We start from the raw sequence: 111,383 nt of genomic DNA, 5'->3' as shown, positions 1-111,383 counted from the left end.
GGTCGGGATGCGGATGCCGCGGATCCGCAGCACCACGAGCAGGAAGGCGGCTGCGACCAGCGAGCGCGCCGAGATGAAGGTGATCGGCGGGATCGAACCGAGCCCGATCTTGGTCAGTGGATAGGTCGAGCTCCAGCAGCAGGCCAGCGCCAACAGCAGCGTATAGTCGCGCCAGCCGCGCGCACCCGGCGCGGTGGTCGAAGTGGGCGTGATCGCGGGAGCCGTCACGCCGCCCGTCTTAGCTCTTTGTTTGAGCATGATCTTTTCGGAAGACCGCTTCACACTTTTCCGGATCATGCTCTGGTTGTGCTCTTCGGCACCTTGATTGGCTCCCCGCGCATCAAAACTGATACTGCGGGAGCTTACCCGAGGCCAGAGCCAAGTTGTGCGGCGTTTCGCGTCGTTCAGTCACGCACCACGGTCTTCGAAACGGCCGGTTCGTTGCTAGCGACACCGGCATCCAACGCTGTTTCCCACCATTCACCCAGAGCGTCGATCAGCGGCACGAGCCGGTGGCCGGCCGGCGTGAGCTGGTATTCGACGCGCAGCGGATAGCCTTCGAATTCGGTGCGCTCGACGATGCCGGCGTCCTCCAGCTTGCGAAGCTCCAGGGTCAGCATCTTGTGCGAGATGGTCGGGTTGTCGCGACGCAGGTCGCTGAAGCGCTTGGTGCCCTGCTTCAGATAATAGATCAAGAGCGTCGGCCAGCGGCCGCTCAGGATCTGCATCACTTCCTCGATCGGGCAGCGGGAGACGAGAGATTTCATGGCGGCTCGTGGTTACAAAAAGGTGCGTAATTTACTTCACGGATGTGGCGAATAGGGTCCGGCTCCGCTGCGCAGCGTGATCGCCAGACATCACCGGAGACACATCATGGAACCTATCCTCATCTATGGCTTCCCGCTGGGAAGCTCCATGGGGCTCGTTGCAGCTCTCGAATGGCTACGCAAGCCCTATCGCCTTTGCCGCGTCGACATGCTCGGCGAAATGCGCGATCCCTCCTATGCGCGGATCAATCCGCGGCATGAGACGCCGGCCTTCGTCACAGACCAGGGCGGTGTGCTCACCGAGAACATGGCGATCGCAAGCTGGCTCGCGGCACGCGATACCGAGCGCCGCATCAGCTTCGACCCGTTGTCGCCGCAGGCCGACCGGATGCGTCAGCTGATGGCTTTCGTGAACACCGGCTTCACCGCGGCGTTCAGTCCGCTGTGGGCGGCGCTGGAGATGCAGACGCCGAATCCCGCGATGCAGTCTGCGCTGCGGCAGTGGGGGCAAGGCAATGTCGTGCAGCGGCACGACAGGCTCGAGGAGCTGATCGGCGATGCGCCGTTCCTGCTCGGTGACCACCCGACTTTGGCGGATGGGTTGCTGATCGGTGTCGCGCGCTGGCTCGATTTCCACGCCGTCGCCGGCCGCAATCGCTGGCCGAAACTGGCCGCACTCCGCGCACGGCTGGAGGCCGATCCGGCCGTGATCTACGCGACGGCGCTGGAGAAGGGCGAGAGCAGTCCGGGGTCAGGAGCCTGCGTCGGTCACATTCCGCTTGCCGAGGCGATCGTGCGTTTCGGCACGCCGCGCGCGTGATGATTCCGGGCCGCAAATCGGGGAGGCGGTGGACGCCGGCCGGCGTCCACCGCACTGAATTTGCCGAAGGATCCTAACGCAGGACCTCGCTCAGCACCTCGCCGTCGACCCGGTGCGGTGTGGTGCCGAGGAGCCGCATGATGGTCGGCGCCACGTCGATATTGCGCATGTGCCTGACCACGGTGTCCTTGCGGATCTGCGGCCCCGCGGCGATGAACGTCGCGCTCATCACGGGAAGCTCGGGGTCGTGACCGTGGGCGCCGTAGAAGTTCGGCATCGACAGCGCGGTGGTTGCCGAATTGAACGGCGCATCGCCCTGGCGCGCGACGCCGGGGTTCTGGATGCCGTCGAAATTGTAGCCGGGGGCCATCAGCGCGAACACGTCGCCATAGTCCTGGCCGACGGTCTTGCTGGTGCACTGTCCGGTACCGGCGTCGCATTGCAGCGGCCGGGTCTCGACGACGGTGAAGATGCGCTGATCCTTGAGCGAGTAGTTGAAGCGCGCATTGGGGTCAACCGCGTTCCGCACCGCGTCGGTGATCTGCGCGACCAGGGTACGATAGGTCGCCAGATCGACGGTGCCGCCGAGCTCGCGGTTCTGCAGATTGACGTAGATGTCGGCGGCCGGGCCGGAGGTGCGGATCCCGACCTTGCTGGTGTCGATACCCGCGCTGCGGAGGATGTTGGTGAGATTGACCGAGGTATGGAACGGCGCGAAGCCGTGGTCCGACACCACGATGACGTTGCTGTCGCGGCCCGCCGCGTCGGCAATCTGCTTCACTGCCTTATCCGCGGTCTGGTAGGCGAAGCGAATGTAGGATGCGTAGCGCTTGACCTTGGCAGGATCCTGGTTGGCGCCGATCGAATTCGGGTCGGTCGGGCTGGTGCCCTGGCGCGGATCGGTCAGCAGGAATTGGTGCTCGGAGCCGTCGGGCTGCTCGATATAGACCATGACGAGATCGGCGTCGGGATGGGTCTTGATCGCGCGCTCGCCGATATTGGCCTGGTAGCGCACGAAGGTCTTCACCATGTCCTCGAACATCGTCTCGATCTCGACGTCGGGGAAGTTGGTGAAGCCGGGGCTCAGCCGCTCCGGAATCCGGAAGTCGGCCTGTGGACGCCAGAACCCGATGTTGTTGTTGATGTCGTCGACGTCGGCCAGCACCGGCGTGTTGCGTGGGATGAAGTTGGCACTATAGCGGGCGAAGCGCACCACCGAGAGGTCCGGCGACAGCGCCGAGACGGAGTACGCGGCGCCGACCTTCGCCCCGCTGCCCTCGAAGAAGAACGGCGCGTTCTCGCCGCCGAACTTGACGTAGGCCGGGCCGGTCGACGGCGCGTGGAACGGTCCTGCGGTGATGCCACGGTTGGCATCGAAGAACACCAGCGTGTCGTAGTTCACCTTGCGGTCGTTGGTGGTGTCGATGGCGGCGACGCGGATCGAATATTTGACGTCGAGCGTCGAGGCGTTGGTGCAGGTCGCGGTCGCCGCCGCGGAACATGAGAACGTCTCGATCGGCGCCGAGGTCACCAGCACCGGGCTGAACGAGAAACGGCCGGCTGCCTGCAGCGCCGCGACGATGCCGGGATCGGTCGTGAAGTCGCCGCGCGACAGTGAGAAGCCCTGGGCCCCGATGCCGCCGAATGCGCCGAACGGCACCGTGAAGTCGGTCACGCGGGTCGGCTGGGCCGGCTGCACCACGGTCTTGTTGATCGAGATGTCGGCGCCGTCGCCGCCGGGCCACGTCGCGGTGATGACCTTCTTGCCCTGCTGGCGCAGCTGCACCCAGAGCGGCTGTGCCGTCGGGTGCGCGGACGGCCCGAGCGGGCTTTCGTTGTAGCCGCCGATCGGCGCCGCGAAGCCGCTGATGCTGCTGGAGATCGGGCCGACGATCGGCTCGAACGTGTTGGAAGGGATGTCGTTATGGACCGCCGTCGAACCGGTCGCGATCGCAATGTGCGAGACCGCGGTGAGCGACGGTGACGCCGTCACGTTCTGCAGTGCTACTGCGCCGCGCCGGCTGAGCCGGGCGAGGCCGCCGTCGCGCGGCAGCACGCCTTCCTCGATGAATTTCTGGATGAAATCGGGCTTGGCACCATCGAGCGAGATCATCACCACGCGCGGCTTGCGGCCATGATGCTCGCCGTCATGGTCCTGATCCTGATCGTGACCGCGGGACTCGCCGACACCGCGATCGCCATTGTCGCCGTCCTGGCCGGCACGCGCCGGAGTTGCAACGCACGCCAGCGATGCGACAAGCGACATCACCGACGTGACGGAAGCAAACGTCTTCAATTTCATGAGAATGCCCCAACCTCGCTGCGCGAATGCACAAACAGAAACCGTTCAGCAATCTTCGGGGGCTTGGCTGACGTGCATGTGACGCGCGCGCGACGACGCAACGACAGCATGTCGTCGCGTCACAGCCGGCGTGTGCATGGCTTCACGCGACAAACGCGCGTGAACACAACGCGCTAGCGCTGTGCTGTTGATTCAACCCGCGGCGATGTAACGGCTGGATGACGGTGTGTGTCCACAGACGCGAAGCGTTTTCGCTCGAAGGTAGCGGTTCACGTGAAGAAAACGCGTCGACGAAAAATCCGGAGCCCGTTCCGATTCAATCGGAGCGGCCTCCGGCGCGCTTTACGCTGTCGTCGCCGCCGGCGCCTTGCGCTTCGTCCGCTTGATGGTGCCGGAGAAGCTGAACAGCGGCCGCTCGGCCGATGTCAGCATGCCGCGCACGAAGATCAGCGATCCACCGGCGCGGGTGACCTCGCCGCTGCATTCGATCAAGGCACCCTCGCGGGCGGCGTCGAGGAATTCCGAAGCGAACGAGACCGTGACCCCGGGGCCCTGGAGCACCGGGGAGGCGAGCGCGAACAGGCAGTAATCCGCGAACGTCATGAGGCAGCCGCCATGAACGTTGCCGGAGCCGTTGAGGTGCTTCGGGCCGACCCGGAAGGCGCAAGCGATGCGGCCGTTCTCGTCCATGCGGTGGTAAAACGGGCCGGTATGGGTCTCGAAACTGTCCCGGGTCCAGGTTCGCCAGCCGGCGAATTCGCCTTCGGTCTCGACGTGCAGGTCGGGGCGGCGGTTGAATGCCGTAGTGAGTGCGGTCTTGGCGAGCTCGTTCACGAAATCTGGCCTTCAATTATCGGGTTCGGGACCTTAAATCCGATCCATCCCCATTGTGCAAATCCCAGGTGCAATTCCGGGCTGCAAATCCCGGGCCGCGCCAAACCGCCGCAAAGCTCTGGACAGGCCGGAAATGGGCCGTAAAAGGCCTTTTCGCCCCCGTTCGATCTACCTAATAAGGGTCCCATGACCGCGCCCAAGAACGAGCCCCAAATCACCCCCGAACTCGTCGCCGCCCACGGCCTTAAGCCGGACGAGTACGAGCGCATCCTGAAGCTGATCGGGCGGGTTCCGACCTTCACCGAGCTCGGCATCTTCTCGGCGATGTGGAACGAGCATTGCTCGTACAAGTCGTCGCGCATCCATCTGCGCGGGCTGCCGACCAAGGCGCCCTGGGTGATCCAGGGCCCCGGCGAGAATGCCGGCGTGATCGATATCGGCGACGGCCAGGCCGTGGTCTTCAAGATGGAGAGCCACAACCATCCGAGCTACATCGAGCCCTACCAGGGCGCGACCACCGGCGTCGGCGGCATCTTGCGCGACGTCTTCACCATGGGCGCCCGCCCGATCGCCTGCCTGAACGCCCTGAGCTTCGGCGCCCCCGAGCACCCCAAGACCCGGCATCTGGTGTCCGGCGTGGTCGCGGGCGTCGGCGGCTACGGCAATTCGTTCGGCGTGCCGACGGTCGGCGGCCAGGTGCGCTTCCACACCCGCTATGACGGCAACATCCTGGTCAACGCGATGGCGGTCGGCCTCGCCGACGCCGACAAGATCTTCTACGCGGCGGCCTCCGGCGTGAACATGCCGATCGTCTATCTCGGCTCCAAGACCGGCCGCGACGGCATCCACGGCGCCTCGATGGCGTCGGCCGAATTCGACGACGCCTCCGAGGAGAAGCGCCCGACCGTGCAGGTCGGCGATCCCTTCGCCGAGAAACTTTTGCTCGAAGCCTGCCTAGAGATCATGGCGGCCGATTGCGTGGTCGCGATCCAGGACATGGGCGCGGCCGGCCTGACCTGCTCGGCGGTCGAGATGGGCGCCAAGGGCGATCTCGGCGTCGATCTCGATCTCGACGCGGTGCCGACCCGCGAGACCGGCATGAGCGCCTACGAGATGATGCTCTCGGAGAGCCAGGAGCGCATGCTCATGGTGCTCAAGCCCGAGAAGGAGAAAGAGGCCGAAGCGATCTTCCGCAAATGGGGGCTCGATTTCGCCATCGTCGGCTACACCACGCCGAGCAAGCGCTTCGTCGTCAAGCATGGCGGCGACGTGATGGCCGATCTGCCGATCAAGGAGCTCGGCGACGAGGCGCCGGTCTATGACCGCCCGCACGTCGCATCGACTGCGCTGCCGGTGATCCGCGGGCAGGACGTCAAGCCGCCGCTCGGCATCGCAGAGGCGCTGACCAAGCTGATCGGCACGCCCGAACTGTGCTCGAAGCGCTGGGTCTGGGAGCAGTACGACCACGTCATCCTGGGCAATACCGTGCAGCGTCCCGGCGGCGACGCCGCGGTGGTCCGCGTCGAGGACGGGCCGAAGGGACTTGCGCTCACTGTCGACGTCACGCCGCGCTATTGCGAGGCCGATCCGTTCGAGGGCGGCAAGCAGGCGGTGGCCGAAGCCTGGCGCAACATCACCGCGGTCGGCGGCCGGCCGCTCGCGATCACCGACAATCTCAACTTCGGCAATCCGGAGCGGCCCGAGATCATGGGCCAGTTCGTCGGCTGCCTGAAGGGCATTTCGGAAGCCTGCCGCGCGCTGGACTTCCCGGTCGTGTCCGGCAACGTCTCGCTCTACAACGAGACCAACGGCCGCGGCATCCTGCCGACGCCCTCGATCGGCGGCGTCGGCCTGCTCGACGACTTCACGAAGTCGGCGACCCTGGCGTTCAAGGCGGCCGGCGAAGCGATACTGCTGGTCGGCGACACGCAAGGCTGGCTCGGCCAGTCGGTCTACCTGCGCGATGTCTGCGGCCGCGAGGAGGGCGCTCCGCCGCCGGTCGATCTCGCCACCGAGAAGCGCAACGGTGACGTGGTGCGCGGCATGATCCACGCCGGCACCGCGAGTGCGGCGCATGACGTCTCCGACGGCGGGCTCCTGATCGCGCTCGCCGAGATGGCGATCGCAAGCGGCATCGGCGCGCAGCTCTTGGCGGCGCCGTCCTCGATCGTGCCGCATGCCTATTGGTTCGGCGAGGATCAGGCGCGCTACATCGTCACCGTGCCTGCGGCCGACGCAGGCCTCGTGCTGGCCAAGATGAAGGGCGCCGGCGTGCCCTGTGCGCGCATCGGCACCACCGGCGGCGACGCGATTGCGGTCGCCGGCGAGCCGCCTGTGACGATCGAAAGCCTGTCCCGCGCCTTCGAGCACTGGCTGCCGAACTACATGCACGGCGCTGCCGCCTGATCCGGCAGGATTAGGCGCTGCGGCGCGAAGCAACTATTTCAATAGCGCGATGAACTCATCATCGCGCTATTATCTTCTGTTCGACCGCGGTCCCTGCGGATCAAGCCTACGTCGCGCCGCGGATCGCGCGCCACGCAAAGATGATGATGCAGGCGCCGATGAAGCCGGCGACGAGAAAGCCGATCCATCCGCCGCCGAGCGACACGCCGAGCAGACCCAACAGCCAGTTCGCCAGCGCGGCGCCGACGATGCCGAGGATGATATTCATGAAGATGCCGGTTCCGGTCTTCATGAACATCTCGGCGAGCCAGCCGGCCAATCCGCCGACGATGATTGCGGCGATCCATCCAACTTGAGGGTCGTTCATCTCAGGACTCCCTAGGGTCAGCAGTCCGGCCAGCATAACCGAGAATCACATGGCCACATGTGACCAATGGCAGGTTGTGCGCAACTTGTTGGCCGCAATCTTGCCGTCAGCGCTCCCCAAGTGGGATGCGCGGAGAGAGACTCCACCCGGCGCTGCCCCGCAAGCGGGAGAGGGAGCGCAGTCTCGACGTCGCGAATACTACGTCCGGCGTAGTTACAGCACGTATTTGGCGCCCGGCAGCTTGCGCAGCACGGCTGTGGCGGCCCAGCTCAGCGCCACGGTGGCGAAGAACGCGATCGCGGCCTTGGCGATCGCCGGCAATTCCATATCGAACTGCCAGTATTGCAGCCACAGCACGATCGGATAGTGCACCAGGAACATGCCGTAGGCGTCGCCCTGCATGCGGTCGAGCAGCGTCGGTCCCTGCGCCTTCGATTGCAGGAAGTAGGCCAGGATCGCGAACAGGATCGAGGCGCTGAACAGCACGTAGAAGGTGCCGTAGGACGCGAGATACCAGCCCGGCAGCGGATCGGGGTTACCGATGATCTCGCGCTTGATGTAGATCATCACCCACATCAAGCAGTAGGGGATCACCGTGATGCCGGTCCAGAACCAGCGCCGCTCGGTCAGCCGTCCGTGCGCGCTGAGCAGGCCGCCCTCGAGGTTTGCCGCTCCAACCCCTGCACCGATGAAGAAGTAGGACGCATACAGCAGCACCCGGCTCGCCTGCACCGAGAACGGTCCGAGCTCGAACCAGTAGTTCTGGCCGTAATGGACCAGCATCGGCAGGTAGGCTGCGGCACTGACGACGACGAGGAACAGCCAGAACTTCGAGGGACGTTCAAATCCCTTGATCGACAGACGGTTGATCGGCTCGAGCAGGCGCGATGACACCCGGTACAGCACGCTCGCCGTCACGTCGAAGGTCATCAAGACCCAGACGAACCAGACCGGGCCGCTCGGCCAAGGTCCGAAAATCATGGTCCTCCACCAGAATTCGGAGAAGGTCAGGTCCGGCGTCGCGCGCAGTGCGATCGCGTAATAGGCGATCGGAATCACGGTGAACGCGCAGACCACGAAGGGCAGGCCGAGCCGCAGCAGCCGGTCGCGCAGGAAGATCAGCCACGGCTTGTGGCCGAGCCCGGGCCAGACGAACAGCCCCGACAGGAAGAAGAACATCGCCATGAAGAAGCTGTCGGTGGCAAGCACCACGCCGTCGAAGCCGATCCAGGACGTCGGGTCGGTGTGGCCGAAATGGGTGTAGGGGATCACCGCGTGATGCAGCAGCACGACCAGCGTCAGGAAGGTGCGTGCACGGTCCAGGGCGACGTTGCGCTTGTGGAGCTTCGGTGCTGCCTGGACATCGACGGCGGGAGCCGCGTGAGCAATCGATTTCATGGTGCCCCCAGCCGGGTCTGCAGCCGAATGTTGCAATCGGGAACCCGATTCAGCAAGGCCCAATCGTCCCGATTCCGAGGTGTCGAGGTCGGTCATTTCAGTGATCTGTTTCGTTCTGGAACCGGGGTCGGTGGCGGGCGTTGTCGGGTGGACGCGCTGAGCGCACGCGGTTTTGTGGAGCAAGCAATGACACTGCTGAAATGGGCGTTGGTCTTCCTTGTCGTCTCGATCATCGCGGGCCTGCTCGGCTTCACCGGCATTTCCGCCGCCTCCGCCGACATCGCGCGCTTCCTGTTCTACGTGTTCGTCGTGATCTTCCTGGTGCTGCTGATCCTCGGGCTCACGATATTCAGGGTCTAGCGGCGATCCGGCCGAACACTCCCGTCGTCATGCCCGGGCCTCGCCCGGGCATTTCCGCTTTTTCAGGCACGCCGAACCGGCCGGGCGAGGCACGGCGCGTGCGGCAGGCGCGACGGTCTAGGCGACTTCCTCGATCTTCACCTTGTCCGGATAGAAGGCGAGGTGGCCGGCGATCTCGGTCATGGCCGGAAAGGGCGCCTCGTAGGTCCAGATCGCATTGTCCAGCGTCTTGCCGTTGGCCTTGATGCTGAAATAGCTCGCGTCCCCCTTGTAGGGGCAATGCGTGGTCCGCTCGGTGCGGGTCAACAGCTCCATGTTGGCGTCCTGCCGGGGGACGTATTGCACGGCCGGATAGCTCGCTTCCTTCAAGGTCAGCGCATGGGTGGTCTCGGCAATGACGACGCCGTCGGCGGTGACGCGGACACGTTTGGCATTGGGCGTGATCGTGATCGGATGGTCGGGGCCGGGGAGCTTCATGATTCTGCGCCTCTTCTGGTCATTTCGGCGTGATGGCTTGTGACCGATTGATGCAGGTTTAAATCGCTGGGAATGGGAATATAGTGTGCCCCAGGATGACCTAGAAGACCTCAAGCGCTAGGTTTTGTCTGAGGTTTTATCTTAGGTTTCGTCTTAGTTTTCCTGGCCGAATCGGCCCTGATTCGAATGACCTGACGGAGGTGGACTGGGATGCCGATGGACGCCCGTGATATCGAATCGATGATCAAGGCAGCGATCCCTGATGCCGAGGTGACGATCCGTGATCTGGCCGGCGACGGCGACCACTACGCGGCCACTGTCGTTTCCGAGTCATTCCGCGGCAAGTCCCGCGTTCAGCAGCATCAAATCGTCTACCAATCGCTGAAGGGTCAGATGGGCGGCGTGCTGCACGCGCTGGCCCTGCAGACCGGCGTGCCGGAAGGCTAGGGCTCCGGCCAGCGGGCGGGGGCCCCAAGCGATGGCAGACAATCCGCGCGGCGCGATGTTTCGCGTCATCGTGCCGAACCAGCACAGTCGCGTCACCAATGCCGAGCTGTTCTTCGACCTCGTCTTCGTCTTTGCCGTCACGCAGCTGTCGCACACGCTGCTGCACCAGTTCACCCCGCTCGGCGCGGTGCAGGTCACGGTGCTGTTCCTCGCGGTGTGGTGGGTGTGGGTCTACACTACCTGGGTCACCAACTGGCTCAATCCCGACCTGACGCCGGTCCGCCTGCTGCTGTTCGTGCTGATGCTGGGCGGGCTGTTGCTGTCGACCTCGATCCCGACCGCCTTCGAGGGCCGCGGGCTGTGGTTTGCCGGGACCTATGCGGCGATGCAGGTCGGCCGCACCGCGTTCTGGCTGCTGGCGACGCCGCGGCGCCGGACCGCGGTGCGCCACAACGCGATCCGCATCCTGACCTGGCTGTCCTGCTCGGCCGTGCTCTGGATCCTCGGCGGCTTCGCCGAGCACGAGACGCGGATGTGGCTGTGGATCGCTGCGCTGGCCATCGAATACGTCGCGCCGGCTCTGCGGTTCTGGACCCCTGGGCTCGGCTTCTCCTCGATGGAGGCCTGGTCGGTCGAGGGCGGCCACATGGCCGAGCGCTGCGCTGGCTTCATCATCATTGCGCTCGGCGAGGCCATCGTGGTCGACGGCGCGACCTTTGCCGATCTGACCTGGACGCTGGAGAATGTCGCCGCATTCATCTCGGCGCTGGTCGGCAGCATCGCGATGTGGTGGATCTATTTCCACAAGGGCGCCGAGGCCGGCGCGGACATGATCTCCAAGTCCGAGGAATCCGGCCGCGTGGCGCGGATCGCCTACACCTATCTGCATATGCCGATCGTCGGCGGCATCATCCTCACCGCAGTCGCCGACGAACTGGTGCTGAAGCACCCGTCCGGCCATTCCGACCTGAAGACCATCGTGAGCTCGGTCGGCGGCCCCGCGCTGTTCCTGGTCGGGACCATCCTGTTCAAATACGTGATCCGCAACTTCCTGCAGCTCTCGCACGGCATAGGCATCGTGGCATTTGCGATCACGGCCTATTTCGCCCGCGAGATGTCGCCGCTGGTGCTTTCGATCGTCACCACCGCGATCATGATCGTGGTCGCGGCGTGGGAATCGATCTCGCTGCGGTCGAGCGGGGAGGAAGAATAGCGCGGGTCGCTACCTGCGACCGGCGGTGGCCACGCGGTGCTGCCAATAGACGAACAGCGGGGCGCCGATCACCTCGAGCGCAGTGAAGCCCACGAAGGGCAGCGGCGGCAGGCCGACCATCGCCATCGACAGCAGCCTGCCGATGCCGCCGAGGAAGATGCCGCCCCAGACCACGCGGAACAGCACGCTCTCGGTTTCGATGCGCGGCACCAGCCAGAGCAGAGCAAGGCCGAGACCGAGCCAGACCCCGCCGAAGAAGCGCAGATTGCTGTCGAGCACCGGCAGCGCCGGAACGCCCGACGAGGCGTAGAGCGGATCGCTCACGCCGAGCATGGTGATGATGCCGGTCAGGATGGGGACGAGGGCGAGCAGGGCCGTCGCGATCTGCAGCGCACGCCGGCCCATGATTGTTGCCCCATCCCCCGGTTTTGGTTTTAGTCCGCGACCAACGCGTGCACCGAGAACATGGTGTTGGCGTCGGTCCAGCTGTCGCGCACCGTCCAGCCCGCGCTGCGGGCGAGCGCGGTGAATCGCTCGAGCGAGTATTTGTAGCTGTTTTCGGTGTGGATGCTCTCGCCCGGACGGAACGCAAAGGTGTTGCCGAGGATGCGCACGGTCTGCGCCTTGCGGCTGATCAGGTGCATCTCGATGCGGTGGCGGTCGCGGTTGTAGATCGAGCGGTGGGTGAAGCCCGACAGGTCGAAATTGCCGCCGAGCTCGCGGTTGATCCGAACCAGCACATTGAGGTTGAAGCGGGCGGTGACGCCGGCCGCGTCGTTATAGGCGTCGTACAGCACGCGCTCGTCCTTCTCGAGGTCGACGCCGATGATCATCTGCGCGCCGTGGCCGAGGATCTTGCGCGCGCTGCGCAGGAAGGCCAAGGCCTCGCTTGGCTCGAAATTGCCGAGCGTCGAGCCCGGGAAGAAGCCGACCTTCGGCATGGCGGCGACGGCTTCGGGCAGCGCGAACGGCGTGGTGAAATCGGCGGCGACCGGATAGATGCCGAGACCCGGGAAATCCCGGCGCAGGCCATCGGTCTGGGCCTTGAGGAAATCGCCGGAAATATCGACCGGCACATAGGCCGCGAATTCGCAGTGCTCGAGCAAGAGGCGCACCTTGGTGGTCGCGCCGGCGCCGAACTCGACCAGCGCTGCGCCGTCCGGAATGATCGCGGCGATCTCGTTGCCGCGGTCGCGCAGGATGCCGAGCTCGGTGCGCGTCGGATAATATTCCGGCAGCACCGTGATCTGCTCGAACAGCTCCGAGCCGGTGGCGTCGTAGAAATATTTCGGTGACAGCCGTTTCGGGTGACGGGCGAGATCGCCGATCACATCGCCGGCAAACGCCAAGGTCGCTTCGTCGAACGGATACGCTTTGGCCAAAGCGGCGGCATGCACATTCATGATACTCTCCCGAACGCGCTTACCGACGCGTTATCGATGTCGACAGGACTCAATCAGGCATAGTCGGCGAGGCGCAACCCCGTGAATTGCCAGCGATGGTGCGGATAGAAGAAGTTGCGGTAGGTGACACGGCTGTGACCGGCCGGCGTCGCCAGCGACGAGCCGCGCAGCACGAGCTGGTTGACCATGAACTTGCCGTTGTACTCGCCGAGCGCGCCTTCGATCGCGCGGTAGCCCGGGTAGGGCGAATAGGCGCTGCGGGTCCATTGCCAGACGATGCCGTGGGCGTCGTTGAGCAGGCCGGCGCGGGCCGCGACCTCCCATTCCATCTCGGTCGGCAGATGCTTGTCGGCCCAGCGGGCAAAAGCGTCGGCTTCGTAGTAGCTGACGTGGCAAACGGGAGCCTGCGGATCGAGCGGCTGCAAACCGCCGAGCGTCATGATCTTCCATTCGCCGTCGATCTCGCGCCAGTGGCCCGGCGCCTGCCAGCCCTCGTTGCTCACCGTGCCGAAGCCGTCCATCAGCCACAGCGTGGCGGTGGAGTAGCCGCCGTCCTTCATGAAGGCGAGCCAGTCGGCATTGGTGACGAGGTTCTTGGCGAGCTTGACCGGGCCGACCAGCGCGCGATGCGCGGGCTTCTCATTGTCGAAATGGAAGCTGTCGTCGGCGTGGCCGACGGTGTGGATGCCCTCGTTGAGCGTCACCCATTCCTCGGGCCCGCGCTGCGATGCCGGGAAGCGCCACGCCGGATCGTAGGCCGGCGGGATCGGGTTCTGTGCGAAGGCATGCAGGATGTCGGTGTACATCAGCTCCTGATGCTGCTGCTCGTGATTGAGCCCGACCTCGACCAGCGGCACCAGCGCCGCGAGCTTGTCCGTCGGGGCGGTCTGGAAGAATTTCACCACCTCGGCGTCGACATGGCGGCGGTAGGCGGTGACTTCGTCGGCGGTCGGACGGGTCAGATGGCCGCGCTGGTGGCGCGCATGGCGGGGGCCGGCGCTGACGTAATAGGAATTGAACAGATAGGCGTAGTCCGGGTGGAACGGCGTGTAGCCCTTGACGTGCTCGCCGAGCAGAAACTGCTCGAAGAACCAGGTCGTGTGGGCGCGGTGCCACTTGGCGGGGCTCGCATCCGGCATCGACTGGATCAGCTGGTCTTCCGCCGACAGCGGCGCGGTCCGGCGCTCGGTCTCCTCGCGGACCGCGCGATAGGCGTCCACCAGCCGCTGCGCGAGCGAACCGGATTCGGAGGACAATGACGGGGAGGTGCCGGGAATGGCGGCCGCGGCAGAGGCTGGTTTCGTCAACGATGGTCTCCGATTCAAGGGGAGAACGTTGCTTCGGTAAACTGGTTCCAGACGGACAGTTCGTCCTAGATAGGGGCTCCGTTACGGGAAAAAAGCCTCCCCCGTGATGATATTGGGGCCGTCAGATAATCCCGGCCCTTTTTGCGGTGCCGTCCGGCCCGCGCCGCATGCCAGATTTTCGCCATTTTGCTTTGGATGCACAATGGTTTGAGCTACATATATAGCCAGTCACGGGTTAGAAGGGTGGGCCAGCCCGCAAGGCTTGAGAGCGCCGCCCCCGAAGGAAGCGAAAATGAGCATCGAGCAATTCATCGACAACGAAGTGAAGTCGAACGACGTCGTGCTGTTCATGAAGGGCACGCCGCACTTCCCGCAGTGCGGGTTTTCCGGTCAGGTCGTGCAAATCCTCGACCACATCGGCGTCGGCTACAAGGGCCTCAACGTTCTGGAATCGGCCGAGCTGCGCGACGGCATCAAGGTCTATTCGAACTGGCCGACGATTCCGCAGCTCTATGTGAAGGGCGAGTTCGTCGGCGGTTGCGACATCATCCGCGAGATGTTCCAGGCCGGTGAATTGCAGCAGCTGTTTGCTGACAAGGGCATCCCGGTCGACGTGGCTGCCTGACCTTGACGGCGCGCCAGATCGGCAAGGCGCGGCTCGAAGTCATCGTTACCGACATCACGACCCTGCGCGTTGACGCCATCGTCAACGCGGCCAATTCGTCGCTGCTTGGCGGCGTCGACGGCGCGATTCACGACGCTGCCGGGCCGGATCTGGTCGCCGAATGCCGTATGCTTCACGGTTGCAAGACTGGCGAGGCCAAGATCACCAAAGGGTATCGGCTGCCTGCCAAGCACGTCATCCATGCGGTCGGTCCGGTGTGGAATGGCGGCAAGCTCGACGAGGACAGTCTGCTTGCATCCTGCTATCGCCGCTCGATGGAGCTCTGTGAAAAGCACGGGCTTCAGTCTGTCGCTTTCCCTGCGATCTCCACCGGCATCTACCGCTTCCCGGCTGATCGGGCCGCCAAAATCGCCGTCAAAGCTGTCGTCGATGCCCTGTCGTCAGCCCCAAGTGTCACGCAAGTGGTTTTCTGCTGCTTCTCGGTCCAGAGCGGTGAGCTTTATCAGGAGGTGCTGGACGCCTTCGGTAGCCCTTGTGCCTGATGATACCGCCGCTACACTTCCCCGTGATTTCCGGGGAGGGATCAATCAAATGCATTCACTTCGTTTGACGTGCGCCGCCGCAGCCGGCGCGGTGTTGCTGGCGGCATCGTTGGCGTACGCGCACACCGAGGGCACCTACGAGATTCCGGCGGGCGCGCATTTCAACCCCGACAAGCTCGCCAAGATCAGCGAGTTCTTCAAGAACGAGGTCGAGACCGGAAAGATTCCCGGCGCCATCGTCCTGATCCAGCAGCACGGCAAGCCGGTGTATCACGAGGCCTTCGGCGTGCAGGACGTGGTCAGCAAGGCGCCGATCACCGACAAGACCATCTTCCGGCTGGCTTCGATGTCCAAGTCGATCACCGCCGTGGTGTCGATGCAGCTGCTGGAGGAGGGAAAATACAAGCTCGATGATCCCGTCTCGAAATACATCCCGTCCTTTGCCAATGTGAAGGTCGGCGTCGAGAAGAAGGCCGAGGACGGCACCAAGACGCTCGAACTGGTGCCGCCGCAGCGCCCGATCACGATCCTCGATTTGATGACGCATACGTCGGGCATCACCTACGGCTTCTATGGCGACAGCCTGGTCCGCAAGGCCTACAAGGAAGCCAACATCTATGGCGGCGATTTCGACCTCGCCGAATTCGCCGAGCGGATCGCCAAGCTGCCGCTGCACAACCAGCCCGGCGAGCTTTGGCAATACGGCCATTCCACCGACATCCTGGCACGCGTGATGGAGGTGACCACCGGCGAGAAGCTCTCGACGATCGAGCGCGAAAGGCTGCTCGACCCGCTTGGGATGAAGGACACCGGCTTCTTCGTCACCGATCCCGAGAAGCAGAAGCTGATGGCGGAGCCGATGCCGAACGACAGCGACTTCCGGGTCGGCCGGGTCAACGATCCGACCAAGGTGAAGAAATGGGAATCTGCCAGCGGCGGCATGGTCTCGACCATGGCGGATTACGCGCGCTTCGCGCAAATGCTCCTCAACGGGGGCACCCTCGACGGCAAGACCATCATGAAGCCCGAGACATTCAAGGAACTGACGACCGACCGCGTCGGCCCGGGCTCCGGCGTCGCGCGCGACTTTTTCTACTTCCCCGGCGACGGCTTCGGTTTTGGGCTTGGCATCGCGGTGCGTACCGATCCGGGCACTGCGAAGCCGCCGCCGCCCGGCGATCTCGGTGAACTGAAGTGGGACGGAGCAAGCGGCTGCTATTACGTGATTGACCGCAAGCAGGACATGTTCTTCATCCTGCTGGAGCAAACACCGAGCCAGCGCCAGCCCATCCAGCGGATGCTGAAGCAACTCGTCTATGAAGCCATGGAAAACTGATATGCACGAGTGCCGCGCGTTCGTCGCGGCACTCGCGGTCGCTCTCGTCGCAACGGTTGCGCAGGCCGGCTCCGCGGGGCCGGCCGCGCATAGCTTCTCGGCGGAGGGCCTTGCCAAGGTCTCCGACTTTGTCAGGAACGAGGTCGCGGCCGGGAAGATCCCGGGCGCGATCCTGCTGCTGCAGCAGCACGGCAAGCCGGTCTATTACGAGAATTTCGGGGTTCGCGACGTCGCAACCGAACTCTCGATGAGCGCGGATACCATCTTCCGACTCTATTCGATGTCGAAGCCGATCACGTCAGTCATCGCCATGATGCTGGTGGAGGAGGGCAAGCTCGCGCTCACCGACCCGGTGTCGAAATACATCCCGGCCTTTGCCGACATGAAGGTCGGCGTCGAAAAGCGCGGTGATGAGGGCAAGGCGACGATGACGCTGGAGCCGCTCAAGCGTCAGGTGACGATCGAAGACCTGATGCGCCACACGGCAGGACTGCCCTACGGCTATTATGGCGGCGGTGTCGTGAACAAGACCTACGCCGATGCCGGCCTGTTCGACAACGATCCCGACAATGCCGAATTCACGGCGCGGCTCGCGGCGCTGCCGCTCGCCGAACAACCCGGCACGCAATGGGACTACGGCCATTCCACCGACGTGCTCGGCCGCGTCATCGAGGTAATCTCGGGGAAACCCCTGTTCCAGGTCGAGAAGGAGCGGCTGCTCGGCCCGCTCGGGATGAACGAGACCGCATTCTATGTTGCCGACCGGGCGAAATGGCCGCTGATCGCCGAGCCGATGCCGAAGGATCGCAGGATCAGCCCGGTGGCCGAGGTTCGCGACCCGCGCAAGCCGCTGCGCTGGGAGTCGGGCGGCGGCGGCATGGTCGGCACCGTCGGCGACTATGCACGCTTCTCGCAGATGCTGTTGAACGGCGGCAGCTATGGGGGGAAGCGCTATCTGAAACCGGAAACCATCGCGCTGATGGCTTCGGATCACAGCGGTCCCGAAACCGGTGTCGTGCGCGACAAGAACTATTATCCGGGCCCGAACTCCGGCTTCGGCCTCGGCTTCGCGGTCCGTATCTCGGTGCCGCCGAACACGGCCTGGCCGCTCGGCGAATATCGCTGGGACGGCGTCGGCGGCACGTTCTTCTTCATCGATCCTGCCGACGATCTGTTCGGGATCTTCATGGTGCAGACGCCGTCACAGCGCGGCCGGATCCAGCAGGAGCTGAAGACGCTGATCTATCAAGCGATGGGGCGGTAGACGCTCGGGCTACGTAGCTATGCCCCGCGCACGATGTCCCTGACGTGACCGACCGCTTCCTCGATCATCGCGGCCGTCACGTCGAGATGCGTGCAGGCCCTGATCCGGCCGTCCATCATTGCGAGCGTCACGCCGCGCTTGCGCAGCTCGCTGACCATCTTGTCGCCCGACACGCCGGCGCCGTCGGGCTTGAAAAAGACGAGGTTGGTCTCGGGCGCCTGCACGGCGATGCCGTTGATCTGCGATAGCCCGCGCGCCAGCGCCCGCGCATTGGCGTGGTCGTCGGCGAGGCGATCGACATGGTGATCGAGCGCGTAGATGCAGGCGGCGGCACAGACGCCGGACTGCCGCATCGAGCCGCCGAGCCGCTGCTTCCAGCGCCAGACGTCGTCGATGAAGGCGCGGGTGCCTGATATCACGCCGCCGATCGGCGCGCCGAGGCCCTTGGAGAAATCGATCCAGGCGGAATCCCAGCCCGCCGTCATGTCGTGCGGCGAGATGCCAGAGGCGACCGTCGCGTTCAGCAGCCGCGCCCCGTCCATGTGGGTCACAAGCCCATGGTCCTTGGCGATGCGCACGACCTCGTCGAGCGCGGTCTTCTTCCAGATCGTGCCGCCGCCGATATTGGCGGTCTGCTCGACGCTGACGAGCACCTGCGGCGGCTGGTAGCGGGTGCGCGGATGCAGCGCGGCGCGAAACGTCTCCGGCGTGAACTGGCCGTCATCGCCCGGCAGCTGCGTGATCTGGAAGCCGCCGAGCGCGGCATGTGCGCCGCCCTCGCGGGCGATGATATGCGCGGTCGCGTGCGCCAGGATCTCGTCGCCGGGGCGGCAATAGGCCAGCGTCGCCGCGACGTTGCACATCGTGCCCGACGGCATGAAGACGGCGGCTTCCTTGCCGAGCAGATCGGCGACGCGGGCGCAGAGCTCGTTGGTGGTCGGATCGTCACCGACCTGCTCGTCGCCGACCTCCGCCCTCGCCATCGCCTCCCGCATCGCCGGCGTCGGCTTGGTTTGGGTGTCCGACAACAGGTTGATGCGGACGGCGGGCGCCTTGGGATCGGGCCGGGCAGGGGTGTAGTGCATGATGTTTCTCTCGGTCGAGGTGCCGCGACTGTAGCCAAACAAAAAGGCCCCGGCAAAACCGGGGCCTTTCGGATCTCGCAATGCTGCTGTGATCAGCGCGAATAGAATTCGACGATCAGATGCGGCTCCATCTGCACCGGGAACGGTACGTCGCCGAGCGCCGGGATGCGGACGAACTTCGCGGTCATCTTGCCATGATCGACTTCGAGGAAGTCGGGCAGGTCGCGCTCGGGCAACTGGGCGGCTTCCAGCACCGGGGTGAGCTGCTTGGAGGATTCCTTGACCTCGATGGTGTCGCCGACCTTCAGCTTGTAGCTGCCGATGTTGACCTTGCGGCCGTTCACCTTGACATGGCCGTGGTTGATGAACTGGCGCGCGGCGAACATCGTGGCGACGAACTTGGCGCGATAGACCACGGTGTCGAGACGGCGCTCGAGCAGGCCGATCAGGTTCTCGCCGGTGTCGCCCTTCAGGCGGCTGGCCTCGACATAGATGCCGTGGAACTGGCGCTCGGAAATGTTGGCGTAGTAGCCCTTGAGCTTCTGCTTGGCGCGGAGCTGCACGCCGAAGTCGGAGAGCTTGCCCTTGCGGCGCTGGCCGTGCTGGCCGGGGCCGTATTCGCGGCGGTTCACGGGGCTCTTCGGGCGGCCCCAGATATTCTGGCCCATGCGGCGATCGATCTTGTACTTCGCCTCACTGCGCTTTGTCATCGCGTCCTCTTTGATAGCCGTCGCACGAAGCGCCCGGCGTTTTGTCAGTTTCAGGTTTGAGGAGACGCGCCCTCCTGTGTACCGGCCAAAAGGCCCGTACCGACAGGTTCGCCTCGAAAGCTCGGGGAGAACCACGGGTCGCGAAACGCATCGCGGGCCGAAACCGGCCCGCGAGCAAGGGTGGTCTTAAGGAGAAAGTCGGGCTCTGTCAAACAAAACGCGGGGCGATTGGGCCGAATCGGCGTCAAAATCGCCCCCTTTCGCCGCTCAAAGCCGGGTTCCGGCGGCTCGGACCGGCCGGGCGTCGGCTTGCGGCCGGATCGCGCCCAATTCGGCGGCGATTTCGCCGCCGAGCACCTGCTCGAGCCGGGTCAGGGTCTGCGCGATCAGGGCGGCGTCGCAGACCAGGTGGTCCCAGCGCAGCACCACATCGATGGTGTGGTCCGGCTTGATCACGCCATAGCTCAGCAGGAATGGTCCCGGGCTCAGCGCGTGCAACTCGCCCGGGCCATAGGCTGCAACCGAGGTGACGCCGAAGCTGCCGCAGAAATTGGCGCGCTGTCGGCCGAAATTCATCCCGATCGCCCATGCCAGGCGGCGCAGCGGAAACGGCAGGCGCGTCACACAGAGGGTTTTGCGGAATGAGGGGATCTCGTGCAGCGGCGCGGTCTTGGCGCGCCGGATCAGCGCGTCGACATCGCCGAGCGCCATCTCGTCGGCTGCGCAGACGCGCTCGAACAGCACGCAGTCCTCGCCCTTCTCAACGCGCGCAACGGCCACCATGCCGACGCTGCGCGGCAATTCGTAGAGGCAGGGCCACGGCCATTTGACGTGCAGCGTGCGCAGGGTCGGCTCGGTCTTGGCGACCAGCGCGAATGCCTTGACGAAGATCGAGGCCCAGCCCGGCGCCTGCGCCGCGCGTGCGCGGGCCTCGACCACCGCACGAACGTTCAGCGAGCGTGTCAGGGAGACGAACGGCACGCCGGCGGACGCGTACATCAGATCGGCGACGAGACGGCGCGGCAGTGAAATCCGATGAAATTTACCGCGCATCTGTTCGGTTCATATCTCTGCAATCAGGCAAAAAACAAAGGCCCGGCGAGCTCGAATGGTTGCTCGCCGCACCTGAAGCCAACATGAACCAACTGGTCGGAGGCCGACAGGTTCGGCTCACGGCGCCGGTTTGGCCAAGGGCTCGCCGGCCTTGACCACGTAGACCCCTAGCACCTTGAGCGGTTTGTCGCCGGAAGTTTTGGCGTCGTGCACCGCACCTTCCGGGATCCGGTAGGAACCGCCCGCCTTCAGCTTCAGCGGCGGCTTGCCGTCGATCACAAGTTCCAGCTCGCCTTCGAGCACATAGCCGGTTTCAGCGCCGGGATGGCTGTGACGACCCGACGCACCCCCCCCCCGCCGAAACCTCGGCAATCGCCGTAACCGTGTTGTAGCCCGCCGGGAAATCGACCTTCCGCAGCGGTGTCCGCTTGATGCCGCTCTGCTGCGCAAGGGCAGCGCCGGCACCGGCAAAGGCAACCACGGTGAGCAGCAATTTCCTGAACATGCATTTTCCTCGCAAGGCGCGAAAGTCTAGCAGTGCGGAATCGCGGCGGAAAGCAAGCGTTGTGTGATCTTTGGTTTCGACATTGGGATTAGTCCGTTCATCCAATAGCGCAGGCTGTCGTGGAATCTGTGCGGCCTTGCTTACGCGGGGCTTACAAGCTGTTTGGGCAATTGCCGTGCTCACCCACAGGCACGATGCTGAAGGCACGCCGCTGAGCGTCGCCGTGGCTCCTCGATGACGTGATTGGAACTCGCTCGTCGGCAGGTGAGCGCGCGAAGCGCGCTGTCAGCCACGCGTCACGCCTACCGCTTGATCCCGGCGACCGCGGCGGCGATGCCGCGCTGGAACAGCGACCAGTCGAACCCGAGCGCGAGCGCGAGGTAACCCCGCTCGATCATCGCATTGGCCTGCTCGGCGGTGCGCGCGACGCCGCCGATCGGCACGCCGCTCTTCATGATGCCTTCTTCGGCGCGCTGCATCAGCGCGACGACTTCGGGGTCGTCAGGCAGGCCGCGCTTGTTGATCGAGGTGGCGAGATCGCCGGGTCCGATCACCGCGAGGTCGATGCCGCGTGTCGCCATGATCTCGTCGATCCGGTTCACGGCATCGACATGCTCGATCGTGATCATGCAGATCATGTCGTCGTCGGCGGTCGCCATGTAGTCGTTCATCGAGACGCCCCAGCGGAACGGCGCATGGAACGGCCCCCAGAGCCGGTCGCCCTTCGGCGGATAGCGCACGCTGCGCGCGGCCTTCTCGGCGTCGCCGCGGTTGCAAATCATCGGAAAGTTGATGCCGAGCGCGCCGATGTCCATCGGCGCCTTGGCGAGGTGCGGCTCGTTGGCCGCGATCCGCACCATCGGCACGCACGGCGTCCCTGAGGTGGCCACGATCATCGCATGCGCGGTGCCGAGATCGATCGGGCCGTGTTCGAGATCGACGATGATCCAGTCCAGCGACTGCGCCATGATCTGCACGGTCTGGATGCTCGGAATGGTCGCGATCGCGCCGAAGGTCGGGCGCTTGTCGCGCCAAGCCTTGCGCAGGCGGTTGAGCGGCGTCAGCGGTGCTGAGGTCAATGCAGTGCTCCCTCGATGAGGCGAGGGGAAGCTAGCAGCACATGGTGACGGCGAAAAGGATCAGGCCGGAACGCGGCCGCCGAAGAACGGCGTCAGCGCCTCTGTCAGCGCATGCGGGCGCTTCGAGGTGAAGATCATCTCGGCGCCGGCCCCATCGCTCTCCATGCCGGCTGGACCGAGCAAATCGGCGACGCGGCGGGCGATCGCGGGCGCCGGATCGATCCAGTCGACCGGCCAGGGCGCGAGCCTGGTCAGGCGTTCCATCAGCAGCGGATAATGCGTGCAGGCGAGCACGACGGTATCGGTGCGGGCGGGGTCATTGGGGCCGTTGCCGACGAAGCAGGGTGCGAGCTCCGCCGCAATATCCTCGTCGCGCACGCTGTCGCCGCTGAGCGCGGCTTCCGCCAGCGAGGCGAGCTCGCCGGAACCGACCAGAGTCACCTCGCAGCCCTGCGCGAAATCCGAGATCAGCTTGCGGGTATATTCGCGCTTCACGGTGCCCCTGGTGCCGAGCACCGAGACGCGCCTGGTTTTCGACGAGGCGCAGGCCGGCTTGATCGCCGGCACCGTGCCGACGAAGGGCAGGCGGTAGGCGTCGCGCAAATGCGACATCACCAGGGTGGATGCCGTGTTGCAGGCGATCACGACGAGGTCGGGCGCATGGGCCTCGGTCAACTCGCCGACCAGCGGCACCACCCGCGCGATGATCTCGTCCTCGGTGTGGTGGCCATAGGGGAAGAAGGCGTCGTCGGCGACATAGACATAGTGCGCGTCGGGCCGGGCGCGGACGATCTCGCGCAGCACGGTGAGGCCGCCGAGGCCGGAATCGAAGACGAGGATGGTCGGGGGAGTGGACACGGTGACAAGTCTATCCGAGGCAGGGTTACCATTCAGTTGTTTTGGCTAGCCGGCCTCTGCGGCCGACAAAAGGCGGTGAAGCCGGGAATTTCATATGGCCTTGACCTATCCCTGCAAGGATCACGGCAAACTATTGCTGCGACGTGCGAAATCCAAACGGGGCAACTCGACCATGATCCGCAATACGACCGCGAGCTGGGGCTCGCTCGCCCGTGCGTTCCACTGGGTGCTGGGCATCACCATCATCGGCATGCTGGCCTATGGCTGGTGGATGAACCACTTCCCGGCGCGGGCGGACAAGTTCTTCTACCGGTCGATCCATGCCGATATCGGCTATCTGGTGCTGCTGCTGACCGTGCTGCGGCTGCTCTGGCGCGGCGTCAATCCGACGCCGGCGCTGCCGGCCGACATGCCCGCCTGGCAGCGGATCGCCGCCCGCGTCAACCATGGTGCGCTCTATGCCGTCACCATCCTGGTCGCGATGCTGGGCTGGGCGCATTCCGGATCCCGCGACCAGGACTATTCGAGCTTCTTCGGCCTGCTCCACGTTCCCCAGATCACCTCGCCCGACAAGGCGGCGGCGGATGCCTTTGAGCATCGCCACATCTTCTTCGCCTATGTGTTGCTCGGGCTGATCGTGCTGCACCTCGCCGCGGTCGCCTTCCATCATTTCGTCAAGCGCGGCCGCGTCGCCGCGCGGATGATGGGCGCCGGTGAGGTGGACGGTGCTCGTTAGGCTCACGCGCTCAGGACGAGCGGACGATCGCCAAGTCACGGCATCGCTGCCGGCGGCGGGCGGCATTCACTGCATGACGCAACAGCAGCCGCGCTCGTGAAAATGATGACGCCGGCGCGAATTGATCGCGACCGGCGTCATGTTCGTCAACGGCGCGTGGGCGGTGCTAACCCGCCGGCATCTGCTTCTCGACCAGCCGCACCCAGTAGGAGGCGCCGTGGCCGAGGATGTTGTCGTTGAACTTGTAGGCCGGGTGGTGGCACATCGGGCCGTCGCCCATGCCGAGGAAGACGAACGCGCCGGGACGCGCTTCGAGCATGAACGCAAAATCCTCGGCGCCCATCACCGGTACCAGATTGTCGTTGACGCGATCGGCGCCGACCACGTCACGGGCGACCTCGGCGGCGACGCCGGCCTCACGCGCGTGGTTCAGCGTCACCGGATACATCCGCCCATAGTCGGTCTCGGCCGATCCACCATAGGCTTTGGCAATGCTGGAGGCGACCTCGCCGATCCGGCGCTCGACCAGATCGCGCACGCCGGGATCGAGCGTGCGCACGGTGCCGCCCAGCGTGACGGTCTCCGGGATCACGTTGAACGCAGTACCGGCCTCGAACATGGTGATCGAGATGACCGCCGATTTGAGCGGATCGACATTGCGCGACACGATCGATTGCAGCGCATTGATGATCTGGGCGCCGATCAGGACGCTGTCGACCGCTTCGTGCGGGGCCGCGCCGGCGTGGCCGCCCTTGCCGCGGACGACGATCTTCAACGTGTCCGACGAGGCCAGCATCGGGCCGGGTGTCGTCGCGAAATAGCCCTCGGGCAGGCCGGGCATGTTGTGCAGGCCATAGACCTCCTGGATGCCCCAGCGGGTCATCAGCCCGTCGTCGACCATCGCCTTGCCGCCGGCGCCGCCTTCCTCGGCAGGTTGGAAGATCACGACCGCGGTGCCGTCGAAATTGCGGGTCTCGGTGAGATATTTTGCGGCGCCCAGCAGCATCGCGGTGTGGCCGTCATGGCCGCAGGCGTGCATCTTGCCGGGGATCTTCGAGGCGTAGGCGACGCCCGAGGCCTCGGCGATCGGCAGCGCGTCCATGTCGGCGCGCAGCCCGATGGTCTTGCCCGAATTGGACTTGCGGCCGCGGATCACGCCGACCACGCCGGTGCGTCCGATCCCCGTCACCACCTCGTCGCAGCCGAACTCGCGCAGCTTGTCGGCAACGATTCCGGCCGTGCGGTGGACCTCGTAGAGCAGTTCGGGGTTCTCGTGGAAGTCATGGCGCCAGGCGGCCATTTCATCCGAGAGGGCGGCAACGCGATTGACGATGGGCATAGGGAGCGTCCGTTTCTTGTGAGCTTTGTAAGGCGGGCAGCGTAGCCTAACCCGGCGACTTGTCACGCGAAAGCGACCGTCATTCCGGGTTCACGCGCGGTGCGCGTGCCCCGGAATGACAGAGAAACCCTCAGCTCTCCCCGAACACCCGCTTGAAGATCGTGTCGACATGCTTGAGGTGATAGCCGAGGTCGAATTTTTCCTCGATCTCGGCATCCGTCAGGTATTTCTTCACGTCCGCGTCCTGCTTCAGCAGCGTCTGGAAGTCGCCTTCGCCGCGCCAGACCGGCATCGCGTTGCGCTGCACGAATTTGTAGGCGTCCTCGCGGCTGGCGCCCTTTTGGGTCAGCGCGATCAGCACGCGCTGCGAATGCACCAGGCCGCCGAGCCGGTCGAGGTTCTTCTGCATGTTCTGCGGATAGATCAGGAGCTTCTCGATCAGGCCGGCGAGCCGGACCAGCGCGAAGTCGAGCGTGACGGTGGCGTCGGGGGCCATCATGCGCTCGGCCGAGGAGTGCGAGATGTCGCGCTCGTGCCACAGCACGACGTTTTCCAGCGCCGGCGTCACATAGGCGCGCACCATGCGCGACAGGCCGGAGAGGTTCTCCGACAGCACCGGGTTGCGCTTGTGCGGCATCGCCGACGAGCCCTTCTGGCCCTCGGAGAAGAACTCTTCCGCTTCCAGCACCTCGGTGCGCTGCAGATGGCGCACTTCCACGGCGAGCCGTTCGACCGAGGCGGCGATCACGCCGAGGGTGGCAAAATACATTGCGTGGCGGTCGCGCGGGATCACTTGCGTCGAGACCGGCTCCGGCCGCAGGCCCATCGCTTTCGCGACGTGCTCTTCGACCCACGGGTCAATCTGGGCAAAGGTGCCGACCGCGCCGGAGATCGCGCAGGTCGAGATTTCGTCGCGCGCCGCGACCAGGCGGGCGCGTGCGCGCGCGAACTCGGCATGGGCATAGGCGAGCTTGAGGCCGAAGGTGACCGGCTCGGCATGGATGCCGTGGGAGCGGCCGATGGTCGGCGTCATCTTGTGCTCGAAGGCGCGCGTCTTCAGCGCCGCCAGCACCCGGTCGAGATCGGCGATCAAGAGGTCGGCGGCGCGCTTGAGCTGGACGTTGAGGCAGGTGTCGAGCACGTCGGAAGAGGTCATGCCCTGGTGCACGAAGCGCGCCTCGGGGCCGACGATTTCTGCGAGATGGGTCAGGAAGGCGATGACGTCGTGCTTGGTCTCACGCTCGATCTCGTCGATCCGCGCGACGTCGAAGGTGGCGTCCTTGCCCTTGGCCCAGATCGTCTTGGCGGCTTCCCTGGGGATCACGCCGAGTTCGGCCAGCGCGTCGGCGGCATGCGCCTCGATCTCGAACCAGATCTTGAAACGCGTCTGCGGCTCCCAGATGGAAGCCATTTCCGGGCGGGAATAACGGGGAATCATTGCGCACTCCGAATCGAGCGGGGCGGGGCCACTAACAGGGAATATAGTGCGGAAAACCGGCCAAAATAGCCGGCGTGGTGGCCGTAGCCTGGATCAGCGCAGCGATATCCGAGGCCGCGCGGCCGATCCCGGGGGCGCTGCGCTCACCCGGGCTACAAGGCGGCTACAAATTCGCCAACCCGCATTCGACGGCCAGGCGGACCAGCTGGGCGTCGGTCCGCATGCCGGTCTTGGCCTTGATCAGATAGTGGTAGTTCTGCACGGTCTTGGTGCTGAGGTTGAGGTTTACAGCGATCTGTTCCTTGGTGCTGCCGGCCGCGAACTGCCGGAGAATCTCGATCTCCCGCTCGCCGAGCTGGTCGAGGGCCGATTTGGACGGCACCAGGCTCTCCAGCGCGAGCACCCGGGCGACGTCGTCACTCATCGCATGCTCGCCGCGCGCCACTGAGCGGATCGCCGCGATCAGCTCGGCCGGCTCGCTGCCCTTGGTGACGAAGCCGCTGGCGCCGGCGCCGAACGCCGCCTTCACCTGGGCGGCCTCGCTGTGCATGCTGAACACCAGGATGCGGGCGTCGGCATCGCGCGCGCGGATGTTGCGGATCGCTTCCAGTCCGCTCGCGCCGGGCATCGAGATGTCCATCACCACTACATCGGGCTGGTGCGACTTGAAGGCGCGGTAGGCATTGGCGGCGTTGTCGGCCTCGGCGACCACGCTGAAATCGTCCTGATGCTCGAGCACGCGCCGGTAGCCCTGGCGGACGACGGGATGATCGTCCACCAAGAGGATCGAGATGCCGCGACTCTTCACGTTCGTTGTCATTGCGGCCATCGTCATCTCAGGCGGCGAGCGGAATCGTGGCGGCGACGGAGAGGCCGCGGCTGGCGCGCGCGATCGACAGCGAACCGCCGAGGGCTGCGACGCGCTCGCTGACGCCGGTGAGGCCGAAGCCCGCCGACTGCGCCACCTTGGCGGCATCGCCGCCGCCGTCGTCCTCGACCCGCACCAAGAGCGCGTTCTCGGTTCCGGTGCGCCGCTCGATCCGCAGCACGATCTCGCGCGCGGCGCTGTGGCGCAGCGCATTGGTCAGGCACTCCTGCGCGATGCGATAGGCAGTCGCGGCGACCGTGCCGCTGATGTCGGCAAGATCGCCCTGCAAATCGAGCTGGATCATCGGCTGCGTCGTGCGCGATCGCCAGCTGTCGACCAGATCGACCAGGCTTGCCTCGAGCCCGAGCTCCTCGGCCGGCGGATGGCGCAGGCGGTTCAACGTATCGCGCAGGCAGGCGATGATGCGGCGCGTGGCCTGCGAGATCATCCGTGCATCCTGCGCAATTTCGGTGCCGGCGGCGTATTTGTCGCCGGCGCTTGCCTCGATCGTGGTGGCGAAGGCGAGGATCGCGGTGAGGTTTTGGCCGAACTCGTCGTGCAGCTCGCGGGCCAGCGCGCGGCGTTCGTCGTTGCGGATTTCGAGCAGCCGCCGCGTCAGCATCGTGCGCTCCTCCTCGGCCTGCGCGAGGCGGTCGCCGAGATCGCCGACGGCGCGTCCGATCATCGCGAGATCCATCGAGCGGACGCGCGGCAGCGGCGTGCGGTACTCGCCCTCGGCCATGCGCCGCAGCGCCGACACGATCGAGTGGGCGGGCGCCAGCGTATGCGCGATCGCGAGCGAGGCGAGCAGCGCGATGGCGAGCGCCATCAGGAGCGCGACATGGATGTTGTCCAGGATGTGCTGCCAGGCGAGCGCGATCGCGGCGTCCGGATCGGAGATGGCGCGGACGGTTCCGGCGGTGGCGGTGCGGGCGCTGATCGGCCGCTCGACGGTGGCGTGATCGCCGAGCACCGTCTGCACGGTTGCCGCGAACCAGCGCGGCGGGGACTTGCCGATCCCCTTGCTCTGGCCGCAGAGCGGCTTCTCGAAGGCGCTGGCCGGTTCGAACTGCACGCAGATCCCCGGCGCGATCAGTCCCATGGTTTCGATGGTGCGCCAGTCCGGCGCCGGTAGCAGTTGCTCGCGCATCCGGTTGCTGCGCAGCAGCAATTCGCGCCAGTACAATGCTTCAAGCGCCTGCGAGACCCGCTCGGCGGACGCCGACGTGGCGCGATCGACGCTGCGATAGGCATCGATCGTGGCCCAGACGGTAGCCGCGCCGAGGCACAGCGCGACGATGACGAGCAGGCGGGCAACCAGTTGAAGCACGAGGCGCATGCGATCACTCCACGGCCGGAGCATGATGCAGAAAGAGGGGGAAGCGTAACAGCAACCCCGTTCCCGGCAAGTGCAAGCATGCGCAGCGATGCAGGTCGGGAAATTTGCCCGACGAAACTTGGGCAGATGTCTTTGGACGGCGCCCGCAGGCTCTGCTCTAACGGGAGGCGAGGCCACCGCGGAGCCTCATGGAACAATCGTCACAGGGAGATCACGCAGCATGAATGCCAAGGTCGGCGCCGCCGCATCGGCCGGCACGGATGCGGCGGAGCGTAGCGTCCTGCTGCTCTGGATGATCTTTACCGGCCTTTCGGTGTTCGCCGCCTTCCTGCTGTGGCGTTACGGGCTGATCCGCCTCATGGTCAGTTCCGATCGCACCTACATTTCCAGCGTCATCGCCGCGCTCTACATCGTCACCTGCGTCCATTGCTTCTGGCGGACGCGGGCGATTGCGCGGGAAGGCGAGGTCGCGCGCGGCTGCCGCGCCATCCTCGCCACGCCCGACGGTGCCAAGCTGCTTGTATCAGAGGCGCTTGCATCGGATGCGCGCGGCCTGCCCCGTGGCCTCGTCACCGATCACATCAAGAGCCTGGTGCAGAAAGCTGACGCGCAAGCCAAAGGCCGCATCGACCAGACCCTGCTGCTGCGGACGCTGGCCGATCGCCTGCGCGGCTCGAACGGGTTTGGCGCCTTCGTCTCCGACACGCTGATGAAGCTCGGCCTGCTCGGCACCATCATCGGCTTCATTATCATGCTGGCGCCGATCGCCTCCCTCGATGCCGCCGACAAGGTCGCGATGAAATCGTCGATGGGCCTGATGAGCGACGGCATGGCGGTCGCGATGTACACGACGCTGGCCGGGCTGATCGGATCGATCCTGGTCCGGATCCAGTACTACATGCTGGATTCCGCGACCCAGCGGGTGTTCTCCGATGCGGTCGTGCTGACCGAGACGCACGTCACCCCGGCGTTGGAGCGTCGGCTTGGTACGCCCCTTGGAACGCCGCCATGATGGACGAGTTCGGGCTCTATCCGCGCGAGGAAGCATTCGATCCCCTCGGTGTCATGCTGTTCAAGGCGCTGCAGGTCGTCGCCTTCCTGTTCTTCCTCGCGCTGCTCGCGGTGTCGCCGGATTCCAAGGAAGGCAAGATCGACTCCAAGGCGGAGTTCATCATCACGTTGGACTGGCCGGACAACCATCCTGACGATCTCGACCTGTTCGTGCAGGACCCGGCCGGCAACATCGCCTGGTACCGGCATCGCGAGGCCGGCTTCCTGACGCTCGATCGCGACGATCGCGGCGGCGCCAACGACTTCATCGTGGTCAACGGCAAGAAGATCGCGTCGCCGATCCGCGAGGAGATCGTCACCTTGCGCGGCATCGTCGCCGGCGAATACACCGTCAACGTCTCGCATTTCCAGGCGACGACCGGCGAGCCGGTGCAGGCCAATGTGAAGGTGCAGAAGCTCAATCCGACGGCGCAGGTCATCTTCGACGACAAGCTGACCGTCACTCACACCGGCGACGAGAAGACCGCGGTCAGGTTTCGCATCGACGCCGAGGGCAAGGTGATCAACGTGGACCAGCGGCCGAAATCGCTGTTGGAGACGTTTCGTAACGTCCACGCCAACGGCGCCGATCTCGACCCGAAGACCGGGGTGAGGATGCGCCGTGATTAGTCTGCAGTCGGTGATTCTCACGCTTGCGGTCGCCTACGCGGCGGTCGGCGCGCTGCTGCTGATCGTGCTGGTCTATGCGCGGTTGCACTGGTCGCTGAAGGCGATCGTGATCGTCGTGACCAGCGCGTTCTATTTCGTCAGCTTCGGCGGCATGCGCGGCCTGCTCGGCTGGGCCTCCGCGGAAAAGCTGCCGGCGAATTTCAAGCTGCTGTCGACGCGGATCGTGGAGCCGCATTCGTTGGAGGGCGATCCGGGCTCGATCTATCTCTGGGTTGAGGAGCTTGATGAAGACAACCGGCCGAGCGCGGTGCCGCGCGCCTTCCGGATTCCCTATAGCGACGCGTTGGCCGAGCAGACCCACACCGCCGACAACGAGATCAAGGCCGGGCATCCGCAGGGCGGACGGGCAGCCGATTTCGGCGGCGGCGACGGGACCATCATGGATTTCGTCAGGGAGTACATCACGCCGAAGACGCTTCTGGAGACCACCGGCGGCGACTCCACCACCGGGACCTTCGTGCCGCCGCCGGCCGGCGCGCAAGGATCGGTCTTCACGCCGCTGCCACCGCCCCGGATGCCGCCCAAGGACGAGCAACAATAGCTGGATGCAACCAACACGAGGATGGCATAAAAATAGGGATCGCCAATAATCGGTCAGCCGGGTGGACAGTAGTCATCCGGAATTCCTCAATTCCGTGAACCGTGTAGTCTTGGGGCTAACCGGGGCTAGATTTCATCCCCAAGCCATTTTCCCGGCAAAGGGGCCGCTGCGTGAAGCGGCCCCTTTCGATTCCGGAGCCCGGTTCCAGTGCCTCAGAGCACTGTCAGGAATGCGATCGCGAGAACCATCAGCCACCCGACGATAACGAGCGAGACCACCGCGCCCGCGGTGATCTTGGCGATCTCCTTGAAGGTCATCGGCCGGTCCATGCAAACCTCTCCCGGGTAGCCCTGAGGGGTACATAGGCACGGACTGGCTGTCGCCCCGGCCGCTCACGGAACGGTGTAGTGCGCCGCACGGCCGGGCCGCAGGGGGCCCGTCGGGATCGCATAGCTGTCATCTCGCAAAGTTTGTCTGACAGATATTGAAATCTGTCAGCGGGATGGTCTATATACTCACGAGCCCAAGGGAGGAGGGCGCCCAGTGGCTGTTCCGGTATTTGGCCGGGGAGCCGTACTTAATTTGACTACCTCGAAGGACTACCTCCATGACGATAGAAATCTTTCAATTGACCGCCCAGATTCAACAGTGGCTCAATCTTCGCGTCGCCCGCCATCTGGCAGCCCAGGCTGCCAAGTTCAGCCGCGGGCAGGACAGCGCTAACCAGACGGTAAACGCATGAACGAGGCGGTGGTATTGACACCCGAGCGGATCCTCGAAGCAACCGAGGATGTTTTGAGGCGCTTCGGGCTCGCCAAGGCCACCGTTGTCGACGTTGCCCGTGCGCTGGATGTCAGCCACGGCAGCGTGTACCGCCATTTTCCCAGCAAAGCCTCGCTCCGCGATGCGGTCGCCAAACGCTGGCTCGACCGCGCCAACGAGCCGCTGTGCAAGCTCGCGGCAAGCGATGGCCCTGCGCCGGAACGGCTGGAGAAATGGCTGCGCACCGCCTTCACGATCAAGCAGAAGAAGGTCTGCGACGATCCCGAGATGTTCGCGACCTACCTCGCACTCGCGCAGGACGCGCGCGAAGTGGTGGAAGCCTACAAGGACAAGCAGGTCGATCTGATCGCGAAAATCCTGACCGACGGTGTCGCGCAGGGCGTGTTCGAGGTCGATAATGTGAAGGCGACCGCGCGGGCCGTGTTCGACGCCACCGTCCGCTACCACCACCCGGCGCATGCCGAGGAATGGGCCAAGCCCGAATGCCCGTCGCGGATCGACGCCCTCATCGCCCTGCTGCTGCGGGGCGTGCGGGTGTGCAAGCACTAACCGACCGTTCTTCCGACATACCCTGATCATCTGATGCCTTTGGCCCGATTGCGAGCCCGGGGCCGCGTGTGCTTGATATTGGGCAGGGATCAACGGCGCGGACCTCGATGCGGCTTGCACTCTTTGCCGATATTCATGCCAACCGGCAGGCCTTCGCGGCCTGCCTGGATGCCGCGCGTGCGCGCGGCGCCGAGCGGCTGATCTGCCTCGGCGATATCGTCGGCTATGGCGCCGATCCCGAATGGGCCGTCGATACTGTGAAGGACCTCGTCGCCAAGGGCGCGATCGCGGTGCGCGGCAATCATGACAATGCGATCGGCGTGCCGAGCGACAGCATGAATGCCGATGCACAGGCCGCCATCTACTGGACCCGCGGCCGGCTCAGCGCCGGGCAGAAGGAGTTCCTCGCCGAGCTTCCGATGTCGCGGGAAGAGGACAACCGGCTCTACGTGCATTCCGAGGCGTCAGACCCCGCGAAGTGGCGCTACGTCCGTGACACCTCCGACGCCGCGCGCAGCATGATGGCAACCGAATTGCAGATCACCTTCTGCGGCCACATCCATCGTCCGGGCCTCTACTCGATGTCCTCGACCGCGAAGATGACCAGCTTCGTTCCGACCGCGGGCGTCGCGGTGCAATTGTTGACGGGGCGGCGCTGGCTCGCCGTGCTCGGCTCGGTCGGCCAGCCGCGCGACGGCGATCCGGCGGCTTCGTTTGCGATGTTCGACACCATCAGCCGCGAGATCACCTATCACCGCGTGCCCTATGACGTCGCGACTGCCGCGGCGCGGATCAAGGCCAGCGGCCTGCCGCTCTGGCTCGCCGACCGCCTGCCGATCGGCAGGTAATGCAGATGGCGGCGCTGACGATGCAGGCGGGCGCCGAGATCGATGGCTTCACCATCGGCGAGCGGGTGCACCGCGGCGGCATGGCGACGCTGTGGAGCGTCACCCATCCGGGCATCAATGTGCCGCTTTTGATGAAGGTGCCGCTCACCTCGGAGGGCGAGGATCCGGCCGCGATCGTCAGCTTCGAGATGGAGCAGATGATCCTGCCGCGGCTGTCGGGTCCGCACGTGCCGGCCTGTTTCGGCACCGGCGACTTCGAGCGTCAGGCCTACGTGGTGATGGAGCGCATCCCGGGCCAGACGCTCTACAAGCGGCTCGACGCGCTGCCGTTGCCGTATGAGGAAGTGAGGGTGATCGGCGGCAAGGTCGCGACCGCGCTCGCCAGCCTGCACCGGCAGAACGTCATCCATCACGACATCAAGCCGAGCAGCATCATGTTCCGCGAGCGCGGCGAGGCGGTGCTGATCGATTTCGGTCTCTCGCATCACCAGCATCTGCCCGACCTGTTGCAGGAGGAGTTTCGGCTGCCTTACGGCACCGCGCCCTACATGGCGCCGGAGCGCCTGCTCGGGGTGCGCGACGATCCGCGCAGCGACCTGTTTTCGCTCGGCGTGCTGCTCTATTTCTTCACCACCGGCGTTCGCCCGTTCGGCGAGACCGAGACCCTGCGCGGCATGCGCCGCCGGCTGTGGCGCGACCCGTATCCGCCGCGCAAGCTGAAGCCCGACTATCCGCCATGGTTGCAGGAGATCGTGCTGCGCTGTCTGGAGATCGACCCGGCGGCGCGCTATCCGACCGCGGCGCAGCTTGCCTTCGATCTCGGTCATCCCGAACAGGTGAAGCTGACGGCGCGGGCGCGGCGGCTCGATCGCGATCCGCTCGGCACGGTGTGGCGCCGCCGCTTCAATCTCGGCGCGGCCCCGCCGCAGCCGAAGTCCGATGTCGCGGCGCAACTCACCTCGAGCCCGATTGTCGCCGTCGCGCTCGATCTCGGCGAGGGGACCGAGGCGCTGAACGAGACCATCCGCGTCACCGCCGAGCAGGTGCTGTCGACGTCGCCGTCGGCGCGGCTCGCCTGCGTCAACGTGCTGAAGCTCAATCGCCTGGCGATCGACCGCACCCATGACGAGCAGGGCCAGAACAAGCATGTCGACCGCCTGGTGGCGCTCCAGCATTGGGCGCGGCCGTTCAGGCTCGAGGAGGGGCGGCTGACCGTGCATGTGCTGGAGGCGATCGATCCCGCCGCCGCCATCCTGGAATTCGCCGCGGTCAATCTGGTCGACCACATCATCATCGGCGCGCGGCAGAACTCGATGCGGCGCGCGCTGCTCGGCAGCGTCTCCGCCAAGGTCGCCGGCGAAGCGCCGTGCACGGTGACCGTGGTGCGGCCGTCGCGGCTGACGCCGGCGACGGAGGCCGAAGACGGCGACGGCGCGGCGGACCCTGCGGCCAGCGCCGCGGTCACGCCGCCCGCATTATTCTAGAACTTCGGTTCTGATCGGATCAGAACCGAAGTTCTGGATTCTTGTTTGGACGCGTTTTCTTCACGCGAACCGGTACCCACTTCGCTCGAAAACGCTCTGTCAGATCGCTTCGCCGCGCGCCTCGGCGGCCGCATGGCGGATCGCAGCGATGTTGGTCTTGTAGGCCTCGACGGTGCCACCCTTGAAGACAGCGGAGCCCGCGACAAAGGCGTTGGCGCCGGCGGCGGCGAGCTGGCCCGCGACATCGGGCGCGACGCCGCCATCGACCTCGATGTCGATCGGGCGCCCCGCGACCATCGCCCTGACGTCAGAGATCTTGCCGATCGCCGAGCGGATGAAGGCCTGGCCGCCGAAGCCGGGATTGACCGACATCACCAGCACGAGGTCGATCAGGTCGAGCACATATTCGATCGCGCTTGCCGGCGTTGCCGGATTGAGCGAGACGCCGGCCTTCTTGCCGAGCGCGCGGATCGCCTGCAGCGAGCGATGCAAATGCGGACCGGCCTCGGCATGCACCGTGATGTGGTTGCAGCCCGCCTTGGCGAAGGCCTCGAGATAGGGGTCGCAGGGCGAGATCATCAGATGGGCGTCGAAGATCTTTTTGGTGTGCGGCCGCATCGCCTTGATGACATCGGGGCCATACGAGATGTTTGGAACAAAGTGTCCGTCCATCACGTCGAGATGGATCCAATCGGCGCCGGCCTGGTCGACGGCGCGGACCTCCTCGCCGAGCTTTGAGAAATCCGACGCCAGGATCGACGGAGCGATGACGAGGGGACGCGGGGTGAATGACTGAGTCATAACGCAGTTCCGAAAGGCTTCAGGGGGCGACGGGTGAACCCGCCTAACACGCGGACGCGTGGCGGGCAATGCGAGCGGACGGCACCTTGGAGCCGGAAAATTCTGCCGCCGGCGGCAGCTCTTGCCGGGTGCGCGGAACTCGCATCGATGCGCCAAGGCCTGGTTTTATTGAGTTTTTGCCATGGCACGCCCCTTGCTGCGCTTTTGGCAAGCGTTTGAGCCGCCAGGCGCGGCCTTGTTGGAGTATTGCCATGTTATTTGCCATTGGCGCTGCGTCATCCGCCATTGATCTTTTGAGCTCGCTGATGTCGTCGAAGTCGACGACACAGACCGGCAGCTCCACGCAGGGAAATCAGTCGACCGGCCTGTTCTCGGCCTCGACCAGTACCTCGATGTCGACCAGCAGCAGCACGGCTACCGGCTCGGGCAGCAGTAGCTCCACGCAGATTTCGCCGCTGACCATGAGCGCGCTGCTCGACGCGCAGAGCCAGTCGCAGACCACGGCCTCGACGAGCGCGACCCCGACCAGCCGGTCGGATGCGCTGAAGGATCTGTTCTCGCAGATCGACGCCGACGGCAACGGCCAGATCACCAAGACCGAATTCGAGAATGCGCTCGGCGCCGGCGGCACCAACATCGCGCAGGCCGACGACGTGTTCTCCAAGCTCGATGCCAATGGCGACGGCAGCGTCAGCCTCGACGAGATGTCGCAGGCGTTGCAGGGCCACAAGGGCGGCGGCCATCACCATCACCACGCGGCCGGCGGCGCGACCGATGGATCTGGCGCCAGCAGTGGTTCGGGTGGATCGAGCTCCGATCCGCTGATGCAGGCGCTGAACGGCGCCACCTCGACCTCGGTGACCAACAGCGACGGCTCGACCACCACGACGACGACCTATGCCGACGGCTCCAAGGTGTCGATGACGTCGGCGGCCGCCGCTTCCACTACCAGCAGCACGACCTCGTCTTCCGCGGGCAGCAACGCGACCTCGTCCTACAATTTCATCGAGCAGCTGATCCAGCGCCAGTCGCAGGCGATCTCCGCCCAGGCCTCGTCGTCGCTGTCGGTCAGCGCCTAGGGCGAGACACTTCGCATTAAATAGAGCAGGCAGTCTCGCCTCGCCCCGCGTGCGGCTATCGCATTCACACATCTGGGTTGCGATTAGCGGTAAAGCGGGATTCTCTATCGGTAGGCAAGCCGGTGGAGGTTTTGATGGCCGGGGTGGCATATGGACTGGGACGATTTGGCGATCGTCGCCTGGAAAAAGGGGGCGCGGCTGCATGCGGCGCTGGTGGCCCGGCCTGGCTCGTGCATCCGCCGCCTCGGTGAGGACCGTGCGGGCGAGATGCAGTTTCGCCGGCTTCTTCACAATCCGTCGGTGACGGCCGCAGAGATGTCACGGCATGCCGGAGACCTCACCGGGCAGCGAGCGGCTGGTCGGCATGTTGTTGTCGCACAGGACACGTCGGAATTGATCTTGGGCGGCCGGCGGTCGCGACAATGCTACGGACCGGTCGCCAAAGGCAATGCCGCGGGTTTGTTGCTGCATGTGGCACTGGCGGTAGAGGCCGAGACGCAAGGGTTGCTCGGTCTGGTCTCGATGCAGGTCTGGAACCGTAACCGAGAGGAGTTGGCACCACGGCGCAAGCGGGCGACGGCGGCTAAGGAATCGCAACGATGGATCGAGAGCAGCGAACGGGCGGGTGAGGTACTGGCTGCGGCGGCCAGCGTCACGATGGTATCGGACCGCGAAAGCGACTTTTACGAACTGTTCGTGAAGCGTCCGCAAAACGTCGAATTGGTTGTGAGGGCCTGCCAGAATCGGCGGATCGAGGGGTCCGAAGAAGACCCGGATTTGCTGTTCACCTTCATCGACGCCCAGGCCGAACAAGGGCGCGTTGCCATGACGGTCCCCGCCGCACCAGGACGGCGCGCGCGCGATACCGAGTTCGCAGTGCGCTTCGCGCCGGTGGCCGTATGCCGGCCGCTCCATGGAGCCGATCCGACGTTGCCCGAGACGGTTCACCTGACGCTGGTCGATGTCCGCGAGGTATCGGAGCCGAAAGACGGTAGCGCACCTGTGCATTGGCGGCTTTTGACTACCCACGCTGTCGCTACATTGAACGACGCGCGTCAAGTGGTCGGCTTCTACCGGACGCGTTGGGTGATCGAGGAGTTCTTCCGTACGCTCAAGACGGCAGGCTTCGATATAGAGGAAGCCGATATCGGCGACCCGCAGGCCATGATCAACTTCGTCGCTGCTGCAGCCGTTGCGGCCATCACCATCAAGCAACTCGTCCAGGCCCGCGACGGCAACACGGATCAGCTCCTGAGCGATGCCTTCGAGCCGGACGACCAACCCATCCTCGAAGCCGTCTCCGCCCGGCTCGAAGGCAAGACCGAGCGGCAACGCAATCCGCACCCGAAGGGATCCCTGGCCTTTGTCGCTTGGGTCATCGCACGCCTCGGCGGCTGGACCGGCTACTACGGCAAGCCGGGTCCCAAAGTCATCCGCATCGGCCTTGCCAAGTTCCACGCCATCAAATACGGCGCCAATCTAAGGCTTCAGAATGTGTGAATCTGATAGCCGCGTGCGGGGAGAGGCCGGAACGCATCGTAAGATGCGTTCCGGGTGAGGGGGAGTCTCCGCGAGTCAGTCTATCACCGTCGACGCGGTGAAAGCCCCTCACCCCAACCCTCTCCCCGTAAGAACGGGGCGAGGGAGCGCACTGCCTTCGCGGCCCTAACCGAATCTGTCCCGCCAGCTCGGCAGCGCGCCGGGGAAGGGCAGGGCGGTGGCTGAATGGACGCCACGCGCGATGGCGCGCGCCACCGTGTTGGCGGCGATCGCGCCGAGCTTGGTCAGCCCGAACAGCGGATCGACCGGCTTGGCGCCCGTGGCCGCGGCAAACACCACGTCGCCATCGAGCGGGGCGTGCACGGGATAGATCGCGCGCGCCATGCCGGTCTGCGCGATCATCGCAAGGCGCTTCGCCTGCGGCTTGGTCAGCTGCGCATCGGTCACGACAACGACGAGCGTGGTGTTCTCGGCGGCGGTAGCGTCCGCGCCGCCCTTCAGCCGCAGCTTCAGCATGTCCGGCGTGAACGCGGGCGGCAGGCCGCGACCGCCGAACTCGCTATCGACCTCGAACGGCGCCGCCCAGAACCACGGGCCGCTGCCGACCGTGACGCTGCCGACCGCGTTGACCACCGCGAGCGCTGCGACCTTGACGCCGTCGTCGGTGACGGCCGATGCCGAGCCGAGGCCGCCCTTCAAATTGGCGGTGGTGGCGCCCATGCCCGCGCCGACGCTGCCGAGCTCGAAATTATCGGAGGCGGTATTCGCCGCCGCGTAGCCGAGATCGCGATAGGGCGGAAAGCGTCCCCACGCCTTGTTGCCGCCGTTGAGCAGATCAAAGCAGATCGCACCCGGCACGATCGGGATCACCGCATCGCGGATGCGAAAGCCGCGGCCGCGCTCGGCGAGCCAGGCCTGCACGCCGCCGGCCGCGTCAAGCCCGAGCGCGGAGCCGCCGGACAGCGTGATGCCGTCGATCGCCTCGACGACGTTATGCGGGGACAGCAGCGCGTCCTCGCGGGTGCCCGGACCGCCGCCGCGGACATCGATCGAGGCGACCGCCGGCCGCTCGAACAGGATCGCGGTGACGCCCGAGGCGATCACGGCGTCGTCGGCGTGGCCGACGCTGACGCCGGCAATATCGGTGAGAAGGTTTTTCACGATTGAGTCCGTCCGCCTGCTGTCCGATCGACCCGGTATAGCAGCCGCGGCGAATGCAGCAACCTTTGACCGCGCGTGAGCAGGGACCTGCCAGGACGTTGGCAAGACTTGCGGGTATCCGGTCAAAAAAACGCCCCGGCTGACCGGGGCGTTTCGTCTCCCTGATGGGATCAAGACGCGAGAGGCTCAGGAGCCCTTCGGATTGATCTCGGTGTAGTTGCCCTTGGCGTCCCACTTGTAGACGACGTAGTCGATCGCCTTGATGTCGCCCTTGGCGTCGAAGCCCATCTTGCCGAGCACGGTGTCCCAGTCGCCGGCCTTGATGGTGTCCATCACCTTCTTGGCGTCGGTGGTGCCGGCCTTGGCGACGGCCTGCGTCCACACCTGCATCGCGGCGTAAGTGTAGAGCGTGTAGCCTTCGGGATCGATGTTCTTGGCCTTGAACTTCTCGACGATCGCCTTCGCGGTCGGCTTGTTGCGCGGATCGGGGCCGAAGGTGAACAGCGTGCCTTCGGCGGCGGGGCCGGTAATCGAGGCGAACTCCTTGTCGTTCATGGCGTCGCCCGCCATCAACACGGTCTGCAGGCCCTGGTCGCGCATCTGGCGCAGGATCAGGCCGGCTTCCTGATGATAGCCGCCGACATAGACCAGATCGATGTTGTCGCGCTTCAGGCGCGAGACGATCGAGTTGAAGTCCTTGTCGCCCTTGTTGTAGGACTCGAACATCTTCTCCTGGAAGCCGGCCTTGTTCAGCGCCTTCTTGGTCTCGTCGGCGAGGCCTTTGCCGTAGGTGGTCTTGTCGTTCAGGATGGCGACGTTCTTGCCCTTGAAGTTCTTCATGATGTAGTCGGCGGCGACCAGGCCCTGCTGGTCGTCACGGCCGCAGACGCGCGCCACGTTCCACAGCTTGCGCTCGGTGAACAGCGGGTTGGTCGAGGCCGGGGTGATCTGCAGCACGTTGGCGTCGGCATAGGCCTCGGAGGCCGGGATCGAGGACGACGAGCAGAAATGGCCGGCCACGAACGGGATCTTCGCGGAGCCGATCTTTTCCGCGATCGAGCGCGCCTGCTTCGGATCGCAGGCATCGTCGTCGGCTTCCAGCGCGATCTTCTTGCCGAGCACGCCGCCGGCGGCGTTGATGTCGGCGACTGCCTGCTCGGCGCCGTTCTTCATCTGCCGGCCAAAAGCGGATTCGGAGCCCGTCATCGGGCCCGCGACTGCGATGGTGATGTCTTGCGCGAACGCGCTCGCCGATAATGCGAACGAAGCGCCCAGTGCCAGGCCGATCAGCTTCAGTGATTTCATGAGACGTCCCTCGTGGTCGTTGCCTCTTGCGGAAGGGCCCGGCACGCCGGGCCCCAAAACCGCGGGCATTCTCGGCTGATTTCGCAGCGAAGTCACCGGCAATTTTCAGGCAAATCGACGCTGCATCAGCCGCATCCCGCTGCAAGGGGCGGCGCTCAGGGGTGAGCTAGCCGCGGCGGCCGCCTTCCAGATAGGCGGCGCGGATTTCCGGGCGCTGCAGCAATTCGGCGCCGGTTCCGGCCAGCGTGATCAGGCCGTTGACCATGACGTAGCCGCGATGGGCGAGCTTCAGCGCATGGTTGGCGTTCTGCTCGACGATCAGCACGGTGAGGCCGTCCTGCCGGTTCAGCGTGCGGATGGCATCGAAGATCTGGCGCGCGATCAGCGGCGCGAGGCCGAGCGAAGGCTCGTCCAGCATCAACAGGCGCGGCCGGCTCATCAGGGCGCGGCCGATCGCGAGCATCTGCTGCTCGCCGCCCGAGAGCGTGCCGCCGCGTTGTGCGACGCGCTCCTTCAGCCGCGGAAACAGCGCGAACACGCGCTCCAGCCCGGCTTCGCGCTCGGCCTCGCTGCATTCGGTGGCATCGGCGCCCATCTGCAGGTTTTCCGCGACGCTCATGCGCGGAAAGATCCGCCGGCCCTCGGGCGATTGCGCGATGCGCAGCCGCGCGATCTCGTGGGTCGGCACGCCAGTGATGTCATGGCCGTCGAATTCGATGCGGCCGGCGCGGGCGCGCGGCCGGCCGAAGATCGTCATCATCAGCGTCGACTTGCCGGCGCCATTGGCGCCGATCAGCGCGACGATCTCGCCTCGATTGATCTCGATGTCGACGCCCTTCAGCGCCTCGATCTTGCCATACGCCGCACGCACGCCGCGCACCGCGAGCAGGGGTGTGGTTGCCGCTGCCGAGCTCACGTGCCGCTCTCCATCACGGCGATCGCCTCTTCCTCGTCGGCGCCGAGATAGGCGGCGATCACCTTGGGGTCGTCGCGCACCGCTTGCGGCGTGCCTTCGGCGATCTTGACGCCGTAGTCCATGACCACGATGTGATCGGAGATCTCCATCACGACCGACATGTCGTGCTCGATCAGCAGGATCGAGGTGCCCTGTTCGTTGCGGATCGACAGCAGCAGTTCGTTGAGGCCGCCGCTCTCGCGCGCATTCAGTCCGGCCGCGGGCTCGTCGAGGCAGAGCAGCGCAGGTTCAGTACACATCGCGCGCGCGATCTCGAGCCTGCGCTGGTCGCCATAGGGCAAATTGCCCGCCGCGTCGTCGGCGCGGTCGAGCAGGCCGACGCGATTGAGCCAGGTCCGCGCCAGCTCGATGGCGCGCGCTTCGGCCTCGCGCCAGGACGGCAGGCCGAGCAGGCCGAGCAGGGTCAGGCCCGAGGCGCGCATCAGCGCGTTGTGCTGGGCGACCATCAGGTTTTCCAGCGCGGTCATGCCGGGAAACAGCCGGATGTTCTGGAAGGTGCGCGCCACCTTGGCCTGCTTGGAGATGCGGAAATCGTTCAGCCGCTCGAGCTGGATGGTGCGGCCGTCATCATGGGCGAGGCGGATCGCGCCGCCGCTCGGCCGGTAGAAGCCGGTGATGCAGTTGAAGACGGTGGTCTTGCCGGCGCCGTTCGGCCCGATCAGCGCGGTGATCTTGCGTCGCTCGGCCGCAAAGGAGAGCTCGTTGACCGCGACGATGCCGCCGAAGCGCATCATCAGGCGGTCGACGGTGAGGATGTGGTCGCCGCTCATCCGTGGCCCTCCTTGACGAGGTCGGAGGAGATCGCCTGGTTGCGCTCCAGGAACACGGTGGGCGCGCGATGGCCGATCAGCCCGCGCGGCCGCCAGATCATCAACAGCACCATCGCGATGCCGAACACCAGCATGCGGTATTGATCGAGGCCGCGGAACAATTCGAAGCCGCCGATCATGGCGAGCGCGGCAAGCGCGACGCCGAGCTGCGAGCCCATGCCGCCGAGCACGACGATCGCCAGCACCAGCGCCGATTCCTGGAAGGTGAAGGATTCCGGGCTGATGAAGCCCTGCCGCGTGGCGAAGAACGCGCCGGCGAGGCCGCCGAACATCGCGCCGGTCGCGAATGCCGTCAGCTTGGTGGTCGTGGTGTTGATGCCGAGCGCGCGGCAGGCGACCTCGTCCTCGCGCAGCGCCTCCCAGGCGCGGCCGATCGGCAGCCGCCGCAGCCGGATGGTCACCCAGTTGGTGAGCAGCGCCATCGCCAGGATCAGATAGAACAGGAAGACGAGGCGGTGGGTCGGCGAGAACTCGATGCCGAGCTTGGCGGCGAGCCCGTCATCGCCCGGCGTCAGCGGAATGCCGAACATGGTCGGGCGGGGAATCCCCGATACGCCGTTGGGGCCGCCGGTCAGGCTCTGCCAGTTGATGATGACGAGGCGGATGATCTCGCCGAAAGCGAGCGTCACGATCGCCAGATAATCGCCGCGCAGCCGCAGCACCGGGAAGCCGAGCAGCACGCCCCAGAACGCCGCGAGGATGCCGGCGAGCGGCAGGCAGACCCAGAACGACAATCCGAAATTGGTCGCAAGCAGCGCGTAGGAATAGGCGCCGACCGCATAGAAGGCGACATAGCCGAGGTCGAGCAGGCCGGCGAGGCCGACCACGACGTTCAATCCCCATCCCAGCATCACATAGGTCAGGACCAGGATCGACAGGTCGAGAATGTAGCGCTGGTCGTAGAAGATGACGGGTACGAGGAAGGTGAACACCAGGAGCGCGGGCGCCAGCCAGCGGCCGGCGAACGAGATCGCCGATTGCACCGGCTTCGGCACAATGCTGTCCTTGTCGACCGGCCCCCACCATTGCCGCAGCAACTCGACGACGATGCTGCCGCCGAACACGGTGGCGACCATCGCGGCGAGGTCGCCGAACCGCGTCCAGTAGATCAGGCCGCCTTGCGGTCCGGCCTCGGTGCGCACGCCGATCATCAGCGAGAACAGCACCAGCGCGACCAATGCGCTGATCAGGGCTTTCTTGAGAATGAAGGCGCCGCCCGAGGGCTGCGCGGCGTGCGAGGGGCGGGCTGAGGTCGCGCTCACGAAGTGCCTGTCAGACTTTTTCGACTTCGGGACGGCCAAGCAGGCCGGTCGGCATGAAGATCAGCACCACGATCAGGATCGAGAACGCGGCGACGTCCTTGTATTCCACCGAGAAATAGGCCGACCAGAACGTCTCGATCAGACCGATCGCAAGCCCGCCGAGCATCGCGCCCGGCAGCGAGCCGATGCCGCCGAGCACGGCGGCGGTGAACGCCTTGATGCCGGCGACGAAGCCCATGAAGAAATCGACCAGGCCATAATACAGCAGGTACATCATGCCGGCGACGGCGGCGAGCGCGGCACCGATCACGAAGGTCATCGAGATAGTGCGGTCGACGTCGACGCCGAGCAGTGCGGCCATGGTCTGGTCCTGCTCGCAGGCGCGCATGTCGCGCCCGAGCCGGGTGCGCGACACCAGCCAGGTGAACAGCGCCAGCACCACGATGGTGGCGAGCACGACCATGATCTGGACGTTGGAGAGCTGCACGGCGAAGCCTTGCGCGCCCTCATGCAGCGTGTAGCCGCCGGTGATGATCGGCGGCACCGGCTTGACGCGCGCACCCTGTGACACCTGCGAGAAGTTGGTCAGCACGAACGACATGCCGATCGCCGACAGCATCGGCGCCAGGCGGAACGAATGCCGCAAGGGCCGGTAGGCGATGCGCTCGATGGTCCAGCCATAGAGCGCGGTGATCGCCATCGAGACCAGCAGCACGATCAGAAGGATCAGGGGGATCGCGGTGAGGCCGAGCGACACCAGCACCAGGAACGAAATCAGCGCGATGAAGCCGCCGATCATGAAGATGTCGCCATGGGCGAAGTTGATCATGCCGACGATGCCGTAGACCATCGTGTAGCCGATGGCGATCAGGCCGTAGATCGAACCGAGCACGAGGCCGTTGATCAGTTGCTGGGCGAAATAATCCATGCGCTGCCGTAACTCGAGGGGTGACGCGCCGAGGGCCCCCGGCAGCCTGATCCGTCGCGTCGTGGTATTTTCTAACAGTGGAACCCCGGCGGCGGCAACAGCGTGGCAGCAGCAGACGAGGGCTTGTACATAACTACTTCGGCGGGTGCGGTTCCGATGTCACAGGGTCGACACCTCGTTGCCTTGCAATGATCGCGCCGGAACCCGTGTTCCCCGAGCAACCGCGGTCCTGACGGTGCGTTGTCCCGAGCTTGATGAAAGCAAAGGGAGTTAAGCGAATGAGCAATCAGAACCAGAACCCCGGCCAGCAGAACCAGAACCCGAGTCAGAAGCCCGGTCAGCAGCAGGGCGGCGGCCAGAAGCCCGGCCAGCAGCAGCAGGATCCCGGCCGGCAGGGCCAGAAGCCCAATCCGGAGCGCTAGTTCGGCGCAAGAGCAGATGCAACACAAGGGCCTCGCCGAACGGCGAGGCCTTTTTGTTCGGGATTTCTATTTCGTTGGGTCTTCCGCTTCTGCCTGTGTTGCTCAGGCCAGCTGATCGGCGAAGCGGCCGCGGAAGGCATATGAACCGAAATGCGTAAGCTCGCTTCGAAGGTCCAGCCAGATTTCGCCGCCGAGGTCGAGCCAGCGCCGGCAGAAGGCGTAATCTTCGGACAAATACTCGCCGGTCGTCTTGTCGATCATGCATTCGAACAGCGAGACACGGCCGAGGTCGGCGCGAACCAAGTCGCCGGTGTTCAAGTCGTTGCTCTTGTGGTTCGCCCGATATTTGAGCTCGGGATGGGCGTCGCACAGCCTGACGAGGGCGGATCGCTTCATCATCAGGAAGCCGGTTCCGGCATATCGGACCTTGGCGAAGCCATCGCCGCGAGCCGTGATCTGGTCGCCTTCCCATGTGACGACATAGTCCAGCGAGGATGACGAGAGGTTCTTGCGCTTGGCGTCCGCAGCCCGCTGCACCTTTTCCCAATCGATGTGCTTGAGCGGGTAGGCTGCGGCCGAAACATCGGCGCCGCAATCCAGCAGCCGGAACACGGCCTCGGGTTCGAACCCGATATCGGCATCGATGAACAGCAGATGGCTGGCGCCGGATACAAGGAACTGGTGGGCCAGTTCGTTCCGGGCGCACACGATCAGCGATTCGTTTCCTATCAGGTGGAACTGGATGTCGATGCCCCGGGCAGTGGCCACGGCCTGAAGCTTCAGGGCAGACAGCACATAGGCCATCTTAAGGTCGCCGCCGAAGCAGGGCGTCGCGACGAAAATGCGGGTTCTTTCGCTCATTTTACCCCCTTTATCCCGGCCGGCGCAGGTGCTGGGCAGATCCTGGCCTGGCCCGATCGCATCGATCCGGAACCATCGCACCGCGCTTAACCTTAACAAAGGGTTTAAATTGCTGCCGGCAATCGATCGGCGTTACCTCGCAGGCTGAACCGTCGCCGATCCAAAGGCGCCGGAGAGAAGCGGGAAGCGGCAATGTCGAGCAACTGGCGGATCAGCTCCTTCAACGGCGCTCTGCTTGCGGCCTATTTCATTCCGGTCTGGACCATCATCGCGTTCAGCATCATGGTGTCGCCGATCCACGGCCTCTATGAGCGGCCGAGCGTGTCGATCGCGCTGTATGCGAGCGACTATCTGCACCTCGGCAAGATGGCGACGGTGCGGCTCGCATGGCTGTTGGCGCTTGCGCGGATCACGGTGGTGGCGTTCTTCGCGGTGTTCCTCGCGATGGCAGCGTTCTCGCCGCTGCGCAGAAACAGCAGTGGCGCCGACGAGGCGCTTGCGGTGGCGCTCTGCCTCGGCAGCGTGCTGAGCTTCGCCAGCATGATGATGGCCTCCAAGGTCGGCGAGATCGAAGCGATGCGGATGCATGCATCCGAGCTTCTGATGCTGCTCGGCACCGCGATCGTGATGCTGTTCGAGACCTCGCCGAAGCGAGCTGCCGTCACTCCTGCCGTCGAGGCGGGGGCGCCGGCGAGCGGGCTATCCCTTCAGCAGCCCTAGCTCGGCAATGATCGCGCCGGCTTCCTTGACGGCGTGATTAGCCGCGGGCACGCCGCAATAGATCGCCTGCTGCAGCAGGATCTCCTTGATGTCCTCGGGCGTGAAGCCGCCTTCGCTGAGTGCGGCGCGCACATGCAGGCGGAATTCGTCCCACTGGCCGAGCGCGACCATGGTGCCGATCACGAGCACGCGGCGGGTGCGGTGATCGAAATGCGGCCGGGTCCAGATGTCACCCCAGGCGTAGCGTGTGATCAGGTCCTGAAAGTCGGTGTTGAACGCATTGCGGTTCTTGATCGACTTGTCGACCCATTCATTGCCCAGCACCTTGCGGCGCTGCGTCATGCCGTCGTCGCGGCGCTGATTATCGTCCATCGAAGTTCCTCCTCGTCATTGCGAGCGAAGCAATCCATTTCACCGCTGGCGGAGACGTGGATTGCTTCGTCGCTTCGCTCCTCGCAATGACGCTCTTTGCTGTTACCGTTGCGTCAGGAAGCCGACTACGGCTTCGGTGAAGGCGTGCGACTGCTCGACATTGGAGATGTGCGCGGCGTCCAGCAGTGTCATGCTGGCGCCGGGAATGCCGCTGCGGATCATCTCACCCGCCGACACCGGCGTCGCCATGTCCTGCTTGCCTGCGATCACCAGCGTCGGGCTCTTGATCCCAGGCAGCAGCGCACGTTGGTCGAGCGTCGAGAGCGCCTCGCAGCAGGCGAGATAGCCCTCGACGGGAGAGGCGAGCAGCATCGCCTTCATGCGCGCCGTGGTTTCTGGTTCGCGCTCGCGGAAGTCGGCAGTCAGCCAGCCCGCGATCACGGTGTCGGCGACCGCGGCGATGCCGCCTTCCTTCACCGCCTTGATGCGGTTCAGCCAGTTGGTCGGATCGGGATAATAGCAGGCGGTGTTGGCGAGGATGATCTTGCCGAATCTTTCAGGAGCGTTGGCGCCGAGCCATTGCCCGACCATGCCGCCCATCGACAGGCCGCACCAATGCACCTTCTCGATGTTGAGGTCGTCGAGGATCGCCAGCACGTCGCGGCCGAACCGCTCCATCGAGTAGGGACCGGCCGGCACGCCGGACTTGCCGTGGCCGCGGCGGTCGTAGCGGATGACGCGGAACATCTGCGTCAGCGCCTTCATCTGCGGCTCCCACATCTGCAAGGTGCAGCCGAGCGAGTTCGACAGCATCACGGTCGGTCCGCCGTCGCGGCCATCCACCTGGACGTTGAGCAGGCATCCGTCGGCGTTGATCATCGGCATATGTTATCCCCTCGTCATGTGCGGCGAAGCGCGTCGTTGCTTCACGCCGTCGCTATCTGTCGTCCAGTGAAGCCAGCAGCCGGTCGATCAGCGCCTGCGAGGCGCCCTGATAGGCCATCGGCTCGAACAGCTCTGCGATACGCTTGTCGTCGAGATGCGCGGAGATCTTGGCATCCGCCGACAGCACGTCGCGCAGATGCTTCTTCTCCGCGACCGCTTTCTTGCTGGCGGCCTCGATCAGATGATGGGCGTCGCTCTTGCCGATCTTGTCGGCGAGGGCAAAGGTGACGGCTTCCGCCATGATCAGCCCATGCGTCGCATCGAGGTTGACGCGCATCCGCGCCGCATCGACCTCGAGCCCTTCGGCGAGATCGACTGTCGCGGCGAGTGCGCCTGAGGTCACCAGCATCAGGCCCGGCAAGGTCGGCCATTCCGCATGCCACGGGCCTGCGCTGCGCTCATGGTCCTGGACCTGCGCGGCGAAGATCGTGGCAGCGAGGTTCGGCGCCATGGTCGCGGCGCCCAGCGCGCTTGCGGCCGCCACCGGATTGCGCTTGTGCGGCATGGTGGAGGAGCCGCCGCGGCCGGCGCCGGCCGGCTCGAAGGCCTCGCCGACATCGGTCTGCATCATCAGCGAAATGTCGCGCGCGATCTTGCCGCAGCTGCCGGCGAGGATCGCGAACACCGACGCCGCCTCCGCGATGCGGTCGCGGTGGGTGTGCCAGGGCGCATCGGGCAGAGGCAGGTCGATCTCTTTCGCGAGGGTTGCCGCGACCGCGAGGCCCTTGTCGCCGAGCGCGGCGAGCGTCCCCGCGGCGCCGCCGAATTGCAGTGCCAGGGTTTCGCGGCGCAGGCGCAGCAAGCGCTTGCGCGAGCGATGCAGCGCCGCGGCATATTCGGCGAGCTTGAGGCCGAACGGCATCGGCAGCGCGTGCTGCAGCCAGGTCCGCGCCACCATTGCGGTGTCGCGGTGGGCGTGTGCGAGCCCGGCAAAGCCCGCAACGGCGCGGTCGAGGTCCGCGAGCAGCGCATCGATGCCGGCGCGCAAGGTCAGCATGGTCGCCGTATCGATGACGTCCTGGCTGGTCGCGCCCCAATGCACGTAACGCGCCGCCTCGGCATCGGCCTTGGCGACGTCAGCGGTCAGGGCCTTGACCAGCGGGATCGCCAGATTGCCAGATCGCGTCGCGGCATCGGCCAGCGCGGCGAGGTCGAATGATTCGGCCTTGCAGGCCGCGGCAATCGGTCCCGCGCTGGCTGCGGGAATCACGCCGCAGGCCACCTCGGCGCGGGCCAGCGCCGCCTCGAAATCCAGCATGTTCTGCAGGGTGGCGGAGTCGTCGCACACCGCGCGCATCGCGGCGCTCGACAGCATCGGCGCAAGCAGGGGGGAGAGGGCTGTGCTCATGGCGCGCGACCTAACCACTCCTGCGCGTCGCTGCCAATGCCCCTGCGCTGCCGTCATATTCGGCAAGCGGACCGCGCGATTTCGTGAACGATGCGCTTGGCTTGCTGCGGTTGCGAATATGCATCGCTCATCCTCCCAAGGTGGCCTTTCCTTTGCGCCCGGGCTGCTTTACTTGGGGGAAAAGGTTTCTTGCGATCAAGGAGGTCCCCCATGGCCATGACGATGACCGGCGAAGTCCAGCTTGCAGCGCCGCGCCAGGCTGTGTGGGACAAGCTCAACGATCCCGAAGTGTTGAAGGCCTGCATTCCCGGCTGCGAAGAGCTGGAGAAGACCGACGAGGGCGGCTTCCGCGCCACCGCGAAAATGAAGGTCGGCCCGGTGTCGGCCCGCTTCAAGGGCAAGGTCACCTTGAGCGATCTCGATCCGCCGAACGGCTACAAGATCTCGGGTGAAGGCGAGGGCGGGGTCGCCGGCTTCGCCAAGGGCGGCGCCACAGTCGGCCTCGCCGACAAGGATGGCGGCACGCTTCTGAGCTACAACGTGGAGGCGCAGATTGGCGGCAAGCTCGCCCAGCTCGGCCAGCGCCTGATCAACGGCGCCGCCAAGAAGCTGGCCGATGAATTCTTTGCAAATTTTGCAAAGGCGGTGCAGGGTTAGGCCTGCTTTCCGGTTGGACTATCTGGGTCCGGCCAAGGCTTCCCGTTATGTCCTGGATGGGTGGCTCCAAAGGTTGCCCATCGCGGGGCGCGCCCATATTATGCCGTCTGGAATGATTTTAAACCGCCTGCTTCGCCGATATGCGGTGGCGCAGATAAGAGAGTGCTGATGGCCAAGATTTCAATGATCGTGAACGGCAACCCCGTGAACGCCAATGTCGACCCCCGTACCCTTCTGGTTCAGTTTCTGCGCGAAAACCTGCGCCTGACGGGCACCCATGTCGGCTGCGACACCTCGCAGTGCGGCGCCTGCGTCGTGCACCTGGACGGCAAGGCGGTGAAGTCCTGCACGACGCTCGCGGTGATGGCCGACGGTCATGAGGTCAAGACCATCGAGGGCTTGGCGGCCGACGGCGCACCGCTGCATCCGATGCAGGAAGCCTTCCGCGAGCATCACGGCTTGCAGTGCGGCTTCTGCACGCCGGGCATGATCATGACCGCGGTCGACCTGGTCCATCGCAAGGGCCACGACCTCAGCGATGAAGTGATCCGCGAGGAGCTGGAAGGCAACCTGTGCCGCTGCACCGGCTACCAGAACATCGTGGCCTCGATTGCCGCCGGCGCGAAGGCGATGGCCAAGTCGGACCTCGCCTAACAAGTCGACCACGGCTAGTCAGCAATTCATCGCGATCGCGATCAGGACATTCCAATGTACGAATTCAAATATCACCGTCCCGGCACCGTACGGCAGGCCGCCAACCTCCTGGTGAAGAACGAGGACGCCAAGCTGATCGCCGGCGGTCACACGCTGGTGCCGGTCATGAAGCAGCGGCTCGCGAGCCCGCCGCATCTGGTCGATCTCTCCCATATCGAAGGTCTCGACACGATCGAGATGAAGGGCCGCTCGCTGGTGATCGGCGCCACCGCCAAGCACGCCGAGGTCGCGAACTCCGCGATCGTGGGCGAGGCGATCCCGGCGCTGGCCGAACTTGCCGGTATGATCGGCGATCCAGCCGTGCGCCATCGCGGCACCATCGGCGGCTCGCTCGCCAACAACGACCCGACCGCCGACTACCCGGCCGCGGTGCTGGCGCTGGGCGCCACCATCGTCACCAACAAGCGCCGTCTGAAGGCTGAGGAATACTTCCAGGGTCTGTTCTCGACTGCGCTGGAGGCCGACGAGATCATCACCAAGGTGATGTTCCCGCTGCCGAAGAAGGCGGCCTATGTCAAGTTCCGCAACCAGGCCTCGCGTTATGCGTTGGTCGGTGTGTTCGTGGCCAAGCGTCCGTCCGACGTGCGTGTCGCGGTCACCGGCGCGGGCTCCGACGGCGTGTTCCGCGTTGCCGCGTTCGAGGAGGCCCTGAAGAAGCGCTTCTCGCACAAGGTGCTCGACGGCATCGCGGTTCCGGCCGACGGGCTGAACAGCGACCTGCACGGCAGTGCGGAATACCGGGCGCATCTGATCGGCGTTCTGACGCGCAGGGCGGTGGAAGCCGCCAACGCCAAGGATTAGATCCAAGGGACCGAAAAGGCACTAGATCCCAAGATCTAGATCGCAAGGTCTAGATCCAAGAACCAAATCCACAGCGTGATTTCGCTAACCCCTGTTCGAAGACTGGCTGTTCCATGAGTGCACCGGCGTTACCCACTTCCGTCGATGCGCTCGAGGAGCTGCTGACATCGCGCGGTTATCTCGCCGAACGGTCGCTGGCGACCGTGACCTATCTCGCGCTGCGCATGGGGCGGCCGCTGTTTCTGGAAGGCGAGGCCGGTGTCGGCAAGACCGAAATCGCAAAGGTTTTGTCGGCGGCGCTCGGGCGCAAGCTGATTCGCCTGCAATGCTATGAAGGCCTCGATGTCGCCTCCGCCGTCTATGAGTGGAGCAGCGCGGCGCAGATGATCGCGATCCGGCTCGCGGAGGCCTCGGGCGATACCGATCGCGACCAGCTTGCGAGCGACATCTTCGCCGAGCGCTTCCTGATCAAGCGACCGTTGTTGCAGGCGCTTGAGCCCGACGTCGCTGGCCCCCCGGTGCTGCTGATCGACGAACTCGATCGTGCCGACGAGGCGTTCGAGGCGTATCTGCTCGAAATCCTCAGCGACTTCCAGGTCACGATCCCCGAGCTCGGCACCGTGAAGGCGCCGGCGCCGCCGATCGTGATCATTACCTCGAACCGCACCCGCGAGATCCACGACGCGCTGAAGCGCCGCTGCCTCTATCACTGGGTGGATTATCCTACAGCGGAGCGCGAGCTCGCGATCGTCAAGTCGCGGGTGCCGAACATTTCCGCGAAGCTGTCGCAGCAGGTGGTCCGCTTCGTGCAGGCGCTGCGCAACCAGGATTTCTACAAGTCGCCGGGCGTCGCCGAGACCATCGATTGGGCCACCGCGCTGTCCGAACTCGACGCCCGCTCGCTGACGCCGCAGGTGGTCGGCGACACGCTGGGCGCACTCCTGAAGTACCAGGACGACATCGCGCGCATGCAGGGCGATGCGTTGCAGAAGACATTGAAGGAAGCGACGAGCGAGACGTAAGTCACGCGCCGCAACAACGTCCGTCATTCCGGGGCGATGCGTCAGCATCGAAGCCGGAATCTCGATGTTCCGGGTTCACGCTGCGCGTGCCCCGGAATGACAGGGTATAAGCGATGCCGATCAACCACCTCGCGCCTCCGACCGGCCACATGGCCGACAACGTGATCGGCTTTGCCCGCGCGCTGCGGGCGGCCGGGCTCCCGGTCGGGCCGGGCTCGGTGATCGATGCGCTCGATGCGCTGCAGCTGATCGAGGTCGGACATCGCTCCGACTTCTACGCCACGCTGGAAGCGATCTTCGTCAAGCGCCATGAGCATGCGCTGATCTTCCGCCAGGCCTTCGAGCTGTTCTTCCGCGCCGCCGAGGAGTGGAAGAGCATGCTGGATTCCGTCCCGCTGCCCGACCACGCCAGGAAGAAGCCGCCGCCGGCCTCGCGCCGCGTCCAGGAGGCGATGGCGCAGCCGGCGAAGAGCGAGGAGCGGCCGCAGGCCCAGGAGCAGGAGCTGAAGCTCTCGGTCTCCGACAAGGAGGTGCTGCAGAAGAAGGATTTTGCGCAGATGACCGCGGCGGAGATCGCCGAGGTGACGCGCGAGATCGCCAGGATGCGGCTGCCGCAGGCCGAGCTCGTGACCCGCCGCTATCAGCCGGACGCGCGCGGCTTGCGGCTCGACATGCGCCGCACCGTGCGCAACTCGCTGCGCACCGGCGGCGAGATCATCGATATCAGGAAGCTCGGCCGGATCGAGAAGCCGGCGCCGATCGTGGCGCTGCTCGATATTTCCGGTTCGATGAGCGAATACACCCGCCTGTTCCTGCACTTCCTGCATGCCATCACCGACTACCGCAAGCGGGTCTCGGTGTTCCTGTTCGGCACCCGCCTGACCAATGTGACGCGCGCGTTGCGGGCGCGCGACCCCGACGAGGCGCTGGCGAGCTGCACGTCCTCGGTGGAAGACTGGGCCGGCGGGACGCGGATCGCGACCTCGCTGCACACCTTCAACCAGCTCTGGGCCCGCCGGGTGCTCGGGCAGGGCGCCATCGTCCTCCTTATATCCGATGGACTAGAACGCGAGGCCGATGCCAAACTGGCCTTCGAGATGGACCGATTGCACCGCTCCTGCCGCCGCCTGATCTGGCTCAACCCGCTGCTGCGCTATTCCGGCTTCGAGGCCAAGGCCCAGGGCATCAAAATGATGCTGCCCCACGTTGACGAATTTCGCCCGGTGCATAACTTGACGTCCATCAAGGGCTTGATCGGGGCGCTGTCATCCCCGCCGCCGGCGCACCACCGCAGCCTGATCCGTTCTGTAGCCTGAGAAGCCTGACCCGATAGCAGGAGGCCACCATGCTGAACCGCGACGAAGACATCCTGCAGGCCGCCGAGACCTGGCAGAAGCAGGGCCATGGCGTGGCGCTCGCCACCGTGGTCGAGACCTGGGGCTCGGCGCCGCGCCCGGCCGGCTCGAGCCTCGTCATCAATGACGACGGCACGTTCTTGGGCAGCGTTTCCGGCGGCTGCGTCGAGGGCGCGGTGGTGACGGAAGCGCTCGACGTGATCGCGAGCGGCCAGCCAAAAATGCTCGAATTCGGCGTCGCGGACGAGACGGCCTGGAATGTCGGCCTGTCCTGCGGCGGCACCATCCGCGTGTTCGTCGAGAAGGTCGGTTAGCCGTGAAGCTCGAGATCCTGAAAGAGCTCAACGCCGAGCGCGCCGCGCGCCGCCCGGTCATCATCGTCACCGACACCGCCAATGGCGAGCAGCGCTTGGTGAAGGCTGCGGACATCGCCGCCGATCCGCTGCGCGTCGAGCTTGCCAAGCAGCTGCGGATGGGCAAGAGCGGCAATGTCGAGGCCGGCGGAAAAAAGCTGTTCCTCAACGTCTACGCGCCGACCGCAAAGCTCGTGATCATCGGCGCGGTCCATATCAGCCAGGCCCTGGCGCCGCTGGCGCGCTCGCTCGACTATGACGTCACGGTGGTCGATCCGCGCACGGCGTTTGCAAGCCCGGAGCGTTTCCCCGACGTGCCGCTGGTCGCCGAATGGCCCGACGTCGCGCTGCCGCCGCTCAATGTCGATCACTACACGGCGTTCGTCGCGGTGACGCATGATCCCAAGATCGACGACCCGGCGCTGCTGCACGCCTTCGACCGCGACTGCTTCTACATCGGCGCTCTCGGCTCGCGGAAGACCCACGCCAAGCGCGCCGAGCGGCTGCGCGCGCTAGGCGCGCGGGACAGCGACATCGCGCGCATCCACGCGCCGATCGGGCTCGACATCGGCGCGGTGTCGCCGTCGGAGATCGCGGTCGCGATCATGGCCGAGATCACCGCGCAGCTGCGTTTGCCTCCCAAAGAAAAAGAAGAAGCGGCATGAAGTTCGGTCCCGCCAGTCCGGCCGACGCGATTGGCGGCGTCACCGTGCACACGCTCCGCCAGGGCACGCTGGTGCTCAAGAAAGGCACCACGATCGGCCCGGATGAGGTCGCGGCGCTGACCAGGGCCGGCGTCAAGGACGTCGTCGTGGTGCGGCTCGAGGAGGGCGATGTCTCCGAAGACGTCGCGGCCGCCAGCATCGCGCAGGCGGTGGCGGGCGAGGGCGTCAATGTCGAGCGCGCCTTCACCGGCCGCGCCAATCTGTTTGCGGCGCGCCCGGGCGTGCTGGTGGTCGACCGCGCCGCGGTCGATCGCATCAACGGCGTCGACGAGGCAATCACCTTTGCAACGCTCTCAGCGTTCAAGCCGGTGGTCGAAGGCGAGATGATCGCGACCGTCAAGCTGATCCCGTTCGGCGTCGAGGACCGGCTGCGCGATGCGGCCGTCGCCGTCGCCGGCAAGGGCACGCTGCGGATCGCGCCTTACGTGATCCGGAAGGTCGGCGTGGTCTCGACCTTGCTGCCGGGCCTCGCGCCGAAAGTGATCGACAAGACGCTGCGGGTCACCGCCGAGCGTCTGGCGCCGGCCGGCGCCACCATCATCGCCGAGCGCCGGGTGCCGCATGACGAGACCGTGCTCGCGGCCTCGATCAAGGAATTGCTCGGTCTGGGGGCCGAACTCGTCATCGTGTTCGGGGCGTCCGCGATCGCCGACCGCCGCGACGTGATCCCGGCCGCAATCACCGAGATCGGCGGCGCCATCGAGCATTTCGGCATGCCGGTCGATCCCGGTAATCTGCTCCTGATCGGCAGCGCCGGCGGCGTGCCGGTGCTGGGCGCGCCGGGTTGCGCGCGCTCGCCGGTCGAGAACGGTTTTGACTGGGTGCTGATGCGGCTGCTCGCCGGCATCAAGGTGACGCGGTCGGATCTCACCGGCATGGGCGTCGGCGGTCTTCTCATGGAGATCGTGACGCGGCCGCAGCCGCGCACCGTCCCCGATACCGAAGGCAACCGCAACGTCGCGGCGATCGTGCTCGCGGCGGGACGCTCGACCCGGATGGGCGGCCCGAACAAGCTGCTCGCCGAACTCGACGGCAAGAAGCTCGCGCGCATCGTCGCCGAGCAGGCGCTGGCCTCGAAGGCCTCGGAGGTGATTGTCGTCACCGGGCACCAGGCCGACCTGGTCGAGCAGGCGCTTGATGGACTCAAGGTCAAGTTCGTCCGCAACCCGGATTTCGCCGGCGGACTCGCCAGCTCGGTGAAGGCCGGCATCTCGGCGGTCTCCGACAGCGCCGATGGCGCGGTCGTCTGCCTCGGCGACATGCCGCTGATCGATGCGAAGCTGATCGATCTTTTGATCGAGACCTTCGAGCCCGATCGCGGCCACCTGATCGCAGTGCCCGTCAGCGAGGGCCGCCGCGGCAATCCGGTGCTCTGGTCGCGGCGTTTCTTCAAGGAATTGATGACGCTCGATGGCGACATCGGCGCGCGTCATCTGATCGCCAAGCATTCCGAGGTGGTCGCCGAGGTCCCGGTCGAAGGCAACAGCGCCTTCCTCGACATCGACACGCCCCAGGCGCTGGAAGCAGCAAGGCGCAGCTAGCTCCATCCACCGTCGTCCCGGCCTAGTGCGCAATTGCGCACGGGGGCCGGGACGACGCGTGGTTGGAATTGCGCCCTTCAACCCGTCATTCACCATCTGGAAACGACCCCTTTGTAGAGTCCGCGCCGGGCTTTGGGGGATTTCCGCTTGATCATTTCGACCGCCGCCGCGCAGCGCCGCGCGCTGACGATTCTCGTCCTGACATTGCTGGTTGGCGCCACGCGTTTCTCCGTGGAAACCTTCATCCCCAAGGCGCACGCGGCCGGTGCATTCGCGGTCGGCAAATGCGGGGCCTATGGCCAGGCCTTCGACTATCCGGCGGAGGGCGCGGCGCGCGCGGCGGCGCTGAAGCAGTGCAAGGGCGATTGCACCACCGTCACCATGAAGCGCGCCTGTGCCGCGCTCGCGATCGACATGAAGAATCCTTGCGGCGCGCATGGCTATGCGGTGGCGCCCAGGATCTCGAGCTCGCTCAATGCCGCGACCAAGAAGTGCTACGACTACGGCGGCAAGGAATGCGTGATCCGCGCCTGGGCCTGCGACGCCAAGGGGTAGGCGGCACGGCATACTGCCGCTAAGCTCCCGCCATGCAGTTCGACACCAAGATCGCGGTCGTGATCCGCACCGACCTGGAAGTCTGGCAGAAGCTCAACGTGGCGTCGTTTCTGGCCGGTGGCATCGCAGCTTCCTTTCCAGAATGTATCGGCGAGAATTACGAGGACGGCTCGAGGACGAAGTATCTGTCCCTGATCGGTCAGCCGATCCTGATCTACGGCGCCGACCGTGCGCAGTTGTCGCGCGCGCTGGATCGCGCGCTGGCGCGCGACGTGCGGCCGGCGCTCTACACCGAGGACATGTTCAGGACCACGCATGACGCCGCCAATCGCGAGGTGGTGAGGGCAGTGGCACGTAGCGATCTCAACCTGGTCGGCCTCGCCATCCGCGCCGAGCGGAAGGTGGTCGACAAGATCCTCGATGGGCTGAAGTTTCACACGTAGTCGGGCGTAGGGTGGATAGAGCGAAGCGAAACCCATCATCTCCCCACGCGGTTGCAGCCTGACTGGTTTCGCTGCGCTCCAGCCATCCTGCGAGCCGCAAATCTTTAGTCTAGATCATTCGGCGCTGCAGAATTTGACTTGGCGCGCCCTTTGACGGCGGGCAGATCCCACGAAATGCCAGGCGACTTTTGATCCCGCTCAAGCCGGCAGGCAGGAGTGTTTCGTATCGAACCAAGTACCCCTCGATCTGCCTTGACAATGACTGACCAGTCAGTCATAATTTAACTATGACAAAGCGCACCAAAACATCGACCCGTACCCAGCCGGCCAAGCGCCGGACCACGATCCGGACGGCCGCGGCGAAGATCCCGAAGGTGGCCTCGGCAACACTGCCTGAGGCGAAGCCGGCTGCGAGCCGCGCCGGGAAATCCGCGGAGCGGCGCGCGGCGATCATCGAGGCGGCGATGGACGAGTTCATCGCGCGCGGCTTTGCCGCGACGCGGCTCGACGAGGTCGCCAAGCGGGCAGGCGTCGCCAAGGGCACGCTCTATCTCTACTTCAAGGACAAGGAGACGATGTTCGAGGAGCTGATCCGCACCGCGCTGGTGCCGCTGATCGGCCGCTTGACCGCGCTGCCCACCATCACCGGTCCTGTGCGCGACGCGGTGGAGGGATTTGCCGAGACCTTCATGCGCGAGGTCGTGGCGACCCGGCGCGGCGACATCATCCGCCTGATCGTCGCCGAAGGGCCGCGCTTCCCGGCGATTGCCGACTTCTACTTCCGCGAGGTGGTGTCGAAGGGCCTGACCGGCATGAGGGCACTGGTGCAGCTCGCGATCACGCGCGGCGAGATCAAGCACCGCGAGCTCGGGGATTTCCCGCAGCTGGTCGTCGCACCCGCGATCGTCGCGGTGATCTGGCAGAGCCTGTTTGCCCGGCACGCGCCGCTCGACGGGCTCGCGATGTTCAAGGTGCATCTCGATCTGATCTTCGGCGAACGGAGCAAGACATGACCGCTTCGCGCATGATGAAGCTGATCACGATCGTCGCGGTGGCGGCGGCGCTCGCCGGATGCAAGGAGAAGCGCGACCCCGGCTTCCAGGGCTGGGTCGAGGCCGACATGATTTTCGTCAGCCCGGATGAATCCGGCCGCGTCATCAAGCTCAACGTGCGCGAGGGCGACGAGGTCAAGCCCGGCGATCTCCTCTACTCGGTCGACGACGATCTGCAGCGCGCCGATCTCAACCAGAACAACGCGACCCTGGCCAACGCCCGGCAGAGCTATGACCGCGCGGCCTCGCTGCGCGGCACCGGCGCCGGCACCCAGGCCAACCTGGATTCCGCCGTCTCGGCGCTGCGCGTCGCGGAAGCGCGCGTCGTCACCTCGCAGACGCGGCTTGATCGCCGCAAGGGCTTTGCGCCGATCGCGGGCTCGATCCAGCAGATCTATTTCCGCGAGGGCGAGATGGTGCAGGCGCAGCGGCCGGTGCTGTCGATCATGCCGCCCGGCAACATGAAGCTGCGCTTCTTCGTGCCGGAAACCGAGCTGCCGAAGCTCGCGCTCGGCGACGAGGTGAGGGTCACCTGCGACAATTGCGCCGCCGACCTCACCGCCAAGATCTATTTCATTGCGACCACGGCGGAGTATACGCCGCCCGTCATCTACAGCCTCGATGAGCGCAACAAGCTGGTCTATCTGATCCAGGCGCGGCCGAGCCGGCCCGATGTCCTGCGGGTCGGCCAGCCGATCAGCATCTACCTCAATCCCAAGACTAACTCGAAGACGCCAATGGCGGCACGCAGATGAACGGCGGTCCGACCAACGCCCGCTCCAACGCATCGTCCATCGCGATCGATGTGAAGGGCCTGACCAAATCGTTCAATGGGCGCGAGGTGGTCCATGACCTGTCGATGCAGGTCAAGCGCGGCTCGATCTATGGCTTCCTCGGCCCCAACGGCAGCGGCAAGACCACGACCATCCGCATCCTGTGCGGCCTGTTGACGCCCGACAGCGGCGAGGGCACCTGCCTCGGCTACGACATCCGGCGCGATGCCGACAAGATCAAGCGCAAGGTCGGCTACATGACGCAGCGCTTCAGCCTCTACCAGGATCTGTCGGTGCGCGAGAATCTGGAGTTCGTGGCGCGGCTCTATGGCATGGCGGACGCGCGCGGCGCCGCGCGCGACATGATCGCGCGCATCGGCCTCAAGGGGCGCGAGGAGCAGCTCGCCGGCGAACTGTCGGGCGGCTGGAAGCAGCGACTGGCGCTCGGCGCCTGCACGCTGCCCAATCCGCAATTGCTGCTGCTCGACGAACCCACCGCCGGCGTCGATCCCAAGGCGCGGCGCGATTTCTGGAACGAGATCCACGCGCTCGCGGCCGAAGGCCTCACCGTGCTGGTCTCGACCCACTACATGGACGAGGCCGAGCGCTGTCATGAGATCGCCTACATCGCCTACGGTCATCTCCTGGCGCACGGCACGGTGGACGAGGTGATCGCGAAGTCCGAGCTGTCGACCTACACGGTCACTGGCAAGGATTTCAACGGACTGATGGCCGAGCTCAGCGGCAAGCCGGGTGTCGATATGGCGGCGCCGTTCGGCACCAGCCTGCACGTCTCCGGCCGCGACAAGGCGGCGCTCGAGGCTGCCATCGCGCCGCATCGCGGTAATGCGAAGTGGCATTGGCAGGCGAGCGAGCCATCGCTCGAAGACGTCTTCATCGATCTGATGGGGCGCTCCAAAGACAACTTCCAGGGATGACTTCCGATGAGCGCGACGGATACGATCCAGAAGGATGAGGCGAGGGAGCCGGCATTCGGCTTCTGGCGGCGCAGCTACGCGATGCTGGTCAAGGAATTCATCCAGCTTCGCCGCGACCGCGTGTCGTTCGCCATGATTATCATCATCCCGGTGATGCAGTTGCTGTTGTTCGGTTTCGCGATCAACACCACGCCGCGTCATCTGCCGACCGCCGTGCTGCTACAGGAGGATTCCGATCTCGGACGCTCGATCCTGAAGGCGATGGAGAATACCGCCTATTTCCATTTCACGCGCGAGGTGCATACCGTCGAGCAGCTCGATGAGCTGCTGCAATCCGGCAAGGTGCTGTTCGGCGTCGAGATCCCGCGCGGCTTCGAGCGCGCGGTGCGACGCGGCGACAAACCGGCGCTGCTGGTCGCGGCCGACGCCACCGACCCGGTCGCTGCAGGCTCGGCGCTCGGCGCGCTCGGGCCGCTGGTGCAGTCGGCGCTGGCGCACGACCTGCATATCGGCGATCCGCCCGAAATGCCGTTCGAGATCCGCGCCCATGCCCGCTACAACCCGGCGGCGGAATCCCGCCTGAACATCGTGCCGGGCCTGGTCGGGACCATTCTCACCATGACCATGCTGATCTTCACCGCGCTGTCGGTGACGCGCGAGATCGAGCGCGGCACGATGGAAAGCCTGCTGTCGATGCCGATCAAGCCGGTCGAGGTGATGTTCGGCAAGATCATCCCGTATGTGATGGTGGGCTTCATCCAGGCCGGGCTGATCATCGGCATCGGCGTGTTGCTGTTCGGCGTCCCGGTGCTCGGCAGCCTTGCATTGCTGGGGCTGCTGACCACGCTGTTCATCACCACCAATCTGTCGATCGGCTATACCTTCTCGACCATCGTGCAGAATCAGCTGCAGGCCATGCAGCTCTCGATGATGTTCTTCCTGCCGAGCATCCTGCTGTCTGGCTTCATGTTTCCGTTCGCGGGCATGCCGGTCTGGGCGCAATATATCGGCGAGGTCCTGCCGCTGACCCATTTTATCCGCATCGTCCGCGCCATCATGCTGAAGGGCGCGGCGATGCCGAATCTGCAATACGACACCATCGCACTGGCCGCTCTGATGCTGTTCGCCATGACCGTCGCCGTGACGCGCTTCCGCCGCACGCTCGATTGAGGCTAGGATGGATGCCGTCAATGATCGTCACTCCGGGGCGGCGCGCAGCACCGAACGCGGAATGACGAGATTCCGGGCTCGCTTCGCGCCCCGGAACGACGGGAGCAGGGGAATGGCCGGATTCCGGGACGAAGAGAAGACGGGACAGGACACCACCGTATCCGCGGACTTCCATCACGCCCTGATGCAGGAGGTGATGACCACCGAGCTGCTGCGCATCAAGGTGCTGATCGGCATCGCCGTGGTATTCTCGGTGATCAGTTCGGTGATCTACTTCACGGCTCCCGATGCGCTGGTGCGGGTGTGGCATGGCAATTTCAAGCCGTCCTATCTCTACTCCGTCATTGTGCCGTTCATCCTGTTCGAATTGTGGGTGCATAGCGCGATCATCAGGCACCAAAAGCAGCGGCGCGACCTGCCGATTATCAGGCGCTATATCGGCGCCCTGATCGAAACGTCGATGCCGACGGTTGCGCTCGGCCTGCATATCGACAGCATGGGCCCGGTCGCCGCGCTCGGCTGGGTCGCACCGCTGGTCTATTTCATCTTCATCATCGCCTCGACCTTGCGGCTGGATTTCTGGCTATCGACCTTCACCGGCTTTGTCGCGGCCTCCGAGCTGTTCTGGATAGCGATGTATTATCGTCCCGACGGGACGCTCGATCCCGCGCCGGATTTCTTCTATCACTGCGCGCGCAGTGTGGTGGTCCTGGTGTCGGGCGTGCTCGCGGGCACCGTCGGCATGCAGCTGCGGCGGCAGTTCGGCGCCAGCATCATGGCTGCCACCGCGCGCGATCGCATCACCAACCTGTTCGGCCAGCACGTCTCGCCGCAGGTGGTCGAACGTCTGATGGCGGAGGGGGCCTCTACCGCGAGCGACATCCGCCGTGTCGCCGTGATGTTCGTCGATTTCCGCAGCTTCACCGCGGGCGCGCGCTCACGCTCGCCGCAGGAGGTGGTCGATCGGCTCGACGGCGCGTTCGCAGTGCTGGTCGATATCCTCGATCGCCATGGCGGCATCGTGAACAAGTTTCTCGGCGACGGCTTTCTCGCGCTGTTCGGGGCGCCGTTCGAGGCCGGCGACGCCGCGCATCAGGCGGTCGCCGCCGCGCGTGAGATGCTCGCGGCCAATGATCGGTTCAACGCCGGGTCGAACTGGCCGCTGCGCATCGGCATCGGCATCCATATCGGCGAGGTCGTCGCCGGCAACATCGGCTCGCCGCGGCGCAAGGAATACACCGTGATCGGCGACACCGTGAATTTTGCCGCGCGGCTCGAGGCGCTCAACAAGGAGCTCGGCTCGCAATTTCTGATCTCCTCTGCCGTGCGCGAGGCGCTCGGCGACGCGTGCCCGGACGCCGTCTCGCGCGGCGAGATCCCGGTGCGGGGTTACGAGCACCCGGTGCCCGTCTGGCAATTGGGGTAGGCCGCAGCATTCAGGCTTGAGGTAATAAGGTAGCGATTGACGTGGCATCATCTACTCATATAGATGACTATATGAATTCAACTCTCGACGACCGCCTGCCGCGCTACCAGCGTCTCCGCGACGACCTCGCGGTGCGCATCAATCGCAATGAATGGCGTCCCGGAGACCTGATTCCCTCCGAGGCCGAGCTCGGCGCGCATTACGGCGTCGCGATCGGCACCGTGCGCAAGGCGATCGACCAACTCGTCAGCGACGGCGTGCTGGAGCGCCAGCAGGGCCGCGGCACCTTCGTGCGCCGCGCGCGGTTCAATTCCTCGCTGTTCCGCTTCTTCCGCTTCCAGTCGGAGAGCGGCGAGCGCCGCGTGCCGCAAAGCCGTATCTTGCGGCGCAAGGCGATGCCGGCGACCTCGGCTGTCGCCTCGGCGCTGCGCATCGGCGTCGGCGAGCCCGTCATCAGCCTGTCGCGCCTGCGGCTGATCGACGACGTGCCGCTGCTCGCCGAGGAGATCTGGCTCGAGAGGTCGCGCTTCGAGGCGCTGCTCGCTCTCGCGACCTCCGAGTTCGGCGACTTGCTGTATCCGCTCTATGAGGACCGCTGCGGCCAGGTCGTGGTCTCGGCCGACGAAATCCTCACCGTCGAGATCGCGACTGAGATGCAATCGCGTCTGCTGCGGCTCGAGGCCAACGCGCCGCTGATCGTGATCGAGCGCCTGGCCTTCGATCTGGAGCGGCGGCCGATCGAATGGCGCCGCTCGCGCGGGCCGGCGGATCGCTTCCGCTACCATGCCGAGATCAGATAGCGCGGCAACCAAACACAACAACATAAGAATTCACAGGGAGAAGAAATGGCAAACTGGTACAGCGAATGCTCGCCGCTCGAGCGGCGCACCTTCTGGGCAAGCTTCGGCGGCTGGGGGTTAGATGCGCTCGACGTCCAGATGTTCAGCCTCGCCATTCCGGCGCTGATTACAGCCTTCGGGATCAGCAAGGCCGACGCAGGGTTGCTCGGCTCGGTCACGCTGTTCTTCGGCGCGTTCGGCGGCTGGCTCGGCGGCGCGCTCGGCGACCGTTTCGGTCGGGTGCAGGCGTTGCAGATCACGGTGGCGACCTTTGCGCTCGCGACCTTCGCCTCGGCCTTCGCCATGAACTACACCCAGCTCGTGATCCTGAAGGCGATCCAGGGTATCGGCTTCGGCGCCGAATGGGCCTGCGGCGCGGTGCTGATGGCCGAGATCATTCGCGCCGAGCATCGCGGCAAGGCGCTCGGCGCCGTGCAGAGCGCATGGGCGGTCGGCTGGGGCGCTGCCGTGCTGCTCTCGGCCCTGGTGTTCACCTATGCGCCCGCCGATATCGCCTGGCGCATCCTGTTCGCCGTCGGCCTGATCCCGGCGCTGCTGATCCTGTATATCCGCCGCGGGCTGAAGGAGCCGCCGCGCGCCGCAGCGCGCGCGGCCGAGCCGCCGTTCTTCGCGACGCTTGCCGGAATCTTTCACCGCGACGTGCTGCGCTCGACCTTGATCGGCGGCCTGTTCGGCATCGGCGCCCATGGTGGCTATGCGGCGTTGACGACATTCCTGCCGACGTTCCTGCGCGAGGTGCGGCATCTCTCGGTGCTCGGCTCCAGCGCCTATCTCGCCGTGATCATCGTCGCCTTCTTCTGCGGCTGCGTGGTGTCGGGGATCATCAGCGACCGGATCGGGCGGCGCGCCAACGTGACGCTGTTCGCAGCCGCCTGCGTCGTGACGGTGCTGGTCTACATCTTCGCGCCGCTCTCCAATTCGCAGATGCTGGTGCTCGGCTTCCCGCTGGGATTCTTCTCGGCGGGCATTCCCGCCAGCATGGCGGCGTTGTTCAGCGAACTCTATCCGGCTGGCGTGCGCGGGACTGGCGTGGGCTTTTGCTACAATTTCGGCCGCATCGTCTCCGCGGCGTTTCCCTTCCTGGTCGGCTATCTCAGCGATCACATCGGCCTCGGTGCTGCGATCGGGATCGACGCGGCGTTCGCCTATTCGCTGGTGCTGGTCGCGGTGCTGATGCTGCCGGAAACCCGCGGCAAGGTTTTCGAGCAGGCCGCCGCCACGCGCGCGTGATGATGAGGAATGATGATGACATCGTACCAACATGGGTTGACGCGGCGCCGGTTTGCCGCGGGAGTGGTTGCCGTGCTGTCGGCAGGCGGATTGGCGAGCAAAGTGAGGGCTGAGGTGCCGAAACTCGCGATCGATACCCACGCCCACGTCTTTCATCGCGAGCTGAAGCTCGCGCCGGGCCGGCGCTACGCGCCCGACTACGACGCGCCGCTCGCGCTCTATCTGCAGCAGCTCGACCAGAACGGCATCACCAATGGCGTGTTGGTGCAGCCGAGCTTTCTCGGCACCGACAATTCCTATCTGGTCGAATGCCTGAAGGCGACCAATGGCCGCCTGCGCGGCATCGCCGTGGTCGACGTTGCCGTTGCCGCCGAGGAGCTTCGCACGCTCGATCGCGCCGGCGTGGCGGGCATCCGTCTCAATCTGGTCGGCCAGAAGCTGCCCGATCTGACGTCGCCGGACTGGACGGCGCTGCTGGCACAGATCAGGACGCTCGACTGGCAGGTCGAGATCCAGCGCAACGCCGGCGATCTCGCGACGCTCGCGCCACAGCTGCTCGACCAGGGCGTGAAAGTCGTGCTCGATCATTTCGCCTTGCCCGATCCAAAGCTCGGCATCGACGATCCCGGATTCCAGTCGGTCCTCAAGCTTGGCGCGACGCGAAATGTCTGGGTCAAGATCTCGGCACCCTATCGCAATGGCGGGGCCGGCGAGGCATTCGCGAAGCAGGCCTATCCGCTGCTGCGCAATGCCTACGGGGTCGACCGGCTGCTGTGGGGCAGCGACTGGCCGCACACGCAATTCGAGGCGACGCAGAGCTACGCGAAGAACCGCAAATTTCTTGACGAGCTTATCGTCGACGCTGATGAGCGCGCCCGCGTGCTCGCATCGCCGCGCGAGCTGTTTCGCTTCTAAAGCATGATCCGGAAAAGTGCGAAGCGGTTTTCCGAGGAGATCATGCTCAAACAAGGAGCGCGATTGTACCGAGTGCTCTGAAGGGCGTCGTTGCTGCTGTGTTACGATGACGCCATCGGAACGACCGGCACAAGGACACGCAAGATGCAGCGCCGCTATATCACCGTCGACGTTTTCACTGATCGCGCCTTCGGCGGCAACCCGCTCGCCGTGGTGCTCGACGCCCAGGGGCTGTCGACCGCGCAAATGCAGGCGATCGCGACCGAGTTCAACTATTCCGAGACGACCTTCGTGCTGCCGCCGCAGGACAAGGCCAACGACGCCCAGGTTCGCATCTTCACGCCGGTGAGAGAACTGCCGTTTGCCGGGCATCCCAATGTCGGCACCGCCTTCGTGCTGGCACAGCTTGCGAAGGAGCCGAAGCCACGCCTGATCTTCGAGGAGAAGGCGGGGTTGGTCCCGGTCGATATCGCGCGACAGGGCGGCAGGGTCGTTGCCACTGAGCTGACCGCCCCGCAGCCGCTGTTGCGTCTGTCGCAGTTCTCCGCCGGTGAGGTCGCGAGCCTGATCTCGCTCACGGCAGACGATGTCAGGACGGATCGCCAGGCACCGCAGGTGGTCGGGGTGGGAACGCCGTTCCTGGTCTTTGAGGTCGCATCGCGCGATGCGGTCCGGCGGGCCAAGCCGGATGCCGCGGCGTTCGCGCGCTTCTTCCCGCGTGACGGAGCATTCTCCGCGTACTTCTACACGCGCGACGTCCCCGTCGCGGAGGCGCCTTGCGATCTACAGGCGCGGATGTTCTTTCCGGGATCAAGCGGCCTGATCGAGGACCCGGCCACCGGCAGCGCCACGGTCGCCGCGGCCGCGCTGCTTGCCGCGCTCGATCCGTTGCGCGACGGCACCCTGAAGCTGACGGTCGGCCAGGGTGTCGACATGGGCCGGCCGAGCTTGCTGCTGACCCGCGTGCGCAAGCAGGATGGCGCAATCACATCCGCGCATGTCGGCGGGGCCTGTGTGCAGATGATGGAGGGGACGTTGCGCCTGGAGGGGAAAGGCTAAACTTGCGGCGCGGCGAGGTTCTCGATCTTGACGCCGTCGCGCTCCTCGATGATCTCGGCGATCCAGCGGCGGTGACAATGTTCGTGGTCGCGCTCGTAGCAGAGGATGCAGACCGGGCCGGACTTCTTCACCAGCGCCGACAGCTCGTCGAGCTCCTCCCTGGCCTGCGCCGTCTTGAGGTGCGCCGAGTAGATCTTGTGCAGCAGCGCATATTGCCCGCTGCGCGCCGCCTCCCGTCCGCTCTTCGGCGTGCCGAGGCCGCGCAGGTGGACGTAGCCGATGCCGCGCTCGTCGAGGCCCGCGGCGAGCTGGCTCTTGGAGAAGCCGGGGCGGCGCGAGGAGGCGACCGCGCGGACGTCGACCAGCAGCTTGACGCCGGCGTGCTCGAGTTCGTCGAGCACGGCCTTGGACGGCGTCTGCTCGTAGCCGATGGTGAACAGCTTTTTCGCCTTCGCCATCGGTTCTCCCTCACTTCACCCGTTCGATCAATTCCATCGCGCCCGCCGGCGCGCGGATCTTGCCCTCATGGATCACGTAGGCGAACACGTCGCGTGGCGTCTTCTTCGGCGCTGATTTGTCGACCCGCGGCAGGTCGTCCGGCTCGCCGCCGCCGGCCCAGTCCTGAAACCGCTTGGCCCAGGCGTCGAGCTGCTTCGGCGGATAGCAGGTCTTCAATTCGTCATTGCCCTTCTGCAGCCGCGCATACACGAAGTCGCTGGCGATATCGGCGATCGCCGGATATTTGCCGTGCTCGGCGAACACCACAGGCACCTCGAACTGCCGCAGCAGCGCGATGAATTCGGGGACGCAAAAGCTGTCGTGGCGCACTTCGACGACATGGCGCAGCGCGCGGCCGTCGAGCTTGCGCGGCAACAGTTCGAGGAACTTGCCGAAATCGGCGCCGTCGAATTTCTTGGTCGGCGCAAACTGCCAGAGCACCGGGCCGAGCCGGTCCTTCAGCTCCAGCACGCCCGAATCATAGAACCGCTTCACCGAATCGCCGGCCTCGGCGAGCACGCGGCGATTGGTGGCGAAGCGCGGCCCCTTCAGCGAGAAGATGAAGCCGTCGGGCACCTCGCTGGCCCATTTGCGAAAGCTCTCCGGCTTCTGCGAGCCATAATAGGTGCCGTTGATCTCGATCGAGGTCAGCTTGGAGGCGGCGTAGGACAGCTCCTTCGCCTGCGTGAGCTTCTCGGGATAGAACACCCCGCGCCACGGCTCGAAGGTCCAGCCGCCGATGCCGATATAGATGTTGCCTGCGTCTGTCTTGGTCTCTGTCTTGGTCGCCTTGGTGGGAGCTTTGGCCACGACTGCACTCATCGCGAGGAGGGGAACAGGGATCGAGAGTAGTCAAAATAATCGTGATTGGCCAGTTTGCCAGATTGGCGCGGCGGTGCTTATCGTGGTTGTCGCTCTTCGCTACGATGCGCCAAAATGGAGAACAACACATGCGCATGCTGGTTGCGGCCGCCCTCTTGATCACGTCCTCCGCTGCCATATCCCCCGCTGCGATGGCCGATGAGGTCGACGATGCGCACAGGCTCGCGATCACCGGCCGCGACGCCTACTGGAATTGTCTCGCCCGCGAATATCCCCGCGACAGCAACAAGGCGATGTCCGACCAGGAGTTCACCTCGCTGATCGCCAATGTCTGTCCATCGGAGCGGCAGAACTTCCGGGTGTCGCTGATCGACTTCCTGTCGCTGCAGTTTCCGAAGCAGGATGCCGACGCCAATCTGACGACGGCCAACCGCGCGATCGAGCTGGCGCAGAAGGACATCGTGACCGCCTTCACCCGGCGCAGAGCCGCGGCGAAATAGGTTCCCGAATCCTGTTGCGGCCGGCCGATTTTTGATATCAATCCGCGCAGGCAAGGGGATGATCGGCATGAGATCACAATCGACGGCAGGCTTCTTGGGCGCAGTGGTCGCAGCCGTCGCGCTCGCGGCGGCGTTCATCTACGGGCCGTCGCCGAGCCAGCTGCGTAACCCGACCCAGCCCGCAGCCGTGCAGGCGGCTCCCGCCACCGAAGCCGCGCCGGCGGCCCCGGTGCCACGCGGCCCGGTGATCCGGGAAGTCCCCAACAACTAGCGCCACCGCCCCTTGCGGACCGCCTGGGGCCTTCCCATCTAGCCTCCAACGGCGACGTTGCAGCTTAGGGGCTCCGGCGCTGGGACGACCACGACATTGTTTGGCTGCGCCGGATGTACGCGCGCCCCTTGTTCGTGGTCGTTGGCATTTTCAGGGGTGTTTTGCCCCGTTTTCCCGTTTTCGGAGACAGCGTTTGGGCCGGCCCGCCTTGGCAGCGGGGGAGGCTGCGGCTATACGCTGGCGCTCATGAATGACGCCATCAAGCTAGGCCCCGAAACCTCCTCGCAGGCAGCAAGTTTGCCGCAGCTTTCGGTGGTCGTCCCGACCTTCAACGAACGCGACAATGTCACGGTGCTGTACCGCCGACTCGACGCGACCCTGAAGGACGTGTCCTGGGAGGTCATCTTCGTCGATGACAATTCGCCCGACGGTACCTGGGACGTGGTGCGCGCCCTGGCGCGGAAGGATTCCCGCGTGCGCTGCATCCGCCGAATCGGCCGGCGCGGCCTGTCCGGCGCCTGCATCGAGGGCATCCTGGCGTCGAGCGCGCCCTATGCCGCGGTCATGGATGCCGACCTCCAGCATGACGAGACCCAGCTCCCGAAGATGGTCGCGCTGCTGCAGAGCGGCGAGGCCGAGCTCGTGGTCGGCAGCCGCTATATCGAGGGCTACAAGACCGAAGGCTTCAACAAGCAGCGCGCCGGCGCCAGCGCCTTTGCCACCGAGATCGCGCGCCGCTCGTTGAAGGTCGAGATCGCCGATCCCATGAGCGGCTTCTTCATGATCCGCCGCGACCGTTTCGAGCAGCTTGCGCCGCAGCTCTCGACCCAGGGCTTCAAGATCCTGCTCGATGTCGTGGCGACGGCGGAAGGCAAGCTGCGCGCGGTCGAGATTCCCTACACATTCGGTGCCCGCCAGCATGGCGAGAGCAAGCTTGACTCGATGGTCGCGCTCGACTTCCTTGGTCTGGTGCTGGCGAAGCTGACCAACGACGTGATCTCGCTGCGCTTCATTCTGTTCGCAGCGGTCGGCGGGCTCGGCCTGCTGGTGCATCTCAGCGTGCTGTTCATCGCGCTGGAGCTGTTCAAGGCGCCATTCCCGGAGGCCCAGGCCACCGGCGCGATCGTCGCCATGACCAGCAACTTCATCCTCAACAATTTCCTCACCTATCGCGACCAGCGGCTGAAGGGCTTCGGCATTCTGCGCGGCCTGCTGCTGTTCTATCTGGTCTGCAGCGTCGGCCTGCTTGCCAATGTCGGCGTCGCGTTCTCGGTCTACGACCAGGAGCCGATCTGGTGGCTTGCGGGCGCGGCCGGCGCGCTGATGGGCGTGGTGTGGAACTACGCGATGTCCGGGCTGTTCGTCTGGCGCAAGCGATGACGGTGGCATGAACGCGAACGAGGCGCGGCTGGCCCGGAACACCGCTCTTGCGGTGTGCGCGCTGGTCGTATTGCGGCTGGCCGCCGCCGCATGGACGCCGCTGACCTTCGACGAAGCCTATTACTGGATGTGGTCGAAGGCGCTCGCCGGCGGCTATTACGACCATCCGCCGATGGTGGCGGTCGTGATCCGGCTCGGCACCATGATCGCGGGCGACACGGCGTTCGGCGTGCGGCTGGCGTCGATCCTGCTCGCGTTGCCGATGAGCTGGGCGATCTATCGGGCGACCGAGATCCTGTTCGGCGGCCAGCGCATCGCCGCCAGCGCAACGATCCTGCTCAATGTCACGCTGATGGCCGCCGTCGGCACGCTGATCGTGACGCCGGATGCGCCGCTGCTGGTTGCCGCGAGCTTCCTGCTGTATTCGCTCGCAAAGGTGCTGGAGAGCGGCCGCGGCGCCTGGTGGCTTGCGGTCGGCGTCAGCGCAGGCCTGGCGTTGCTGTCGAAATACACGGCGCTGTTCTTTGGACCCGCGATCCTGATCTGGCTTGCGATGGTGCCGAAGCTGCGGCGCTGGTATCTCTCGCTTTGGCTCTATCTCGGCGGCCTGGTTGCGGCCGGCCTGTTTGCGCCGGTCATCCTCTGGAATGCCGATCACCACTGGGTGTCGTTCATCAAGCAGATGGGCCGCGCTCGGATCGAGGACTTCCGCCCGAATTACATCGCCGAGCTGATCCCGACGCAGTTTGCGTTCGCGACGCCATTGGTCTTCATCCTCGGTGTGATGGGCCTCTACGCGCTCTCCCGGCGGCGCGCCGGCGCGATGCCCGCGCGCGTGCTGGTCAATACGATGTTCTGGACCATCGTGGTCTACTTCACCTGGCACGCGCTGCATGCGCGGGTCGAAGCCAACTGGTTCGCGCCGGTCTATCCGGCCTTTGCGGTGGCGGCCGCGGTCGCGGCGATCCAGGTGCAGTGGGCGCCGCGCGAGCAGCCCACGATCGATTTCTGCCGCCGCTGGGCCGCGCCCACAGGCGTCGTGCTGTTCGCGCTGCTGATCGTGCAGGCCAACACCGGTTTGCTCTCGGGCTACCGCCGCGACGCCACCGTGCGCAGCGTCGGTGTCGGCTGGCAGGAGCTGGCCACTGAGATCGAGGCGGTGCGCGCGCGCTCCGGTGCGAGCTGCGTGCTGTCGCCGGACTACGGCACCACCGGCTGGCTTGCCTTCTATCTGCCCAAGGGCACCTGCGTCGCGCAACAAGGCCAGCGCATTCGCTGGGTCAATATGCCTGAGCCCAGCCCGGCGCAGCTGACCGGCAAGCTGCTGTATGTGCATGAGGTCGAGCAGGCGATGCCGGCCTCGGTGCGCGACAATTTCGCCCGTGTCGAGACGGTGGCCGAGGTCAAACGCATGCGCGGGCCGCTGGTGATCGAGACTTACGCGCTCGATCTGCTGGACGGTGCGAAAGGTGAGGTCTTCGACCGTTCGCCGCCGCCGGAACTGCAATAAAACTGTCACTAGCGCATGTCGGATCGTCCGGGTCCGGCCCGTCTTCCAGAGAGCCCGTCAACCCCGCGAGGTTCCAACCATGACCAGTTCCGCCCTCAAGCCCGCAGCTGAACTTGCCAACACCAACGCCAGGCGCTTTCCCAATGAGAGCGCCGAATATCGTCGGGCACGCCAGGCGCTGCTCGTCGAGGAGATCGAACTGCGCCGGCACATCGCGCGCGTCGCCGAGCTGCGCCGCGCCTTGCCGCCGGGCGGCGAGGTGACCAGGGCCTATGAGTTCACGGGCGAGTCCGGCGCAGCATCGCTCGCCGATCTGTTCGGCAGCAAGCAGACGCTCATCATCTACAGCTACATGTTCGGCCCGCAGCGCGAGAAGCCGTGCCCGATGTGCACATCGTTCATGGGCACATGGGAGGAGAAGCTGCCCGATATCGAGCAGCGCGTGTCGTTCGTGTTCGCGGCGCGCTCGCCGATCGCGCGGCTGATCGAGGCGAAGAAGGCGCGCGGCTGGACGCGTCACAAGGTCTATTCGGATGCGTCGGGCGATTACACGCGCGACTATGTCAGCGAGGATGACAGCGACGTGCCCGGCTACAATGTCTTCACGCGCCAGAGCGGCGTGATCCGACATTTCTGGGCCGGCGAGATGGGAGCCGGCACGGTCGACCCCGGCCAGGACCCGCGCGGCGCGCCGGACATGGACCCGCTCTGGACCCTGCTCGACACCACGCGCGAGGGGCGCGGCGCAGGCTGGTATCCGAAGCTCAGCTATTGAGAGATGGATTTTGCTCGATCCCCGCGCGATTACGGGGCCATCGGCAAGGAAATTCTCCCTAGGATTTATCTCGGCATGCGGCGGCGGGGCCGTGTGCCGGAATGTCCCATCATGGGACAAAAAAGCCGTTTTGGCGGTCCAATGTCATCTTAAAAAAGCCCTACGCCACAGGCACTTCCCGCGCCGCAGGGGATTGCAACCGGTTAAGTCGCATTTAACTAAAAGTCGCCTTAATGGCCGTCTGTGCCCCCGCGCGACGTTGAGCCGAACATCGTTCGACGATGCGTCGGGTGAGGGACAAAGGTGGACCTGTTTTGAGCGCCGGGCGTATGGGTACGAGTGCGAGTGCGTATGTTCTTGGGGCGCCAAGCCGCAAGAAAACCTCCCGAAAAATCCTCCCACAGCATTTCCTCGGCAGCGCCGCGGTGGCGGGGCTGGTGCTTGGCTGCGCCTGGACCGTCTACGCCAACATCTTTGCGGCGAGCGTCTATCCGTCAGTCGGCAATGCGTCGTTTGAAGCGCCGGTCGTGAAGCGGCCCGTCGCGGTCGCCGCGCGGCCCGCACCCGCGTTCAACGAGGTGTTCGCGTCCTTGACGCCCGCGCCGGCGGCGCCCGCAAAGACCGAGGTCGCGAAGTCGGAAGCGCCGACACCGTCACTTATGTTTAACGATCGGTTTGCGGCCGCCGCGCCCGACGGCGTCGCGTCCAGCGTCGTGGCTGACGCCGCACCGCAGATCGACCCGATCAAGCAGGCCGCTGAACCCAAGGTCGCCGTAGCGGCGAGGGCGGTGGCGACGGCAGAACTCGCCGAGGCATCGAAGCCTTTGCCGGCGCCGAAATCGGTCGAGACCGCCAAGAAGCAAGCCGCCGCCAATCTGAAGGTGGCACTCAACGATCCCGCTGCGACGGTTGAACCCAAAGGAACTGAGAAGGCGGCCGAGAAGGCGGCCGAGAAGGCGCCCGAGGCGAAGCAGGCGACCAAATCCGGTGGCGTCCGTGACATGGCCGCGCGCGCTAAGGCCGCAGTGCTGTCGATCGCATCGAGCGAGCGGCAGACCATGGTCGAGAAGCTGTGGGGCAAGCGCGAGTCGAGCGGCGGGCTGCTCTCCTTCGCTTCCGCCGATGCCAATGTCACCGGCAGCATCCCCTCGACGCTGGACCAGAGCCCGATGCTCGGCGGCTCGCCGCCCTATGACCGCCAGACCGCGGTCTACGACATCTCGGCCAAGACCGTGTATTTGCCGGACGGCACGCGGCTCGAGGCGCATTCCGGCCTCGGCTCCCGGCTCGACGATCCCAGGTCCTCGCATATGAAGATGGTCGGCGTGACGCCGCCGCACATCTACGAGCTCAAGCCGCGCGAGGCGCTGTTCCACGGCGTGCCGGCGCTGCGGCTCAATCCGATCGGCGGCGAAGGCAAGATCTTCAACCGCGACGGCCTGCTCGCGCACACCTTCATGCTCGGCCCGAACGGCGACTCCAACGGTTGCGTCTCGTTCAAGGACTATTACGCGTTCCTCGATGCCTATCGTAACAAGGGCATCCGCCGCCTCGCGGTTTTGGCGAGGATTCAGTAAGCGCCGTCGTCCTTGGGGGCGCGGCCCCCACGGCGTGAACGACGCGATGCAGCCCCCGTACCTGTCCGAAGGTCGCAGTCCCATCCCTTGAAAGGCCGCTGGGGGCGCTATATCCTACGAAATACAAGGATGCCAGGGCCAACAGCGCCGCGCTTGCGAGGGTCACAGAACCCGCGGAGCAGGGGAGGGAAGCATGAGCCGGTCGCCAGGCGTCATGCACACGGACAAGGTTCTCGACGTGCTGGCCGGAGGCGGGGCGCCATCCGACCTGTCGGCGTCGTGGCGTCGTTCCGGCCATCTGCATGCGCTCGATCCGGCGAGCCGCCTGCCGTCGCATCGTCTCGGCCAGGCTGAGATCGCCGCCGCGCAGCAGCGGCTCGGCGAATTCCTGAAGGTCGCCCAGCGAACGCTCGACCGGCTGTTCCTTGCCGTGGGCGGGGTCGGCTGCTCGGTGCTGCTGGCGGACCGCGACGGCGTCGTCGTCGACCGGCGCGGCGCGGGCGCCGATGATGCGACGTTCGACGCCTGGGGGCTCTGGACCGGTGCGGTCTGGAGCGAGAAGTACGAGGGGACCAACGGCATCGGCACCTGCATCGTCGAGAAGCGCCCGCTGTCGATCGACCGCGGGCAGCACTTCTTCACGCGCAATTCCGCCCTGTTCTGCACCACCGCGCCGATCTTCGACGAGCATGGCGAGCTTGCCGCGGCGCTCGATGTGTCGTCCTGCCGGGCGGACCTGACGGACGGATTTTCCCGGCTGATTGCGACCACGGTGACGGACGCCGCGCGCGCGATCGAAGCCGAGAACTTTCGCCGGGCGTTTCCCGATGCACGAATTCTGCTGACACCGCGAAGCGAGCGCGCCGTCAACTCGCTGCTCGCGGTCGATCGCGACGATCTCGTGATCGGTGCAACGCGCGCCGCGCGCCGCGCGCTTGGCCTCAACGCGGCGTCGCTGGCGCGGCCATTGCCGGCGGCCGATCTGATCGGCGAGACGCGCGACGATGGCGGCCTGGCCGCCGCGGAACGTGCAGCGTTGCAGCGTGCGCTGGCGCGCGCCGGCGGCAACGTGTCGAAAGCCGCCAAGGATCTCGACATGTCCCGCGCCACGTTGCACCGCAAGCTCAAGCAGCTCGGCTTGCATCGCTAAGGCGCGACGAGTTTTGGTTGAATCGGCTTGGCGCGGTCTCACCTCTCCCCGTTGGGGAGAGGTCGGATTGCTCTCGGCGATGCGAAGCATCGTCCGGTGCAATCCGGGTGAGGGCTCTTGCTCTCTCGATAGACCGTAACCCCTCACCCGATTTGCTGCGCAAATCGACCTCTCCCAAGGGAGAGGTGAACTTTCGACGCCGTTCCAGCTCAACCTAATCATCATGCTCTAGGACATTTCCGCAAGCTCATTACCGGCGTCCGGAGCGCTGACGCATCTGTGCCAGTTTGCGGCGCACTCTGTCTCAGATTTGCGACAGTTCCCCCGCGGCCCTTGGGGCAGGCCCCTGTTCTGCCAGCCTGATTTGACCGAGCGTCCCGGCCAACGCCGTGTGCATCGGCGTGCCAACGGAGGAACACATGAACAAGGTTGACATGCAGTCCGTGCTCAAGGCGCCGTTCGCCAAGCGCTACGGCAATTTCATCGGCGGCGAATGGCGCGAGCCCCGCTCCGGAAAGTATTTTGAGAACATCTCGCCGGTGACCGGCCTTCCGGTCTGCGAGATCCCGCGCTCCGACGCGTCGGATATCGAGGCGGCGCTCGATGCCGCGCATGCAGCCAAGGACGCCTGGGGCAAGACCAGCGTCGCCGAGCGCTCGCTGATCCTCAACAGGATCGCCGACCGGATGGAGGCCAATCTCGAAAAGCTCGCCACCGCCGAGACCTGGGACAACGGCAAGCCGATCCGCGAGACGATGGCCGCCGACATGCCGCTGGCGATCGATCACTTCCGTTACTTCGCCAGCGCGATCCGCGGACAGGAAGGCTCGATCTCGGAGATCGACCACGACACGATCGCCTATCACTTCCACGAGCCGCTCGGCGTGGTCGGCCAGATCATTCCCTGGAACTTCCCGATCCTGATGGCGACCTGGAAGCTTGCGCCCGCGCTCGCCGCCGGCAACTGCGTGGTCATCAAGCCGGCCGAACAGACGCCGGCCTCGATCCTGGTCTGGCTCGAGCTGATCGGCGATCTCCTGCCCAAGGGCGTGGTGAACGTCGTCAACGGCTTTGGCCTCGAGGCCGGCAAGCCCTTGGCCTCGTCGAACCGGATCGCCAAGATCGCCTTCACCGGCGAGACCACGACGGGCCGGCTGATCATGCAATATGCCTCGCAGAACCTGATCCCGGTGACGCTCGAACTCGGCGGCAAATCGCCCAACATCTTCTTCAAGGATGTCTGCGCCGAGGACGACGATTTCTTCGACAAAGCGATCGAAGGCTTCGTGATGTTCGCGCTCAATCAGGGCGAGGTCTGCACCTGCCCGAGCCGGGCGCTGATCCACGAATCGATCTATGACCGCTTCATGGAGCGCGCGCTGAAGCGCGTCGAAGCGATCACCCAGGGCAGTCCGCTCGACCCGACCACCATGATCGGCGCGCAGGCGTCCTCCGAGCAGCTCGAGAAGATCCTCTCCTACATCGACATCGGCAAGAAGGAAGGCGCCGAGGTGCTCGCCGGCGGCGAGCGCAACAATCTCGGCGGCGGGCTCTCGGGCGGCTACTATGTCAAGCCGACGGTGTTCAAGGGCCACAACAAGATGCGCATCTTCCAGGAGGAGATCTTCGGGCCCGTGGTGTCTGTGACCACCTTCAAGAACGACGAGGACGCGCTCTCGATCGCCAACGACACGCTCTACGGCCTCGGTGCCGGCATCTGGAGTCGCGACGTCAATCGCTGCTACCGATTCGGCCGGGCCATCCAGGCCGGCCGGGTCTGGACCAACTGCTACCACGCCTATCCAGCGCATGCGGCGTTCGGCGGCTACAAGCAGTCCGGCGTCGGCCGCGAGAACCACAAGATGATGCTCGACCATTACCAGCAGACCAAGAACATGCTGGTGAGCTACAGCCCGAAGAAGCTCGGCTTCTTCTGATAACCCGGCTGCCCCGCGTTCAGGGGACGAAGACGACAGGCTTCGGCGGGGCGTCCCGCCGGAGCCTCCATCACGGAGGCCGAGATGGCTGACAAGGTGACCGCGACGCCGGCTGCGCTGGCGCTGATTGCCGAGATCGTCGCCGATCATGGGCCGGTGCTGTTTCACCAGTCCGGCGGCTGCTGCGACGGTTCGTCGCCGATGTGCTATCCGCAAGGTGACTTCCTGATCGGCGATCATGACGTCAAGCTCGGCGAAATCGGCGGGGCGCCGTTCTACATCAGCGGCGCGCAATACGACGTCTGGAAGCACACCGATCTGATCATCGACGTCGTTCCCGGCCGCGGCGGCATGTTCTCGCTCGACAACGGGCGCGAACGCCGGTTCCTGACCCGGTCCGAGATCTGCGCGCTGCCGCCGCGCGAGCCGGAATAGAGCATGATCCGGAAAAGTGCGAAGCGGGTTTCCGAAAAGATCATGCTAAAACAAAATTCTAAAGCGCGATGACGATTCAGCCTGATTTCATCGCGCTTTAGAACGGCCTGGCGCGACCGGCGCCGATCTGGAACTGGAGGCCATTGTCGTTATACTGCGCTGATCCAGGGCGAGTCCCAACTCGGCAACGGATCGGGTGCAAAGCGAACATGTCTCCCACGCCTCCCATCGAAACTCCGCCGCCGATCACGACCGAAGCGTTCGTCGATGCGAGCGCCGCCGTTGCCCGTCTCGAAGAGATCTACGAGCGTAACACCGGATTCCTGCGCAGTCGCTTCGAGGCCTATGTCAACGGGGTGCCGTGCACGACGCGGGTGCGGGCACACTACCCGTTCGTGCGCATCACGACCTCGTCGCATGCCCGGCTCGATTCCCGTCTCGCCTACGGTTTTGTCGCGGGACCCGGTGTCCACGAGACCAGCATCACGCGGCCGGACATTTTCCGGACCTATCTCACCGAGCAGATCGGGCTCCTGATCAAGAACCATGGCGTGGCGGTCGAGATCGGCGAGTCGAACGAGCCGATTCCGATCCATTTCGCCTATCGGCGCGACATCAATATCGAGGCAGCGCTGACCATCGCCGACAGCTCGGCGTTCACACGATCGCTGCGCGACGTGTTCGATACGCCAGACCTTGCGGCGATGGACGATGCGATCGCCGACGGCACGTTTGAACTGACGCCGGGGACGCCCGAGCCGCTGGCCTTGTTCCGTGCCGCGCGCGTCGATTACTCCTTGCGCCGGCTCTATCACTACACCGGCACCGATCCCGAGCATTTCCAGAATTTCGTGATCTTCACCAACTACCAGTTTTATGTCGACGCCTTCGCGCAATCGAGCCTGCAGCGTCTCGCGTCGGGTGAGGAAGACCTCGAGGCGTTCGTCGCGCCCGGCAATGTGATCACGCGCAACGCGCTGGCAGGCGGCGGCGTGAGCGGGACGGCCTCGGATCGCGTCCCGCAGATGCCGGCGTTTCATCTCGTCGAGCCCGGCTATCGCGGCATCACCCTGATCAATATCGGGATCGGTCCATCGAACGCGCGCAACATCACCGATCACGTCGCGGTGCTGCGGCCGCATGCCTGGCTGATGATCGGGCATTGCGCCGGCTTGCGCAACACGCAGCGGCTCGGCGACTATGTGCTGGCCCATGGCTATGTCCGTGAGGATCATGTGCTCGATCACGAGCTGCCGCTCTGGGTGCCGATCCCCGCGCTTGCGGAGATGCAGGTCGCGCTCGAGGAGGCGGTCGGCGAGGTGACCGGGCTCACTGGCTTCGAGCTCAAGCGGTTGATGCGCACCGGCACAGTCGCGAGCGTCGACAATCGCAATTGGGAAATCAGCGGGCCGCAGGTGATCCGGCGGATGTCGCAATCGCGCTCCATCGCGCTCGACATGGAATCGGCGACGATCGCCGCCAACGGCTATCGCTTCCGCGTGCCCTACGGCACGCTGCTGTGCGTCTCCGACAAGCCGCTGCATGGCGAGATCAAGCTGGCGGGCATGGCGAGCGAATTCTATCGCCAGCGCGTCGGCCAGCACCTTCAGATCGGGCTGAAGGCGCTGGAGCGGCTCAAGCAGCAGGAATCCGAGCGCCTGCATTCGCGCAAGCTGCGCAGCTTCGCCGAGGTCGCGTTTCAGTAGCCGATCACGGTCGATGCGCTCGTAAGCCCTCGCTGGAGAGGGAGCGCCCGCCGGCGATCACGCCGCCATCTTCTTCCACAGCTGCGTCTCGATGCCGACGGCGGCCTTCACGTGCGGGCGCGCGTGCATTCGCGCAAGATAGTCGACGAGTTCGGGCCACTGCGCGATATCGACGCCGGCAGAGCGAAGCAGCATCAAGGCCCAGGCGAGATGCGCGTCGGCGACCGTGAAGCGGTCGCCGACGAGATAGTCGCGACCATTGAGGCGCGCGGCGGCGACCGACACGGTTTGCCCGATCCGTTCGCGCGCGCTGGCCTTCGATGCATCGTCCTTGTACCAGAAGGTCGGAAACAGGAAGCCTTTGTGGATCTCGGTGCCGATGAAGCTCAGCCATTCCTGCAGGCGGTAGCGGTCCAGGTCGCCCGGCGGCGGCGCGAGACCGAGCTCGGGCTTCCGATCGGCGATATACTGCAGCACGGCCGCGCTTTCGGTCAGCCGCTCGCCGTTCTCAAGAACCAGTACCGGCACCGCACCCTTCTGTGACACCACGCGAAAATCGCTGTCGTCGTCCAGCACCTTCTTGGTCCAGATATGGGCCAGGTGGTAACGCGCCTCGATGCCGGCTTCCATCAACGCGATGCGGCTGGCGAGCGAGCAGGCCATGGGAAAGAAATAGAGCTGGAGCATATTGCATCCTCAGGCGAGGGCGTTGTCGCGCGCGATGATCGCGAAGCGGTCGGACAGTTCGGCGAGGGCGACGTCGTGAATGAGCTTGGCGGCGATCGTGCCGCCTGTGCCGTCGGGCAGGTCGCGGGTGGCGCAGCCGTCGGCATCGATCGTGGTGCGGAAGCCGAGATCAAGCGCGGCGCGGGCGGTCGAGCTGATGCACATATGCGTCATGAAGCCGGCGAGCACGAGCTCCTTGCGGCCGGTCGCGGCAAGCTGCGCGTTCAGTTCGGTGCCGGCGAATGCGTTCGGCAATTGCTTCTCGATCACGCTCTCGCCCGGCAGTGGCTTAAGCGGCGCGACGATCGCGCCACGCTCGGCGCTGCGATCGAACAGGCTTCCCGGCGCTCCCTTGTGCGCGATGTGGATGATCGCAGCGCCGCTTTCCCGCGCGCGGGAGAGCAATGCAGCTGCGCGCGCAATCGCGGGTTTGGCGTCGGGCAAGGCGAGGGGACCGGCGAGATATTCGTTCTGGATATCGATCAGCACCAGGCAGCTGTCGCCGAGGCGGGGCGGGGTGAGGTCGATACCGGCAAGCTGCATCAGCGTTTTGGCTGCGGTCATGGTCCTGAGAACTCCAGAGGATGCGTCTTGCGAAAATATAGCCGCGGACCGGCCTGCTGTTATGCAGGGATATTGCAGCCGGTGGCTGCGTTATTGCAGGTGGGCCGGACACGATGTAGCCTGAGGCCATGAACTGGGACGACCTTCGCATCATCGCGGCCGTCAGGGATGAGGGCACCTATGCCGGCGCCAGCGCGCGGCTGCGCATCGACGAGACCACGGTCGGCCGCAGGCTGGCGCGGATCGAGCGCGCGCTCGGGCTACGTTTGTTCGAGGCCGCCGACGGCGTCCGCAAGCCGACCCGGCAGTGCGACGTGGTGCTCGCGCACATCCAGGCGATGGCCGCGCATGCCGAGGAGATCGGCCGGATCGGCGAAAGCCTGCCCGGCCCGGTCGGCCGGCTGCGCATCGCCTCCACCAATGCGATGGCCGAGGAGGTGCTGGCGCCGCGCACCAGCGAATTGCTGCGCGCCCATCCGGGTCTGACGTTGCAGTTTCTGACGTCGAGCGAGAATGTCAAATTCTCGCGCTGGGAAGCCGATCTCGCGATTCGCCTGCGCAAGCCGGACAAGGGCGACTTCGCAATCTCGAAGCTCGCCGAGGTCAGGCTGTATTTCTTCGAGCCGGCCGCGACGACAGCGGGCGAAGCAGTGACGTGCGCCTATCCCGATGAGCTCGGAGGGATTCCGGAAATGCAGTTTTTGCGCGCAAGGCGGCTTCGTGCGCGCTGCGTCACCGACAATGTCCGCATCATCCACAAGCTGGTCCAGTCGCATCAAGCAGTCGGTGTGCTGCCGGAGCATAGTTGCGTGGACCTGCTGACCGATCGCCGTCTGCGCGCCACGCTGCTGCCGAAGCGGCGTGACGTCTGGCTTCTGGTGCAAAGCCATCTCAAGCGCGATGCGGCAACGCGCGTCACCATCGACTGGCTGCGCGCCTGCTTTCAGGACGTCGCGCGCAGCTGACGAGGTGGGGACAGGGAGACGGACTTACCCTCCGTCATTCCCCGGTGCGCAAATTGCGCACCTGAGGGCGGCGCGCAGCGCCGAGCCGGAATCCATTTTTCAGCAAAGCTTGCGGCTCGATGGATTCCGGGTTCGTGCTTCGCACGCCCCGGAATGACGAGGTGAGCGGGCGCCACAACGCGTCTCGTCATGAAAAAATCACGCGCAGCCCTCTTGCAACCCGGACGTGCTTCGTTTATTAGCCCGCTCCTTCGCTTCGGCCACGGGCTCGGGCTCGTTGAGATCCCGACTGGCGCGAGCCGCTCTGCGGTGTCGTGTTCCGCCGAAATGAAGATCGCGAGATGTAGCTCATGGAGAGCATCGGGGATGAAACCCCGAAGGTATCGGTTCGATTCCGGTCTCTCAATCAAAGGATAGCTCAGTTAGGTAGAGCAGGTGACTCAGAATCATCGTGTCGCGGGTTCAACTCCCGCTCCAAGCGCTCCGTTCAGCCTGAACAGCTGATACCTCTGAAGGGGACCGGACGCGCGCTTCAGTCGCAGTCCGGCCGTCCTGCCGCAAGGCTCTTCGTCCGAACATCGACACTGTGAGACCGGCTTTGCGCCGCGGTGGATACCGCTTGCGCTGATGCCGGGTAGCTCCGCTCGGCCGCGCGACATTTGTCGCGCGAACGCGCGCGTGCGCCCGTCATCGCGCAGGCTCAAGCCACGGCCCGCTTGGCTGACAGGAAGCCGCGTTCGCGTCCTCACGTCCTTTGCAAATTGAAACCCGCTCTCCGGCCCACGGGCCGGATGGCAATAATGGAGGCTGCCATGACCTGGCATTTCTTGACGACCACGTTGACGGTGAAGGATGGCGAGCGCGCGTTGCTGACGCGCGACGGCCGGCTCGAGCAGGTGCTCGCGCCTGGACGTCACCGCCTGTTCGATCCCCTGCATCAGCTCAAGGCCGAGCTGTTCAGCGTCGTGCGGACGGAATTCCCTGCGGATCGTTACGCGGTGATCAAGGCTGCGCGGCCTGATCTCGCCGACGAGCTGTTCGAGGCGGTCGAGACCCGCGCGAACGCGATCGCGATCGTCAGCCTCGACGGCCGTCCCGTGCAACTGATGACGCCCTGGCAGACGCGCGTCTACTGGAAGGTCGCGACGTCGGTCGACGTCGAGCGCATCGACGTGACCAGCGATCCCCGCGTGACCGCACGCCACCTCGCGATGATCCAGCCCAACCGGGCCGGCGTCATCACCGAGGCCGTGGTTGAGAACCACGAGGCCGGTCTGCTCACGGTCGAGGGCAAGCTGGTCGAGCGGCTCGCACCCGGCCGGCACGCGTTCTGGATTGCGGGCCGCAAGATCGAGGTCAAGCGCCTCGACCTGCGTCCTCAGGCGATCGAGATCACGGCGCAGGAGATGCTGACCAAGGATCGCATCGCGCTGCGCGTGACGCTGACCGCGTTCCGCCGGATCGTCGATCCCGAGCGGGTCGTGGCAACGGTGCCCGACGTGGATGCGTGGCTGTACCGCCTGGTGCAGTTCGCGATCCGCGAGGCGGTGGCCGGCCGCACGCTGGACGAGGTGCTGTCTGCGAAGACGGCGCTCGACGAGGAGCTTCGCGACTATGTCCGCGCCCGTGTCGCGGATTCCGGCGTCGAAGTCACCGAGCTCGGCGTCAAGGACGTGATCCTGCCCGGCGAGATCCGCGAGCTGGTCAACAAGGTGGTGGAGGCGGAGCGGGTGGCGAAGGCCAACTTGATCCGCCGGCAGGAGGAGACAGCGGCGACGCGTTCGCTCCTGAACACCGCCAAGCTGATGGAGGAGAACCCTCTGCTGCTGCGGCTCAAGGAGCTGGAGTCGCTCGAGCGTCTGGTCGAGAAGGTCGGCCGCATCGACCTGCATGCGGGCGACGGTCAGGGTCTCGATGCGCTCCTGACCAAGCTGGTCCGCCTCAAGGCGCCCGAGAGCGCGTAAGACAGGAAGGGCCGCCCACGGGCGGCCCTTCGCTTTTCCAGGAGTGATCGCGACAGCGATAGCGCGCGATCAGATCGCGGCCTTCAGATTGGCGAAGGCGTCCTGGACGTATTTGGTGAGCTGGCGCTTGCCGCCTTGCTCGAGCCAGGCGTCGACCGCGATGCGCAGTGCGCCGCTCGCGGCCATCGCGACAAGACGGAGGCGGTCGCGGCGGTCCCTGCCCGGCCATAATTCGCACAGCGTCGCGTAGACGACCTGCTCCCGGTGCAGATCGTTGCGGTGCTTGCGGGAGCTCAGCACTTCGCTCTCGCGGATCAGGCGCGAAATCGCAACCGTTCGCGACGTCTGGAAGCGGGCGGACATTTCCAGCAGAGCCTCGCGGACGACGTCGATCGGCTCGCCGGCGGAGGTGTGGTCCCGGATCGATGCCCTGAGCGCATCGTCGTAGCCGGCGATATGGGCGAGCAGGATGTCGTCCTTGCTCCTGAAATAGTAGAAAAAGGTTCGGCGCGAGATGCCGGCCGCCGCCGCGATCTCATCCAGCGTCGTCGCATCAAAGCCGTTGGCCAGAAACAGCTCCATGCCGACATCGGCGATGCGTTGCAGCGTCGCGCGGCGATTTCGCTCGCGCAGGCCTTCTGTTTTTGCAGGCTTCCGGGTTTTCCTCAGTGTCTCGGGCATCGGCCGCTTTCTCATGAACAGGCAATCAGGGCAAAGCACTCCTGGCCTCGGGTTCGCGCGGCCGTCGGCGTCAACGCGCGGTGCGGCGCGGTTCGACATGCGTCTTCCGGTCGCAGCCGGCGGCCGCGGTCATAAAACCGCCCAACACGATAATTACACCAAGTGTAATAATTACACCAAGTGTAAGTCAGTGGGGCTCCAATGACAACCTGCTCGCGCGTAGGCCGGATCAAACCGATTCCGGAGGCAAATGGATTCGCGAACGGGCGGGGGGCGCAACTGCGGGGCCGGGCGGCGGCGACGTTGCTCGGTCTGCTGGTCTCGGGCTGCGCGACCGCGACGCTAGATCAGGCCGGTTCACTCCGCTCCTACGACAATATGGAGCAATCGGACGGGATGCTGACTCGTTCGAAGCTGCGGGTGAGCAAGGAAGAGGTGCTGGCAGCGAAGACAATCAGGATCGTGCCCACCGTGTTCTCGGACGGAACGGCAGTGCCCTTCACGGCTGCGCAGCGCAGGCTCGTCACCAACGCCGCCGACCGCGCATTGTGTGCTGGCCTGAGCGAACGCTTCTACGTGGTTGCGTCAGAGCCCGCCGACCTGACCGTTCACGCCGTCATCACGCATGTGGTGCCGACCGATCCGACGGCAGTCGGCGTCTCCAAAGGTGTGTCGGTGGCGAAGACGATTCTGTTGCCCGGCGTGCCGGTGCCCGTTCCGCGCATTCCAGTGGGGCTCGGCAGCCTGTCGCTTGAAGCCGAGGCGCGTGATCCGGCCGGACAGCAGAAGGCGGCGATGGTCTGGGGCCGCGCGGCCAATGCCTTCGACAGCGGCCGAATGTCGGAGGAGGGCGATGCGTACGGCCTTGCGGCATCGTTCGGCGGCGATTTCAGCCAGATGCTGGTCACCGGCGTGACGCCGTTCGGCGGCGTGCCATCGATGCCCTCGATGCAGCGGCTGGGCTTCCTGCTCGGCGGCGCGCCGAAATATCCGGCCTGCGAAGCGTTCGGACGCGCGCCGGGTCTCGTCGGCATGGTCGGCGACAGCGCCGGCGTGCCGCCGGATTGGACCGACAAGGGACCGGTTGCGGCGAAGGTGGAGTGAGGCGGCCGGCACGCTTACGAATGTTCGCGTGCACACGGCTGTAACGGGGCACCGCCAAGGCACAATTCGCATATCCTGCTCCGGGCGGACGACCGCAAAACAGAGTGCCACCCCGGACAGATTGCGGTAACGTCGGTCTACCGTGGTCCGGAATTCGGCCAGCCGTCAGCCCGTCGGTGGTGCCAATGCAACAGATTGCGGAATGGCTTGAGAAGCTGGGGCTTGGGCAATACGCGCTGCGTTTTGCCGAGAACGGGATCGACCTTGGCGTTCTTCCCGAATTGACGGATGAAGACTTCGACAGGCTCGGGGTCCTGCTCGGCCACCGCCGCAAGATGCTGCGTGCGATCGCCGATTTCAATCAAGCCGAACTGATCGCCGCGCCGGTTTCACCGCACGATGCCGAGCGCCGCCACCTCACTGTGATGTTCTGCGACCTGGTCGGCTCGACGGCATTGTCGGCGCGTCTCGATCCCGAGGACATGTGGGAGGTGATCCGCGCCTATCGCGCAGCCTGTGCACGGGTGATCACGACATACGACGGCGTCGTTGCCAGATTTATCGGCGATGGGATCCTCGCTTATTTCGGCTATCCCCGTGCCCACGAGGATGACGCGGAGCGCGCGGTGCGCGCCGGCCTCGATGTCATCGCCGCAATCGGCAAGCTCGAGACCCGCGCGGAAGGGGGAGTTGCGGTACGGATCGCGATCGCAAGCGGGCTTGTCGTGGTCGGCGACCTCGTCTCCGGCGGCGCATCGGAGGAGCAGGCGCTGGTCGGCGATGCGCCGAACATCGCGGCGCGGCTGCAGAGCCTGGCGGAGCCGGGCGTGGTCGTCGTGGCCTCCACGACACGCCGGCTGCTCGGCAATCTGTTCACGCTTCGCAACCTCGGTCGCCGCGAGGTCAAGGGTATCTCCGAGCCGATCGCGGTGTGGGCCGTCGAAGGCGAGCCGGCATCGGAAAGCCGTTTCGAGGCGGTGCGGACCGCGCGCTCGATCGGCTTTGTCGGCCGCAAGGCGGAGATCGAATTTGCATTGTCGCGCCAGCAACTGGCGTGGCAGGGCCAAGGCCAGGCAGTGCTGATATCGGGCGAAGCGGGTATCGGTAAATCGCGCATCGTGGCGATGCTGTCCGACAGCCTCGCGCCCGGGACACACCGCCGTGTGCGGTATCAATGCTCGCCCTATCACACCAACAGCGCGCTGCACCCTTTTGTCGCCCAGCTCGAGCGTGCCGCCGGCATCAGGTCGGAAGATGTTTCGGACCAGAAGCTGGACAAGCTCGAAGCCATGCTGGCGCTCGGTACCCAGCACGTGCCCACCGTGACACCGCTGATCGCGGCGCTGCTGTCGATCCCGACCGGTGACCGCTATCCGCCGCTCGGCCTGAGCCCGGCGCAGCAGCGGCGGCAGACATTCGCCGCGCTGCTCGACCAGCTCGAGGGCCTCGCCCGGCAGCAGCCGGTGCTTGTCGTCTGCGAAGACATGCATTGGGCCGACGCCACGTCGCTCGAACTGCTTGATCTCGCGGTCGACCGTATCAGGGGATTGCCAATCCTCATGCTGATGACGTTCAGGCCGGAGTTCGAGCCGCCATGGGCAGGGCTTGCCAATGTCAGCCTGTTGCGGCTCGATCGGCTCGACCGGCAGGATACGCGCGCGCTGATCGAGCAGGTGACCGTCGGTCGGTTGCTGCCCGGCGAAATGATGACGCAGATCATCGAGCGGACGGATGGTGTCCCGCTGTTCGTCGAGGAGCTGACCAAGATGGTCATGGAGTCGGGGCTGCTCGTCGAGAATGCCGGACGCTACCGCCTCGACAATCCGCTGCCGCCGCTGGCGATCCCCGCGACGCTGCAGGACTCGTTGATGGCCCGGCTCGACCGCCTGGCGCCGGTCAAGGAGGTGGCGCAGATCGGCGCAGCGATCGGCCGTGAGTTCTCATACGCGTTGCTGCGCAGCGTGGCCGGTCGCGATGATCTGACGCTTGCCGCGGCGCTCGCCCAGCTCGAGGAGGCGGAGTTGCTGTTGCGCCGGGGCACGCCGCCGGATGCAAGCTACAGTTTCAGGCACGCATTGGTCCAGGAAGCGGCTTACGAGAGCTTGCTCAAGAGCCGTCGGCAATTGCTCCACAAGCAGATCGGCGATGTGCTGCGCGCCAAGTTTGCCGAGATCGCCGAGATCGAGCCCGAAGTCGTTGCGTATCATTTCACCGAGGCGGGGCTCGGCCGGACTGCGCTGGCGTGGTGGCGCAAAGCCGGTCAGCAGGCGCTGAAGCGCTCGGCCTATTGCGAGGCGATCGCACATCTCGGCAAGGCGGTCGCCATCGCCGATGAACTGCCCGACGAGCGGGGTCGGATGATCGGCCGGCTCCATCTGCAAATCGCCTACGGCCGCGCGCTGCGGGGCAGTCTTGGGCACAGCGCCCCCGAGACGGTGGCCGCCTGGACGCGAGCCCGGCGGTTCGCCTCTGACATTGACGATCCAATCGAACTGGCGCCGATCCAGTCGGGCCTCTTCAACGCCTGCTTGACCCACGGTGAGCTCGCGCCGATGCGGGAGTTGGCGGAGGCGATCATGGGCGCGGCGGAACGGCATCCGGAATCGCCGGTGGCGACGATCGTCGCGGGCTGGACCAGCGGAGTGACCTGCTGGTTTGCAGGCGACTATCTGAGCGCGGCCATCCATCTCGAGAAGGCGTTCGCTGCCTATGCGACCGAGCCGGATCCGGCAACGTTCAAGGCGTCGACGCTCGATCTGCCGTTCGTCATCATGAGATTTCTGGCGCTCGTGCTCTGGCCGCGTGGCGAGATCGATCGAGCCCGGCAGCTCGCGGGCGCAGCGGTGAGCGTCTCCGGAGAACAGCGCGCGCTCGCGCGTGCCAATGCGCTGGTTCACAAGGCCGTTTTCGACGGGCTGTGCGGCAGCCGGTTGCGGCAGACCGAGACGATCCTTGCCCTCGGACTGGCGCAGGATCACACGATGCCTCTGTATGTCGCCGCCGGCACCTATCTCAATGGTTTGGCGAAGTGGCGTGCCGGCGACCTAGTGGCAGGTCTCGCGGAGATGCAGCGCGGCTGGACATTGCTTCACGAGAACGACTGCTACCTCTGTGATCCCTTCTGGGGATTGCATATCGCGGTGGCGAACGCGGAGGCAGGGCATGTCGAGGCGGGGCTCGACATCATCAACGAGCTGATCGACGCGACGGAGCAGTCCGGGCAGCACTGGCTGGATGCCGAGCTGTACCGTGTATTGGGCGAGCTGCGGTCGCGTCGCGACACCCCCGACATTTCCGGCGCCGAGGATGCCTTCCACCGTGCCCTTGAGATTGCGCGAAGGCAACAGACCAGGACGTTCGAGCTGCGCGGCGCGCTGGGACTTGCACGTCTTTACAGCCGCAGCGGCCGGGCAGAGGAGATATCTCAATTGTTGGCGCCGTTGCTCGCCGGCTTCGATGCGGCGCTCGATCTTGCCGAAATCAAGGACGCGCAGGAACTGCTCATGCGAGCGTGGCCGGATCGCCACTCGCGCGCGTCCTGACGGGTGCCGCAGTGGAGCAGTCACATCACGTCCGCCCATCTTCCTGAGCCCGCGCAAGTGGTGAAAGAGCAGGTTCGGATGTCGCGCGCGGCGCTTGCGGTGCGAAACTGGAACTCTTGGGCTCGGCGAAGTTCTTGGGTTCCCGAAGTTCTACGGTGCGACGATGCGCATTTTGCTATTGCGTCCGACGGCGCATTTGCATCTAACTTTAAGGACGCTGCCGCGGAGAATTCCACCTTGCGGTCAATCGTTTGGAATTTGTTTTTGATCCTGTGTTCGAGTGAGTAAGCTGTGCGACCATTGATGACGTTCCCGCAGGTGAGCATTTCCGGCGGAACTCGTAATCGCCTTCTCGCGACATTGTCGCCGGCGGATCTGGACCTCCTGAAACCGGATCTTGAGACTGTCGCGCTCGAACAGGATGCGGTCCTGGCGCGCGCCGGTGACGAGATCGACTACGTCTTCTTTCCTCACAGCGGCGCGATCCTGCTGATGATCGACATGGCGGATGGGCAGACGGTCGCGACCGGTGTGGTCGGATGCGAAGGGGCCGTGGGCAGTCTTTCGGTCCTTGGAGCCTCGCCGTCGGGCATTACCGCCGTCGTTCGTGCGGCTGGTACCGCCTCGCGGATCCCGGCGCCGCGCTTTCATGCCGCTTTCGGCCGCAGTCCCGGGATTCGGCAGGCGATCCAGAAGCACGTCAGATCGATGCTGATCCAGTTTCAGCTCGGCGCCGCCTGCAATGCGCTCCACCCGGTCGAGGCGCGGATGGCGCGCTGGCTGCTTCAGCTTCGCGACCGCGTCGACAGCGACGTCCTCCCGCTGACCCAGCACGCGCTGTCGCAAATCCTCGGCGTACGACGAACAACGGTGACCTTGCTGATGGGCAATCTGCGCAAGCGCGGTGCGATCAGGTCGGATCAACGAGGCCGGATCGAGATCGACCAGGCGCGGCTCTTGGCGGCGGCGTGCGAATGCCATCGCGTCATGCGTATCGAGGCCGAGGAGATCTTCTCGGGCGACAAGGTTCGAACGCGCGGAATGGCGCCGGCTAACGATCCGCGCATCCCGGAAATCGAGGCGGACGACGCCGTGTGAGCGCGTTCCTGGTCGAATCAGCTTCCCGGCAGCCGATCAAGCTCCCGTGCAGGCGAGGATACCCCTTCGAGCTTCGCGATCTCGCGCAGCACCTTTGCGGTCTCGCGCAACTGATTGCGCTTCGGACCGGGCTTCAGCCGTCGTGCTTCATCGAGAAAGTCCTTGGCCTGCAGCAGCCAGGCAGACGTTTCCGTCGAGATCTGCACCTGCGCCATGGTGTCCCTCCATCGCGGTCGTCAATAGCGGTGACCATTGTCAGGCCGGTGAACCGCCGCCGCGGCGTCGCCGCACGCGGATGCTCGGCTCATCGACCCAGGCGTCCCGCGCAAACCAGGCGTGATCCGCGCGGCAAAACGGACAGGGCGTGCGCGCGAAGAACACGGTACTGCGTCGAAAGCTCTCGCGATCGGTTTTGATTCCGGTGGAAATCGCGTGTCCGGTTTGCGGACATCTGACCATTACCATGCCCATGAGCGCCTCCCTCCCATATCGCCTTTTGCTTTTTTGCCTTTTGCCTTGCAGAAATAGTCCGGCCGGTTGGATTGGCCCGAGATCGGTGCGCGGGGTAGTTGGGGGGCATCGCGCACCTGCGGCGTTTGACGGAGCATCGGCAGTGGGGGCTGCACGCTCTCGTCACTGGGCTTCTTCCAACCGGCCAGGTCCCTCCTTGAACGAATCCTCGATGTGACTTCAACGCCGCTTCTTCAGGCGGCTTGGCAGAGAACCTCTTCGCTTTCCCCCACCGCACAGCCTCCCTCGCAAGTGAGAGCATTCTCCGCGACGCTTGCCCGCGTCACGGGAGCTGACGCTCCGTGCTCGATTCAGATTTTTGAGAGTGAAGTTCGATCTCGTCCCGAGCTTACTGTGCGGGACGAAGGCGACAGTGTCGGTTCGGTTTGCGACTCTCGCACGAAATTTTTTTTGAGATTGTCAACTCAGACCAACGTATCTTTACGGAGAGTGTTGTGCATAACGTGCATGCTGAGAGCCGCGTGAGGCCCCTGCATCAGCGTGAGGTTGTGCAAGGTATTTGCATTGGCCGCGCTGCGGTAAGTAGCCCGGCGAGCCTACCCCAAACAAAAACCCCGGCATCGCTGCCGGGGTTTTGCATTTCGTAAATTGCCCGAGTGGCTGGACCTTAGAAGTCCATGCCGCCCATGCCGCCGCCCGGAGGCATCGCGGGGCCGCCGGCGTTCTTCTTCGGCAGCTCGGCAACCATCGCTTCCGTGGTGATCAGCAGCGCGGCAACCGAGGCAGCGTTCTGGATCGCGGTGCGGACGACCTTGGTCGGGTCGATGATGCCCTTCTTGACGAGGTCGGCATACTCGCCGGTCTGGGAGTCGAAGCCGTAGTTGTAGGCCTTGTTCTCCAGGATCTTGCCGACGATGACCGAACCGTCTTCACCGGCGTTGATCGCGATCTGGCGAGCCGGGGAGGACAGCGCCTTGCGCACGATCTCGACGCCGGTCTTCTGGTCGTCGTTCTTGGTGCGCAGGCCCTTGAGCTGCTCGGAAGCACGGAGCAGGGCGACGCCGCCGCCCGGGACGATGCCTTCCTCGACAGCCGCACGGGTCGCATGCATCGCGTCATCAACGCGATCCTTGCGCTCCTTCACCTCGACCTCGGTCGCGCCGCCGACGCGGATCACCGCGACGCCGCCTGCGAGCTTGGCGAGACGCTCCTGCAGCTTCTCACGGTCGTAGTCCGAGGTGGTCTCCTCGATCTGCGCCTTGATCTGGGCAACGCGGGCGTCGATGTCGGCCTTCTTGCCGGCGCCGTTGACGATCGTGGTGTTTTCCTTGTCGATCATCACCTTCTTGGCGCGACCGAGCATCTGCAGCGTGACGTTCTCGAGCTTGATGCCGAGGTCTTCCGAGATGGCCTGGCCGCCGGTCAGGATCGCGATGTCCTGCAGCATGGCCTTGCGGCGATCGCCGAAGCCCGGAGCCTTGACGGCCGCGACCTTCAGGCCGCCACGCAGGCGGTTGACGACGAGGGTGGCGAGGGCTTCGCCTTCGACGTCTTCAGCGACGATGACCAGCGGCTTGCCGGTCTGCACCACGGCCTCGAGCAGCGGCAGCAGCTCGTTCAGCGAGGAGAGCTTCTTCTCGTTGATGAGGATGTAGGCGTCGTCCATCTCAACGCGCATCTTGTCGGCGTTGGTGACGAAGTAGGGCGAGATGTAGCCGCGGTCGAACTGCATGCCCTCGACGACGTCGAGCTCGGTCTCGAGCGACTTGGCTTCCTCGACCGTGATCACGCCCTCGTTGCCGACCTTCTTCATGGCGTCGGCGAGGAACTTGCCGATCTCGGCATCGCCGTTGGCCGAAATGGTGCCAACCTGGGCGATCTCCTCGTTCGAGGTGACCTTCTTCGAGTTCTTCTGGAGGTCCGCAACGACGGCTTCGACCGCGAGGTCGATACCGCGCTTCAGGTCCATCGGGTTCATGCCGGCGGCAACCGACTTGGCGCCTTCACGCACGATCGCCTGGGCGAGCACGGTCGCCGTGGTGGTGCCGTCGCCGGCCGCGTCAGCGGACTTGGAGGCGACTTCGCGCACCATCTGGGCGCCCATGTTCTCGAACTTGTCCTCGAGCTCGATCTCCTTGGCGACGGTGACGCCGTCCTTGGTGATGCGGGGAGCGCCGAACGACTTCTCGAGCACGACGTTGCGGCCCTTCGGACCGAGAGTGACCTTCACCGCATTGGCGAGGATGTCGACGCCGCGCAGCATCTTGTCGCGCGCATCGACGGAGAATTTGACTTCTTTAGCTGCCATCTGAATTTTTCCTTGAGATTTACCTGGGAGGGAAAGAGGCGCTTAGGCCGCCTTCTTCTTGGAAGCGGGGACGTCGAGCACGCCCATGATGTCGCTTTCCTTCATGATCAGCAGGTCTTCGCTGTCGATCTTGACCTCGGTGCCCGACCACTTGCCGAACAGGACGCGGTCGCCGACCTTGATGTCGATGGGGATCAGCTTGCCAGCTTCGTCGCGGCCGCCCGGGCCGACGGCGATGACTTCGCCCTGCGAGGGCTTTTCCTTGGCGCTGTCCGGAATGATGATGCCGCCAGCAGTCTTCTCTTCGGCGTCGATACGCTTGACCACGACGCGGTCGTGAAGCGGACGGAATTTCATGCAGTCCTCCTAAACGTTTGCGGATGCTGTAGATTTTTGGAGTGTTAGCAGTCCAGCCCAGCGAGTGCCAGACTGGCTGTGCAGGAGATAGGCCAAGCCTTGGCGGCGGGCAAGTGGCTCTAGCAGAAAAATTGGCACTCGCGAATGACGGCTGCCAGCATCATTTCGGCATCCTTAATGCCGCCCCGCAGGGGTCGCCGGGGCTATTAGCAGATGCGGTAAGCTGCTGCTAACGCAAGAAATTTCAACAACCTATTAAACATTTAGGCTTGAGATGGGTTAGTCGCGTGCGTCACATTTCTCTCATGTGAGCGCATCCATTGCCGGTGGTCCGGCGGGGGTCGGCCGCCATGTGAATGCGCTCCGTCACAGGAGGTTGGCATGGTCTCGCGAGTTGGTGGGGTTGTTTCCGACGATTTCCGGAAGCAGTTGCTGGGGTATGGATTGACGACGGCGCAAATCCTGTATCGGATGCCGGACCATCCCTCGTTGCTGCAAACTTATGTCTGGCAGAACTACGACCTGTTTCCGAGATTTCCGGCGCTGCGGGATTTCCTCGCCTTCTGGCAGGAGAAGCTCGAGGGCCCGCTGTTCTCGGTGACGGTGGCGCATTCCAAGCTGGTCAAGCCGGCCGAACTGCGCGCCGTCGACGGCGTGTTCCGGCTGCATTGATCCGCACGGGGGCAAGGCGCGCGCTCTGCGCCTTTGCCCACCTCGCGCGGCGCGACTTGTGTTAGCCTTCGCCCGTCACAAAAAGACGGGAGGCGAACAATGGCCAAGAAGACGGCATCGAGATCCGCAGCCAAGACCGCGGTGAAGAAGAAATGGTCGGGGCTTGGCGCCGGCGCCAAGAAATCGTCCGCGAAATCGTCCGCGCGCAAGGCCATCAAGTCGAAGGGCCGCGTCACCGCGGCCAAGAAGAGCGTGCCGAAGACGGCAACCAAGACAGCAACCAAGGCGCGGCCGAAGCAGCGCGTTGCCATCAGCCATCACCGCGAAGAGGATTTCAAGGCCGACGGCCTGCGCGCCTACGCCAAGTACCGCGACCTCGGCATTGCCGCAGCATCCCATGGCCTCGCGCAGGCGCATGTCATCCGGCTGCAGGGACCGTGCAATCCGGACGAGGTCTCGAAGCTGCACTTCCACGACGTCGAATTCCAGATGGTCTATGTGCTCAAGGGCTGGGTGAAGACCTACATGGAAGGCGAGGGCGAGACGCTGATGAAAGAGGGCAGCGCCTGGACCCAGCCGCCGCGCATCCGGCATATGATCCTGGACTACTCCGACGACGTCGAGCTGCTGGAGGTGATCCTGCCGGCCGAGTTCAAGACGGTGGAGTTGAAGGCGTAAGCCTCGCTGCGTCATGGCCGGGCTTGACCCGGCCATCCATCCAGCTTCGCAAGTGTCTTCGCTAATCGATGGATGCCCGGGTCAAGCCCGGGCATGACGAGCTGGGTGAGATCTTGTAGCCCGGATGGAGCGCAGCGAAATCCGGGGCTCGTGCCCGCAGTCGGACGGCCCCGGATTGCGCTGCGCTTCATCCGGGCTACGGCGCTGTCATCATCCCCACGATCGCGCCCATCAGGCAGGTCGTCAGCGTACCCGAGACGACCGACTTCAGCCCGAGCGCGTTGATCTCGTCGCGCCGTTCGGGCGCCATGATGCCGAGGCCGCCGATCATGATGCCGAGACTCGCGAAGTTGGCAAAACCGCACATCGCGTAGAGCATGATCAGCTGCGAGCGCGGATCGAGCGCGTCGGGCCCGAGCTTCGACAGGTCGACATAGGCGATCAGCTCGTTCAGCACGGTCTTGGTGCCCATCAGGCTTCCCGCCGTGATCGCCTGCGGCCACGGCAGGCCCATCAGCCAGCACACCGGCGCCATGACGTAACCGAGCAGCCGTTGCAGCGAAATCTTCGCGCCGCCGATTTCCGGCAGCAGGCCGATGATTGCATTCGCCAGATAGACCAGCGCGACCAGCACCAAGAGCATCGCGATGATGTTCATCAGCAGCTCGAGGCCGCCGGCGGTGCCCTTCACGATGGCGTCCATTGTCGATGACACCTGAACATCGGGATCGTCGAGCGACCCGCCGGTGCGCTGGTCCGACGTTTCCGGCACCATGATCAGGCTGACCAGAATCGCGGCCGGCGCGCCGAGCACCGAGGCGATGACGAAATGCGCGGCAGCATCCGGGATCAGCGGCGCGAGCAGCGTTGCGTAGAGCACCAGCACGGTGCCGGCGATCCCGGCCATGCCGCCGGTCATCACCAGAAACAATTCGCTGCGGGTGAGCTGCGCCAGATAGGGGCGGATGAACAGCGGCGCTTCCACCATGCCGAGGAAGATGTTGGCGGCGGTGGAAAGCCCGACCGCGCCGCCGACGCCGAGCGTGCGTTCCAGGATCCAGGCCATGCCGCGCACAACAGGCGGCAGCACGCGCCAATAGAACAACAGCGTCGTCAGCACGCTCATGACAAGCACGATCGGCAGCGCCTGGAAGGCGAGGATGAAATCCGAGCCCGGCGCCTTGGGATCGAACGGCGCCGGACCGCCGCCGACATAACCGAACACGAAGGCGGTGCCGGCGCGCGTCGCCGCCGCGATGGTGCCGACGGCATCGTTGATCGCGCCGAAGGCCTGCGTCACCAGCGGCACCTTGATCAGCACCAGCGCAGTCACGACGGTGACGACGAGCCCGATCGTCGCCTGTCGCAGCGACACCTTCAGGCGATTCTCGCTCAACGCCCAGGCGATCACGAGCAACGCCACCACGCCGAACGCCGATTGCAACTGCAGCATCACGCCCCCAAGAACCCTCGGGCGATTATGGGCAGGGGTCTCGCGCGGCGCAATGCTGTTGCGCGTTGATCCCGAATCCATTGACAAGTTGTAGGCCCTCAGCCACGCCATCTCGCATGTCCTCCGCCACACCGGCCGGCGCCCGCGATCTGCTCGGTCACAGATCTTTCCTGTTCTTCCTGTCGTCGCGCAGCCTGTCGCGTTTCTCCAATCAGATCGCGGCGGTGGCGATCGGCTGGCAGATCTACGATTTGACCGGCAGTGCGTTTGCCCTGGGCATGGTGGGGCTGGTCCAGTTCCTGCCGACGGCGCTGCTGGTGTTTATCGCGGGTCATGCCGCCGACCGGTTCGAGCGTCGGCGTGTGGTGCAACTCTGCCAGCTTGCGGAAGTGCTGACCGCGTTGTTCCTCGCGGTCAGCACCTTTGCCGGTACCATCTCGGAGTTGCAGATTTTTGCCGCGACCTTCGTGCTGGGGATTGCCGGCGCGTTCGAGAGTCCGGCGACCGCCGCGCTGCTGCCCCTGATTGCTCCGCAAGGTTCGCTGCAGCGGGCGACCGCAATCTCGAGCGGTGCGGCGCAGGTCGCGACGATCACCGGGCCTGCGCTTGGCGGCCTGGCCTACGCGGCGATGCCGAGCCTGGCCTACGCCGCGATGACCGTGTTCTGGCTGCTCGGTATGATCCTGACCGGCGGTATCGGCCGGCTGCAAACGGCGCCGGCGAAGAACGGCGAGGTGTCGGATGACCTGTATGCCGGCGTCACCTTCGTTCGCAGCAATCCGGCGATCCTCGGCACCATCTCGCTCGATTTGTTTGCGGTGCTGTTCGGCGGCGTCACCGCGCTGCTGCCGATCTATGCGCGCGACATCCTGCAAACCGGCCCGCTCGGCCTCGGCATCCTGCGCGCCGCGCCCGCGGTCGGCGCGCTACTGATGACCATGCTGCTGGCGCGGCACACCATCAACCGCCGCGTCGGCATGCGCATGTTCCAGGCGGTGATCGTGTTCGGCGTCGCGACGGTGGTGTTCGCGCTGTCGCAATGGATGTGGCTGTCGGCGCTGGCGCTCGCGGTGCTCGGCGCTGCGGACACGATCAGCGTCGTGATCCGTTTCTCGCTGGTGCAGCTTGCCACCCCCGACGAGATGCGCGGCCGCGTCGGCGCGGTGAACTTCCTGTTCATCAACGCGTCCAACCAGCTCGGCCAGTTCGAGAGCGGCGTCACCGCGGCGCTGCTCGGTGCCGTGCCGTCGGCCGTGCTCGGCGGCGTCGCTACGGTCGCGGTCGCGCTGCTCTGGATGAAGTTGTTCCCGACGCTGCGGGATGTCGAGAAGCTGGAGTAGGAGCGCGTCACTTACCTCGCCCCGCGTGCGGCTATCAGATTCACACATTCTGAAGCCTTAGATTGGCGCCGTATTTGATGGCGTGGAACTTGGCAAGGCCGATGCGGATGACTTTGGGACCCGGCTTGCCGTAGTAGCCGGTCCAGCCGCCGAGGCGTGCGATGACCCAAGCGACAAAGGCCAGGGATCCCTTCGGGTGCGGATTGCGTTGCCGCTCGGTCTTGCCTTCGAGCCGGGCGGAGACGGCTTCGAGGATGGGTTGGTCGTCCGGCTCGAAGGCATCGCTCAGGAGCTGATCCGTGTTGCCGTCGCGGGCCTGGACGAGTTGCTTGATGGTGATGGCCGCAACGGCTGCAGCAGCGACGAAGTTGATCATGGCCTGCGGGTCGCCGATATCGGCTTCCTCTATATCGAAGCCTGCCGTCTTGAGCGTACGGAAGAACTCCTCGATCACCCAACGCGTCCGGTAGAAGCCGACCACTTGACGCGCGTCGTTCAATGTAGCGACAGCGTGGGTAGTCAAAAGCCGCCAATGCACAGGTGCGCTACCGTCTTTCGGCTCCGATACCTCGCGGACATCGACCAGCGTCAGGTGAACCGTCTCGGGCAACGTCGGATCGGCTCCATGGAGCGGCCGGCATACGGCCACCGGCGCGAAGCGCACTGCGAACTCGGTATCGCGCGCGCGCCGTCCTGGTGCGGCGGGGACCGTCATGGCAACGCGCCCTTGTTCGGCCTGGGCGTCGATGAAGGTGAACAGCAAATCCGGGTCTTCTTCGGACCCCTCGATCCGCCGATTCTGGCAGGCCCTCACAACCAATTCGACGTTTTGCGGACGCTTCACGAACAGTTCGTAAAAGTCGCTTTCGCGGTCCGATACCATCGTGACGCTGGCCGCCGCAGCCAGTACCTCACCCGCCCGTTCGCTGCTCTCGATCCATCGTTGCGATTCCTTAGCCGCCGTCGCCCGCTTGCGCCGTGGTGCCAACTCCTCTCGGTTACGGTTCCAGACCTGCATCGAGACCAGACCGAGCAACCCTTGCGTCTCGGCCTCTACCGCCAGTGCCACATGCAGCAACAAACCCGCGGCATTGCCTTTGGCGACCGGTCCGTAGCATTGTCGCGACCGCCGGCCGCCCAAGATCAATTCCGACGTGTCCTGTGCGACAACAACATGCCGACCAGCCGCTCGCTGCCCGGTGAGGTCTCCGGCATGCCGTGACATCTCTGCGGCCGTCACCGACGGATTGTGAAGAAGCCGGCGAAACTGCATCTCGCCCGCACGGTCCTCACCGAGGCGGCGGATGCACGAGCCAGGCCGGGCCACCAGCGCCGCATGCAGCCGCGCCCCCCTTTTTCCAGGCGACGATCGCCAAATCGTCCCAGTCCATATGCCACCCCGGCCATCAAAACCTCCACCGGCTTGCCTACCGATAGAGAATCCCGCTTTACCGCTAATCGCAACCCAGATGTGTGAATGCGATAGCCGCACGCGGGGCGAGGTCGGATCGCATGCAGCGAAGCGGAATGCGATCCGGGTGAGGGGGTACAGGTCTCAGCGCGCGGCTTGCTCGCGGAGAGAGCCCCTCACCCCAACCCTCTCCCCGCAAGAGCGGGGCGAGGGAGCAGACCGAGCGCAAGCCCCAACAGCTCGTTCGCGTCGAGCGGTATGCCGGCAACGGCGCCGCGGACCCGCCTTGGTGTTCGCTTCGGGCGAGGGGTTTACAAATTTCGGAATAATGGAAAAATACCGCTGATTTGCCCGACGTGTCAAGTTGCCGTGTCGAACGCCGGCAGCTGCCGGCTACTTTGCACGGGGTTGTTTTCAATATTTGGCAGTGGGCCTTGGAACGGCATGGCCGGGACATAGGCGGAGCGGAAGCGACGCCGTCCTTCGGACGGCTATGCCCGGCCATGACGACGTGACAGTCCTGCCGCGAGCAGGGAGAAGGAGAAGATTAGCCCCGGCCCACGAACGGCATCTTGGTCGCCATGACCGTCATGAACAGCACGTTGGCGTCGAGCGGCAAGCCGGCCATGTAGGCGACGGCGTCGCCGACCGCCTTCGCGTCCATGCGCGGCTCGTGCTTGGTGGTGCCGTCCGGCTGCAGCACGCCGGGGCCGTTGACCATGCGATCGGTCATCGGGGTCGCGGCGTTGCCGATATCGACCTGGCCGACCGCGATGTCATACATGCGGCCGTCGAGGTTGGAGGCTTTTGTCAGGCCGGTGATGGCGTGCTTGGTCGAGGTGTAGGCCGCCGAGAACGGCCGCGGCGCGTGCGCCGAGATCGAGCCGTTGTTGATGATGCGGCCGCCGCGCGGCGTCTGGTCCTTCATGATGCGGAAGGCGTGCTGGGTGCACAGGAACGGCGCGGTGAGGTTGGTGTTGACCACGGCCTGCCACTGCTCGAGCGGCAGATCCTCGAAATTCACCGGCGGCGCGCCCATGCCGGCATTGTTGAAGAGAACGTCGAGCCGGCCATAGGTCGCCTTCACCTTGTCGAACAGCGCTGCGATCGCGGCCGGGTTGGCCATGTCGGCCGACACGCACAGGCTCTTGCCGGCCGGACCGAGCTTGGCGGTCTCTTCCAGCATCTCGATGCGGCGCCCGGCGAGCACCACGGTATAGCCCTTGTCCATCAAAGCGAGCGATGCTGCACGTCCGACACCGGTGCCGGCGCCGGTCACGAGCGCGATCTTGCTGGTTGCCTCAGTCATCCGAGTTTCCTCTTACTTGGTTTTTGCTTCGGTTTCGTTCTTGTAGGGTGGGCGTGGAATGTTCTGGTGCGCCGCGCGCAGCGCTGCCGACCAGCGCGAGCGCAGGTCGTGGAAATAGGGCTCGCCGGCCTCGATGCGGTGGTTGAGGTCCGCCTCGCAGGCGTCGGTGCGCACCACCAGCACGTCGATCGGCAGGCCGACGCCGAGATTGGAGCGCATCGTCGAATCCATCGAGATCAGCCCGGTCTTCAGCGCCTCGTAGAGCTCGACGTCGTAATGCATGGCGCGGTCGAGCACCGGCTTGCCGTATTTGTGCTCGCCGATCTGCAAATAAGGCGTGTCGGTGGTGCATTCGATGAAGTTGCCGGCGGTGTAGACCATGAACAGGCGCATCCGCGAGCCCTTGATCTGGCCGCCGAACAGGAATGAGACGTCGAAGGAGATGTCTTCGGAACGCAGCGCATCGCCCTCGGTGGCGTGCACCGACCGGATGGCGCGGCCGATCCGCTGCGCCGCCTGGAACATGGTGGGCGCGTTCATCAGCGTCTCGAGCTCGCCGGTGTGCGGATCTTCCATGCCCTCGGTCAGGGTCGACAGCACCGACTGGCTGATCGCGAGATTCCCCGCGCTGGCAATCGCCATGATGCGGTCGCCGGGCTTCTCGAAGATGTGCAGCTTGCGGAAGGTCGAGACGTTGTCGAGCCCGGCATTGGTGCGGGTATCGGCGATCATGACGAGGCCGTCGCGCACCAGAATTCCGCAGCAATAGGTCATTTCCAGTCCCCAAACGGTCCGAGTTTCTCGGCGCCAAACGTGTAGCCAATTTCGAGGTCGCATCCAACCCTAATTCCCCGTGACGGGACATGCGGTGGCCGGTCAAGAGGGGTCCGGCGATGGTCCGCGTGAGGTCCTTTTCCGCCGCTGGCCGCCTGAGAATCCCGTGCTTGCCCCGGCTTCGTTCTGCGTTGCGCGCAGCCGGCAATGATCTGCCCCCCGTGTCATTGCGGGGCACCTGGCGTTGTGGTCGACTGCCCGAAAGCGACAACAACAAGAAATTCCGGGAGGCGAGAATGTCGTTCAAACTGGCCACGTACATCATGGCATTGGGCGCAGCAGTGATGGCTGCGAGCCCGGCATCGGCGCAGAAGAAGGGCGGCACCTTGCGGCTCTATCACAACGACAATCCGCCCTCGACCTCGCTGCTCGAAGAGTCCACCATCGCCTCGGTGATGCCGTTCGCGGCGGTCTTCAACAATCTCGTGGTATTCGATCCGGCCAAGGTGCACGAAAGCATCGACACCGTGATCCCCGATCTCGCCGAGAGCTGGTCGTGGGATTCCACCAACACAAAGCTCACCTTCAGGCTCAGGCACGGCGTGAAGTGGCATGACGGCCAGCCGTTCACGGCCAAGGACGTGCAGTGCACCTGGCGGATGCTGATCGGCAAGAGCGAGACCCAAGACTCCAAAACCCAGGACTTCAAGCGCAATCCGCGCAAGGTCTGGTACTCGAAACTCAGGGATGTCAGCGTCAATGGCGACGATGAGGCGACCTTCGAGCTGACCGAGCCGCAACCTGGTCTCTTGGCGCTGCTCGCCAGCGCCTTCTCGGTGGTCTATCCGTGCCATGTGCCGCAGCAGGTGATGCGCACCAAGCCAATCGGCACCGGGCCGTTCAAATTCGTCGAATTCCGGCGCGGGGATTCGATCCGCCTGGTGCGCAATCCCGATTACTTCAAGAAGGACCGGCCATATCTCGACGAGATTACGGTGCGCTCGATCGACAGCCGCGCCACACGCATGCTGGCGTTCGCGACCGGCGACTACGACATCACCTTTCCGTCCGATGTCAGCATTCCCCTGATGAAGGACGTCAAGGCGCGGGCGCCGAGCGCGATCTGCGAGATGACGTCGACCAATCTGCAGATCAATCTCTTGGTCAACCGCGTCAATCCGCCATTCGACAATCCGGAGATCCGCAAGGCGATGTCGCTGGCGCTCGATCGCAAGGCCTTCAACACCATCCTGTTCGAGGGCACCGGGCGGCTCGGCGGTGCGATGCAGGCCAAGCCGGAAGGCGAGTGGGGCATGCCGCCGGAGATATTGTCGACGCTGATGGGCTACGGCGCGGATACCGGGAAGAACCTCGCGGACGCGCAGGCGATCATGCAGAAGCTCGGCTACAGCGACGCCAAGCCGCTGTCGATCAAGATCCAGACCCGCAATTTGCCGACCTATCGCGACCCGGCCGTGATCCTCGCCGACCAGCTCAAGAAGATCTATATCGTTGCCGAGCTCGATATCCTCGACACGCCGCGCTGGTACTCGCGGCTGCAACGCAAGGATTACACGATCGGGCTCAATGTCACCGGCGTCAGCGTCGACGATCCCGACGGCAATCTGGTCGAGAACTATTCCTGCAACTCCGAGCGCAACTACACCCAGTATTGCAATGCAGAGGTGGACAAGCTGCTCGTCGCGCAGTCGCGCGAGGTCGACAAGGACAAGCGCCGCAAACAAAATTGTATTCGACATCGAGCGCCTGCTGGTCACCGATGCGGCGCGGCCGGTCATCCTGCACTCATCGGCCGGCAATTGCTGGCAGCCCTATGTGAGGAACTTTCATCCGCACGACAACAGCCAGTACAACAATCTGCGCTTCGAGGATGTCTGGCTGGATAAATAATGCATGCAGTTCCGCTGACGACGACGTGAGCCGTCGCCTTGGGCGCACGCAGAAGTTCGCACAGGTCGCCGGGGGGCAGAACAGCGACGGTACCCGTCGGTCAGGCCGCGCAGAGATCCGTCAGAGCATCCGAAGCCGCTACGGAAGCTCGGCGATCAGCTTGGTCCACTCGGCCTCGGGCCAGGCCCGGGAAGTGCAGGTCCGTATGTTTCCCTGAGAACTGAGGGCAAGCGCGAGCTTTGTGATGTTGTCGCCGAGAGGCGCTTCGGCGAGGAGAAGGATGTCATGCTCGCCGGAGGTGAGATAGACCTCCTTGATTTCGACACCGAGCGTCTTGGCGAGTTCTTTCGCCGCTCGGCTGCGCTTGGGCGCTTCCTTGACGTTACGAATTCCCTGGTCGGTCCAGTCGATCCTCACTATGAATGTCGCCATGTCGTCCTCCAAGGGTTACGCATTCCCTTGTCTGCCGCGTGTGCGGCAGGCCAACCTGCTTCATGTTGAAGTTGAGGGAGCGCCATATAAGGCAGGCGCTGCGTTCAGACTGAGATGCCTGCCGACGGCCTGACCGCTGCCCGTTCCGTCAAACGGAGACGTCGGCCCGTCCCGTCTCAAAGGGCAGCTCGGCGCAGACTACGCCATGTCGCTCGCCCGAGAAAGAGGGCTCGCCGCGTTGTGATCGCAAACGCAGTGGCAAGGCACGATGTTCGCACGAAATTCACGTCAGCGAAAACACTGCGTCGAGATCACACGCTCTGCACAAGGATGAGGGCCACAGCAGGCTTTCGCCTGCCGGGCAGCCACCTGGTGCAGGTCGTCAGGCGTAAGTCATCAGGCGCAAGTCAGCTGGGCCTGCACCCAGAGCGAAGTTACGGCGGTATTGCATCGTCGCGGCGCGAACACCAAATAGCTGAACGTGGCAGGCAGAACCGCTCCGGGAGAGTGAGCGTGGCCAGCAAAAGAGCAAACGAAGAGCTCCCCGTCATTGCACGCTTTGAGGTGCGCCGCCGCAACTACCTCGCGCCGGACGGCGCTATCATCCGGCCGCTTCCCTCCTGCGCCCGCGATGCCAAGCTGCTGATCGAACTCTACCGGTCGATGGTGCTGTTGCGGCTGTTTGACCGCAAGGCTGTTGCGTTGCAGCGCACCGGTCGGCTGGGAACCTATGCCGTATCGCTCGGCCAGGAAGCCGTGTCGGTCGGCATTGCGAGTGCGATGCGGCAAGAAGACGTTCTGCTGCCTTCCTATCGTGACAATGGCGCGTTGCTCTGGCGTGGCGTCAAGCCCGAGGAGATACTGCTGTTCTGGGGCGGCGATGAGCGGGGCAATCAATTCTCCGGTCCAGTCCATGATTTTCCATTCTGCGTTCCCGTCGGATCGCAGGCGCCTCATGCCGCCGGCGTGGCCTATGCCTTGAAGCTGCGCAAGCAGCCGCGTGTGGCCGTCTGCCTGTTCGGCGACGGCGCTACCTCGAAAGGCGACGTCTACGAGGCCATGAATTTTGCCGGCGTTCACAAATTGCCGCTCGTGTTCGTCGTCACCAACAATCAATGGGCCATATCGGTGCCGCTGCGGTTGCAGACCGCCTCTGAAACGCTGGCCCAGAAGGCTATCGCGGCCGGGTTCAGCGGCGAGCAGGTAGATGGGTGCGACGTGGTGGCGATGCGCGCCGCGGCCGAGGAGGCCATTGCCGCTGCCCGCGACGGCAACGGCCCGCACTTTATCGAAGCGGTCACCTACAGGCTCGGCGATCACACGACGTCAGATGATGCGTTGCGCTATCGTTCGGCCGAAGAAGTCCAGGCGCATTGGAAGGAAGAGCCGATTGCGCGCCTCAGGTCCTATCTGGTGGGTCAGAAGATGTGGACCAAGGCGGACGAGGAGCGGCTTGCCGCCGAGTGCCATGAGCGCATCGAGGCGGCGGTGCAGCGCTATCTGACGACGCCGCCGCGCCGGCCAGAAACCATGTTCGACAACCTCTATGCCGAGCTGCCCGAGGCCTATGCCGCGCAGCGTCGCGAACTCGCGGGAGAGGACGATGCCTGAAGTGACGTTGGTCGAAGCCGTCAATCTGGCGCTCGGCCGCGCGATGGCTGACGATCCCGATGTGGTCTTGCTCGGCGAAGATATCGGCGTCAATGGCGGCGTGTTCCGCGCGACGATTGGCTTGCAGGAGCGCTTCGGTCCGGAGCGCGTCCTTGATACGCCGCTTGCCGAACTCCTGATCAGCGGGCTCTGTGTCGGCATGGCCGCGCAGGGGCTGAAACCGGTCGGCGAAATCCAGTTCATGGGATTCATCTACCCCTGTCTCGATCAGCTGGTGAACCACGCATCTCGAATGCGCAACCGTACCCAGGGGCGGCTCACCTGTCCGATGGTTCTGCGCTCGCCGCATGGAGCCGGCATTCGCGCGCCCGAGCATCATTCCGAAAGCACCGAGGCGATGCTCGCCCACATTCCGGGCTTGCGTGTCGTCATGCCTTCGTCACCGGAGCGGGCCTATGGACTTCTCCTCGCCGCGATCCGCGATCCCGATCCGGTGGTATTCCTGGAGCCGACACGGCTGTACCGCGCGGCGAAAGGCGATGTGGAGGACAATGGCGAAGCCTTGCCGCTCGATCACGCCTTTGTCCTCAGGGAAGGTCGCGACATCACGCTGATCAGCTGGGGCGCGATGTTGAAGGAAACGATGGCCGCAGCGGACACGCTTGCCGATGACGGCATCGCCGCCGAGGTCATCGACCTCGCCACGCTCAAGCCCTACGATGAAAACACCGTGCTCGGTTCGGTCGCAAGGACCGGGCGCTGCGTCATCGTGCACGAGGCGGCACACACCGGCGGATTTGGCGCGGAGATCGCGGCCATGATCGCCGAGCGCGGACTGTCCTCGCTGCTCGCGCCCGTGATCCGCGTCACCGGCTACGACACGGTGATCCCGATGGCCCGCCTCGAGCAACGCTACATGCCGTCGGTCGGACGGATCGTGGCGGCAGCCCGAAAGACCTGCCAGTACAATTAAACACCGACGGATCTTGTCCCATGCACCAGTTCACGCTGCCGGACCTCGGTGAAGGTCTTGAAGAAGCGGAGATCGTCACCTGGTACGTCAACGAGGGCGACCATGTCGTGACCGACCAGCCGCTCGTCTCGGTCGAGACCGACAAGGCGGTTGTCGAAATACCGGCGCCGTCGAACGGACGCATCGCGCGTCTGTTCGGTGCCAAGGGCGATATCGTGAAGGTCGGCGCGCCGCTCGTGGAGTTTGCCGAAGGCGCCGAGGAGGATACCGGCACGATTGTGGGCGAACTCGGCACCGGCGAGCAACCGCTGGCGGCAGTAGCTGCTTCGACGCCGCCCGGCGGGGAGGGCGCTCAGGTGTTTCCGGCGGTGCGCGCCCTCGCGCGCAAGCTTGACGTCGCGCTCGACCTCGTCGAGGCGACGGGGCCCGGCGGCACCATCACGCGGGCCGATGTCGAGCGGGCGGCAAAGCGGATGTCTCACCGCGGACCCGCCGAGCCGCTGCGCGGCCTGCGCCGCGCGATGGCCCAGCGCATGACGGCGGCGCATGCGGAAATCGTGCCTGCGACGGTCACCGATGAAGCCGACATCAACGACTGGCGCCGGGACGAGGACGTGACAATCCGTCTGGTGCGTGCGATCGCCGCTGCATGCAAGGCAGAGCCCGCGCTCAACGCCTGGTATCATTCCGGCTCGGGAGAGCGGCGTCTGATCGAGCGCATCGATCTCGGCATCGCTGTCGACACCGGCGGCGGCCTGATCGTTCCCGTGCTGCGCAACGTCGCGGAGCGGACCGTATCGGACCTGCGGGCTGGGCTCGATCGCCTGCGCGCCGACGCGATCGCGCGTGCGATACCCCCGGAAGAGCTGCGTGGTGCGACGATCACGCTTTCGAACTTCGGAATGATCGGGGGCCGCTTCGCCAATCTCATCATCGTGCCGCCGCAGACGGCGATCGTCGGCGCCGGGCGGATTTCGGAGCGCGTGGTCGCGCATCAGGGCCAGGTTGCGGTCAGACGCACGTTGCCGCTATCGCTCACCTTCGACCATCGGGTGGTGACCGGCGGCGAAGCGGCCCGTTTCCTGGTTGTCCTCAAATCCGACCTTGAGCGCGGGACGCCGCTTCGCGGCTCCTCAGAATGAGAGAGAACGCTGGCGGCGGCTTACGACTGCGTCTGGCTCTGCCACTGCCCGGGGCGGCTGGCCTGGTCGACCTTGACCGCGACCGTCAGCGTCTCGTTGCCGCCGCCATAGCGGGTGCCGCGGACCGGGGCGGCACCGAGATAATCGAGGCCGATCGCGACGCGGGCATGGGCATCGGTGGTGCAGATGCCGTTGGCGGCGTCGAAGCCGACCCAGCCGAGGTCGGGCACGAAGGCTTCGGCCCAGGCGTGGCCGGCCTGCTGGTTGACCATGCCGTCGGAGCGCAGGAAGTGGCCGGAGACGAACCGCGCCGGAACGCCGCCGGCGCGCGCGCAGGCGATCAGGATGTGCGCGTAGTCCTGGCAGACCCCGCGCTTCAACGCGAACGCCTCGGACGCCGAGGTGGCGCTGTTGGTCGGGTCCTCGTCGAAGGTCATGTGCTCGTAGATCTGCACCATCACCGCGTGCAGGAAGCCGAGCACGTCGGCGCCGGCCTCCGCGCGCAGCTCGCGCACGAAACTCGTCATCGCCGGGTTGAGGTCCGTCAGCGGCGTGGCGCGCAGGAACAGGCTCGGCGGAAACCGCTCGTCGGTGCCTTTCAGCACGCCGCCGGTGTCCTGGGTCTCGACCAGACCCTCGCAATGGATCGTAAGGTCGGTGATCGCGCCGTGCGTCAGCACATGGGTGACGTTGCCGAACGCGTCCTCATGGGTGTCGAGCCGGGAATCGGTCGAGACGTCGATCTGCCAGTCGGCGACATACTGGCCGTCATGGCTGCCTGGCGTCATCCGCAGAATCTGGATCACGCCCGAGGCCGCCGGCTCGTAGCGATAGGTGGTGGTGTGGGCAATCCGCAGGCGCATGGCTCAACCGGAGTTCAGTCGGTCTTCTGGGGCAGGAACATCATGCCCGGACACCCACGTCTTTCTCCCTAATCGGCCGCGAAAGCAAGACATGGGTGACCGGGATAGACCCGGTCATGACGACATTTTGAGCACTTTTCCCGCCGCGGTGGTCACATCAAATACTGCTTGGCGACGATCTCACCCAGCCGCGAATTATCCGCAAGGAATTCCTGGATGAATTCGTGCACGCCGTGCTGGAAGATATCGTCCATATGGCTGTGCTCGAGCCGGTTCCTGATGCCGCGGGCGTGGCGCTGGGCGGCGCCCTGGCGGCCATAGGCGACGCCGATCTGGTCGAGATTGCGCACCAGGTTGCTGTAGCAGCTGGCAAGCGACCGCGGCAGCGTGTCGTTGAGGATCAGGAGGTCGGCGATCAGCCAGGGCTTCAGGGTTTCCCGATACACCCAGTGATAGGCGGTCGTTGCCGACACCGAGCGCAGGATCGAGGTCCACTGGTAGTAATCCAGCGGGCCGCCGACATGCTCCTCCTCGGGCAGCAGCATGTGATACTTGACGTCGAGAATGCGGGCGGTGTTGTCGGCGCGCTCGAGATGCACGCCGAGCCGCGAGAACCAGTAGGCGTCGTTGCGCAGCATGGTGCGGTAGGCCGACCCGTCGAAGCGCAGCGAGGTCTCCTGCACGAAGCGCAGGAATTTTGCCAGCTCCTCGCGGTTGGCGGGACCCTTGTTCCAGACTGCCTGCAGCTCGATCCACGATGAATTGATGGTGTCCCACATCTCCGACGTCAGCGCGGTGCGCACCGAACGCGAATTGAGCCGCGCGGCTTCGATGCAGTTCTTGATCGAAGAGGGATTTTCCGACGAGAAGGACAGATACTCGACGACGTTTCGCTCGTTGGCTTCTTCGTAATGGTCGTAGAAGGCCGCGCCGACACCGGCGGTGAGCAGCGCGGAATCCCACTCATTGGTCTTGCCGATATAGGCCGCGGGCAATGCGGTGACACGGAGCGTGGCGTCGATCGTGCGCGCGAGATACTCGGCGCGTTCGACATAACGGGCCAGCCAGAACAGGTTTTCGGCGGTGCGCGACAGCATGCTTTCAACTACTCGCTCAGTATCCAGGTGTCTTTGGTGCCGCCGCCCTGGCTCGAATTGACCACGAGCGAGCCTTCCTTCAGCGCAACGCGGGTCAGGCCGCCGGGCACGATGGTGGTGTGGCTAGAGCCGGTCAGCACGAACGGGCGGAGGTCGACATGGCGCGGCGCGAGGCCCTTGTCGGTGCAGGTCGGGCAGGTCGACAGCGCCAGCGTCGGCTGGGCGATGAAGCCCTCCGGCTCGCGCTTGAGCTTGTCGCGGAACGCCTCGATGGTTGCCTTGGTGGCGGCCGGGCCGATCAGCATGCCGTAGCCGCCCGAGCCGTGCACCTCCTTGACGACGAGGTCGGCGAGGTTGTCGAGCACGTAGGACAGGTCCTGCGGTTCGCGGCAGCGCCAGGTCTGCACGTTCTTCAGGATCGGCTCCTCGCTGAGGTAGAATTTCACGATATCGGGCATGTAGGAGTAGATCGCCTTGTCGTCGGCGATGCCGGTGCCGACCGCGTTGGCGAGCGTGATGTTGCCGGCCGCGTAGGCCGACATCAGCCCGGGGACGCCGAGCGCGGAATCCGGACGGAAGGTGAGGGGATCGAGGAAATCGTCGTCGACACGGCGGTAGATCACGTCGACCCGTTTCAGCCCCTCGGTGGTGCGCATGAACACCTCGTCGTTCTTGACGATGAGGTCACGCCCCTCGACCAGCTCGATGCCGAGCTTGTCGGCCAGGAAGGAGTGCTCGTAATAGGCCGAGTTGTAGACCCCGGGAGTCATCAGCGCGACCGTCGGCTCGGCGGAGGCGCTGTGCGGCGCCACCGACCGCAGCGCCGACAACAGCTCGTCCGGATAGCGCTCGACCGGCGCGACGCGGTGCCGCGCGAACAGGTCCGGAAACAGCCGCATCATGATCTCGCGGTTTTCCAGCATGTAGGAGACGCCGGACGGCGTGCGCGCATTGTCCTCCAGCACGATGAAATTGTCCGGATCGGTGCGGATGATGTCGATGCCGGCGATGTGGACGTAGATGTCGTGCGGTACGTCCTGGCCGTTCATCTCCGGCCGGAACACCGGGTTCTGGAAGATTAGGTCTTCCGGGATGACGTTGGCGCGCAGGATATCGCGGCCGTGATAGATGTCCTTGAGGAACATGTTGAGCGCGAGCACGCGCTGCTTCAGGCCCTTCTCCAGCAGCGTCCACTCGGTCGCCGACATGATCCGCGGAATGACGTCGAACGGGATCAGCCGTTCCTGGGCCTCGGAATCGCCGTAGACCGCGAAGGTGATGCCGATCCGGCGGAACAGCAGCTCCGCTTCCTGGCGTCGATATTCGAGCGCATCCGGCGGCGTCTCTTTGAGCCAGCGGGAGAGCTCCTGGTAGGCCGGGCGGAGATCCTCGCCGAGGCCGTTCATCTCATCGAACGCGACTGCCATATATCCCGATTGCCCTCCCAAGCCATGTGACACAGTGCATGACTTGATGGGATGGTAGCAAGGGGCGGGCCAGCGCGATATGCATTGGCTTGTGGCATTTGCTAAGGGGGAGGCGGAAGGCCTGCCCGAAAAACCGGCTGAGGTCTGCTTAATTCGGCGGCAAAACCCCGTGACATCAAGGCATTGGAACGGCAATGTCAGGGGATCAAGTTTAAGGAAATGAGACCATGAGCGAGATCGTCACGGCGGGGATATTGGTGATCGGCGACGAGATCCTGTCCGGCCGGACCAAGGACAAGAACATCGGCTTCATCGCCGAATACCTGACCAATATCGGCATCGACCTGAAGGAGGTCCGCGTCGTCGCCGATGACGAGGCTGACATCGTGTCCGCCCTTGATGCGCTGCGGCATAGGTACACCTACGTGTTCACCACCGGCGGCATCGGGCCGACCCATGACGACATCACCGCCGACAGCGTGGCGAAGGCGTTCGGGGTCGAGATCCACCATCATCCTGATGTGGTGGCGCGGTTCAGGGAGCGCTGGACCGAGCAGGACCTCAACGAGGCGCGGCTGCGGATGGCCCGGGTGCCCGATGGCGCCGAGCTGATCCAGAGTGCGACCATCCTGGCGCCGGGCTTCAAGCTCGGCAACGTCATCGTGATGGCCGGCATCCCCACCATCATGCAGGCGATGATGGACATCGTGGCGCCGACCCTGAAATCCGGTGTGCGGATGCTGTCGGACTCGGTCCGCGCCGACGCAAGGGAAGGCGACATCGGCGGCCCGCTGCGGGCGATCGCGGAAGCCAATCCCGACACCATCATCGGCAGCTATCCGTTCCAGGACGAGAACCAGAAGCCGAACACCAATCTGGTGGTGCGCTCGCGCGATCCCGAGAAGCTCGCCGCGGCGATGGCCGCGGTGAAGGAGATGCTGAAGCAGGTGCAGGCCGCGCAGAAGAAGCCGGTGGGTTGAGGCGACATGGTTGAACGAAATTCTGAACAGAATGCGCAGGATCGGGC

The 111,383-nt window shown here is 65.1% G+C and carries 111 protein-coding genes, 2 tRNA genes and 1 pseudogene (2 of these 114 running past the window's edge); 66 read left to right on the top strand and 48 right to left on the bottom strand.

Annotated elements, in window-relative coordinates; genetic code table 11:
- Positions 1-258, bottom strand: partial view of a DMT family transporter gene (locus HU230_RS19250; RefSeq protein ID WP_210284210.1) — the 5' portion only. The gene continues 723 nt to the left of window position 1, outside the view; only the first 258 of its 981 coding nucleotides appear in the window; its start codon is at positions 256-258; its stop codon lies off the left edge, out of view.
- 146 nt (positions 259-404) lie between these two features.
- On the bottom strand, positions 405-767 hold the full coding sequence (locus HU230_RS19245; RefSeq protein ID WP_176530311.1) for a winged helix-turn-helix transcriptional regulator: 363 nt from the start codon (positions 765-767) through the stop codon (positions 405-407).
- A 106-nt stretch (positions 768-873) separates the two neighbouring features.
- Here HU230_RS19245 and HU230_RS19240 point away from each other — a divergent pair, with 106 nt between their 5' ends.
- The gene (locus HU230_RS19240; RefSeq protein WP_176530312.1) at positions 874-1,587 is read left to right on the top strand and encodes a glutathione S-transferase family protein; all 714 of its coding nucleotides are present in this window, start codon (positions 874-876) and stop codon (positions 1,585-1,587) included.
- A 73-nt stretch (positions 1,588-1,660) separates the two neighbouring features.
- On the opposite strand, the gene HU230_RS19235 is transcribed toward HU230_RS19240, so the two are convergent.
- Both HU230_RS19235 and HU230_RS19230 read right to left on the bottom strand, forming a co-directional pair.
- Entirely contained in the window at positions 1,661-3,889 is a 2,229-nt protein-coding gene (locus HU230_RS19235) for an alkaline phosphatase family protein (RefSeq protein WP_176530313.1), read from the bottom strand.
- Positions 3,890-4,231: 342 nt separating this feature from the next.
- A complete protein-coding gene (locus tag HU230_RS19230) occupies positions 4,232-4,723 on the bottom strand; it encodes a PaaI family thioesterase (RefSeq protein WP_176530314.1) in 492 nt (163 codons plus the stop codon).
- Positions 4,724-4,909: 186 nt separating this feature from the next.
- Between HU230_RS19230 and purL the strand changes: the two genes are divergently transcribed.
- Positions 4,910-7,129, top strand: coding sequence for a phosphoribosylformylglycinamidine synthase subunit PurL (purL, locus tag HU230_RS19225; RefSeq protein WP_176530315.1), 2,220 nt, complete (start codon positions 4,910-4,912; stop codon positions 7,127-7,129).
- Between the two features lie 106 nt (positions 7,130-7,235).
- On the opposite strand, the gene HU230_RS19220 is transcribed toward purL, so the two are convergent.
- Both HU230_RS19220 and HU230_RS19215 read right to left on the bottom strand, forming a co-directional pair.
- Positions 7,236-7,496: a GlsB/YeaQ/YmgE family stress response membrane protein gene (locus HU230_RS19220; protein WP_176530316.1), complete on the bottom strand. Its 261-nt coding sequence runs from the start codon at positions 7,494-7,496 to the stop codon at positions 7,236-7,238.
- A 213-nt stretch (positions 7,497-7,709) separates the two neighbouring features.
- Positions 7,710-8,894 (bottom strand): acyltransferase family protein, encoded by a 1,185-nt coding sequence (locus HU230_RS19215; protein ID WP_176530317.1) that lies wholly within the window; start codon positions 8,892-8,894, stop codon positions 7,710-7,712.
- Between the two features lie 186 nt (positions 8,895-9,080).
- Between HU230_RS19215 and HU230_RS19210 the strand changes: the two genes are divergently transcribed.
- Positions 9,081-9,254: a DUF1328 domain-containing protein gene (locus tag HU230_RS19210; protein WP_021077845.1), complete on the top strand. Its 174-nt coding sequence runs from the start codon at positions 9,081-9,083 to the stop codon at positions 9,252-9,254.
- A 117-nt stretch (positions 9,255-9,371) separates the two neighbouring features.
- Here HU230_RS19210 and HU230_RS19205 read toward each other — a convergent pair whose 3' ends face one another.
- The gene (locus HU230_RS19205) at positions 9,372-9,731 is read right to left on the bottom strand and encodes a DUF427 domain-containing protein (protein WP_176530318.1); all 360 of its coding nucleotides are present in this window, start codon (positions 9,729-9,731) and stop codon (positions 9,372-9,374) included.
- Positions 9,732-9,941: 210 nt separating this feature from the next.
- Here HU230_RS19205 and HU230_RS19200 point away from each other — a divergent pair, with 210 nt between their 5' ends.
- A complete protein-coding gene (locus HU230_RS19200) occupies positions 9,942-10,178 on the top strand; it encodes a BolA family protein (protein ID WP_021077843.1) in 237 nt (78 codons plus the stop codon).
- A gap of 31 nt (positions 10,179-10,209) precedes the next feature.
- Positions 10,210-11,391 (top strand): low temperature requirement protein A, encoded by a 1,182-nt coding sequence (locus HU230_RS19195; RefSeq protein WP_176530319.1) that lies wholly within the window; start codon positions 10,210-10,212, stop codon positions 11,389-11,391.
- Between the two features lie 9 nt (positions 11,392-11,400).
- Here the strand turns inward: HU230_RS19195 and HU230_RS19190 are convergent, their stop codons facing one another.
- From HU230_RS19190 to egtB, 3 genes are read right to left on the bottom strand one after another with little or no spacing between them, the layout of a single operon-like run.
- Positions 11,401-11,796: a DUF4345 domain-containing protein gene (locus tag HU230_RS19190; protein WP_176530320.1), complete on the bottom strand. Its 396-nt coding sequence runs from the start codon at positions 11,794-11,796 to the stop codon at positions 11,401-11,403.
- Positions 11,797-11,825: 29 nt separating this feature from the next.
- The gene (gene egtD / locus HU230_RS19185; RefSeq protein WP_176530321.1) at positions 11,826-12,794 is read right to left on the bottom strand and encodes an L-histidine N(alpha)-methyltransferase; all 969 of its coding nucleotides are present in this window, start codon (positions 12,792-12,794) and stop codon (positions 11,826-11,828) included.
- 53 nt (positions 12,795-12,847) lie between these two features.
- A complete protein-coding gene (gene egtB / locus HU230_RS19180) occupies positions 12,848-14,101 on the bottom strand; it encodes an ergothioneine biosynthesis protein EgtB (protein WP_176530322.1) in 1,254 nt (417 codons plus the stop codon).
- 292 nt (positions 14,102-14,393) lie between these two features.
- Here egtB and grxD point away from each other — a divergent pair, with 292 nt between their 5' ends.
- The 4 genes from grxD to HU230_RS19160 are packed head-to-tail and all read left to right on the top strand — an operon-like array spanning position 14,394 to position 17,868.
- Positions 14,394-14,726 carry a Grx4 family monothiol glutaredoxin gene (gene grxD / locus HU230_RS19175; RefSeq protein ID WP_176530323.1) on the top strand — a complete coding sequence of 111 codons (333 nt, stop codon included), beginning with the start codon at positions 14,394-14,396 and terminating at the stop codon, positions 14,724-14,726.
- A complete protein-coding gene (locus tag HU230_RS19170) occupies positions 14,723-15,268 on the top strand; it encodes an O-acetyl-ADP-ribose deacetylase (RefSeq protein ID WP_176534961.1) in 546 nt (181 codons plus the stop codon). The genes grxD and HU230_RS19170 overlap by 4 nt, the downstream gene beginning before the upstream one ends.
- Before the next feature lie 49 nt (positions 15,269-15,317).
- The gene (locus tag HU230_RS19165; RefSeq protein ID WP_176530324.1) at positions 15,318-16,604 is read left to right on the top strand and encodes a serine hydrolase domain-containing protein; all 1,287 of its coding nucleotides are present in this window, start codon (positions 15,318-15,320) and stop codon (positions 16,602-16,604) included.
- The gene (locus tag HU230_RS19160) at positions 16,585-17,868 is read left to right on the top strand and encodes a serine hydrolase domain-containing protein (RefSeq protein ID WP_420840879.1); all 1,284 of its coding nucleotides are present in this window, start codon (positions 16,585-16,587) and stop codon (positions 17,866-17,868) included. The genes HU230_RS19165 and HU230_RS19160 overlap by 20 nt, the downstream gene beginning before the upstream one ends.
- Positions 17,869-17,885: 17 nt before the next feature.
- Here HU230_RS19160 and HU230_RS19155 read toward each other — a convergent pair whose 3' ends face one another.
- From HU230_RS19155 to murI, 6 genes and pseudogenes are all read right to left on the bottom strand, one after another.
- Positions 17,886-18,953, bottom strand: a complete 1,068-nt coding sequence (locus HU230_RS19155; RefSeq protein ID WP_176530326.1) for a threonine aldolase family protein — start codon at positions 18,951-18,953, stop codon at positions 17,886-17,888.
- 92 nt (positions 18,954-19,045) lie between these two features.
- Complete coding sequence (rpsD, locus tag HU230_RS19150) at positions 19,046-19,663, bottom strand: 30S ribosomal protein S4 (RefSeq protein WP_176530327.1); 618 nt, start codon at positions 19,661-19,663, stop codon at positions 19,046-19,048.
- A gap of 267 nt (positions 19,664-19,930) precedes the next feature.
- Entirely contained in the window at positions 19,931-20,716 is a 786-nt protein-coding gene (locus tag HU230_RS19145) for an acyltransferase (RefSeq protein ID WP_176530328.1), read from the bottom strand.
- A gap of 117 nt (positions 20,717-20,833) precedes the next feature.
- Positions 20,834-21,221, bottom strand: a pseudogene (locus HU230_RS19140) (cupin domain-containing protein).
- A 302-nt stretch (positions 21,222-21,523) separates the two neighbouring features.
- The gene (locus HU230_RS19135) at positions 21,524-22,300 is read right to left on the bottom strand and encodes an HpcH/HpaI aldolase family protein (RefSeq protein WP_176530329.1); all 777 of its coding nucleotides are present in this window, start codon (positions 22,298-22,300) and stop codon (positions 21,524-21,526) included.
- 60 nt (positions 22,301-22,360) lie between these two features.
- Entirely contained in the window at positions 22,361-23,158 is a 798-nt protein-coding gene (murI, locus tag HU230_RS19130) for a glutamate racemase (RefSeq protein WP_176530330.1), read from the bottom strand.
- Positions 23,159-23,330: 172 nt separating this feature from the next.
- Between murI and HU230_RS19125 the strand changes: the two genes are divergently transcribed.
- Complete coding sequence (locus HU230_RS19125; protein WP_176534962.1) at positions 23,331-23,894, top strand: cytochrome b; 564 nt, start codon at positions 23,331-23,333, stop codon at positions 23,892-23,894.
- 166 nt (positions 23,895-24,060) lie between these two features.
- On the opposite strand, the gene HU230_RS19120 is transcribed toward HU230_RS19125, so the two are convergent.
- The 4 genes from HU230_RS19120 to HU230_RS19105 form a co-directional block, all read right to left on the bottom strand.
- A complete protein-coding gene (locus HU230_RS19120; protein ID WP_176530331.1) occupies positions 24,061-25,233 on the bottom strand; it encodes a M20 aminoacylase family protein in 1,173 nt (390 codons plus the stop codon).
- A gap of 130 nt (positions 25,234-25,363) precedes the next feature.
- On the bottom strand, positions 25,364-26,671 hold the full coding sequence (gene purB / locus HU230_RS19115) for an adenylosuccinate lyase (protein WP_176530332.1): 1,308 nt from the start codon (positions 26,669-26,671) through the stop codon (positions 25,364-25,366).
- Positions 26,672-26,834: 163 nt separating this feature from the next.
- Positions 26,835-27,491, bottom strand: coding sequence for a response regulator (locus HU230_RS19110; RefSeq protein WP_224924493.1), 657 nt, complete (start codon positions 27,489-27,491; stop codon positions 26,835-26,837).
- A 16-nt stretch (positions 27,492-27,507) separates the two neighbouring features.
- Positions 27,508-28,878: a sensor histidine kinase gene (locus HU230_RS19105; RefSeq protein ID WP_176530334.1), complete on the bottom strand. Its 1,371-nt coding sequence runs from the start codon at positions 28,876-28,878 to the stop codon at positions 27,508-27,510.
- 220 nt (positions 28,879-29,098) lie between these two features.
- Between HU230_RS19105 and HU230_RS19100 the strand changes: the two genes are divergently transcribed.
- The 7 genes from HU230_RS19100 to HU230_RS19075 all read left to right on the top strand — a co-directional run bounded on the left by HU230_RS19100 (position 29,099) and on the right by HU230_RS19075 (position 34,823).
- Positions 29,099-29,890 carry a MotA/TolQ/ExbB proton channel family protein gene (locus tag HU230_RS19100; protein ID WP_176530335.1) on the top strand — a complete coding sequence of 264 codons (792 nt, stop codon included), beginning with the start codon at positions 29,099-29,101 and terminating at the stop codon, positions 29,888-29,890.
- Positions 29,887-30,558, top strand: coding sequence for a hypothetical protein (locus HU230_RS19095; RefSeq protein ID WP_176530336.1), 672 nt, complete (start codon positions 29,887-29,889; stop codon positions 30,556-30,558). Before HU230_RS19100 ends, HU230_RS19095 begins: the two co-directional genes overlap by 4 nt.
- Positions 30,551-31,159, top strand: coding sequence for a hypothetical protein (locus tag HU230_RS19090; protein WP_176530337.1), 609 nt, complete (start codon positions 30,551-30,553; stop codon positions 31,157-31,159). Before HU230_RS19095 ends, HU230_RS19090 begins: the two co-directional genes overlap by 8 nt.
- Before the next feature lie 607 nt (positions 31,160-31,766).
- On the top strand, positions 31,767-31,901 hold the full coding sequence (locus tag HU230_RS43665) for a hypothetical protein (protein WP_275948961.1): 135 nt from the start codon (positions 31,767-31,769) through the stop codon (positions 31,899-31,901).
- A complete protein-coding gene (locus tag HU230_RS19085) occupies positions 31,898-32,491 on the top strand; it encodes a TetR/AcrR family transcriptional regulator (protein WP_176530338.1) in 594 nt (197 codons plus the stop codon). The genes HU230_RS43665 and HU230_RS19085 overlap by 4 nt, the downstream gene beginning before the upstream one ends.
- A gap of 107 nt (positions 32,492-32,598) precedes the next feature.
- Positions 32,599-33,339 (top strand): metallophosphoesterase family protein, encoded by a 741-nt coding sequence (locus HU230_RS19080; RefSeq protein ID WP_176530339.1) that lies wholly within the window; start codon positions 32,599-32,601, stop codon positions 33,337-33,339.
- Positions 33,340-33,344: 5 nt separating this feature from the next.
- Complete coding sequence (locus HU230_RS19075; RefSeq protein ID WP_176530340.1) at positions 33,345-34,823, top strand: serine/threonine protein kinase; 1,479 nt, start codon at positions 33,345-33,347, stop codon at positions 34,821-34,823.
- A 99-nt stretch (positions 34,824-34,922) separates the two neighbouring features.
- Here HU230_RS19075 and rpe read toward each other — a convergent pair whose 3' ends face one another.
- Complete coding sequence (rpe, locus tag HU230_RS19070) at positions 34,923-35,624, bottom strand: ribulose-phosphate 3-epimerase (RefSeq protein WP_176530341.1); 702 nt, start codon at positions 35,622-35,624, stop codon at positions 34,923-34,925.
- 251 nt (positions 35,625-35,875) lie between these two features.
- On the opposite strand from rpe, the gene HU230_RS19065 reads away from it, so the two are divergent.
- Positions 35,876-36,703, top strand: a complete 828-nt coding sequence (locus tag HU230_RS19065; protein ID WP_176530342.1) for an EF-hand domain-containing protein — start codon at positions 35,876-35,878, stop codon at positions 36,701-36,703.
- A 150-nt stretch (positions 36,704-36,853) separates the two neighbouring features.
- Positions 36,854-38,203, top strand: a complete 1,350-nt coding sequence (locus HU230_RS19060; protein WP_224943366.1) for an IS4 family transposase — start codon at positions 36,854-36,856, stop codon at positions 38,201-38,203.
- 165 nt (positions 38,204-38,368) lie between these two features.
- On the opposite strand, the gene HU230_RS19055 is transcribed toward HU230_RS19060, so the two are convergent.
- From HU230_RS19055 to HU230_RS19030, 6 genes are all read right to left on the bottom strand, one after another.
- Positions 38,369-39,364 (bottom strand): P1 family peptidase, encoded by a 996-nt coding sequence (locus HU230_RS19055; protein WP_176530343.1) that lies wholly within the window; start codon positions 39,362-39,364, stop codon positions 38,369-38,371.
- 186 nt (positions 39,365-39,550) lie between these two features.
- Complete coding sequence (locus HU230_RS19050; protein WP_176530344.1) at positions 39,551-40,669, bottom strand: branched-chain amino acid ABC transporter substrate-binding protein; 1,119 nt, start codon at positions 40,667-40,669, stop codon at positions 39,551-39,553.
- Positions 40,670-40,835: 166 nt separating this feature from the next.
- Positions 40,836-41,585, bottom strand: coding sequence for an ABC transporter ATP-binding protein (locus tag HU230_RS19045; protein ID WP_176530345.1), 750 nt, complete (start codon positions 41,583-41,585; stop codon positions 40,836-40,838).
- A complete protein-coding gene (locus HU230_RS19040) occupies positions 41,582-42,415 on the bottom strand; it encodes an ABC transporter ATP-binding protein (RefSeq protein WP_176530346.1) in 834 nt (277 codons plus the stop codon). Before HU230_RS19040 ends, HU230_RS19045 begins: the two co-directional genes overlap by 4 nt.
- Positions 42,412-43,737, bottom strand: coding sequence for a high-affinity branched-chain amino acid ABC transporter permease LivM (gene livM, locus HU230_RS19035; RefSeq protein ID WP_275948960.1), 1,326 nt, complete (start codon positions 43,735-43,737; stop codon positions 42,412-42,414). The genes HU230_RS19040 and livM overlap by 4 nt, the downstream gene beginning before the upstream one ends.
- A gap of 10 nt (positions 43,738-43,747) precedes the next feature.
- Entirely contained in the window at positions 43,748-44,665 is a 918-nt protein-coding gene (locus tag HU230_RS19030) for an ABC transporter permease subunit (RefSeq protein ID WP_176530347.1), read from the bottom strand.
- A gap of 278 nt (positions 44,666-44,943) precedes the next feature.
- On the opposite strand from HU230_RS19030, the gene HU230_RS19025 reads away from it, so the two are divergent.
- A complete protein-coding gene (locus HU230_RS19025; protein ID WP_176530348.1) occupies positions 44,944-45,087 on the top strand; it encodes a hypothetical protein in 144 nt (47 codons plus the stop codon).
- Positions 45,088-45,189: 102 nt separating this feature from the next.
- On the opposite strand, the gene HU230_RS19020 is transcribed toward HU230_RS19025, so the two are convergent.
- Positions 45,190-46,029: a hypothetical protein gene (locus HU230_RS19020; RefSeq protein ID WP_224943364.1), complete on the bottom strand. Its 840-nt coding sequence runs from the start codon at positions 46,027-46,029 to the stop codon at positions 45,190-45,192.
- Between the two features lie 111 nt (positions 46,030-46,140).
- On the opposite strand from HU230_RS19020, the gene HU230_RS19015 reads away from it, so the two are divergent.
- Positions 46,141-46,668, top strand: a complete 528-nt coding sequence (locus tag HU230_RS19015) for a hypothetical protein (protein ID WP_176530350.1) — start codon at positions 46,141-46,143, stop codon at positions 46,666-46,668.
- Here HU230_RS19015 and HU230_RS19010 read toward each other — a convergent pair.
- The 3 genes from HU230_RS19010 to HU230_RS19000 all read right to left on the bottom strand — a co-directional run bounded on the left by HU230_RS19010 (position 46,648) and on the right by HU230_RS19000 (position 49,333).
- Complete coding sequence (locus tag HU230_RS19010) at positions 46,648-47,040, bottom strand: carboxymuconolactone decarboxylase family protein (protein WP_173637433.1); 393 nt, start codon at positions 47,038-47,040, stop codon at positions 46,648-46,650. The two genes, HU230_RS19015 and HU230_RS19010, sit on opposite strands and share 21 nt — an antisense overlap.
- Positions 47,041-47,142: 102 nt before the next feature.
- The gene (pcaD, locus tag HU230_RS19005) at positions 47,143-47,925 is read right to left on the bottom strand and encodes a 3-oxoadipate enol-lactonase (RefSeq protein ID WP_095735330.1); all 783 of its coding nucleotides are present in this window, start codon (positions 47,923-47,925) and stop codon (positions 47,143-47,145) included.
- 52 nt (positions 47,926-47,977) lie between these two features.
- Complete coding sequence (locus tag HU230_RS19000) at positions 47,978-49,333, bottom strand: 3-carboxy-cis,cis-muconate cycloisomerase (protein ID WP_176530351.1); 1,356 nt, start codon at positions 49,331-49,333, stop codon at positions 47,978-47,980.
- Between the two features lie 210 nt (positions 49,334-49,543).
- Between HU230_RS19000 and HU230_RS18995 the strand changes: the two genes are divergently transcribed.
- From HU230_RS18995 to HU230_RS18905, 19 genes are all read left to right on the top strand, one after another.
- A complete protein-coding gene (locus tag HU230_RS18995; RefSeq protein ID WP_016840413.1) occupies positions 49,544-49,990 on the top strand; it encodes an SRPBCC family protein in 447 nt (148 codons plus the stop codon).
- 168 nt (positions 49,991-50,158) lie between these two features.
- Positions 50,159-50,644, top strand: coding sequence for a (2Fe-2S)-binding protein (locus HU230_RS18990; RefSeq protein ID WP_021077804.1), 486 nt, complete (start codon positions 50,159-50,161; stop codon positions 50,642-50,644).
- Between the two features lie 54 nt (positions 50,645-50,698).
- Complete coding sequence (locus tag HU230_RS18985; protein WP_176530352.1) at positions 50,699-51,505, top strand: FAD binding domain-containing protein; 807 nt, start codon at positions 50,699-50,701, stop codon at positions 51,503-51,505.
- A gap of 113 nt (positions 51,506-51,618) precedes the next feature.
- The gene (locus HU230_RS18980; RefSeq protein ID WP_176530353.1) at positions 51,619-52,527 is read left to right on the top strand and encodes an AAA family ATPase; all 909 of its coding nucleotides are present in this window, start codon (positions 51,619-51,621) and stop codon (positions 52,525-52,527) included.
- Positions 52,528-52,640: 113 nt separating this feature from the next.
- Entirely contained in the window at positions 52,641-53,843 is a 1,203-nt protein-coding gene (locus tag HU230_RS18975; protein WP_176530354.1) for a vWA domain-containing protein, read from the top strand.
- A 29-nt stretch (positions 53,844-53,872) separates the two neighbouring features.
- On the top strand, positions 53,873-54,196 hold the full coding sequence (locus HU230_RS18970; RefSeq protein ID WP_021077800.1) for an XdhC family protein: 324 nt from the start codon (positions 53,873-53,875) through the stop codon (positions 54,194-54,196).
- 2 nt (positions 54,197-54,198) lie between these two features.
- Complete coding sequence (locus HU230_RS18965) at positions 54,199-54,900, top strand: XdhC family protein (RefSeq protein ID WP_176530355.1); 702 nt, start codon at positions 54,199-54,201, stop codon at positions 54,898-54,900.
- On the top strand, positions 54,897-56,501 hold the full coding sequence (locus tag HU230_RS18960) for an NTP transferase domain-containing protein (protein WP_176530356.1): 1,605 nt from the start codon (positions 54,897-54,899) through the stop codon (positions 56,499-56,501). Before HU230_RS18965 ends, HU230_RS18960 begins: the two co-directional genes overlap by 4 nt.
- A 204-nt stretch (positions 56,502-56,705) precedes the next feature.
- Positions 56,706-57,056, top strand: coding sequence for a DUF4189 domain-containing protein (locus HU230_RS18955; RefSeq protein ID WP_224944180.1), 351 nt, complete (start codon positions 56,706-56,708; stop codon positions 57,054-57,056).
- A 32-nt stretch (positions 57,057-57,088) separates the two neighbouring features.
- Positions 57,089-57,499, top strand: coding sequence for a DUF2000 family protein (locus HU230_RS18950; RefSeq protein WP_176530358.1), 411 nt, complete (start codon positions 57,089-57,091; stop codon positions 57,497-57,499).
- A gap of 287 nt (positions 57,500-57,786) precedes the next feature.
- Positions 57,787-58,512, top strand: a complete 726-nt coding sequence (locus HU230_RS18945; RefSeq protein ID WP_176530359.1) for a TetR/AcrR family transcriptional regulator — start codon at positions 57,787-57,789, stop codon at positions 58,510-58,512.
- A complete protein-coding gene (locus tag HU230_RS18940) occupies positions 58,509-59,306 on the top strand; it encodes an HlyD family secretion protein (RefSeq protein WP_176530360.1) in 798 nt (265 codons plus the stop codon). The genes HU230_RS18945 and HU230_RS18940 overlap by 4 nt, the downstream gene beginning before the upstream one ends.
- Positions 59,303-60,262: an ABC transporter ATP-binding protein gene (locus tag HU230_RS18935; RefSeq protein WP_176530361.1), complete on the top strand. Its 960-nt coding sequence runs from the start codon at positions 59,303-59,305 to the stop codon at positions 60,260-60,262. Before HU230_RS18940 ends, HU230_RS18935 begins: the two co-directional genes overlap by 4 nt.
- 6 nt (positions 60,263-60,268) lie before the next feature.
- A complete protein-coding gene (locus tag HU230_RS18930; RefSeq protein WP_176530362.1) occupies positions 60,269-61,432 on the top strand; it encodes an ABC transporter permease in 1,164 nt (387 codons plus the stop codon).
- A 112-nt stretch (positions 61,433-61,544) separates the two neighbouring features.
- Complete coding sequence (locus tag HU230_RS18925) at positions 61,545-62,858, top strand: adenylate/guanylate cyclase domain-containing protein (RefSeq protein ID WP_176530363.1); 1,314 nt, start codon at positions 61,545-61,547, stop codon at positions 62,856-62,858.
- A gap of 71 nt (positions 62,859-62,929) precedes the next feature.
- Complete coding sequence (locus HU230_RS18920) at positions 62,930-63,658, top strand: GntR family transcriptional regulator (RefSeq protein ID WP_176530364.1); 729 nt, start codon at positions 62,930-62,932, stop codon at positions 63,656-63,658.
- 45 nt (positions 63,659-63,703) lie between these two features.
- Positions 63,704-64,948, top strand: coding sequence for an MFS transporter (locus tag HU230_RS18915; RefSeq protein ID WP_176530365.1), 1,245 nt, complete (start codon positions 63,704-63,706; stop codon positions 64,946-64,948).
- Positions 64,949-64,963: 15 nt separating this feature from the next.
- A complete protein-coding gene (locus tag HU230_RS18910) occupies positions 64,964-65,863 on the top strand; it encodes an amidohydrolase family protein (protein ID WP_176530366.1) in 900 nt (299 codons plus the stop codon).
- A gap of 144 nt (positions 65,864-66,007) precedes the next feature.
- On the top strand, positions 66,008-66,922 hold the full coding sequence (locus HU230_RS18905) for a PhzF family phenazine biosynthesis protein (protein ID WP_176530367.1): 915 nt from the start codon (positions 66,008-66,010) through the stop codon (positions 66,920-66,922).
- On the opposite strand, the gene HU230_RS18900 is transcribed toward HU230_RS18905, so the two are convergent.
- Positions 66,919-67,380: a DUF488 domain-containing protein gene (locus HU230_RS18900; RefSeq protein WP_176530368.1), complete on the bottom strand. Its 462-nt coding sequence runs from the start codon at positions 67,378-67,380 to the stop codon at positions 66,919-66,921. The genes HU230_RS18905 and HU230_RS18900 overlap by 4 nt on opposite strands.
- 10 nt (positions 67,381-67,390) lie before the next feature.
- Entirely contained in the window at positions 67,391-68,230 is an 840-nt protein-coding gene (locus HU230_RS18895; protein WP_420840876.1) for a DUF72 domain-containing protein, read from the bottom strand.
- 140 nt (positions 68,231-68,370) lie between these two features.
- Here HU230_RS18895 and HU230_RS18890 point away from each other — a divergent pair, with 140 nt between their 5' ends.
- From HU230_RS18890 to HU230_RS18845, 10 genes are all read left to right on the top strand, one after another.
- Positions 68,371-68,742: a hypothetical protein gene (locus HU230_RS18890; protein WP_176530370.1), complete on the top strand. Its 372-nt coding sequence runs from the start codon at positions 68,371-68,373 to the stop codon at positions 68,740-68,742.
- Between the two features lie 67 nt (positions 68,743-68,809).
- A complete protein-coding gene (locus tag HU230_RS18885; RefSeq protein WP_176530371.1) occupies positions 68,810-69,013 on the top strand; it encodes a hypothetical protein in 204 nt (67 codons plus the stop codon).
- A 246-nt stretch (positions 69,014-69,259) separates the two neighbouring features.
- On the top strand, positions 69,260-70,393 hold the full coding sequence (locus HU230_RS18880) for a glycosyltransferase (protein ID WP_176530372.1): 1,134 nt from the start codon (positions 69,260-69,262) through the stop codon (positions 70,391-70,393).
- A 7-nt stretch (positions 70,394-70,400) separates the two neighbouring features.
- On the top strand, positions 70,401-71,903 hold the full coding sequence (locus HU230_RS18875) for a glycosyltransferase family 39 protein (protein ID WP_176530373.1): 1,503 nt from the start codon (positions 70,401-70,403) through the stop codon (positions 71,901-71,903).
- Positions 71,904-71,982: 79 nt separating this feature from the next.
- Positions 71,983-72,678: a DUF899 family protein gene (locus tag HU230_RS18870; RefSeq protein WP_176530374.1), complete on the top strand. Its 696-nt coding sequence runs from the start codon at positions 71,983-71,985 to the stop codon at positions 72,676-72,678.
- A gap of 425 nt (positions 72,679-73,103) precedes the next feature.
- Positions 73,104-74,255, top strand: a complete 1,152-nt coding sequence (locus HU230_RS18865; RefSeq protein WP_338077445.1) for a DUF2778 domain-containing protein — start codon at positions 73,104-73,106, stop codon at positions 74,253-74,255.
- A gap of 193 nt (positions 74,256-74,448) precedes the next feature.
- Entirely contained in the window at positions 74,449-75,405 is a 957-nt protein-coding gene (locus HU230_RS18860; RefSeq protein WP_176530375.1) for a GAF domain-containing protein, read from the top strand.
- Positions 75,406-75,824: 419 nt separating this feature from the next.
- On the top strand, positions 75,825-77,342 hold the full coding sequence (gene adh, locus HU230_RS18855; protein ID WP_176530376.1) for an aldehyde dehydrogenase: 1,518 nt from the start codon (positions 75,825-75,827) through the stop codon (positions 77,340-77,342).
- An 84-nt stretch (positions 77,343-77,426) separates the two neighbouring features.
- Complete coding sequence (locus HU230_RS18850) at positions 77,427-77,777, top strand: DUF779 domain-containing protein (protein ID WP_176530377.1); 351 nt, start codon at positions 77,427-77,429, stop codon at positions 77,775-77,777.
- A 209-nt stretch (positions 77,778-77,986) separates the two neighbouring features.
- Positions 77,987-79,483 carry an AMP nucleosidase gene (locus HU230_RS18845; RefSeq protein ID WP_176530378.1) on the top strand — a complete coding sequence of 499 codons (1,497 nt, stop codon included), beginning with the start codon at positions 77,987-77,989 and terminating at the stop codon, positions 79,481-79,483.
- A gap of 57 nt (positions 79,484-79,540) precedes the next feature.
- On the opposite strand, the gene HU230_RS18840 is transcribed toward HU230_RS18845, so the two are convergent.
- Positions 79,541-80,170 (bottom strand): glutathione binding-like protein, encoded by a 630-nt coding sequence (locus HU230_RS18840; protein ID WP_173637405.1) that lies wholly within the window; start codon positions 80,168-80,170, stop codon positions 79,541-79,543.
- Positions 80,171-80,179: 9 nt separating this feature from the next.
- Positions 80,180-80,773, bottom strand: a complete 594-nt coding sequence (locus HU230_RS18835) for a cysteine hydrolase family protein (protein WP_176530379.1) — start codon at positions 80,771-80,773, stop codon at positions 80,180-80,182.
- A gap of 128 nt (positions 80,774-80,901) precedes the next feature.
- On the opposite strand from HU230_RS18835, the gene HU230_RS18830 reads away from it, so the two are divergent.
- From HU230_RS18830 to HU230_RS18815, 4 genes are all read left to right on the top strand, one after another.
- Entirely contained in the window at positions 80,902-81,738 is an 837-nt protein-coding gene (locus HU230_RS18830; RefSeq protein WP_176530380.1) for a LysR family transcriptional regulator, read from the top strand.
- Between the two features lie 337 nt (positions 81,739-82,075).
- A tRNA-Phe gene (locus HU230_RS18825) sits at positions 82,076-82,144 on the top strand.
- Positions 82,145-82,149: 5 nt separating this feature from the next.
- Positions 82,150-82,216 (top strand) — tRNA-Leu (locus HU230_RS18820).
- A 334-nt stretch (positions 82,217-82,550) separates the two neighbouring features.
- Positions 82,551-83,702, top strand: coding sequence for an SPFH domain-containing protein (locus HU230_RS18815; protein WP_176530381.1), 1,152 nt, complete (start codon positions 82,551-82,553; stop codon positions 83,700-83,702).
- Positions 83,703-83,771: 69 nt separating this feature from the next.
- Here the strand turns inward: HU230_RS18815 and HU230_RS18810 are convergent, their stop codons facing one another.
- On the bottom strand, positions 83,772-84,383 hold the full coding sequence (locus HU230_RS18810; protein ID WP_224943362.1) for a TetR family transcriptional regulator: 612 nt from the start codon (positions 84,381-84,383) through the stop codon (positions 83,772-83,774).
- 396 nt (positions 84,384-84,779) lie between these two features.
- Between HU230_RS18810 and HU230_RS18805 the strand changes: the two genes are divergently transcribed.
- The 3 genes from HU230_RS18805 (at position 84,780) to HU230_RS18795 (ending at position 90,127) form a co-directional block, all read left to right on the top strand.
- Positions 84,780-85,487 (top strand): DUF3313 domain-containing protein, encoded by a 708-nt coding sequence (locus tag HU230_RS18805; RefSeq protein WP_234633878.1) that lies wholly within the window; start codon positions 84,780-84,782, stop codon positions 85,485-85,487.
- A 185-nt stretch (positions 85,488-85,672) separates the two neighbouring features.
- Complete coding sequence (locus HU230_RS18800; protein ID WP_176530383.1) at positions 85,673-89,029, top strand: adenylate/guanylate cyclase domain-containing protein; 3,357 nt, start codon at positions 85,673-85,675, stop codon at positions 89,027-89,029.
- 303 nt (positions 89,030-89,332) lie between these two features.
- Positions 89,333-90,127 carry a Crp/Fnr family transcriptional regulator gene (locus HU230_RS18795; RefSeq protein ID WP_176530384.1) on the top strand — a complete coding sequence of 265 codons (795 nt, stop codon included), beginning with the start codon at positions 89,333-89,335 and terminating at the stop codon, positions 90,125-90,127.
- 17 nt (positions 90,128-90,144) lie between these two features.
- Here the strand turns inward: HU230_RS18795 and HU230_RS18790 are convergent, their stop codons facing one another.
- From HU230_RS18790 to HU230_RS18775, 4 genes are all read right to left on the bottom strand, one after another.
- Positions 90,145-90,342: a hypothetical protein gene (locus HU230_RS18790; protein ID WP_176530385.1), complete on the bottom strand. Its 198-nt coding sequence runs from the start codon at positions 90,340-90,342 to the stop codon at positions 90,145-90,147.
- Positions 90,343-90,382: 40 nt separating this feature from the next.
- Complete coding sequence (locus tag HU230_RS18785) at positions 90,383-90,598, bottom strand: hypothetical protein (RefSeq protein WP_016840464.1); 216 nt, start codon at positions 90,596-90,598, stop codon at positions 90,383-90,385.
- Positions 90,599-91,265: 667 nt separating this feature from the next.
- Positions 91,266-92,906 (bottom strand): chaperonin GroEL, encoded by a 1,641-nt coding sequence (groL, locus tag HU230_RS18780; protein WP_176530386.1) that lies wholly within the window; start codon positions 92,904-92,906, stop codon positions 91,266-91,268.
- 42 nt (positions 92,907-92,948) lie between these two features.
- Positions 92,949-93,263 carry a co-chaperone GroES gene (locus HU230_RS18775; protein ID WP_176530387.1) on the bottom strand — a complete coding sequence of 105 codons (315 nt, stop codon included), beginning with the start codon at positions 93,261-93,263 and terminating at the stop codon, positions 92,949-92,951.
- Between the two features lie 381 nt (positions 93,264-93,644).
- On the opposite strand from HU230_RS18775, the gene HU230_RS18770 reads away from it, so the two are divergent.
- Together HU230_RS18770 and HU230_RS18765 are read left to right on the top strand one after the other, a co-directional pair.
- On the top strand, positions 93,645-93,935 hold the full coding sequence (locus HU230_RS18770) for an usg protein (protein ID WP_176530388.1): 291 nt from the start codon (positions 93,645-93,647) through the stop codon (positions 93,933-93,935).
- 99 nt (positions 93,936-94,034) lie between these two features.
- Positions 94,035-94,613: a cupin domain-containing protein gene (locus HU230_RS18765; protein WP_176530389.1), complete on the top strand. Its 579-nt coding sequence runs from the start codon at positions 94,035-94,037 to the stop codon at positions 94,611-94,613.
- A gap of 196 nt (positions 94,614-94,809) precedes the next feature.
- Here HU230_RS18765 and HU230_RS18760 read toward each other — a convergent pair whose 3' ends face one another.
- Positions 94,810-96,066, bottom strand: a complete 1,257-nt coding sequence (locus HU230_RS18760; protein ID WP_176530390.1) for a NupC/NupG family nucleoside CNT transporter — start codon at positions 96,064-96,066, stop codon at positions 94,810-94,812.
- A 116-nt stretch (positions 96,067-96,182) separates the two neighbouring features.
- Here HU230_RS18760 and HU230_RS18755 point away from each other — a divergent pair, with 116 nt between their 5' ends.
- Entirely contained in the window at positions 96,183-97,406 is a 1,224-nt protein-coding gene (locus HU230_RS18755) for an MFS transporter (protein WP_176530391.1), read from the top strand.
- A 40-nt stretch (positions 97,407-97,446) separates the two neighbouring features.
- Here HU230_RS18755 and HU230_RS18750 read toward each other — a convergent pair whose 3' ends face one another.
- The 3 genes from HU230_RS18750 to HU230_RS18740 form a co-directional block, all read right to left on the bottom strand.
- A complete protein-coding gene (locus HU230_RS18750) occupies positions 97,447-98,733 on the bottom strand; it encodes an IS4 family transposase (RefSeq protein WP_224943361.1) in 1,287 nt (428 codons plus the stop codon).
- Positions 98,734-99,364: 631 nt separating this feature from the next.
- A complete protein-coding gene (locus tag HU230_RS18745; RefSeq protein WP_021077765.1) occupies positions 99,365-100,126 on the bottom strand; it encodes an SDR family oxidoreductase in 762 nt (253 codons plus the stop codon).
- A gap of 12 nt (positions 100,127-100,138) precedes the next feature.
- The gene (locus tag HU230_RS18740) at positions 100,139-100,900 is read right to left on the bottom strand and encodes a proteasome-type protease (RefSeq protein ID WP_050406373.1); all 762 of its coding nucleotides are present in this window, start codon (positions 100,898-100,900) and stop codon (positions 100,139-100,141) included.
- 296 nt (positions 100,901-101,196) lie between these two features.
- On the opposite strand from HU230_RS18740, the gene HU230_RS18735 reads away from it, so the two are divergent.
- Complete coding sequence (locus HU230_RS18735; protein WP_224943360.1) at positions 101,197-102,807, top strand: ABC transporter substrate-binding protein; 1,611 nt, start codon at positions 101,197-101,199, stop codon at positions 102,805-102,807.
- 142 nt (positions 102,808-102,949) lie between these two features.
- Here the strand turns inward: HU230_RS18735 and HU230_RS18730 are convergent, their stop codons facing one another.
- The gene (locus HU230_RS18730; protein WP_224943359.1) at positions 102,950-103,243 is read right to left on the bottom strand and encodes a GYD domain-containing protein; all 294 of its coding nucleotides are present in this window, start codon (positions 103,241-103,243) and stop codon (positions 102,950-102,952) included.
- 564 nt (positions 103,244-103,807) lie between these two features.
- On the opposite strand from HU230_RS18730, the gene pdhA reads away from it, so the two are divergent.
- From pdhA to HU230_RS18715, 3 genes are read left to right on the top strand one after another with little or no spacing between them, the layout of a single operon-like run.
- A complete protein-coding gene (pdhA, locus tag HU230_RS18725; RefSeq protein WP_420840889.1) occupies positions 103,808-104,854 on the top strand; it encodes a pyruvate dehydrogenase (acetyl-transferring) E1 component subunit alpha in 1,047 nt (348 codons plus the stop codon).
- Positions 104,847-105,827, top strand: a complete 981-nt coding sequence (locus tag HU230_RS18720) for an alpha-ketoacid dehydrogenase subunit beta (protein ID WP_176530392.1) — start codon at positions 104,847-104,849, stop codon at positions 105,825-105,827. Before pdhA ends, HU230_RS18720 begins: the two co-directional genes overlap by 8 nt.
- A 20-nt stretch (positions 105,828-105,847) precedes the next feature.
- Positions 105,848-106,969, top strand: a complete 1,122-nt coding sequence (locus HU230_RS18715) for a dihydrolipoamide acetyltransferase family protein (RefSeq protein WP_176530393.1) — start codon at positions 105,848-105,850, stop codon at positions 106,967-106,969.
- Between the two features lie 20 nt (positions 106,970-106,989).
- Here the strand turns inward: HU230_RS18715 and HU230_RS18710 are convergent, their stop codons facing one another.
- The 3 genes from HU230_RS18710 to HU230_RS18700 form a co-directional block, all read right to left on the bottom strand.
- Entirely contained in the window at positions 106,990-107,832 is an 843-nt protein-coding gene (locus HU230_RS18710; protein ID WP_176530394.1) for a transglutaminase family protein, read from the bottom strand.
- 152 nt (positions 107,833-107,984) lie between these two features.
- The gene (locus HU230_RS18705) at positions 107,985-108,929 is read right to left on the bottom strand and encodes an alpha-E domain-containing protein (RefSeq protein ID WP_176530395.1); all 945 of its coding nucleotides are present in this window, start codon (positions 108,927-108,929) and stop codon (positions 107,985-107,987) included.
- 8 nt (positions 108,930-108,937) lie between these two features.
- Positions 108,938-110,356 (bottom strand): circularly permuted type 2 ATP-grasp protein, encoded by a 1,419-nt coding sequence (locus tag HU230_RS18700; RefSeq protein WP_050625548.1) that lies wholly within the window; start codon positions 110,354-110,356, stop codon positions 108,938-108,940.
- A gap of 227 nt (positions 110,357-110,583) precedes the next feature.
- Here HU230_RS18700 and HU230_RS18695 point away from each other — a divergent pair, with 227 nt between their 5' ends.
- Positions 110,584-111,336 carry a competence/damage-inducible protein A gene (locus HU230_RS18695; protein ID WP_176530396.1) on the top strand — a complete coding sequence of 251 codons (753 nt, stop codon included), beginning with the start codon at positions 110,584-110,586 and terminating at the stop codon, positions 111,334-111,336.
- Positions 111,337-111,342: 6 nt separating this feature from the next.
- Positions 111,343-111,383: the 5' end (the start) of a xanthine phosphoribosyltransferase gene (gpt, locus tag HU230_RS18690; RefSeq protein WP_092115219.1), read on the top strand. Its footprint extends 487 nt past the window's final position; the window shows 41 of its 528 coding nt (coding positions 1-41); it begins with the start codon at positions 111,343-111,345; the stop codon falls past the right edge of the window.

The organism is Bradyrhizobium quebecense (assembly GCF_013373795.3).
Lineage (GTDB): Bacteria > Pseudomonadota > Alphaproteobacteria > Rhizobiales > Xanthobacteraceae > Bradyrhizobium > Bradyrhizobium quebecense.
Note: the sequence above shows the minus strand (reverse complement) of the source record. Positions and strands in the feature narration are given on the sequence as shown.

What these genes read in the sequence shown, in the direction of transcription:
- HU230_RS19245 (WP_176530311.1), bottom strand. Translation starts at nt 767, where the DNA reads ATGAAATCTCTCGTCTCCCGCTGCCCGATCGAGGAAGTGATGCAGATC.
- HU230_RS19240 (WP_176530312.1), top strand. Translation starts at nt 874, where the DNA reads ATGGAACCTATCCTCATCTATGGCTTCCCGCTGGGAAGCTCCATGGGG.
- HU230_RS19235 (WP_176530313.1), bottom strand. Translation starts at nt 3,889, where the DNA reads ATGAAATTGAAGACGTTTGCTTCCGTCACGTCGGTGATGTCGCTTGTC.
- purL (WP_176530315.1), top strand. Translation starts at nt 4,910, where the DNA reads ATGACCGCGCCCAAGAACGAGCCCCAAATCACCCCCGAACTCGTCGCC.
- HU230_RS19220 (WP_176530316.1), bottom strand. Translation starts at nt 7,496, where the DNA reads ATGAACGACCCTCAAGTTGGATGGATCGCCGCAATCATCGTCGGCGGA.
- HU230_RS19215 (WP_176530317.1), bottom strand. Translation starts at nt 8,894, where the DNA reads ATGAAATCGATTGCTCACGCGGCTCCCGCCGTCGATGTCCAGGCAGCA.
- HU230_RS19210 (WP_021077845.1), top strand. Translation starts at nt 9,081, where the DNA reads ATGACACTGCTGAAATGGGCGTTGGTCTTCCTTGTCGTCTCGATCATC.
- HU230_RS19205 (WP_176530318.1), bottom strand. Translation starts at nt 9,731, where the DNA reads ATGAAGCTCCCCGGCCCCGACCATCCGATCACGATCACGCCCAATGCC.
- HU230_RS19200 (WP_021077843.1), top strand. Translation starts at nt 9,942, where the DNA reads ATGCCGATGGACGCCCGTGATATCGAATCGATGATCAAGGCAGCGATC.
- HU230_RS19195 (WP_176530319.1), top strand. Translation starts at nt 10,210, where the DNA reads ATGGCAGACAATCCGCGCGGCGCGATGTTTCGCGTCATCGTGCCGAAC.
- HU230_RS19190 (WP_176530320.1), bottom strand. Translation starts at nt 11,796, where the DNA reads ATGGGCCGGCGTGCGCTGCAGATCGCGACGGCCCTGCTCGCCCTCGTC.
- egtD (WP_176530321.1), bottom strand. Translation starts at nt 12,794, where the DNA reads ATGAATGTGCATGCCGCCGCTTTGGCCAAAGCGTATCCGTTCGACGAA.
- grxD (WP_176530323.1), top strand. Translation starts at nt 14,394, where the DNA reads ATGAGCATCGAGCAATTCATCGACAACGAAGTGAAGTCGAACGACGTC.
- HU230_RS19165 (WP_176530324.1), top strand. Translation starts at nt 15,318, where the DNA reads ATGCATTCACTTCGTTTGACGTGCGCCGCCGCAGCCGGCGCGGTGTTG.
- HU230_RS19160 (WP_420840879.1), top strand. Translation starts at nt 16,585, where the DNA reads ATGAAGCCATGGAAAACTGATATGCACGAGTGCCGCGCGTTCGTCGCG.
- HU230_RS19155 (WP_176530326.1), bottom strand. Translation starts at nt 18,953, where the DNA reads ATGCACTACACCCCTGCCCGGCCCGATCCCAAGGCGCCCGCCGTCCGC.
- rpsD (WP_176530327.1), bottom strand. Translation starts at nt 19,663, where the DNA reads ATGACAAAGCGCAGTGAGGCGAAGTACAAGATCGATCGCCGCATGGGC.
- HU230_RS19145 (WP_176530328.1), bottom strand. Translation starts at nt 20,716, where the DNA reads ATGCGCGGTAAATTTCATCGGATTTCACTGCCGCGCCGTCTCGTCGCC.
- HU230_RS19125 (WP_176534962.1), top strand. Translation starts at nt 23,331, where the DNA reads ATGATCCGCAATACGACCGCGAGCTGGGGCTCGCTCGCCCGTGCGTTC.
- HU230_RS19120 (WP_176530331.1), bottom strand. Translation starts at nt 25,233, where the DNA reads ATGCCCATCGTCAATCGCGTTGCCGCCCTCTCGGATGAAATGGCCGCC.
- purB (WP_176530332.1), bottom strand. Translation starts at nt 26,671, where the DNA reads ATGATTCCCCGTTATTCCCGCCCGGAAATGGCTTCCATCTGGGAGCCG.
- HU230_RS19110 (WP_224924493.1), bottom strand. Translation starts at nt 27,491, where the DNA reads ATGACAACGAACGTGAAGAGTCGCGGCATCTCGATCCTCTTGGTGGAC.
- HU230_RS19105 (WP_176530334.1), bottom strand. Translation starts at nt 28,878, where the DNA reads ATGCGCCTCGTGCTTCAACTGGTTGCCCGCCTGCTCGTCATCGTCGCG.
- HU230_RS19100 (WP_176530335.1), top strand. Translation starts at nt 29,099, where the DNA reads ATGAATGCCAAGGTCGGCGCCGCCGCATCGGCCGGCACGGATGCGGCG.
- HU230_RS19095 (WP_176530336.1), top strand. Translation starts at nt 29,887, where the DNA reads ATGATGGACGAGTTCGGGCTCTATCCGCGCGAGGAAGCATTCGATCCC.
- HU230_RS43665 (WP_275948961.1), top strand. Translation starts at nt 31,767, where the DNA reads ATGACGATAGAAATCTTTCAATTGACCGCCCAGATTCAACAGTGGCTC.
- HU230_RS19085 (WP_176530338.1), top strand. Translation starts at nt 31,898, where the DNA reads ATGAACGAGGCGGTGGTATTGACACCCGAGCGGATCCTCGAAGCAACC.
- HU230_RS19080 (WP_176530339.1), top strand. Translation starts at nt 32,599, where the DNA reads ATGCGGCTTGCACTCTTTGCCGATATTCATGCCAACCGGCAGGCCTTC.
- HU230_RS19075 (WP_176530340.1), top strand. Translation starts at nt 33,345, where the DNA reads ATGGCGGCGCTGACGATGCAGGCGGGCGCCGAGATCGATGGCTTCACC.
- rpe (WP_176530341.1), bottom strand. Translation starts at nt 35,624, where the DNA reads ATGACTCAGTCATTCACCCCGCGTCCCCTCGTCATCGCTCCGTCGATC.
- HU230_RS19065 (WP_176530342.1), top strand. Translation starts at nt 35,876, where the DNA reads ATGTTATTTGCCATTGGCGCTGCGTCATCCGCCATTGATCTTTTGAGC.
- HU230_RS19060 (WP_224943366.1), top strand. Translation starts at nt 36,854, where the DNA reads ATGGACTGGGACGATTTGGCGATCGTCGCCTGGAAAAAGGGGGCGCGG.
- HU230_RS19050 (WP_176530344.1), bottom strand. Translation starts at nt 40,669, where the DNA reads ATGAAATCACTGAAGCTGATCGGCCTGGCACTGGGCGCTTCGTTCGCA.
- HU230_RS19040 (WP_176530346.1), bottom strand. Translation starts at nt 42,415, where the DNA reads ATGAGCGGCGACCACATCCTCACCGTCGACCGCCTGATGATGCGCTTC.
- HU230_RS19030 (WP_176530347.1), bottom strand. Translation starts at nt 44,665, where the DNA reads ATGGATTATTTCGCCCAGCAACTGATCAACGGCCTCGTGCTCGGTTCG.
- HU230_RS19025 (WP_176530348.1), top strand. Translation starts at nt 44,944, where the DNA reads ATGAGCAATCAGAACCAGAACCCCGGCCAGCAGAACCAGAACCCGAGT.
- HU230_RS19015 (WP_176530350.1), top strand. Translation starts at nt 46,141, where the DNA reads ATGTCGAGCAACTGGCGGATCAGCTCCTTCAACGGCGCTCTGCTTGCG.
- HU230_RS19010 (WP_173637433.1), bottom strand. Translation starts at nt 47,040, where the DNA reads ATGGACGATAATCAGCGCCGCGACGACGGCATGACGCAGCGCCGCAAG.
- pcaD (WP_095735330.1), bottom strand. Translation starts at nt 47,925, where the DNA reads ATGCCGATGATCAACGCCGACGGATGCCTGCTCAACGTCCAGGTGGAT.
- HU230_RS19000 (WP_176530351.1), bottom strand. Translation starts at nt 49,333, where the DNA reads ATGAGCACAGCCCTCTCCCCCCTGCTTGCGCCGATGCTGTCGAGCGCC.
- HU230_RS18995 (WP_016840413.1), top strand. Translation starts at nt 49,544, where the DNA reads ATGGCCATGACGATGACCGGCGAAGTCCAGCTTGCAGCGCCGCGCCAG.
- HU230_RS18990 (WP_021077804.1), top strand. Translation starts at nt 50,159, where the DNA reads ATGGCCAAGATTTCAATGATCGTGAACGGCAACCCCGTGAACGCCAAT.
- HU230_RS18985 (WP_176530352.1), top strand. Translation starts at nt 50,699, where the DNA reads ATGTACGAATTCAAATATCACCGTCCCGGCACCGTACGGCAGGCCGCC.
- HU230_RS18980 (WP_176530353.1), top strand. Translation starts at nt 51,619, where the DNA reads ATGAGTGCACCGGCGTTACCCACTTCCGTCGATGCGCTCGAGGAGCTG.
- HU230_RS18975 (WP_176530354.1), top strand. Translation starts at nt 52,641, where the DNA reads ATGCCGATCAACCACCTCGCGCCTCCGACCGGCCACATGGCCGACAAC.
- HU230_RS18970 (WP_021077800.1), top strand. Translation starts at nt 53,873, where the DNA reads ATGCTGAACCGCGACGAAGACATCCTGCAGGCCGCCGAGACCTGGCAG.
- HU230_RS18960 (WP_176530356.1), top strand. Translation starts at nt 54,897, where the DNA reads ATGAAGTTCGGTCCCGCCAGTCCGGCCGACGCGATTGGCGGCGTCACC.
- HU230_RS18950 (WP_176530358.1), top strand. Translation starts at nt 57,089, where the DNA reads ATGCAGTTCGACACCAAGATCGCGGTCGTGATCCGCACCGACCTGGAA.
- HU230_RS18945 (WP_176530359.1), top strand. Translation starts at nt 57,787, where the DNA reads ATGACAAAGCGCACCAAAACATCGACCCGTACCCAGCCGGCCAAGCGC.
- HU230_RS18940 (WP_176530360.1), top strand. Translation starts at nt 58,509, where the DNA reads ATGACCGCTTCGCGCATGATGAAGCTGATCACGATCGTCGCGGTGGCG.
- HU230_RS18935 (WP_176530361.1), top strand. Translation starts at nt 59,303, where the DNA reads ATGAACGGCGGTCCGACCAACGCCCGCTCCAACGCATCGTCCATCGCG.
- HU230_RS18930 (WP_176530362.1), top strand. Translation starts at nt 60,269, where the DNA reads ATGAGCGCGACGGATACGATCCAGAAGGATGAGGCGAGGGAGCCGGCA.
- HU230_RS18925 (WP_176530363.1), top strand. Translation starts at nt 61,545, where the DNA reads ATGGCCGGATTCCGGGACGAAGAGAAGACGGGACAGGACACCACCGTA.
- HU230_RS18920 (WP_176530364.1), top strand. Translation starts at nt 62,930, where the DNA reads ATGAATTCAACTCTCGACGACCGCCTGCCGCGCTACCAGCGTCTCCGC.
- HU230_RS18915 (WP_176530365.1), top strand. Translation starts at nt 63,704, where the DNA reads ATGGCAAACTGGTACAGCGAATGCTCGCCGCTCGAGCGGCGCACCTTC.
- HU230_RS18910 (WP_176530366.1), top strand. Translation starts at nt 64,964, where the DNA reads ATGACATCGTACCAACATGGGTTGACGCGGCGCCGGTTTGCCGCGGGA.
- HU230_RS18905 (WP_176530367.1), top strand. Translation starts at nt 66,008, where the DNA reads ATGCAGCGCCGCTATATCACCGTCGACGTTTTCACTGATCGCGCCTTC.
- HU230_RS18900 (WP_176530368.1), bottom strand. Translation starts at nt 67,380, where the DNA reads ATGGCGAAGGCGAAAAAGCTGTTCACCATCGGCTACGAGCAGACGCCG.
- HU230_RS18890 (WP_176530370.1), top strand. Translation starts at nt 68,371, where the DNA reads ATGCGCATGCTGGTTGCGGCCGCCCTCTTGATCACGTCCTCCGCTGCC.
- HU230_RS18885 (WP_176530371.1), top strand. Translation starts at nt 68,810, where the DNA reads ATGAGATCACAATCGACGGCAGGCTTCTTGGGCGCAGTGGTCGCAGCC.
- HU230_RS18880 (WP_176530372.1), top strand. Translation starts at nt 69,260, where the DNA reads ATGAATGACGCCATCAAGCTAGGCCCCGAAACCTCCTCGCAGGCAGCA.
- HU230_RS18875 (WP_176530373.1), top strand. Translation starts at nt 70,401, where the DNA reads ATGAACGCGAACGAGGCGCGGCTGGCCCGGAACACCGCTCTTGCGGTG.
- HU230_RS18870 (WP_176530374.1), top strand. Translation starts at nt 71,983, where the DNA reads ATGACCAGTTCCGCCCTCAAGCCCGCAGCTGAACTTGCCAACACCAAC.
- HU230_RS18860 (WP_176530375.1), top strand. Translation starts at nt 74,449, where the DNA reads ATGAGCCGGTCGCCAGGCGTCATGCACACGGACAAGGTTCTCGACGTG.
- adh (WP_176530376.1), top strand. Translation starts at nt 75,825, where the DNA reads ATGAACAAGGTTGACATGCAGTCCGTGCTCAAGGCGCCGTTCGCCAAG.
- HU230_RS18850 (WP_176530377.1), top strand. Translation starts at nt 77,427, where the DNA reads ATGGCTGACAAGGTGACCGCGACGCCGGCTGCGCTGGCGCTGATTGCC.
- HU230_RS18845 (WP_176530378.1), top strand. Translation starts at nt 77,987, where the DNA reads ATGTCTCCCACGCCTCCCATCGAAACTCCGCCGCCGATCACGACCGAA.
- HU230_RS18840 (WP_173637405.1), bottom strand. Translation starts at nt 80,170, where the DNA reads ATGCTCCAGCTCTATTTCTTTCCCATGGCCTGCTCGCTCGCCAGCCGC.
- HU230_RS18835 (WP_176530379.1), bottom strand. Translation starts at nt 80,773, where the DNA reads ATGACCGCAGCCAAAACGCTGATGCAGCTTGCCGGTATCGACCTCACC.
- HU230_RS18830 (WP_176530380.1), top strand. Translation starts at nt 80,902, where the DNA reads ATGAACTGGGACGACCTTCGCATCATCGCGGCCGTCAGGGATGAGGGC.
- HU230_RS18815 (WP_176530381.1), top strand. Translation starts at nt 82,551, where the DNA reads ATGACCTGGCATTTCTTGACGACCACGTTGACGGTGAAGGATGGCGAG.
- HU230_RS18810 (WP_224943362.1), bottom strand. Translation starts at nt 84,383, where the DNA reads ATGCCCGAGACACTGAGGAAAACCCGGAAGCCTGCAAAAACAGAAGGC.
- HU230_RS18805 (WP_234633878.1), top strand. Translation starts at nt 84,780, where the DNA reads ATGCTGACTCGTTCGAAGCTGCGGGTGAGCAAGGAAGAGGTGCTGGCA.
- HU230_RS18800 (WP_176530383.1), top strand. Translation starts at nt 85,673, where the DNA reads ATGCAACAGATTGCGGAATGGCTTGAGAAGCTGGGGCTTGGGCAATAC.
- HU230_RS18795 (WP_176530384.1), top strand. Translation starts at nt 89,333, where the DNA reads ATGACGTTCCCGCAGGTGAGCATTTCCGGCGGAACTCGTAATCGCCTT.
- HU230_RS18790 (WP_176530385.1), bottom strand. Translation starts at nt 90,342, where the DNA reads ATGGCGCAGGTGCAGATCTCGACGGAAACGTCTGCCTGGCTGCTGCAG.
- HU230_RS18785 (WP_016840464.1), bottom strand. Translation starts at nt 90,598, where the DNA reads ATGGGCATGGTAATGGTCAGATGTCCGCAAACCGGACACGCGATTTCC.
- groL (WP_176530386.1), bottom strand. Translation starts at nt 92,906, where the DNA reads ATGGCAGCTAAAGAAGTCAAATTCTCCGTCGATGCGCGCGACAAGATG.
- HU230_RS18775 (WP_176530387.1), bottom strand. Translation starts at nt 93,263, where the DNA reads ATGAAATTCCGTCCGCTTCACGACCGCGTCGTGGTCAAGCGTATCGAC.
- HU230_RS18770 (WP_176530388.1), top strand. Translation starts at nt 93,645, where the DNA reads ATGGTCTCGCGAGTTGGTGGGGTTGTTTCCGACGATTTCCGGAAGCAG.
- HU230_RS18765 (WP_176530389.1), top strand. Translation starts at nt 94,035, where the DNA reads ATGGCCAAGAAGACGGCATCGAGATCCGCAGCCAAGACCGCGGTGAAG.
- HU230_RS18760 (WP_176530390.1), bottom strand. Translation starts at nt 96,066, where the DNA reads ATGCTGCAGTTGCAATCGGCGTTCGGCGTGGTGGCGTTGCTCGTGATC.
- HU230_RS18755 (WP_176530391.1), top strand. Translation starts at nt 96,183, where the DNA reads ATGTCCTCCGCCACACCGGCCGGCGCCCGCGATCTGCTCGGTCACAGA.
- HU230_RS18745 (WP_021077765.1), bottom strand. Translation starts at nt 100,126, where the DNA reads ATGACTGAGGCAACCAGCAAGATCGCGCTCGTGACCGGCGCCGGCACC.
- HU230_RS18740 (WP_050406373.1), bottom strand. Translation starts at nt 100,900, where the DNA reads ATGACCTATTGCTGCGGAATTCTGGTGCGCGACGGCCTCGTCATGATC.
- HU230_RS18735 (WP_224943360.1), top strand. Translation starts at nt 101,197, where the DNA reads ATGTCGTTCAAACTGGCCACGTACATCATGGCATTGGGCGCAGCAGTG.
- HU230_RS18730 (WP_224943359.1), bottom strand. Translation starts at nt 103,243, where the DNA reads ATGGCGACATTCATAGTGAGGATCGACTGGACCGACCAGGGAATTCGT.
- HU230_RS18720 (WP_176530392.1), top strand. Translation starts at nt 104,847, where the DNA reads ATGCCTGAAGTGACGTTGGTCGAAGCCGTCAATCTGGCGCTCGGCCGC.
- HU230_RS18715 (WP_176530393.1), top strand. Translation starts at nt 105,848, where the DNA reads ATGCACCAGTTCACGCTGCCGGACCTCGGTGAAGGTCTTGAAGAAGCG.
- HU230_RS18710 (WP_176530394.1), bottom strand. Translation starts at nt 107,832, where the DNA reads ATGCGCCTGCGGATTGCCCACACCACCACCTATCGCTACGAGCCGGCG.
- HU230_RS18705 (WP_176530395.1), bottom strand. Translation starts at nt 108,929, where the DNA reads ATGCTGTCGCGCACCGCCGAAAACCTGTTCTGGCTGGCCCGTTATGTC.
- HU230_RS18700 (WP_050625548.1), bottom strand. Translation starts at nt 110,356, where the DNA reads ATGGCAGTCGCGTTCGATGAGATGAACGGCCTCGGCGAGGATCTCCGC.
- HU230_RS18695 (WP_176530396.1), top strand. Translation starts at nt 110,584, where the DNA reads ATGAGCGAGATCGTCACGGCGGGGATATTGGTGATCGGCGACGAGATC.